Origin of the sequence: Streptomyces sp. RLB3-17, assembly GCF_007113425.2 — a bacterium.
Classification (GTDB): domain Bacteria; phylum Actinomycetota; class Actinomycetes; order Streptomycetales; family Streptomycetaceae; genus Streptomyces; species Streptomyces mirabilis_D.
The window spans coordinates 3,987,375-4,102,717 of record NZ_CP041610.2 but is presented as its reverse complement, the minus strand read 5'-3'; the positions used below and the strand labels follow the sequence as shown (position 1 = coordinate 4,102,717).

Annotated in this window: 94 protein-coding genes, 3 tRNA genes and 1 pseudogene (2 of these 98 cut by a window edge); 49 read left to right on the top strand and 49 right to left on the bottom strand. The window is 71.2% G+C overall.

Going from position 1 to position 115,343, the window contains the following annotated elements:
- Together FNV62_RS18930 and FNV62_RS18925 are read left to right on the top strand one after the other, a co-directional pair.
- A protein-coding gene (locus tag FNV62_RS18930) for an SCO2521 family protein (protein ID WP_054235474.1) crosses the window boundary here: on the top strand, nucleotides 1-657 show its 3' portion. It extends 312 nt beyond the left edge of the window; 657 of the gene's 969 nt are visible here — the last part of the coding sequence; the start codon falls outside the window, past its left edge; the stop codon is at nucleotides 655-657.
- 117 nt (nucleotides 658-774) lie between these two features.
- Nucleotides 775-1,713 (top strand): DUF6879 family protein, encoded by a 939-nt coding sequence (locus FNV62_RS18925; protein ID WP_060896489.1) that lies wholly within the window; start codon nucleotides 775-777, stop codon nucleotides 1,711-1,713.
- 49 nt (nucleotides 1,714-1,762) lie between these two features.
- Here the strand turns inward: FNV62_RS18925 and FNV62_RS18920 are convergent, their stop codons facing one another.
- A complete protein-coding gene (locus tag FNV62_RS18920; protein ID WP_144315438.1) occupies nucleotides 1,763-4,009 on the bottom strand; it encodes a protein kinase domain-containing protein in 2,247 nt (748 codons plus the stop codon).
- Nucleotides 4,010-4,344: 335 nt separating this feature from the next.
- Here FNV62_RS18920 and FNV62_RS54605 point away from each other — a divergent pair, with 335 nt between their 5' ends.
- Nucleotides 4,345-4,506: a hypothetical protein gene (locus FNV62_RS54605; protein ID WP_095854768.1), complete on the top strand. Its 162-nt coding sequence runs from the start codon at nucleotides 4,345-4,347 to the stop codon at nucleotides 4,504-4,506.
- A gap of 18 nt (nucleotides 4,507-4,524) precedes the next feature.
- On the opposite strand, the gene FNV62_RS18915 is transcribed toward FNV62_RS54605, so the two are convergent.
- On the bottom strand, nucleotides 4,525-4,797 hold the full coding sequence (locus tag FNV62_RS18915) for a hypothetical protein (RefSeq protein ID WP_143654987.1): 273 nt from the start codon (nucleotides 4,795-4,797) through the stop codon (nucleotides 4,525-4,527).
- 303 nt (nucleotides 4,798-5,100) lie between these two features.
- Here FNV62_RS18915 and recO point away from each other — a divergent pair, with 303 nt between their 5' ends.
- Nucleotides 5,101-5,847 (top strand): DNA repair protein RecO, encoded by a 747-nt coding sequence (recO, locus tag FNV62_RS18910; RefSeq protein WP_054235479.1) that lies wholly within the window; start codon nucleotides 5,101-5,103, stop codon nucleotides 5,845-5,847.
- A gap of 22 nt (nucleotides 5,848-5,869) precedes the next feature.
- Entirely contained in the window at nucleotides 5,870-6,715 is an 846-nt protein-coding gene (locus FNV62_RS18905; protein ID WP_054235480.1) for an isoprenyl transferase, read from the top strand.
- Nucleotides 6,716-6,820: 105 nt separating this feature from the next.
- On the opposite strand, the gene FNV62_RS18900 is transcribed toward FNV62_RS18905, so the two are convergent.
- From FNV62_RS18900 to FNV62_RS18885, 4 genes are read right to left on the bottom strand one after another with little or no spacing between them, the layout of a single operon-like run.
- Nucleotides 6,821-7,237: a Fur family transcriptional regulator gene (locus FNV62_RS18900; RefSeq protein WP_054235481.1), complete on the bottom strand. Its 417-nt coding sequence runs from the start codon at nucleotides 7,235-7,237 to the stop codon at nucleotides 6,821-6,823.
- Between the two features lie 58 nt (nucleotides 7,238-7,295).
- Nucleotides 7,296-8,198 (bottom strand): metal ABC transporter permease, encoded by a 903-nt coding sequence (locus tag FNV62_RS18895; RefSeq protein ID WP_054235482.1) that lies wholly within the window; start codon nucleotides 8,196-8,198, stop codon nucleotides 7,296-7,298.
- Between the two features lie 16 nt (nucleotides 8,199-8,214).
- Nucleotides 8,215-8,982, bottom strand: a complete 768-nt coding sequence (locus FNV62_RS18890) for a metal ABC transporter ATP-binding protein (RefSeq protein ID WP_054235483.1) — start codon at nucleotides 8,980-8,982, stop codon at nucleotides 8,215-8,217.
- Nucleotides 8,983-9,010: 28 nt separating this feature from the next.
- Nucleotides 9,011-9,991, bottom strand: coding sequence for a metal ABC transporter substrate-binding protein (locus FNV62_RS18885; protein ID WP_143613332.1), 981 nt, complete (start codon nucleotides 9,989-9,991; stop codon nucleotides 9,011-9,013).
- A gap of 191 nt (nucleotides 9,992-10,182) precedes the next feature.
- Here FNV62_RS18885 and FNV62_RS18880 point away from each other — a divergent pair, with 191 nt between their 5' ends.
- A complete protein-coding gene (locus FNV62_RS18880; protein ID WP_143601587.1) occupies nucleotides 10,183-11,565 on the top strand; it encodes a glycine--tRNA ligase in 1,383 nt (460 codons plus the stop codon).
- A 106-nt stretch (nucleotides 11,566-11,671) separates the two neighbouring features.
- Here FNV62_RS18880 and FNV62_RS18875 read toward each other — a convergent pair whose 3' ends face one another.
- A complete protein-coding gene (locus FNV62_RS18875; RefSeq protein ID WP_143608027.1) occupies nucleotides 11,672-12,514 on the bottom strand; it encodes an oxidoreductase in 843 nt (280 codons plus the stop codon).
- A gap of 125 nt (nucleotides 12,515-12,639) precedes the next feature.
- Between FNV62_RS18875 and FNV62_RS18870 the strand changes: the two genes are divergently transcribed.
- Nucleotides 12,640-13,218: a TetR/AcrR family transcriptional regulator gene (locus FNV62_RS18870; RefSeq protein ID WP_225900293.1), complete on the top strand. Its 579-nt coding sequence runs from the start codon at nucleotides 12,640-12,642 to the stop codon at nucleotides 13,216-13,218.
- 131 nt (nucleotides 13,219-13,349) lie between these two features.
- On the opposite strand, the gene FNV62_RS18865 is transcribed toward FNV62_RS18870, so the two are convergent.
- Nucleotides 13,350-14,402, bottom strand: coding sequence for a chitinase (locus FNV62_RS18865; RefSeq protein WP_097284646.1), 1,053 nt, complete (start codon nucleotides 14,400-14,402; stop codon nucleotides 13,350-13,352).
- A 242-nt stretch (nucleotides 14,403-14,644) separates the two neighbouring features.
- Here FNV62_RS18865 and FNV62_RS18860 point away from each other — a divergent pair, with 242 nt between their 5' ends.
- Nucleotides 14,645-15,649 (top strand): aldo/keto reductase, encoded by a 1,005-nt coding sequence (locus FNV62_RS18860; RefSeq protein WP_143613331.1) that lies wholly within the window; start codon nucleotides 14,645-14,647, stop codon nucleotides 15,647-15,649.
- 26 nt (nucleotides 15,650-15,675) lie between these two features.
- Entirely contained in the window at nucleotides 15,676-16,281 is a 606-nt protein-coding gene (locus FNV62_RS18855; RefSeq protein WP_054235490.1) for a TetR/AcrR family transcriptional regulator, read from the top strand.
- 64 nt (nucleotides 16,282-16,345) lie between these two features.
- Here the strand turns inward: FNV62_RS18855 and FNV62_RS18850 are convergent, their stop codons facing one another.
- A complete protein-coding gene (locus FNV62_RS18850) occupies nucleotides 16,346-16,552 on the bottom strand; it encodes a hypothetical protein (RefSeq protein WP_054235491.1) in 207 nt (68 codons plus the stop codon).
- Nucleotides 16,553-16,751: 199 nt separating this feature from the next.
- Here FNV62_RS18850 and FNV62_RS18845 point away from each other — a divergent pair, with 199 nt between their 5' ends.
- Both FNV62_RS18845 and FNV62_RS18840 read left to right on the top strand, forming a co-directional pair.
- Entirely contained in the window at nucleotides 16,752-17,504 is a 753-nt protein-coding gene (locus FNV62_RS18845) for a transporter substrate-binding domain-containing protein (RefSeq protein ID WP_144315437.1), read from the top strand.
- A gap of 84 nt (nucleotides 17,505-17,588) precedes the next feature.
- The gene (locus FNV62_RS18840; RefSeq protein ID WP_144315436.1) at nucleotides 17,589-19,610 is read left to right on the top strand and encodes a PE-PGRS family protein; all 2,022 of its coding nucleotides are present in this window, start codon (nucleotides 17,589-17,591) and stop codon (nucleotides 19,608-19,610) included.
- Here FNV62_RS18840 and FNV62_RS18835 read toward each other — a convergent pair.
- A complete protein-coding gene (locus tag FNV62_RS18835) occupies nucleotides 19,603-21,033 on the bottom strand; it encodes an MFS transporter (protein WP_054235494.1) in 1,431 nt (476 codons plus the stop codon). The two genes, FNV62_RS18840 and FNV62_RS18835, sit on opposite strands and share 8 nt — an antisense overlap.
- Nucleotides 21,034-21,134: 101 nt before the next feature.
- Between FNV62_RS18835 and FNV62_RS18830 the strand changes: the two genes are divergently transcribed.
- Nucleotides 21,135-22,130, top strand: coding sequence for a helix-turn-helix transcriptional regulator (locus tag FNV62_RS18830; RefSeq protein WP_143601581.1), 996 nt, complete (start codon nucleotides 21,135-21,137; stop codon nucleotides 22,128-22,130).
- Here FNV62_RS18830 and FNV62_RS18825 read toward each other — a convergent pair.
- Complete coding sequence (locus FNV62_RS18825) at nucleotides 22,127-23,572, bottom strand: MFS transporter (protein ID WP_097284642.1); 1,446 nt, start codon at nucleotides 23,570-23,572, stop codon at nucleotides 22,127-22,129. The two genes, FNV62_RS18830 and FNV62_RS18825, sit on opposite strands and share 4 nt — an antisense overlap.
- Nucleotides 23,573-23,706: 134 nt before the next feature.
- On the opposite strand from FNV62_RS18825, the gene dusB reads away from it, so the two are divergent.
- A complete protein-coding gene (gene dusB / locus FNV62_RS18820) occupies nucleotides 23,707-24,861 on the top strand; it encodes a tRNA dihydrouridine synthase DusB (protein WP_143601580.1) in 1,155 nt (384 codons plus the stop codon).
- 36 nt (nucleotides 24,862-24,897) lie between these two features.
- On the opposite strand, the gene FNV62_RS18815 is transcribed toward dusB, so the two are convergent.
- A complete protein-coding gene (locus FNV62_RS18815; protein WP_054235497.1) occupies nucleotides 24,898-26,835 on the bottom strand; it encodes a glycogen debranching N-terminal domain-containing protein in 1,938 nt (645 codons plus the stop codon).
- Entirely contained in the window at nucleotides 26,832-28,709 is a 1,878-nt protein-coding gene (locus FNV62_RS55705) for an MGH1-like glycoside hydrolase domain-containing protein (RefSeq protein ID WP_413083859.1), read from the bottom strand. Before FNV62_RS55705 ends, FNV62_RS18815 begins: the two co-directional genes overlap by 4 nt.
- A gap of 128 nt (nucleotides 28,710-28,837) precedes the next feature.
- On the opposite strand from FNV62_RS55705, the gene FNV62_RS18800 reads away from it, so the two are divergent.
- From FNV62_RS18800 to FNV62_RS18765, 8 genes are all read left to right on the top strand, one after another.
- Entirely contained in the window at nucleotides 28,838-30,112 is a 1,275-nt protein-coding gene (locus FNV62_RS18800) for an ROK family transcriptional regulator (protein ID WP_181361010.1), read from the top strand.
- Between the two features lie 465 nt (nucleotides 30,113-30,577).
- A complete protein-coding gene (gene ppdK / locus FNV62_RS18795; RefSeq protein ID WP_060900384.1) occupies nucleotides 30,578-33,328 on the top strand; it encodes a pyruvate, phosphate dikinase in 2,751 nt (916 codons plus the stop codon).
- Nucleotides 33,329-33,870: 542 nt separating this feature from the next.
- The gene (locus FNV62_RS18790; RefSeq protein WP_225900292.1) at nucleotides 33,871-34,479 is read left to right on the top strand and encodes a CAP domain-containing protein; all 609 of its coding nucleotides are present in this window, start codon (nucleotides 33,871-33,873) and stop codon (nucleotides 34,477-34,479) included.
- 121 nt (nucleotides 34,480-34,600) lie between these two features.
- Nucleotides 34,601-34,891, top strand: a complete 291-nt coding sequence (locus FNV62_RS18785) for a hypothetical protein (protein WP_164657632.1) — start codon at nucleotides 34,601-34,603, stop codon at nucleotides 34,889-34,891.
- 159 nt (nucleotides 34,892-35,050) lie between these two features.
- A complete protein-coding gene (locus tag FNV62_RS54600; RefSeq protein ID WP_067733639.1) occupies nucleotides 35,051-35,461 on the top strand; it encodes a hypothetical protein in 411 nt (136 codons plus the stop codon).
- Between the two features lie 103 nt (nucleotides 35,462-35,564).
- Nucleotides 35,565-36,215, top strand: coding sequence for an ABC transporter ATP-binding protein (locus tag FNV62_RS18775; RefSeq protein WP_382214162.1), 651 nt, complete (start codon nucleotides 35,565-35,567; stop codon nucleotides 36,213-36,215).
- A complete protein-coding gene (locus tag FNV62_RS18770) occupies nucleotides 36,212-38,497 on the top strand; it encodes an FtsX-like permease family protein (RefSeq protein ID WP_144315434.1) in 2,286 nt (761 codons plus the stop codon). The genes FNV62_RS18775 and FNV62_RS18770 overlap by 4 nt, the downstream gene beginning before the upstream one ends.
- Before the next feature lie 42 nt (nucleotides 38,498-38,539).
- Nucleotides 38,540-39,475 carry an oxidoreductase gene (locus FNV62_RS18765; protein WP_097284636.1) on the top strand — a complete coding sequence of 312 codons (936 nt, stop codon included), beginning with the start codon at nucleotides 38,540-38,542 and terminating at the stop codon, nucleotides 39,473-39,475.
- Between the two features lie 19 nt (nucleotides 39,476-39,494).
- On the opposite strand, the gene FNV62_RS18760 is transcribed toward FNV62_RS18765, so the two are convergent.
- The 6 genes from FNV62_RS18760 to FNV62_RS18735 all read right to left on the bottom strand — a co-directional run bounded on the left by FNV62_RS18760 (nucleotide 39,495) and on the right by FNV62_RS18735 (nucleotide 46,291).
- Complete coding sequence (locus tag FNV62_RS18760) at nucleotides 39,495-40,259, bottom strand: SDR family NAD(P)-dependent oxidoreductase (protein ID WP_143608019.1); 765 nt, start codon at nucleotides 40,257-40,259, stop codon at nucleotides 39,495-39,497.
- A gap of 66 nt (nucleotides 40,260-40,325) precedes the next feature.
- Nucleotides 40,326-40,910, bottom strand: a complete 585-nt coding sequence (locus FNV62_RS18755; protein ID WP_143608018.1) for a TetR/AcrR family transcriptional regulator — start codon at nucleotides 40,908-40,910, stop codon at nucleotides 40,326-40,328.
- Nucleotides 40,911-40,998: 88 nt separating this feature from the next.
- Nucleotides 40,999-41,349, bottom strand: coding sequence for a nitrite reductase small subunit NirD (gene nirD / locus FNV62_RS18750; protein WP_143608017.1), 351 nt, complete (start codon nucleotides 41,347-41,349; stop codon nucleotides 40,999-41,001).
- Nucleotides 41,346-43,979, bottom strand: coding sequence for a nitrite reductase large subunit NirB (gene nirB / locus FNV62_RS18745; protein WP_225900291.1), 2,634 nt, complete (start codon nucleotides 43,977-43,979; stop codon nucleotides 41,346-41,348). The genes nirD and nirB overlap by 4 nt, the downstream gene beginning before the upstream one ends.
- A gap of 328 nt (nucleotides 43,980-44,307) precedes the next feature.
- Complete coding sequence (locus FNV62_RS18740) at nucleotides 44,308-44,916, bottom strand: replication-relaxation family protein (protein ID WP_225900290.1); 609 nt, start codon at nucleotides 44,914-44,916, stop codon at nucleotides 44,308-44,310.
- 520 nt (nucleotides 44,917-45,436) lie between these two features.
- Nucleotides 45,437-46,291, bottom strand: coding sequence for a trypsin-like serine peptidase (locus FNV62_RS18735; protein WP_144315433.1), 855 nt, complete (start codon nucleotides 46,289-46,291; stop codon nucleotides 45,437-45,439).
- 381 nt (nucleotides 46,292-46,672) lie between these two features.
- Between FNV62_RS18735 and FNV62_RS18730 the strand changes: the two are divergent.
- Both FNV62_RS18730 and FNV62_RS18725 read left to right on the top strand, forming a co-directional pair.
- Nucleotides 46,673-46,894: pseudogene (locus FNV62_RS18730) on the top strand (response regulator transcription factor); the annotation flags it as partial.
- A 10-nt stretch (nucleotides 46,895-46,904) separates the two neighbouring features.
- Nucleotides 46,905-47,687 carry a sulfite exporter TauE/SafE family protein gene (locus tag FNV62_RS18725; RefSeq protein WP_054232488.1) on the top strand — a complete coding sequence of 261 codons (783 nt, stop codon included), beginning with the start codon at nucleotides 46,905-46,907 and terminating at the stop codon, nucleotides 47,685-47,687.
- Nucleotides 47,688-47,703: 16 nt separating this feature from the next.
- Here the strand turns inward: FNV62_RS18725 and FNV62_RS18720 are convergent, their stop codons facing one another.
- From FNV62_RS18720 to FNV62_RS18710, 3 genes are all read right to left on the bottom strand, one after another.
- On the bottom strand, nucleotides 47,704-48,321 hold the full coding sequence (locus FNV62_RS18720) for a class F sortase (RefSeq protein ID WP_060900372.1): 618 nt from the start codon (nucleotides 48,319-48,321) through the stop codon (nucleotides 47,704-47,706).
- A gap of 182 nt (nucleotides 48,322-48,503) precedes the next feature.
- A complete protein-coding gene (locus FNV62_RS18715) occupies nucleotides 48,504-49,025 on the bottom strand; it encodes a hypothetical protein (protein WP_143654982.1) in 522 nt (173 codons plus the stop codon).
- A 702-nt stretch (nucleotides 49,026-49,727) separates the two neighbouring features.
- Nucleotides 49,728-51,398, bottom strand: coding sequence for a M4 family metallopeptidase (locus FNV62_RS18710; protein WP_097284630.1), 1,671 nt, complete (start codon nucleotides 51,396-51,398; stop codon nucleotides 49,728-49,730).
- 151 nt (nucleotides 51,399-51,549) lie between these two features.
- On the opposite strand from FNV62_RS18710, the gene cutA reads away from it, so the two are divergent.
- The 3 genes from cutA to FNV62_RS18695 all read left to right on the top strand — a co-directional run bounded on the left by cutA (nucleotide 51,550) and on the right by FNV62_RS18695 (nucleotide 52,681).
- Nucleotides 51,550-51,942, top strand: coding sequence for a divalent-cation tolerance protein CutA (gene cutA, locus FNV62_RS18705; RefSeq protein ID WP_225900289.1), 393 nt, complete (start codon nucleotides 51,550-51,552; stop codon nucleotides 51,940-51,942).
- On the top strand, nucleotides 51,939-52,352 hold the full coding sequence (locus FNV62_RS18700; RefSeq protein ID WP_060899085.1) for a gamma-glutamylcyclotransferase family protein: 414 nt from the start codon (nucleotides 51,939-51,941) through the stop codon (nucleotides 52,350-52,352). Before cutA ends, FNV62_RS18700 begins: the two co-directional genes overlap by 4 nt.
- A 107-nt stretch (nucleotides 52,353-52,459) precedes the next feature.
- Nucleotides 52,460-52,681: a hypothetical protein gene (locus tag FNV62_RS18695; RefSeq protein WP_143601570.1), complete on the top strand. Its 222-nt coding sequence runs from the start codon at nucleotides 52,460-52,462 to the stop codon at nucleotides 52,679-52,681.
- On the opposite strand, the gene FNV62_RS18690 is transcribed toward FNV62_RS18695, so the two are convergent.
- The 3 genes from FNV62_RS18690 to FNV62_RS18680 form a co-directional block, all read right to left on the bottom strand.
- Nucleotides 52,671-54,824: an alpha-galactosidase gene (locus FNV62_RS18690; RefSeq protein WP_143601569.1), complete on the bottom strand. Its 2,154-nt coding sequence runs from the start codon at nucleotides 54,822-54,824 to the stop codon at nucleotides 52,671-52,673. The genes FNV62_RS18695 and FNV62_RS18690 overlap by 11 nt on opposite strands.
- An 85-nt stretch (nucleotides 54,825-54,909) precedes the next feature.
- Nucleotides 54,910-56,436: a membrane-associated oxidoreductase gene (locus FNV62_RS18685; RefSeq protein ID WP_143605388.1), complete on the bottom strand. Its 1,527-nt coding sequence runs from the start codon at nucleotides 56,434-56,436 to the stop codon at nucleotides 54,910-54,912.
- Nucleotides 56,437-56,444: 8 nt separating this feature from the next.
- A complete protein-coding gene (locus FNV62_RS18680; RefSeq protein WP_099941222.1) occupies nucleotides 56,445-57,152 on the bottom strand; it encodes a vancomycin high temperature exclusion protein in 708 nt (235 codons plus the stop codon).
- A 355-nt stretch (nucleotides 57,153-57,507) separates the two neighbouring features.
- Here FNV62_RS18680 and FNV62_RS18675 point away from each other — a divergent pair, with 355 nt between their 5' ends.
- The 5 genes from FNV62_RS18675 to FNV62_RS18655 all read left to right on the top strand — a co-directional run bounded on the left by FNV62_RS18675 (nucleotide 57,508) and on the right by FNV62_RS18655 (nucleotide 64,535).
- Complete coding sequence (locus FNV62_RS18675) at nucleotides 57,508-58,329, top strand: sirohydrochlorin chelatase (RefSeq protein ID WP_225900288.1); 822 nt, start codon at nucleotides 57,508-57,510, stop codon at nucleotides 58,327-58,329.
- 62 nt (nucleotides 58,330-58,391) lie between these two features.
- Complete coding sequence (locus FNV62_RS18670; RefSeq protein ID WP_143601568.1) at nucleotides 58,392-59,705, top strand: deoxyguanosinetriphosphate triphosphohydrolase; 1,314 nt, start codon at nucleotides 58,392-58,394, stop codon at nucleotides 59,703-59,705.
- A 91-nt stretch (nucleotides 59,706-59,796) separates the two neighbouring features.
- Nucleotides 59,797-61,062, top strand: a complete 1,266-nt coding sequence (locus FNV62_RS18665) for an NAD(P)/FAD-dependent oxidoreductase (protein WP_054233544.1) — start codon at nucleotides 59,797-59,799, stop codon at nucleotides 61,060-61,062.
- A gap of 56 nt (nucleotides 61,063-61,118) precedes the next feature.
- Nucleotides 61,119-63,023, top strand: a complete 1,905-nt coding sequence (gene dnaG / locus FNV62_RS18660; protein WP_054233545.1) for a DNA primase — start codon at nucleotides 61,119-61,121, stop codon at nucleotides 63,021-63,023.
- A 201-nt stretch (nucleotides 63,024-63,224) separates the two neighbouring features.
- Nucleotides 63,225-64,535: an RNA polymerase sigma factor gene (locus tag FNV62_RS18655; RefSeq protein WP_143601567.1), complete on the top strand. Its 1,311-nt coding sequence runs from the start codon at nucleotides 63,225-63,227 to the stop codon at nucleotides 64,533-64,535.
- Nucleotides 64,536-64,858: 323 nt separating this feature from the next.
- Here the strand turns inward: FNV62_RS18655 and FNV62_RS18650 are convergent, their stop codons facing one another.
- From FNV62_RS18650 to FNV62_RS18635, 4 genes are all read right to left on the bottom strand, one after another.
- On the bottom strand, nucleotides 64,859-66,787 hold the full coding sequence (locus FNV62_RS18650; RefSeq protein WP_143613309.1) for an ABC transporter ATP-binding protein: 1,929 nt from the start codon (nucleotides 66,785-66,787) through the stop codon (nucleotides 64,859-64,861).
- Nucleotides 66,787-68,520, bottom strand: coding sequence for an ABC transporter ATP-binding protein (locus FNV62_RS18645; RefSeq protein ID WP_054233616.1), 1,734 nt, complete (start codon nucleotides 68,518-68,520; stop codon nucleotides 66,787-66,789). Before FNV62_RS18645 ends, FNV62_RS18650 begins: the two co-directional genes overlap by 1 nt.
- A gap of 202 nt (nucleotides 68,521-68,722) precedes the next feature.
- Complete coding sequence (locus FNV62_RS18640) at nucleotides 68,723-70,177, bottom strand: FGGY family carbohydrate kinase (RefSeq protein ID WP_097284617.1); 1,455 nt, start codon at nucleotides 70,175-70,177, stop codon at nucleotides 68,723-68,725.
- Nucleotides 70,178-70,389: 212 nt separating this feature from the next.
- Nucleotides 70,390-70,695, bottom strand: coding sequence for a hypothetical protein (locus tag FNV62_RS18635; protein ID WP_054233549.1), 306 nt, complete (start codon nucleotides 70,693-70,695; stop codon nucleotides 70,390-70,392).
- A 145-nt stretch (nucleotides 70,696-70,840) separates the two neighbouring features.
- Here FNV62_RS18635 and FNV62_RS18630 point away from each other — a divergent pair.
- The 3 genes from FNV62_RS18630 to FNV62_RS18620 all read left to right on the top strand — a co-directional run bounded on the left by FNV62_RS18630 (nucleotide 70,841) and on the right by FNV62_RS18620 (nucleotide 71,230).
- Nucleotides 70,841-70,913 (top strand) — tRNA-Asn (locus FNV62_RS18630).
- 5 nt (nucleotides 70,914-70,918) lie between these two features.
- Nucleotides 70,919-70,991 (top strand) — tRNA-Asn (locus FNV62_RS18625).
- A gap of 165 nt (nucleotides 70,992-71,156) precedes the next feature.
- Nucleotides 71,157-71,230 (top strand) — tRNA-Ile (locus tag FNV62_RS18620).
- A gap of 340 nt (nucleotides 71,231-71,570) precedes the next feature.
- Here the strand turns inward: FNV62_RS18620 and FNV62_RS18615 are convergent.
- The 3 genes from FNV62_RS18615 to FNV62_RS18605 form a co-directional block, all read right to left on the bottom strand.
- On the bottom strand, nucleotides 71,571-73,016 hold the full coding sequence (locus FNV62_RS18615; RefSeq protein WP_143601565.1) for an alpha/beta hydrolase family esterase: 1,446 nt from the start codon (nucleotides 73,014-73,016) through the stop codon (nucleotides 71,571-71,573).
- Nucleotides 73,017-73,188: 172 nt separating this feature from the next.
- Entirely contained in the window at nucleotides 73,189-74,550 is a 1,362-nt protein-coding gene (locus FNV62_RS18610; protein WP_143601564.1) for a tannase/feruloyl esterase family alpha/beta hydrolase, read from the bottom strand.
- Nucleotides 74,551-74,591: 41 nt separating this feature from the next.
- On the bottom strand, nucleotides 74,592-76,199 hold the full coding sequence (locus FNV62_RS18605) for a long-chain fatty acid--CoA ligase (RefSeq protein WP_097284613.1): 1,608 nt from the start codon (nucleotides 76,197-76,199) through the stop codon (nucleotides 74,592-74,594).
- Between the two features lie 241 nt (nucleotides 76,200-76,440).
- On the opposite strand from FNV62_RS18605, the gene FNV62_RS18600 reads away from it, so the two are divergent.
- The 6 genes from FNV62_RS18600 (at nucleotide 76,441) to FNV62_RS18575 (ending at nucleotide 83,166) form a co-directional block, all read left to right on the top strand.
- Entirely contained in the window at nucleotides 76,441-77,199 is a 759-nt protein-coding gene (locus FNV62_RS18600; RefSeq protein WP_143601562.1) for an ABC transporter ATP-binding protein, read from the top strand.
- On the top strand, nucleotides 77,192-77,884 hold the full coding sequence (locus tag FNV62_RS18595; RefSeq protein ID WP_054233554.1) for an ABC transporter ATP-binding protein: 693 nt from the start codon (nucleotides 77,192-77,194) through the stop codon (nucleotides 77,882-77,884). Before FNV62_RS18600 ends, FNV62_RS18595 begins: the two co-directional genes overlap by 8 nt.
- Before the next feature lie 48 nt (nucleotides 77,885-77,932).
- Nucleotides 77,933-79,180, top strand: a complete 1,248-nt coding sequence (locus tag FNV62_RS18590) for an ABC transporter substrate-binding protein (RefSeq protein WP_143654981.1) — start codon at nucleotides 77,933-77,935, stop codon at nucleotides 79,178-79,180.
- Between the two features lie 60 nt (nucleotides 79,181-79,240).
- On the top strand, nucleotides 79,241-80,107 hold the full coding sequence (locus FNV62_RS18585; protein ID WP_054233556.1) for a branched-chain amino acid ABC transporter permease: 867 nt from the start codon (nucleotides 79,241-79,243) through the stop codon (nucleotides 80,105-80,107).
- The gene (locus FNV62_RS18580) at nucleotides 80,104-81,135 is read left to right on the top strand and encodes a branched-chain amino acid ABC transporter permease (protein ID WP_097284608.1); all 1,032 of its coding nucleotides are present in this window, start codon (nucleotides 80,104-80,106) and stop codon (nucleotides 81,133-81,135) included. Before FNV62_RS18585 ends, FNV62_RS18580 begins: the two co-directional genes overlap by 4 nt.
- A 72-nt stretch (nucleotides 81,136-81,207) precedes the next feature.
- On the top strand, nucleotides 81,208-83,166 hold the full coding sequence (locus FNV62_RS18575) for a helix-turn-helix domain-containing protein (protein ID WP_144315432.1): 1,959 nt from the start codon (nucleotides 81,208-81,210) through the stop codon (nucleotides 83,164-83,166).
- A gap of 258 nt (nucleotides 83,167-83,424) precedes the next feature.
- On the opposite strand, the gene FNV62_RS18570 is transcribed toward FNV62_RS18575, so the two are convergent.
- Nucleotides 83,425-84,504, bottom strand: coding sequence for a glycoside hydrolase family 5 protein (locus FNV62_RS18570; protein WP_143601560.1), 1,080 nt, complete (start codon nucleotides 84,502-84,504; stop codon nucleotides 83,425-83,427).
- Nucleotides 84,505-85,112: 608 nt separating this feature from the next.
- On the bottom strand, nucleotides 85,113-85,256 hold the full coding sequence (locus tag FNV62_RS18565) for a hypothetical protein (RefSeq protein WP_164404777.1): 144 nt from the start codon (nucleotides 85,254-85,256) through the stop codon (nucleotides 85,113-85,115).
- Nucleotides 85,257-85,560: 304 nt separating this feature from the next.
- On the opposite strand from FNV62_RS18565, the gene FNV62_RS18560 reads away from it, so the two are divergent.
- Nucleotides 85,561-86,478 (top strand): class I SAM-dependent methyltransferase, encoded by a 918-nt coding sequence (locus FNV62_RS18560; protein ID WP_097284605.1) that lies wholly within the window; start codon nucleotides 85,561-85,563, stop codon nucleotides 86,476-86,478.
- A 90-nt stretch (nucleotides 86,479-86,568) separates the two neighbouring features.
- Nucleotides 86,569-87,315: an SDR family oxidoreductase gene (locus FNV62_RS18555; protein ID WP_054233560.1), complete on the top strand. Its 747-nt coding sequence runs from the start codon at nucleotides 86,569-86,571 to the stop codon at nucleotides 87,313-87,315.
- A 15-nt stretch (nucleotides 87,316-87,330) separates the two neighbouring features.
- On the opposite strand, the gene FNV62_RS18550 is transcribed toward FNV62_RS18555, so the two are convergent.
- From FNV62_RS18550 to FNV62_RS18540, 3 genes are all read right to left on the bottom strand, one after another.
- On the bottom strand, nucleotides 87,331-88,080 hold the full coding sequence (locus tag FNV62_RS18550) for an SDR family NAD(P)-dependent oxidoreductase (RefSeq protein WP_143601559.1): 750 nt from the start codon (nucleotides 88,078-88,080) through the stop codon (nucleotides 87,331-87,333).
- A gap of 99 nt (nucleotides 88,081-88,179) precedes the next feature.
- Nucleotides 88,180-89,706, bottom strand: a complete 1,527-nt coding sequence (locus FNV62_RS18545; protein ID WP_143601558.1) for a GAF domain-containing protein — start codon at nucleotides 89,704-89,706, stop codon at nucleotides 88,180-88,182.
- A 28-nt stretch (nucleotides 89,707-89,734) separates the two neighbouring features.
- On the bottom strand, nucleotides 89,735-90,772 hold the full coding sequence (locus FNV62_RS18540) for a rod shape-determining protein (protein WP_097284602.1): 1,038 nt from the start codon (nucleotides 90,770-90,772) through the stop codon (nucleotides 89,735-89,737).
- A gap of 297 nt (nucleotides 90,773-91,069) precedes the next feature.
- Here FNV62_RS18540 and FNV62_RS18535 point away from each other — a divergent pair, with 297 nt between their 5' ends.
- Nucleotides 91,070-94,690, top strand: coding sequence for a S8 family serine peptidase (locus FNV62_RS18535; protein ID WP_144315431.1), 3,621 nt, complete (start codon nucleotides 91,070-91,072; stop codon nucleotides 94,688-94,690).
- Between the two features lie 123 nt (nucleotides 94,691-94,813).
- Here FNV62_RS18535 and FNV62_RS18530 read toward each other — a convergent pair whose 3' ends face one another.
- The 3 genes from FNV62_RS18530 to FNV62_RS18520 form a co-directional block, all read right to left on the bottom strand.
- Nucleotides 94,814-96,214, bottom strand: coding sequence for a carboxyl transferase domain-containing protein (locus tag FNV62_RS18530; RefSeq protein WP_144315430.1), 1,401 nt, complete (start codon nucleotides 96,212-96,214; stop codon nucleotides 94,814-94,816).
- A complete protein-coding gene (locus FNV62_RS18525) occupies nucleotides 96,207-97,742 on the bottom strand; it encodes an acyl-CoA synthetase (protein WP_143601555.1) in 1,536 nt (511 codons plus the stop codon). Before FNV62_RS18525 ends, FNV62_RS18530 begins: the two co-directional genes overlap by 8 nt.
- Before the next feature lie 98 nt (nucleotides 97,743-97,840).
- The gene (locus FNV62_RS18520) at nucleotides 97,841-98,482 is read right to left on the bottom strand and encodes an O-methyltransferase (protein WP_143601554.1); all 642 of its coding nucleotides are present in this window, start codon (nucleotides 98,480-98,482) and stop codon (nucleotides 97,841-97,843) included.
- Between the two features lie 77 nt (nucleotides 98,483-98,559).
- Between FNV62_RS18520 and FNV62_RS18515 the strand changes: the two genes are divergently transcribed.
- From FNV62_RS18515 to FNV62_RS18495, 5 genes are all read left to right on the top strand, one after another.
- A complete protein-coding gene (locus FNV62_RS18515; protein WP_144315429.1) occupies nucleotides 98,560-99,000 on the top strand; it encodes a DUF6086 family protein in 441 nt (146 codons plus the stop codon).
- Nucleotides 99,001-99,150: 150 nt separating this feature from the next.
- Complete coding sequence (locus FNV62_RS18510; RefSeq protein ID WP_097284594.1) at nucleotides 99,151-99,765, top strand: transcriptional regulator; 615 nt, start codon at nucleotides 99,151-99,153, stop codon at nucleotides 99,763-99,765.
- A 14-nt stretch (nucleotides 99,766-99,779) separates the two neighbouring features.
- Complete coding sequence (locus tag FNV62_RS18505; protein ID WP_144316493.1) at nucleotides 99,780-100,388, top strand: toxin-antitoxin system, toxin component family protein; 609 nt, start codon at nucleotides 99,780-99,782, stop codon at nucleotides 100,386-100,388.
- Nucleotides 100,389-100,394: 6 nt separating this feature from the next.
- Nucleotides 100,395-101,615, top strand: coding sequence for an MAB_1171c family putative transporter (locus FNV62_RS18500; protein WP_144315428.1), 1,221 nt, complete (start codon nucleotides 100,395-100,397; stop codon nucleotides 101,613-101,615).
- 125 nt (nucleotides 101,616-101,740) lie between these two features.
- The gene (locus FNV62_RS18495) at nucleotides 101,741-103,084 is read left to right on the top strand and encodes an NAD(P)/FAD-dependent oxidoreductase (protein ID WP_143605387.1); all 1,344 of its coding nucleotides are present in this window, start codon (nucleotides 101,741-101,743) and stop codon (nucleotides 103,082-103,084) included.
- 1 nt (nucleotide 103,085) lies between these two features.
- Here the strand turns inward: FNV62_RS18495 and FNV62_RS18490 are convergent, their stop codons facing one another.
- Nucleotides 103,086-104,162: a MerR family transcriptional regulator gene (locus FNV62_RS18490; protein ID WP_143605386.1), complete on the bottom strand. Its 1,077-nt coding sequence runs from the start codon at nucleotides 104,160-104,162 to the stop codon at nucleotides 103,086-103,088.
- 152 nt (nucleotides 104,163-104,314) lie between these two features.
- Here FNV62_RS18490 and FNV62_RS18485 point away from each other — a divergent pair, with 152 nt between their 5' ends.
- A complete protein-coding gene (locus tag FNV62_RS18485; protein ID WP_144315427.1) occupies nucleotides 104,315-105,232 on the top strand; it encodes an ATP-grasp domain-containing protein in 918 nt (305 codons plus the stop codon).
- On the opposite strand, the gene FNV62_RS18480 is transcribed toward FNV62_RS18485, so the two are convergent.
- The 8 genes in view from FNV62_RS18480 to FNV62_RS18445 are tightly spaced (at most 15 nt apart) and all read right to left on the bottom strand, a layout consistent with a single transcriptional unit that may run on beyond the window.
- Nucleotides 105,213-105,818, bottom strand: a complete 606-nt coding sequence (locus FNV62_RS18480; protein ID WP_144315426.1) for a hypothetical protein — start codon at nucleotides 105,816-105,818, stop codon at nucleotides 105,213-105,215. The genes FNV62_RS18485 and FNV62_RS18480 overlap by 20 nt on opposite strands.
- A complete protein-coding gene (locus FNV62_RS18475; protein ID WP_144315425.1) occupies nucleotides 105,787-106,686 on the bottom strand; it encodes an FkbM family methyltransferase in 900 nt (299 codons plus the stop codon). The genes FNV62_RS18480 and FNV62_RS18475 overlap by 32 nt, the downstream gene beginning before the upstream one ends.
- Complete coding sequence (locus tag FNV62_RS18470) at nucleotides 106,683-106,934, bottom strand: Trm112 family protein (protein WP_097284586.1); 252 nt, start codon at nucleotides 106,932-106,934, stop codon at nucleotides 106,683-106,685. The genes FNV62_RS18475 and FNV62_RS18470 overlap by 4 nt, the downstream gene beginning before the upstream one ends.
- On the bottom strand, nucleotides 106,931-107,836 hold the full coding sequence (locus FNV62_RS18465; protein WP_054233622.1) for a hypothetical protein: 906 nt from the start codon (nucleotides 107,834-107,836) through the stop codon (nucleotides 106,931-106,933). Before FNV62_RS18465 ends, FNV62_RS18470 begins: the two co-directional genes overlap by 4 nt.
- A gap of 15 nt (nucleotides 107,837-107,851) precedes the next feature.
- On the bottom strand, nucleotides 107,852-108,616 hold the full coding sequence (locus tag FNV62_RS18460; protein ID WP_144315424.1) for a class I SAM-dependent methyltransferase: 765 nt from the start codon (nucleotides 108,614-108,616) through the stop codon (nucleotides 107,852-107,854).
- Nucleotides 108,613-110,019 carry a condensation protein gene (locus FNV62_RS18455; protein WP_144315423.1) on the bottom strand — a complete coding sequence of 469 codons (1,407 nt, stop codon included), beginning with the start codon at nucleotides 110,017-110,019 and terminating at the stop codon, nucleotides 108,613-108,615. Before FNV62_RS18455 ends, FNV62_RS18460 begins: the two co-directional genes overlap by 4 nt.
- On the bottom strand, nucleotides 110,016-114,572 hold the full coding sequence (locus FNV62_RS18450) for an alpha-(1->3)-arabinofuranosyltransferase (RefSeq protein WP_144316492.1): 4,557 nt from the start codon (nucleotides 114,570-114,572) through the stop codon (nucleotides 110,016-110,018). Before FNV62_RS18450 ends, FNV62_RS18455 begins: the two co-directional genes overlap by 4 nt.
- Nucleotides 114,569-115,343, bottom strand: partial view of a class I SAM-dependent methyltransferase gene (locus FNV62_RS18445; protein WP_097284582.1) — the 3' portion only. Its footprint extends 5 nt past the window's final position; 775 of the gene's 780 nt are visible here — the last part of the coding sequence; its start codon lies off the right edge, out of view; it ends in the stop codon at nucleotides 114,569-114,571. The genes FNV62_RS18450 and FNV62_RS18445 overlap by 4 nt, the downstream gene beginning before the upstream one ends.

The window sequence follows — 115,343 nt, the reverse complement described above, 5'->3', positions numbered from 1 at the left end:
GCGGGACCGGACCGACGGCAGCCGTGGGGCCACTACCTGGTGCGTCCCGGGGTGCTGGAGCCGTTCGGCAAGCTGCCCGAACAGGCCTTGGCCCAGGGAATTCTGCGAGATCCCCAGAAGGGCGAGCTGCATCTCGGACTGATCGCCGAGGGCCTGCTCGCGCAACTGCGCAGGCATCCCCTCCTCGATCGGAAGGCCCCCTTCAAGTCCCGCGCCACCCGACTGCGCTGGGTGGCGCTGCGGGCCTCGGACGGCGAAGGCGCCTCGATCGAACGCTTCACCCTCGCCGAGGACGAACTGCGCACCGTGGAACTGCGCGTCCCGGCGGCGGAGGAGGCGTCCGCCGTCGCGGGCCTGTGCGAGGACCTCGCCCTCCATGACTGGCTTCTGACGACGGTCGTACGGATGCTGGACACCAGCCGGCTCGGAGCGAGCGGCGGGGCCGCCACCGTCCTGGCACTGCGCCCGGCCGTCGACCATCTGCTGCACCTGTGGATGCCGAGGGCCCACGTGGACCCGGCACTGGGCCCGCTCTGGGAGGTACTCGAGCGAGAACCCGGATTCAGCCGGCAGTGGCAGACCCTGGTTCAACGCATCCGGGACCAACTGGCCCTCCAGGCAATACCGTTGCTGCGTGAGGCACTGGCGTCACGCTGATCGGAACATCCCAGGATCGATCCCGCGGGGGGAGAGGCAGGAATGGACGGATCGTCAGGGGCACCGGCACCGGCACCGGCACCGGCACCGATACCGGCTCCGGGGACGGCGGAGGGCTTGCGCATACCGCCGGTTCTGCTGAAGACACTGGTCACCGTCGTCGTGGCCACCATCGCGTACGTGACGACGAACCTGATCAACCAGGACCAGAACAAACTGTGGCAACTCGCGGTTTCCATCGTCATCGGCGGCGCGACGCTCATCGTCCAGTACATGGTCGACTTCGAACGACGGCTGGCCTCGGTGGAGACCGGTCAACAGGCGTACGCACGGGAAGTCGCCGACCGTCTGACCGGCCACCACCGTGAGATGCGGACCCTGGTCGACCGGAGGTTCACGGACATCAGCGAGGCGACCGAACTCTTCGACACCCTCGACCACTCCATGCTGCGCCTGGACGGGGTGACGCGACTGGCCCGCAGCGCCACGCGGGTGAGTTCCCTGGGGCCCGGCCTCGTGAGCGCCTTCGCCCGCGAGGAGATCGATCGCCTCGCGTCGGTCATGGAGAACCTCACCACGATGAGTGCCGACTGTCCCGGCGAGAACCACGACTGGCTGATGGCCCTCACCAAGTGCACCACCGGGACCATGGACGCCACCAGCAGCTTCGTGGAGCGCAACTACTGGGACAGCGAGCCCGCCCTCCGCTATCTCCAGGCACAGGCGGAGGCCATCGCACAACGGGGTGTGAAGGTGCGGCGTCTGTTCATCGTGCAGAAGCCGGAGGGCGTCGACCCGGCCCTGCTCCGACTCTGCGAAGACCAGCGGAACATGGGCATCGACACGCGCGTCGTAGCCCTGTCCGAGCTCCCGCCGAACGTCCGGCGCGGCACGACGAACGACTTCGTCATCTTCGACGAGACACTCTGCTACGAAGTCGAGCCGGACCTGTTGCACGAGAACGCCAAGACCACGCTCAACGCCCGCGAGGACCATCTCAGGCAGCGGGTGAAGCGGTTCCGGGAGCTCTGGGACGTGGGCCTCAGCGATACGTGACACGACACGACACGACACGACGTGACGTGACGTCGCGTCGTGCGTCGCGTCAGTGGGTGGCCGCGGCCGGCTTCGGAGTGGCCCTGGGGCGGTCCGGACGTACGGAGAAGGCCGTGTCGCCCGCCACGGCCACGATCGCGTCCTTCACCAGCAGCAGGCTCGGGACCGTGGTCTCCGGCGAGTTCCCCGGGTTGTCCAGCTTGTCCGTGTGCCACCGCGTGGCGCCGGTCGCGCGGTCGAGCGCGAGCAGCCGGCCGTAGCGGTTGGCGAAGAAGAGGTCGTCGTACGTCGTCGACAGCGCCGGCTTCGACAGATTCTCGATCTGCGTCTCACGCTGCCAGAGCCGGGCGCCGTCGGTCACCCTGACCGCGGTGACGGTCCCGTCGGGCCGGACGAAGTACACGACGCCGTCGAGAAGGGTGGCCGAGCCGCGCGGGGGGCCCGCCAGCGGGATCCGGACGAGGGCACCGCTGGTCGGATTCACCCTCAGCAGGCTTGAGTACGGTGTGTCCGCGGCGTCGACGGACTCGTCCTCCGCCGCGTTCCGTGGCACCGCGAACAGCGGCTGCCCGCCCGTGGTGCCGAGCGGCACCACCCCGTGGGGCAGCGCGGCGAGGTCGTGCGCCGTGCCGTCGGCCGGGTCGAGGCGCACCAGGCCGGCCGAGCCCGTGTCGGAGTTCTGCTGCGTGCACAGGCCGTAGGGGACGCCGTCCAGGGCCAGCGGGGAGCAGGAGTTGGTCACCGACGACTTCGCCGGTGTCCGCCACAGGTCCTTGCCCGTCCGGGCGTCGAAGGCGACGAACTCCGTCCCGTCCTCCCCGTCGTCCGACTTCGCCAGGACGCCGCCGTCGAACAGGACGGCGGGCCAGACCTCGTTGATCGGGCGGTACCAGAGCCGTTTTCCGGTGTCGGCGGAGAGGGCGACCAGCCGCCAGGTCTCACGCACGTTCAGGCCCGGCTTCTCGTAGGTGTACACGACGCCGTCCCGGACGCCGAGCGGCCGGGTGGTCTGCGGGGTGTGGCCGGCCCGCCACTCGACGCGGCCGGACGCGGCGTCGAGCTTGGCGACCGTGAAGCCGGACCCCGCGCAGTACAGGGAGGATCCGCCGGCCACGCAGCCGGATTCCGAGCCGCTGATGGAGATGTCCGCGTACGCCTTGTCCGGGGCCTGGGTGAGGTTCGCGCGCCAGGGCTTCCAGCCGGCGGGGAGCGCCGCGGCGGGAGAAGCGGCGGCGTGGGACGCGGTTGTCCGCCCGCCGGGCGTGCCCTCGGTGCTCTTGGGGCGCGCCACCAGGTAGTACACCGACGCGGACACCGCCGTGACGGCCAGGGCGGCGCCGAGTGCGACGAGGAGGCGTACCCGGCGACCGCGCCGGCCGGAGCCGGTCGAGGTCGTCGTGTCACCGTGCCTCCGGACGGCCCCGCGGCCTCCCACGACGGTCGAGGGGCCCGACGCGGCCGGAGCGGCCGGGGCGGTCGCCACGTCCGGCAGGTCCCTGAACAGCCGGTGCAGCTCGGTGAGGTCGGGCCGGGCGGTCGCGTCCTTGTCCAGGCAGCGCTCGGCGATGCCCCTGAGGGGCTCCGGTACGCCGTCCAGGACCGGCTGCTCGTGCACCACCTGATAGCCCGTCATGTACGGGCTGCCGCCGTCGAAGGGACGGTTGCCGGTGGCCGCGTACACCAGCAGCGAGCCCAGCGAGAACACGTCCGAGGCGGCGGTGACGTCCCGGGGCGAGGCGAACTGCTCCGGGGACATGAAGGGCGGGGTGCCGATCAGGCGCCCCGTCACGGTGAGGGCCTGGTTGTCGGCGGCGCGCGAGATACCGAAGTCGATGACGCGCGGACCGTCCTCGGCCAGCAGGACGTTGCTCGGCTTCAGATCCCTGTGCACCACACCGGCCTGGTGGATGTCCCGCAGCGCCTCGACGAGCCCCAACGCCAGTGTGCGCAGCGCCTGCCCGCCCAACGGGCCTTCCTTCGCCACGATTTCGGACAGCGTCCGGCCCGGCACGTACAGCGTCGCCATCCACGGCACTTCGGCGTCCGGATCGGCGTCCACCACGGGAGCGGTGAACGCTCCGCTCACCCGGCGGGCCGCCGAGATCTCCTGCCGGAAGCGGACGCGGAACTCCTCGTCCTGTGCGTACTGCGCGTGTACGACCTTGACCGCGACCTGCCGTCCCGAGGCGGAGCGTCCCAGGTAGACGACGCCCATACCGCCGCTGCCGAGCCGGTCGACGAGCGTGTAGCCGCCTATCGACCCGATGGACTCCGATTCCCCGGTGCTCAGCGGCATGGCCGGTCACCTTTCCCAAATCCCCTGTGTCGCACGCCTGTTCTGCGGCATCACACTAGTGCCTGCGTCACTCGAACACCGGCAAGGCCGGCTGACCTGGGGTTGGGGAGCGTGGGACAGACTCCTGCCGAGTGTAGATGCGGAGCGTCACTTCAAGGATGCGAAGAGTGAAACTCGGAAAGTCGGGGGAGCAGCGTGAAGGCACAGCACGCGGCGCTCTGCGTCGAAGAGGCGGAGGTAACGGTGGAGGAATTGCGGGCGGCACAGCGGTGAGGCCGCCGACGAAGCCGCCGATCGGCTCGTACGTCGTCGACACGCACACAGGGAGGGTGGGCATGGTGATGGGACACGAGGGACCGTACGTACAGCTGAGACCGCTGGGTGGGGGCAAGGAGTGGGACTGCGCGCCGGACGCCGTCCGGCGGGCCACCGCGGCGGAGCGGCTCAGCGCGGCCACGGCGTGTGCGAACGCACGCAGCCGCGGTGAGGTCCCGTGAGCGGTGGTTCGGCCGACGTCAGCGCAACGGAGCGACCTCGGCACGCCTGCCGGCGGGGCCGAGCCGGTCCAGGAGGTGCTGGATGTCTCCGGGGTCCGACGTGACGATCACGGCACCGAGGTCCGCCGACGGCACCGCGACGGTGCCGTCGACCGGGTTCGAGGTGGCGGCCTGTCCCAAGAGCGCCCCCACCCTCCTGGTGAGTGCGTGATCGAGTACGGGGATCTCACAGCCGTTGAGGATCCGGGCCGACTGGGCCTGGCGGGCGCCATCCCGCCAGGCCTGCGCCACGACCGGTGCGGGTGCCGGGGGCAGGCCGCCCGCGGTGAGGTAGGAGCGGTGGGCTCGCCAGAAAGCGGCGTGGTTCCGTTCCGCGGCGATCAGTGCCCCGGCGTCTTAGATCACGGGCCTGAGCACCTTCACGCGGCACCCCGCGACTGCTCGGGGGACCCGGCCTCGATCTTCGCCGCGTGTTCGGCGGCACGCGAAAGCCGGGCGGAGACACTCAGCGGCCGCCAGGCGAGTCGGCCATGTTCACCGGCAAGAAGTACGGCACCCGCCGGCGCATGCCCTTGCGTACGCGAGAATGGCCCCATGAGTCTGTTCCGCGACGACGGCATCGTGCTGCGCACCCAGAAGCTGGGTGAGGCGGACCGGATCATCACGCTGCTCACCCGCGGTCACGGCCGCGTACGGGCCGTGGCCCGTGGCGTGCGGCGGACCAAGTCGAAGTTCGGCGCGCGGCTCGAACCCTTCTCGCACGTGGACGTGCAGTTCTTCGCGCGGGGGAGCGAGCTGATCGGGCGCGGCCTGCCGCTGTGCACGCAGAGCGAGACCATCGCTCCGTACGGCGGCGGGATCGTGACGGACTACGCGCGCTACACCGCCGGTACGGCCATGCTCGAAACCGCCGAGCGGTTCACCGATCACGAGGGGGAGCCCGCCGTGCAGCAGTATCTGCTGCTCGTCGGCGGCCTGCGCACCCTCGCCCGGGGTGAGCACGAGCCGCACCTCGTCCTCGACGCCTTCCTGCTCCGCTCCCTCGCCGTGAACGGCTACGCGCCCAGCTTCAGCGCCTGCGCGAAGTGCGGGATGCCAGGACCGAATCGGTTCTTCTCGGTCGCGGCGGGAGGTTCCGTCTGCGTGGACTGCCGGGTGCCCGGCAGCGTCGTACCCTCGGCGGGGGCCCTCGAACTGCTCGGCGCGCTGCTGACGGGAGACTGGGAGACCGCGGACGCGTGCGAGCCGCGGTATGTCCGGGAGGGCAGCGGGCTGGTGTCGGCCTATCTGCACTGGCATCTGGAGCGCGGGCTGCGCTCACTCCGGTACGTGGAAAAGTAAGACTGAGGGAGACGAGAAGCACATGGTCGTACGCGGGATCCTGGGACGCCAGCGCCGCGAGTACAAGACGCCGGAACCGCACCCGTCCGGCGCCGTCGCGCCCAAGCTCCCCGGTGAGCTGATCCCGAACCACGTGGCGATCGTGATGGACGGGAACGGGCGCTGGGCGAAGGAGCGCGGCCTGCCGCGCACCGAGGGGCACAAGGTCGGCGCCGAGCGTGTCCTCGACGTGCTGCAGGGCGCGATCGAGATGGGGGTCGGCGCCATCTCGCTGTACGCCTTCTCCACCGAGAACTGGAAGCGCTCGCCCGACGAGGTGCGCTTCCTGATGAACTTCAACCGCGACTTCATCCGCAAGACCCGCGACCAGCTCGACGAACTCGGCATCCGGGTCCGCTGGGTGGGCCGGATGCCCAAGTTGTGGAAGTCGGTGGCCAAGGAGCTCCAGATCGCCCAGGAGCAGACCAAGGACAACAACCGGCTGACGCTGTACTTCTGCATGAACTACGGCGGTCGCGCCGAAATCACCGACGCCGCGCAGGCTTTGGCCGAGGACATCAAGGCCGGCCGGCTCGACCCGTCGAAGGTCACCGAGAAGACCTTCGCGAAGTACCTCTACTACCCGGACATGCCCGACGTGGACCTGTTCCTGCGGCCGAGCGGCGAGCAGCGCACCTCCAACTACCTGCTCTGGCAGAGCGCGTACGCCGAGATGGTCTTCCAGAACGTGCTGTGGCCGGACTTCGACCGGCGCGACCTGTGGCGGGCGTGCGTCGAGTTCGCCCAGCGCGACCGCCGCTTCGGCGGGGCTGTCCCGAACGAGCAACTGCTCGCGATGGAGCAGGGCATGCGGGGCCGAGCGGAATAGGGCCCGATGCGTGAGGGGGCGCTCCGTCAGGGGGCGCCCCCTTCAGGGGCGCGGGGAACCGCGCGCCCAGCCCCCACGAGCCCGCAGATCAAAACGAACCCCCGGCTACCCCTTGGCGGCAGCGCACTCCGCACACGTACCGAAGATCTCCACGGTGTGCGCGACGTTCACATAGCCGTGCTCGACGGCAATCGCCTCCGCCCACTTCTCGACGGCCGGGCCCTCGACCTCGACCGCCTTGCCGCAGACGCGGCAGACGAGGTGGTGGTGGTGCTCGCCGGTGGAGCAGCGGCGGTAGACGGACTCGCCGTCGGAGGTACGCAGTACGTCGACCTCGCCGGCGTCGGCGAGGGACTGCAGCGTGCGGTACACGGTGGTGAGTCCGACGGAGTCACCCTTGTGCTTGAGCATGTCGTGGAGCTCCTGCGCACTGCGGAACTCGTCCACCTCGTCGAGCGCCGCCGCCACGGCGGCACGCTGCCGGGTGGAACGGCCCCGAACGGGCGATCCAGCGGTTGTCACCGTTGCCTCCTCACGTCTGCCCTTGCCCGGCCATTGTGCCAGCCCGGACTGTGCGTGGTCAGACGCCGACCTTGCGTTCCGGGCCGCGGGTGGCCGGAATCGCGCACTCCGCGGGGTCTGTGGCCCCCTGCGCGGCTGCCAGGGCCCGGGCACGGCGCCGGGCCAGCGGGGTCGCCAGCACGGTGAGCACGATGAACGCGCCGATGGTCAGCAACACGATCGTCGCACCGGGCGGCACGTCCTGGTAGTACGACGTCACGGTGCCGCCGATCGTCACGCTCACCCCGATGGCCACCGCGATCGCGAAGGTGGCGGCGAAGCTGCGGCTGAGCTGCTGGGCCGCGGCCACCGGGACCACCATCAGCGCGCTGACCAGGAGCAGGCCGACCACCCGCATCGCGACCGTCACGGTGACGGCGGCGGTGACGGCGGTGAGCAGGTTCAGGGCGCGCACCGGCAGACCCGTCACCCGCGCGAACTCCTCGTCCTGGCTGACCGCGAACAGCTGTCGGCGCAGGCCGAGAGTGACCAGGACGACGAAGGCCGCGAGCACGCAGATCGCCGTCACGTCGGACTGGGAGACCGTGGAGAGCGAGCCGAAGAGGTACGAGGTCAGGTTGGCGTTGGACCCGCCCGGCGCGAGGTTGATGAACATCACGCCGCCCGCCATACCGCCGTAGAAGAGCATGGCGAGCGCGATGTCGCCGCGCGTCTTGCCGTACCAGCGGATCAGCTCCATGATCACGGCGCCGAGGACCGAGACGGCCGTCGCCATCCACACCGGGTTGGTGGAGAGCAGGAAGCCGAGGCCGACACCGGTCATCGCGACATGGCCGATGCCGTCGCCCATCAGGGCCTGGCGGCGCTGGACGAGGTAGATGCCGACGGCGGGCGCGGTGATGCCCACCAGGACGGCGGCGAGCAGCGCCCGCTGCATGAAGTCGTAGTTCAGGATGTCCATCAGCTCTGCGGTCCCATCAGCTCAGCAGTCCCGTCCGGATCGGTTCGGCGTCGTGAGCCGCGTGCGGGTGTACGTGGTCGTGGCCGGGCAGCGCGTGCTGGCCGACCGCCCGCGGGGGCGGGCCGTCGTGCAGGACGCAGCCGTCGCGCAGGACGACCGCGCGGTCGATCAGTGGCTCCAGGGGGCCCAGCTCGTGCAGGACGAGCAGGACGGTGGTGCCCGCCGCGACCTGCTCGCGCAGGGTCCGGGCCAGCACCTCCTGGCTCGCGAGGTCGACGCCCGCCATCGGCTCGTCCATGATCAGCAGCTCGGGTTCGGAGGCGAGGGCGCGGGCGATCAGGACGCGCTGGTGCTGGCCGCCCGACAGGGCGTTCACCGAGTCCTTGGCGCGGTCCGCCATGCCGACGAGCTCCAGGGCGTGCCGTACGGCCTCGTGGTCGGCCTTGCGCAGCACGCCGAAGCGGGCGCGGGAGAGCCGGCCGGAGGCGACGATCTCGGTCACCGTGGCGGGCACGCCGCCCGCGGCGGTCGTGCGCTGCGGCACGTACCCCACCCGCTTCCAGTCGCGGAAGCGGCGCCGCGGGGTGCCGAAGATCTCTATCTCGCCGCCGCTGACCGGGACCTGGCCGATGACGCTGCGGATGGCCGTCGACTTGCCGGAGCCGTTGGCGCCGAGCAGCGCGACGACCTCACCGCGGTGCACGGTGAGGTCGATGCCGCGCAGGACGGGGCGCGAACCCAGCTCGGCGGTCACGCCGCGCAGGGATATGACGGGCTCGCTCACGCTGTCCTCCTGGAACTGGGACTGGGTGTCACTTGGCGCCCAACGCCGTTCGCAGCGCCTTCAGGTTCGACTCCATGACCTGGAAGTAGTCGCTGCCCCTGGACTTGCCGGTGATGCCCTCGATCGGGTCGAGGACGTCCGTCTTCAGGTTCGCGTCGCCTGCGATGGTCTTGGCGGTCTTGTCGCTGACGAGCGTCTCGTAGAACACCGTCGAGACGCCGTCGGCCTTCGCCATCTTCTCAAGGTCCTTCACGCGGTTCGCGCTGGGCTCCGACTCCGGGTCCAGACCGTTGATGGCCTCCTCGGTGAGGCCGTAGCGCTCGGCGAGGTAGCCGAAGGCGGCGTGCGTGGTGATGAAGACCTTGGTCCTGGTGTTCACCAGCCCGGTCTTGTACCGGGTGTCGAGATCGGCGAACTTCTTCCGCAGCGCCGCCATGTTCTTGTCGTAGTCCGCGGCGTGCTTCGGGTCGGCCTTCTTGAGGGCCTTGGCGACCCCTTCGGCGACCTGGCCGTACTTCACCGGGTCGAGCCAGATGTGCGGGTCGGCGGAGCCGCTCTCCTCGCCCTTGGAGGTGTCGTGCGAGGCCGCGTGCCCGCCGACCTCGTTGCCGTGCTTCTCCAGGGTCGTCAGCGACGCGGCGTCGATCTTGGTCTTGACCTCGGACTGCGCCACGGCGTCGTCGACGGCCGGCTGCAGGTTCTTGAGGTAGACGACGGCGTCCGCCGACTGGAGCTGCGCGGTCTGCCGGGCGCTGATCTCCAGGTCGTGCGGCTCCTGACCGGGCTGGGTCAGGCTCGTGACGTGCACGTGCGTCCCGCCGATCTGCTCGGCGAGGTACTGCATGGGGTAGAACGACGCCACGATGTCGAGCTTCCCGTCGCTCCTGCCGCCGGCCGCCGTGGAAACCGAGCAGCCGGTGAGGGCGCCGAGGCCGACGGCGGTGGCTGCCAGGGCCGCGGACCCGGCAGTGCTTATTCGAGAAGCGGCGAGGCGCCGTCGTACGTTCATGACAGTCATTTTCAACAAACCTGGAAACGATTGTCAACAAGCCTTCGGTAAGCCCTGGGTAAACGAGGCGGCGAATGAGCCGGTAAGGGGCACGATGAGGCGAGGTGTCCCCGAACCGATTTGATACGAGGGTGGGCGGCGCCGGTAACCTGAATCATTCGCTGCCGTCCGTTCGTAATGAAGAGAGCACCGTGGCCGCCGACAAGATCGACACCATCGTCAGCCTGAGCAAGCGCCGTGGCTTCGTTTTCCCCTGTAGTGAGATCTACGGTGGCCAGAAGGCCGCCTGGGACTACGGCCCGCTCGGCGTCGAACTCAAGGAGAACATCAAGCGCCAGTGGTGGCGCTACATGGTCACCTCCCGCGAGGACGTCGTCGGTATCGACTCGTCGGTGATCCTGGCGACCGAGGTCTGGGTCGCGTCGGGGCACGTCGCCACGTTCACCGACCCGCTCACCGAGTGCACCTCCTGCCACAAGCGCTACCGCGCCGACCACCTGGAGGAGGCCTACGAGGCGAAGCACGGCCGCCTCCCGGAGAACGGCCTCGCCGACCTCAACTGCCCCAACTGCGGCAACAAGGGCACGTTCACCGAGCCCAAGCAGTTCTCGGGCCTGCTCACCACCCACCTCGGCCCCACGCAGGACAGCGGCTCCGTCGCCTACCTGCGCCCCGAGACGGCCCAGGGCATCTTCACCAACTTCGCCCAGGTCCAGCAGACCTCGCGCCGCAAGCCGCCCTTCGGCATCGCGCAGATGGGCAAGTCCTTCCGCAACGAGATCACGCCCGGCAACTTCATCTTCCGCACCCGCGAGTTCGAGCAGATGGAGATGGAGTTCTTCGTCAAGCCGGGCGAGGACGAGAAGTGGCAGGAGTACTGGATGCAGGAGCGCTGGAACTGGTACACCGGCCTCGGTCTGCGCGAAGAGAACATGCGCTGGTTCGAGCACCCCCAGGAGAAGCTCTCCCACTACTCCAAGCGCACCGCCGACATCGAGTACCGCTTCAGCTTCGGCGGCAACGAGTGGGGTGAGCTGGAGGGCGTCGCCAACCGCACCGACTACGACCTCGGCGCGCACTCCAAGGCCTCCGGCCAGGACCTCTCCTACTTCGACCAGGAGGCCGGCGAGCGCTGGACTCCGTACGTCATCGAGCCCGCCGCCGGTGTCGGCCGCGCGATGCTGGCGTTCCTGCTGGACGCCTACGTCGAGGACGAGGCCCCCAACGCCAAGGGCAAGATGGAGAAGCGCACGGTGCTGCGCCTCGACCCGCGCCTCGCGCCGGTCAAGGTCGCCGTCCTCCCGCTCTCCCGCAACCCCGAGCTGTCCCCGAAGGCCAAGGGTCTCGCCACCGCCCTGCGCCAGCACTGGAACATCGACTTCGACGACGCGGGCGCCATCGGCCGCCGCTACCGTCGCCAGGACGAGATCGGCACCCCGTTCTGCGTCACGGTCGACTTCGACACCCTCGACGACAACGCCGTCACGGTGCGCGAGCGCGACTCGATGAAGCAGGAGCGCGTCTCCCTCGACCAGATCGAGGGCTACCTGGCCGCGCGCCTGATCGGCTGCTGACCTGGCTTGTCCGTGAGAAGCCCCCGGTTCCCGCGCTGCGGGAGCCGGGGGCTTCTCCGTGAGACAGGTCCCAGCTGTGGGACAGGTTCACGTGGTCGTACGGGTCCTAGCGGCGAGCGCCGGTCGGTGTGCCCATGGCGCGGGCGACGAGCGCGTCGTAGGCGCGGTCGGGCAGGGCGCGGCGCAGGAAGATGAGGGGCCTGGCCCCGAAACCGACGGCGTACCGGGTCCTGGGGCGGCGAGCCGTGACGGCCTTGGCGACGGTGTCGGCGATCACCGAGGGCGGGGAGCTGCGGCGGGCGGTGCTCTCGGAACCCAGGGACTCGGCCATCGCGTCGGCCTGCCTCGCGTACGCGGTGTCGCCGGAGGTCTTGCGCAGGTTGTCCGCGGCGATGCCGCCCCACTCCGTCCTGATGGCTCCGGGCTCGACGACGACCACGTCGACGCCGAACGGCTTGAGCTCCATGCGCAGGCAGTCGCTGAGCCCTTCGAGGGCGAACTTGGTCCCGTGGTACCAACCGCCCAGCGGGGTGTGGATCTTGCCGCCCATGGACGAGATGTTGACGATCGTGCCGCTCCGCTGGGCCCGCATGTGCGGCAGCACGAGCTGGATCAGACGGGCGGCACCGAAGATGTTGACCTCGAACTGGGCACGCGCCTCGTCCAGCGGTACGTCCTCGATGGCCCCGTAGGACCCGTACCCCGCGTTGTTCAGCAGGACGTCGATACGGCCCGATTCGGCGATGATCCCGTCGACACCCGCCTGCATCGAGGCGGTGTCGGTGACGTCCATGGGCAGGACGTGGACGCCCGCCTCGGCGAGCCGGGACATCCGTTCCACCCGGCGGGCAGCGCCGTACACGGTGTATCCGAGCTCCTGGAGCTTGAGTGCGGTGACTTCACCGATACCGGAGGAGGCACCGGTGACCAGGGCGACCTTGCTGGACATGGGGCAAACCTTTGAGTCGGCCCCTCGCGGGGCGGGAACGCCAGGTAAAGATGAACCATGGCTCACCTTCATCATGAATCATGGTTCACTTTCCCGCAAGCGAACCGCATAGGCTTGACTCCTCGATGAGACTGGAGGGCACGATGACCCAGGCCCGGCCGCTGCGCGCCGACGCGGTCCGCAACCGCAAGAAGATCCTCGACGCGGCGCACCTGCTGATCACCCGGCACGGACCCGAGGTGCCCATGGACGCGATCGCCGAGGCTGCCGGGGTGGCGGTGGGCACGCTCTACCGGCACTACCCCACCAAGACCGATCTCGTCGGCGCGGTCCTGTCCCGGCATGTCGAGCGGATGACCCTCGCCGTGGAGGAGGCGGCGGACCGCGTGCGGGCGGGGGAGCACGCCATGACCGAGCTCACCGCGCTCGTCTCCCGCGTCATCGAGGCCGCGGCCCAGGACCACGCGGTGAAGGCCGCCGCGCAGGGAGTCGGCGCCTCGTACGCGCCCGAGAACGACACGCGTGCGGCCGCCGCGCTGACCGAGCTCATCACCGCCGGCCAGGCGGACGGTGACCTCCACTCGGACGTCACCGTCGCCGACTTCTACCTCCTGCTGGCCACCGCTCCCCTCGACCAGCCACGCGAGGTCCGCGATCGCTGGCTCACCCTGATCCTTCCGGGCTTCACCGCGGCGGCGCGCTGAGAACTGTGGGGGCGCGCTGAGAACGGCGACGGCGCGTTGGAGACGACCTGCTCGGTGACCTGCCCAGTGACCTGCCCAGTGACCTGCTCAGTGGGCTGCTCAGTGGGCCGCTCCCCGAGCCGTCCTGGCTCTCAACGGCCCTGCAGCGCCTTGACGTTGTCGCCGAAGGTCCAGTTCTTCGAGCCGTCCCAGTTGATCGACCAGGTCATCAGGCCCTTGAGACCGGCGCCGTAGTGCCGCCACGCCTGGGAGACCAGGCTCGGTGACATGTAGCCGCCACCGGCGCCCGACTGGGCGGGCAGACCCGGGACCTGCTTGTCATAGGGCACCTTGATCGTGGTGCCCTGTACGACCAGACCCTTGTTCAGGCAGTCGGTCTGCGCGGTGAAGCCCTGGACGGTGCCCGCGGAGTAGGAGTCGCCGGAGCATCCGTACATGCTGCCGTTGTAGTACTGCATGTTCAGCCACCACAGGCGCCCGTTGTCCGCGTACTTCTTGACGATCGGCAGATACGCGCCCCAGATCGAGCCGTACGTGATGCTGCCACCCGTGACGTACGCGGTCTCCGGCGCCATGGTCAGCCCGAAGTTGGCCGGCATCTGCGACAGCACGCCGTCGATGATCCGGATCAGGTTGGCCTGGGACGTGGAGAGCTGACCGATGCTGCCACTGCCGACCAGGCCCGTCTCGATGTCGATGTCGATACCGTCGAAGTTGTACTTCTTCAGGATCGGCACGATCGTCGCGACGAACCTGTCGGCGACGGCGGAGGAACTGAGGTCGATGCCCGCCGCCGCCCCGCCGATCGACAGCAGGATCGTCTGCCCGGACGCCTTGGCCGCGCACATCTCCGCCGGCGTCGCGACCTTCACACCGGTGTCCATCCCGTCCTCCCACAGCGCCGTGCCGTCGGAGCGGATGACCGGGAACGCCGCGTTGATCACGTTGTAGCCGTGCGCGGCGATACGGGAGTCGGTGATCGGCGTCCACCCGAACGGCGGGTGCACTCCGTTGGAAGAGCCGTCCCAGTTCTCCCAGTAGCCCTGGAGAACCTTCCCGGACGGGCGGGACTTCACGGCGCAGGTGTCGGCGGCGGATGCGGTGGGGGCGGTGGCGACCGACAGCGGGGCGAGGACGGCTGCGGTGAGTGCGAGGGCGAACAGGCGCAACTTCCGACGGATCATGCGAGGCCTCCCGGTGGGGGGTGCGGTGAGGTGTCGTAGGCATGACAGTGCCTGCGGTCCAGACCTGTCGTCAATAGGTCTGGACCAAAGTGGGGTGGGGGTGGTGGGCGGCGGGTGGCAGGCGTCGGATGACGGCTGACAGATATCAGCTGACAGATAACAGATGACAGATATTGAAATCTGTCATCTGTCATGCCATCGTGAAAGGGCACCAATCCTTCAAGGGACACCAGGGAGTCCTCATGCAAACCCGCCCCCTCGGAACCACCGGCCCCCAGGTCTCCGCCCTCGGCCTCGGCTGCATGGGCATGTCCGCGCTGTACGGCGAGGCGGACCGGGCCGAGTCCATCGCGACCATCCACGCCGCCCTCGAGGCAGGCGTGACGCTCCTCGACACCGGCGACTTCTACGCCATGGGCCACAACGAGATGCTGATCGGCGAGGCCCTGCGCGCGGTTCCGGCGGCCCTGCGCGAGCAGGCGCTGACCAGCGTCAAGTTCGGCGCCCTGCGCGACCCGGACGGCGGCTGGTCCGGATACGACGGCCGCCCCGCCGCGGTGCGGAACTTCGCCGCGTACTCGCTGCAGCGCCTGGGCGTCGATCACATCGACGTGTACCGGATCGCGCGGCTCGACCCGAACGTCCCGATCGAGGAGACGGTCGGCGCGATCGCCGAGCTCGTGGAGAAGGGGCACGTCAGGCACATCGGCCTGAGCGAGGTCGGCGCCGAAACCATCCGCCGGGCCGCCGCCACCGCCCCCATCTCCGACCTCCAGATCGAGTACTCGCTGATCTCGCGCGGCATCGAGGACGAGGTCCTGCCGACCACCCGTGAGCTGGGCATCGGGATCACCGCGTACGGCGTGCTGTCCCGCGGGCTGATCTCCGGCCACTTCACGGCCGACCGGCAGCTGGCGCCGACCGACTTCCGTTCCATGAGCCCCCGCTTCCAGGGCGAGAACCTCCAGCACAACCTCTCCCTCGTCGAGGCGTTGCGGAAGATCGCGGAGCAGAAGGGCGTCAGCGTGGCGCAGATCGCGATCGCGTGGGTGTTGTCGAGGGGCGAGGACATCGTGCCGCTGGTCGGTGCGCGGACCCGGGAGCGGCTGACGGAGGCGCTCGGCGCGCTGGACGTCACGCTCGACGCCGCCGACCTCGCGGCGATCGAGCAGGCCGTGCCGGCGGACGCCGCCGCGGGCGACCGTTACCCGGCGGCGCAGATGTCACATCTCGGCACCGACCGCTGACAGTGCCGACAGGTACGGTTTTCGACATGGCACCGACCACCGAAGCACTGACCGCCGAGCGCATCCTCGAGGCGACGGAGGAGGCGCTGCGCCGCCACGGCCCCGCGAAGGCCACCGTGGTGGACGTGGCCCGCGCGCTCGGCGTCAGCCACGGCAGCGTCTACCGTCACTTCCGTACGAAGGCGGCGCTGCGGGAGGCGGTCACGAAGCGCTGGCTGGACCGTACGTCGCAGATACTCGCGGAGATCGCCAGGCCGTCGTCCGCACCGCCCCCGGAGGCGCTCGAGCGCTGGCTGTCGACGCTGTTCACCGCCAAGCGGCACAAGGCGGGCGACGATCCCGAGCTGTTCGCCACGTACTCGGTGCTGCTCGACGAGGCGAGCGCGGTGGTCGAGGAGCACGTCGCCGAGCTGGTCGACCAGCTCTCGGACATCATTCATCGCGGTGTGATGGAGGGCGACTTCATGACCGTGGACGGCGACTCCGTCGCGACGGCCCGCGCCGTCTTCCACGCCACGAACCGTTTCCACGACCCCGCATACGCCCACGAGTGGGAAAAGCCGGGCATCGAGGCCGAGTTCTCGACGGTCGTCACCCTCGTCCTGCGCGGACTGCGCCGCCGCATCGACTGAATCCACGGCCGCCGACGGACCGGTGGCCCCGGCGAACCGGCGAACCGGTGGACCCGGCGGAGGGCTATCCCTCCGTCGGGTCCACCGTCGCCTGATGCGCCTCGGCGAGGTGCTCCTCCGCCTTCAGCCACGGCAGGAACTGCGCGCCCTTGCGCCAGCCGCAGGTGTCGCATCTGATCGTGCGCTGTACACCGGCGCGTTGGACATGGACGACGTGCTCGCGGCCGTGCTGGTCCCAGCGGCTGACCTTGCTCGTGTTGATCTGCAGCATGACACCTCCAGGTGTTACCGCTCCGCTTGCCCGGCAAGGCGTTGGCGGCAAGCGTTTCGCAGCAAGGAGTGTGCAGCATCGGGAAGATCAACGGGGGTTCTTCGGCCGCGAGTTCACCGCGTGGTCGTACGCGATCACGATCCGTTTCCGCGCGTCCACCCTCCGCACTGCCGCACCGCCCCCGATCTAGACTCCGCTCATGACGACCGGAACTCCCGCCATCGCCAAGGACCTCGCGCCCCACGGCACCCTGCGGGCCTCGATCAACCTGGGTAATCCCGTGCTGGCCCAGGGCACACCGACGGCCCCGGCGGGCATCACCGTCGACCTCGCGCGGGAGATCGCAGCCCGCCTCGACGTCCCCGTGGAACTCCTCTGCTTCGACGCGGCCCGCAAGTCGTACGAGGCGATGGCCGAGGGCCGTGCCGACCTCTGCTTCCTGGCCGTCGAGCCCGCGCGGGAGGCCGAGGTCGCGTTCACGGCGCCGTACGTCGTGATCGAGGGCGTGTACGCCGTCCCCCGCGACTCGGACCTGACGACCGTCGCCGAGGTCGACCGTCCCGGCGTACGGATCGGTGTGAAGCGCGGGTCCGCCTACGACCTCTTCCTCTCCCGCACGCTTCGGCACGCGAGCGTGGTGCGCGGGGAGGACGGGGTCGAGGCGTTCCGGGCCGAGGGGCTGGAGGTCGCGGCCGGGATCCGGCAGCCGATGACCGAGTTCGTCGCGGCACACCCCGAACTCCGCCTCATCGAGGACCGGTTCATGCAGATCCGCCAAGCGGTCGGCACGACGAGGACCCGCCGCCCCGAGACCGTCCGCTTCCTCCACGACCTCGTCGAGGAACTGAAGGCGAACGGTTTCGTCGCGAACGCCCTACGCCGCGCCCACCAGCCGGAGACCCTGGCCGCCCCACTGACCCGCCCCGGGAGCCGACCTGGGATCGGCGCGTGATCGCCGAACTGCAGTGCGTGGTGCGATCCCGGTAGAACATCCCTTCTGTACGGTCGTCACTTCCGTCGCTGAGGAGTCGTATTCATGACGCGTGGGACAGCCGAGCTCGGGGAGCTGTTGCGGCGGGCGGGGCTGGAAGTCGTCGGGGAGCGGCGGGTTCAGGAGGTGCCGTCGCCCCGGTTCGCGTGGCGTGCGGCTGTTCCGGGTGACGCGGAGCGGGTGGTGCGCGTGGCCGGTGACGGGGCGGACCCGATCGGCGAGTTCAACGCGCAGTGGCACCGGCTGGCGGTGGCGTGCGGGATCCTCGACGAGGACGGTGTCTTCCTCATCGACATCGCCGACCACTGCACGGGCGGCGCGCCCTGGGACTGGACGCCGGTCCGGCTCACCGACCGGTGGGACCTCGCCGGAGTGCTGGGCGAACGGCCCGGCGAGCCGAAGTTCGTCGCGCTCTCCACGGACGGTGACAGCCTGCTGGGTACGACATCCGAGGACGACGGGATCCGGCTCGTCGTCGTGGACCGGATGCGGGAGCGGCGGGAGGCGGCCGCGCGGGCGACGGCACGGGAGACTCCTGAGGAGCGGGCCGTCGCCTGGGAGTCGGCGTTCGAGGGGCTGGACCCTTCGGAGCGGCTCCTCACGTCGTGGGCCAACGGGCTGGCGCTCAACCCGGCCACCCCCGATGACCTGCGCGCCGGTCTACAGGGCCGCTCCACCTACCTCAAGTACAGCGCGATGCCGACGGCGGTCGTGGAGGCCGCCATGGCGCACCCGGACTGGCAGATACGGGCGCAGTTGGCCGAGGCCCAGCCGAACATCACGGCCGATCAATGGATCCGTCTGATCCTCGCCGAGCGGAACGAGCGGCACCGGTGGATCCTCACCATGCTCGCGGCGGACCGGCGCGTCGAGCTCACCGGACCCGCCTGCGAGCGGCTCGCCGTGGATCCGTCCGCCCGGGTCCGTGCGGAGACCGCCCGGCTGTCCGGGCTGTCCGCGCACCTGCTGACCGCGCTGGCCGCCGACCCCGAGTGGACGGTACGGGTCGCGGCCTGCCGACGGGCCTGGCCCCACCTGTCGAAGGAGACCCGCCACAAACTGCTCGGGGACCCCAGCGGCAAGGTCCGTGCGGAGGCCCTGCTCCGGCACCACCAGGACCATCCGATGCCCCGGTCCGTCTTCCTCGCCGCCGACTTCGCCTCCGACACCGCCTACGGGGGGTTCCAGGACCGTGCCGTGACGACCTGCCGTCTGGAGCGCGAACTCGCGGAACACCTGGCCCACCACGGCGAACCCGTCGTGCGCCGTTCCCTCGCGGGCAGCCCGGGCCTCGACCCGGACCTGGTGGCCCTCCTCGGCCGGGACCAGGACGAGTCCGTCCGTTTCGCGGTCTCCACGCGACCCGACCTCACCGAGGAACAACGAGCCGGCATCGACATCGACTTCGATCCGCGTCTGCACCACTATCCGCTCGACTGGGTCACGGACCTGCACGACGACCCCGCCGCCCTGCGCCGCCTGGCCGCATCCGCCCACCCCCTCGTACGCCGCAGCGTCGCCCGCGCCAAGCGTCTTCCGCCGGACGTCGTGGAACTCCTCGCCCGGGACGAGGACCGCGTCGTGCAGCTCTTCCTCGCCGAGTCCTGCGACGACGCGCCCGCCGACATGCTGCTGCGGGTGTGGCAGTGGTGGACCGGGAGCCTCAGCGCCCCCGACCGCCCGCACGGCCACCCGAACTTCCCCCGCCACGACCTCCTCCGCCACGCCGACGACCCGAACCCGCGGATGCGTCAACTGGCCCTGGACGACCCGGAGTCGACATCCGAACTGGTGGAGCGGTTCAGCCGGGACCCGGACGACGAGGTGAGATACCGGGCCGCGAAGGACCCGCGGCTGACGGTGGCGTCGGCGGTACGGCTGCTGGACGACCCGCACGGCCACATACGTCAGGCGGCCTTCTGGCACGCGCGGTTTCCCGCTCGGGTCGTCGTCCGGCTGCTGCGCGACCCCGACACCGCGGAGCCCGCGGCCCGGCACCCGTCCCTGCCCGTCCCCGTCATGCAGCGGATGCTCCAACTGCTCCAACTGCCCCCACAACTCAGCTGATCGTGCGCGGCAGTCGCAGGCTCAGGGCCGTCGTCAGGGCCACGCCCGCCAGTTGGACCAGGAGGGTGGTGACGAGGGCGTCCCGCATGCCGTCGCTCGCGGCGAGGGACAGGAAGAGGGTGCCCAGGGTGGCGACGCCGACGGCGAGGGCCGACTGCTGGGTGGTGGCCATGACGCCACTGCCGACGCCGGCCCGCGCGGACGGCACCTCGGAGAGGATGATCCGGATCAGGACGGGGAGCTGGAGCGCCTGGCCCGCGCCGGCGACGGCCGCGCCCGGCAGCAGTTGCCACACGCCCAGGTCGGGCCAGGACCGCCAGGCGGCCAGCGCGATGAGGCCCACGCCCACCGCCTGGATCAGCCCGCCCGCGGTGACGATCCGGGTGCCGTAGCGGGCGATCAGCCGGGGGCCGCAGAGGGAGACGACGAAGAAGACCGCGGCCATCGGTGCCAGTGCCAGGCCCGCCGGGACCGGGCCGAGGCCCGCACCCCGCTGCAGCGCCACCGCGATCACGAACATGAAGCCGCTGAAACCGATCGAGAACGGCACGATCATGATCAGGCCCCGGCGGAGCGAGGTCAGCGCGAACAGGCTCGGCGGCACCAGGGGCGTACGGCCCTGGCGGTCCTCCCGGCGCTCGACGAAGTAGAACGCCGCCGCCGCGAGGGGGAACAGCGCCAGCGACAGCCAGGTCCACAGGGGCCAGCCCGCCGCCCTGCCCTCGGTGAGCGGGGCGAGGAGCGCGAGAAGGGACACGGCGAGCAGCACCGTGCCGGGGGTGTCGATCGGCTCCGGGTGCTGCGAGCGCGTCTCGGGGACGGCGCGCGTGGCCAGGATCAGGCCGAGGATCACGACGGGCACGTTCACGAGGAACACCGCGCGCCAGCCGGTGCCCGCGATGTCCGCCGCGACGAGGAGGCCGCCGAGTATCTGCCCGGCCACCATGGACAGACCGGCCGTGGCCCCGTACAGGCCCATGGCCTTGGCGCGGCGCGGGCCGGCGGTCGCCGCCTGGATGGTGGCGAGCACCTGCGGCAGCATCGCCGCGGACGCCGCGCCCTGCGCGACGCGCGCCGCCACCAGCGTCCAGGCGCTGGGCGCGAGCCCGCACGCCAGGGAGGTCAGGCCGAAGGCCGCCATGCCGCCGAGGAAGAACTGGCGTCGACCGAAGAGATCGCCGAGGCGGCCGCCCAGGACGAGCAGGACGGCGTACGCGACTCCGTACCCGGCGACGACGAGTTCGAGGACGGCTTCGCTCGCGTTCAGGTCCCGGCCGATGGTCGGGAGGGCTACGTTGACGATGAAGAAGTCGATGAGGGGCAGTGCCGCCCCGAGCAGCACGGTGAAGAGGCCGAGGCCGCTGAGCACGGGTGCTGCGGAGGGCGAGCGGACTGGAGTCCTGAGGGTTCCGGTTTCGGTCACGTCCTCCAGACTTCTCCTGACCTCAGACTGGTACCAGAGTGTCCTTATCCTGGTAGAAGCACTACCTGGCAACAGGTTCCGGCGAACGGCAGGCTGGAGGCATGACGACGATGACGCAGGAGAGCACCGCTCCCCGGCCGGTGGAGGCCATCGACCCTGCTCAGCGGGCGGTGTCCGTGACTTCTCCCCGGCCGGTGGACCCCGAGCCGCACGGCTCCGCCGCCCCCCGCGGCAGCGAGATCCGGCGACACGAGCTCGCCACCTTCCTGCGCAACCGCCGTGAGCGCATCACGCCGGAGCAGGTCGGACTGCCCCGCGGCCGTCGCCGGCGCACGCCGGGCCTGCGCCGCGAGGAGGTCGCGCAGCTCTCCGCCGTCGGCGTCACCTGGTACACCTGGTTGGAACAGGCCCGCGACATCCAGGTCTCCGAACAGGTTCTCGACGCCCTGGCCCGCACCCTGTTGCTCGACTCCAGCGAGCGCGCCCACCTCTTCCGGCTGGCCGGAGCCGTCGACCCCACGCCCGCCGCGCGGTGCCCGACCATTACCCCGGCCCTGCTCGAGGTGCTGACCCAGCTGGAGCCGGTCCCGGCCTGCATCCAGAACAGCCGCTACGACATCCTGGCGTACAACCGCACGTACGCCCGGCTGATGATGCGCGACCTCGACGCCGTACCGCCCGAGGACCGCAACTGCATGGTCCTCGTCTACACCCACCCGGAGTGGCGCGAGTCGATCGTGCTCCTCGACGAGACCATGCGCGTGATGGCCGCCAAGCTGCGCGGCTCGATGGCCGGCCACCTCGGCGAGCCCGCCTGGAAGTTGCTCGTCAAACGACTGCGGACGGAGTCGGCGGAGTTCCGTGAGATCTGGGAGCGGTACGAGGTGTACGGCGGCTCGCGCAGCAAGACCAAGCAGTTCCTGAACCCGTACGTCGGGCTGCTCACCGTCGACCACACCGATCTGTGGCTCGCCCCCGACATGGGCGCCCGCATGGTGACGTACGCCCCCGTGGACGAGCAGAACCGCGAACGCCTGAGGAAGCTGCACGAGATCGCGCTGACGGCGCGAGACGGAAGCCGCCTAGGGCACGCCTAGGCCCGGACGGTCACCGAGTCCCGGACCTCCGCCGACTCCAGCTGCCGTGCCGTCCGCTCGGCCGTCCCGCGTGCCCAGCGTCCGCTGGTCAGCGCGCCCAGGACGAGCACGGCGAGACCGCAGCCGGCGAGGATCCACCAGCCGGGGCGGGCGGCCGTCACGAACGTCTCCCGGTACGACGAGGCCTGGATGCCGGAGGCCAGGACCGCGCCGACCACGGCGACACCGAGGGTGCCGCCGATCTGGCGGCTGGTGGAGGCGACGGCGGCAGCGACCCCGGCCTGGGCGCGGGGCATGCCGGAGACGGCGGTGTTGGTGATGGGGGCGTTCACGAAGCCGAAGCCGAGGCCGAAGAGGACGTACCCGATGACGAGCGTGACGTTCGACGTCTCGCCTTCGAACGCGGCGAAGAGGATCCCGCTCGCGGTCATCGCGACCCCCGCGATCAGCAGGGGCAGTCGCGGCCCCCGGTTGCCGACCAGCCGCCCCGACAGCGGCGCGCACACGAAGCACATGACCGCCATGGGCAGCATCCACAGGCCCGCGTGCAGCGCGTCCAGACCGCGCACGTTCTGCAGATAGAGCGTCGAGAGGAACAGGAACCCGCTGAGCGCGGCGAACGCGCTGATGGCGACGACCGTGGCCCCGCTGAACGGCGCCGAACGGAAGAAGCGCAGGTCGATGAGGGGTTCGGCGCGCCGGGGCTCGTACCACAGCAGGCCGAGCAGCGCGGCGACGGCGATCGCGCCGAAGGCGAGGGTCTTGGGAGCGCCGGAGCTGGGCGCCTCGATGATCGCGTACGTCAGGGAGCCGAGCAGCGCGATGACGAGGAGCTGCCCGACCGGGTCGGGGCGGCGGGCCTTGGGGGCGCGGGACTCGGGGACGTAACGCCAGGTGAGCAGGAGCGCGGCGAGGCCGACCGGGAGGTTGATCCAGAAGATCGACCGCCAGCCGACCGAGTCCACGAGCAGGCCGCCCACGATCGGCCCCGCGGCCATCGATATGCCGACCACGCCACCCCAGACGCCGATCGCGCGGGCGCGCTCGCGCGGGTCCGTGAAGGTGTTGGTGATGATCGACATCGCGACCGGGTTCAGCATCGAGCCGCCGACCGCCTGCACCATGCGGAAGGCGACGAGCGAGTCCAGGTTCGGAGCGACGGAGCACAGGACCGAACCGAGGGTGAAGATCACCAGGCCCGCCTTGAAGACCCGGCGGCGGCCGATGCGGTCGGCGGTCGAGCCCGCGAGCATCAACAGCGACGCCAGGACCAGCGTGTACGCGTCGATGGTCCACTGGAGGCCCGCCACGCTCGCGTGCAGTTCCTTCTGCATCGAGGGCAGGGCGACGTTCAGGACCGTGTTGTCGAGGCTCACGATCAGCAGGCTCATGCAGCAGATCGCGAGGACGAGAAGACGGTGGCGAGGACTGAGCTCGGGCATTCCTCCAGCCTACGCCCGTGTCGATAGTGCGTCTAACTAATGACCCTCTCCTGACCGTCCTCTGTTGCGCACCGCACTCATTCATGACGGTCGCCACAGTCATCGCACCCGTCCGCGTACGCGACAATGGGGGAATGTCCACGACCGCCCTCGCCCCCGCCACCCCGCTGTCGATCGGCCCCCACACCGTCCAGCCGCCCGTCGTCCTCGCCCCCATGGCCGGGATCACGAACGCGCCGTTCCGCACGCTGTGCCGCGAGTTCAGCGGCGGCAAGGGCCTGTTCGTCAGCGAGATGATCACCACGCGGGCGCTCGTCGAGCGCAACGAGAAGACCATGCAGCTGATCCACTTCGACGCGACCGAGAAGCCGCGCTCGATCCAGCTGTACGGCGTGGACCCGGCGACCGTCGGCAAGGCCGTCCGCATGATCGCGGAGGAGGGCCTCGCCGACCACATCGACCTGAACTTCGGCTGCCCGGTCCCGAAGGTCACCCGCAAGGGCGGCGGCTCCGCCCTCCCGTACAAGCGCAACCTCCTGCGGGCGATCCTGCGCGAGGCCGTCAGCGGGGCGGGCGACCTCCCGGTGACGATGAAGATGCGCAAGGGCATCGACGACGACCACATGACGTTCCTCGACGCCGGACGGATCGCCGTCGAGGAGGGCGTCACCGCCATCGCCCTGCACGGCCGCACCGCCGCCCAGCACTACGGCGGCACGGCCGACTGGGACGCCATCGCACGCCTCAAGGAGCACGTGCCGGAGATCCCCGTCCTCGGCAACGGCGACATCTGGTCGGCGGAGGACGCGCTGCGGATGGTGCGCGAGACCGGCTGCGACGGGGTCGTGGTCGGGCGAGGCTGCCTCGGCAGGCCGTGGCTGTTCGGCGACCTGGTGGCCGCCTTCGAGGGGCGCCAGGACGCCTACGCCCGCCCGACCCTGCGCGAGGTCGCGGCCGTCATGGTCCGCCACGCCACCCTGCTCGGCGAGTGGATCGGCGACGAGGCGCGCGGTGTCATCGACTTCCGCAAGCACGTGGCCTGGTACCTGAAGGGCTTCGCGGTCGGCTCCGAAATGCGCAAGCGGCTCGCGATCACGTCGTCCCTCGCCGAACTCTCGGACGGCCTCGCCGAGTTGGACCTCGACCAGCCCTGGCCGACGGGCGCGGACGGCCCGCGCGGCCGCACGTCCGGCAACAACCGGGTGGTCCTGCCGGACGGCTGGCTCAAGGACCCGTACGACTGCGCGGGCATCAGCGAGGACGCGGAGCTGGACACGTCCGGGGGCTGACTCTCCTGCCGGGGGGCCGGGCGGCCGGGGGCTCCCTCAAGCGCCCCCGACCGCCGTGAGCAACGCCAACGGCGCCGCCGCCGAACGGGACTCCCGTACGCACGCATGCGGATAGGGCACCGGCTCCCCGTGTGTCTCGCGGCCGTACCCCGCGAGGACCTCCGGCAGACGGTGGCCGGCGACCGTGGCGGCGTCGACGAGCGCGTGGGCGACCGTCCGGGCCTCGTCGTGCAGGCCGTAGCGGGCCAGTCCCAGCGTGATCAGGGCGTTGTCGTGCGGCCAGACCGAACCGCGGTGGTACGACAACGGGTGGTACGCCGGCTGGCCTGCGGCCAGGGTGCGCACACCCCAGCCGGAGAAGAAGTCCGGCTCCAGCAGGCGGTGGCCGACCAGTTCGCCGTACTCCTTGTCGAGCAGCCCCGACCACAGCAGGTGCCCGGCGTCCGAGGCGAGGGCGTCGACCTGACGGCCGTCGCCGTCCAACGCCAGCGCGGGGAAGGCGTGTTCACTCATCCAGAAGTCCCGCTGGAAACGGTCACGGAGGTCCGCCGCCGCCTGTTCGAGCAGAGCGGCGTAGACCTCGTCGCCCCAGACCGTACGGGACAGGTGGGCGGTGCGGCGCAGCGCGTCGTACGCGTATCCCTGCGCGCCCGCGGCCATCACCGGCCCACTGGGGCGGCTCCCGTCGGCGGAGCAGATCGCGCCGGGGGAGTCCTTCCAGTTCTGGTTGGCGAGGCCGCCGCCGTCCGCGCGGTAGACGAGATAGCCGACGGAGGTCAGACCGCCGTGGTCCAGCATCCAGCCGATCGCCGCCCGGGCGTTGGCCTCCAGCCGCCGGGCCAGGGCCGGGTCACCCGTCTGCTCGGTGTACGCGCCGAGCAGCACCAGGAACAGTGGCGTCGCGTCCACCGATCCGTAGTACCGCCCGTACGGCACCTGCCCGAAGTGCGCCAGCTCACCGTGGCGCACCTCGTGCACGATCTTGCCGGGCTGGGCCACCGCACCCGCTCCCACCTCGACCGCCTGCGTCGCGGCGAGCGCGGGCAGCGTGGCGGCGGCGAGCTCGGGACGGTAGGGGAGCGCGAACAGGGAGGTCAGCAGGGCGTCGCGGCCCAGGAGCGTGAGGAACCACGGCACTCCGGCCGCGGGCACCCGCAGCTCCTCGCCGTCCGGGCCCGTCGCCGGGACCTGGAGCACCGCGAGATCGGACAGCCCGCGCGCACAGGCCGCGGCCAGCTCCGGCCAGCCGGTCGGGAAGGGCACGCCGTCCGCGAACTCGCCTTCGAGCGCGAGGAGTCGTTCATTCGCCGCGGAGGGTGAGGCGGGCACCTCCGGGTCCTTCAGCGCCCCGTGCGGGCGGGCCGCCACGCGCAGCGCCAGCTCCGCCGAGGTGTGTGGTTCGAGGTCCAGGGTCCATACGAGGCGACGGGCGCCGGTGCCGGTCTCCTCGACCCCGTCCGGCGGCGGCTCGGAGGTGACCGTCGTACAGGACCGCCACTCCCCGCGCTGGTAGCTGAACTCCACCCCGTCATCGAGGACCTGACGCCCTCGTACGGCGCCGATCTTGGCGTACGTACGGTAGTCGGAGCGCAGCTCGAACTGGTCCGTGAAGTCGGCGTCCACGGTGAGCGCGATGCGCACGGTCGTGGGCGACGGGCGGTTGCTGGTGACGCGCAGCGCCTCCACGAACGCGCCGTCGGTGACGGCCTGTTCACGGAAGAGCGTGTACGCGGGCGGTTCGTTGCGCCCGCCGCGCGGGACGAGCACACAGCGTGCCGTGTCGCCGTCCGCGACCGGCGTCAGCGCCTCGGGCACCGCGCCGTCGACGGTCAGCTGCCAGCGGCTGAGGTGCCGGGCGTCCCGTACGAATAACCCGTCCGGGGAGCTGCCGCTGCGCACCCCGCTGATGTCCCCGCCGTCGCCCACGGCGGCGAACGTCCCACCGTGCACGAGCAGATGATGCCGGTCCGTCATCCCCGGTCCCCTCCCTTGGCGCCCGTCTCGAATGAACTGTGTGGCGTGTGTGATGCGTGCGATGTGTGTGGCGGCGTGCCTTGTGCCTTGTCGAACGCGCGGTGCCCCGGATGGGACACGACGTGCGTCGACTGATCCGCCCGATCCGCCCGATCCGGCCGATCCGCTTGGTCGGCTCGCGCGGGCTCGTGCAGCAGGTCCAGGGTCAGCGCGGCCGTCCAGCTGAAGCCGAGCGCGCCGCAGGCCTCGCCGGTGTACGGATCCACGTACTCCGCGAACCCGGACGTGTCCGCCGTCTCCAGCAGCGCCGCCCGCAACTCCTCCGCGCGCCCGTGCTCCCCGTGCAGCCGCAGCCCGCGCTCCAGCAGCCAGTTCGTGTTGAACCACGCCGGGCCGCGCCAGTAGCGGTGCGGGTCGAAGGCGTGCCCGGTCAGGTCGTAGCTCGGCGCCAGCCGGGCGACCCCGCCGAGCCCGAAGTGCGGGCCGCCGGCCGTGCGGACCAGGGTGGCGGCGATGTCGCGGGGGAGTGCGGGGAGGATGAGCGGGAGCAGCCCGGCCACGCTGCGCTCGGGGATGAGCGCCCCGGCGCGAGAGCGCTGCTCCGAAGCGTGAGCACCGCTCTGGCGGGAGCGCCGCTCCGAAGCGTGAGCACTGCTCTCGGCAGAGTGCTGTTCCGGTGCGAGAGCACCGCTCCGAGAGCCCCGCTCCGACCCGTGAGCACCGCTCTCGGAAGAGCGCCGCTCCGAGGCGAGAGCACCGCTCTCAGCAGAGCCCCGCTCCGAACCGAGAGCACCGCTCTCGCCCTCGTCGCGCGCATCCCCGCCGTACGACTCCCCACCGCGCTCATCCCCGCCATACACATCCCGGCAGAAGAACATCCCCTCCGCCGGGTCCCACAGGCGTTCCACCAGCGCCGCCGTCAACCGTTCCGCGCGGGCGTGCCGCGCCGTCCCCGCCGCGCCCAGCTCCTGCGCGATCGCGGCGAGCGCGTGCTCGGAGGCGATCAGCAGCGCGTTGAACGCCGGGTCCTCGACGGCGAACTCGCCGGCGCCGTCGGCGTACCCGCCGTCCCGGTAGTCCGTCGCGAGTCGCACGTACCGGCCGTAGTCGAGGTCCGTCGGCCGGTCCTCCGCGGACCCGTGGTCGAGGTCGGCGCGGCGGAAGGAGCGCGGCGCGGCCGGGGTGACACGGCTGAGCGGGGCGTCCCAGCACGGGCTGTTGTCCATGCCCTGCTCCCACGGGTGGATCACGGAGGCGAGCCCGCCGCCGCCCAGGTCCCGCCGGTGCAGCAGATAGCGGTGCCAGGCGGCCAGCCGGGGATACATCCGGGAGAGGAAGGAACGCGACCGGGACAGGCCCGGGTCGGCCTGGTGCACCAGCCAGGCGGCGAGCGCGTGCACCGGTGGCTGCACGATGCCCGACGTCTGTACGGTGCGCGGGGCGCCCGCAGCGCGCCCCGCGGTCGAGGAGCGCCAGAAGTCGGGGCTCGGGAAGTAGGCGTCGAGCGGGACGGAGGGGTTGAACACGATGTGCGGGATCCGGCCGTCACCCCACTGGGCGCCGAGCAGCGTCTCCAGTTCCGTCTGTGCCCTCAAGGGGGACAGGTGGCGCAGGCCGATCGCGATGAAAGCGGAGTCCCAGGACCACTGGTGCGGATACAGGCCGTGCGAGGGAACCGTGGACGTTCCCGTCCAGTTGCCTTCGAGTACCCGGGCGGCCCTGAGGTGCAGCGACCCGGCGGGCCGGTCGGGATCGTATACGTACGCGCCGGAGTGGGTGATCTCGTGCGAACCGGGCGGAGCGGGGGAACCCGAGGTGCGCGCGGGGGTGGTGGTCCCCGTGCGGTGGATGGTGAGTTGGGTTGTGCTGTCCACTCAGGTCTCCCCGAAGACGTCCGGCCGATCGGTTCGGCACTAGCTACCGTAGGGTTACGTCTATTTAACACGCAAAACTCAATATGTAATGCAGAGTTGGTGAACGCAAGGGGTTGGGCATGACAGGCATGGCGGGGACGGCGGGAAGGGCGGCGATGGCCATGAGGGCCGGGCATCAGGCAAGCGCCGGGGAACTGCTCGAACTGGTGCGCAGCGGGCGTGCCACGACGCGCGGCGCGCTGCAGCAGGCCACCGGTCTGTCGCGGGCCACGGTCGGCCAGCGCCTCGACCGGCTCTTCCGCGCGGGCTGGCTGCGCGAGGGCGCGGGCGGCCCGGTGGACTCCCCCCAGGGCGGCCGGCCCTCGATCACCCTCGAGTTCGACGACGAACACGCCGTCGTCCTGGCCGCCGACCTCGACACCCGCCACGGCCGGGCCGCCGTCGTCTCGCTGAGCGGCGAGATCCAGGCCGAGCACCACGGAAGCCTGCGCATCGAGGACGGCCCGGACGCCGTACTGGGCGAACTCGGCCGCTGGTTCGCCGAGCTGCTGGAGAAGGCAGGGCAGCGCGCGGACGCGGTGTGCGGGATCGGGATCGCGGTGCCGGGCCCGGTGGACACCGACACCGGCAAGGTGGTGCAGCCGCCGATCATGCCCGGCTGGGACGGCTACGACATACGCGGGCGTCTGGGACGTGCCTTCGCCGAGCACGCCGGCATCGAGAGCGCCGGTGGCGCCACGGGCGCCGGGGTCACCAGGAGCGGCGCACGCATCCCCGTACTCGTCGACAACGACGCCAATCTCATGGCGTACGGGGAGCAGCGCACCGGTTATCCGGACTGTTCGGCGTTCGCCCTGGTCAAGGTCTCCACCGGTATCGGCGCGGGGATGGTCGTCGGCGGTTCCATCTATCGGGGCGTCGACGGGGGTGCCGGGGACATCGGGCACATCCGGGTGGGCGCGGACGCGCTGTGCCGGTGCGGTTCGTACGGCTGTCTGGCCGCTGTCGCGAGTGGTGGCGCGGTGGCGCGCAGACTCGCCGAGTCCGGCGTCCCTGCCACCTCCGGATCGGATGTGCGCGACCTGCTGACGGCCGGGCACCCGGAGGCGATGGCGCTCGCGCGGGAGGCGGGGCGTCAGGTCGGGGACGTACTCGCGACCGTGGTGACCCTGCTGAATCCCGGGGTGCTGATGATCGCCGGGGATCTGGCCGGAACCCCGTTCCTCACGGGTGTGCGCGAGTTGCTGTACCAGCGGGCACTGCCGCGTTCGACCGCTCATCTGGACGTGGTGACCTCGCGGCTCGGGGAGCGGGCGGGGCTGGTGGGGGCCGGTGCGCTGGTCGTGGAGTACCTGTACGCGCCGGAGCGGGTGGAGGAACGGCTGGCGGCGCTGGGTGTGTGAGGCCCGTGCGACGCACATGGGCGGCGGGACGTTCGGCGGGGCATGTGACGTCCGTGTGTCGCGTCCGCGACGCGTCCACATCGTGGTCCGCATGATGAAATTCAGGCCGTCTTTACTGCGTGATTCTCGCCACCCTTGATAGGGGTACCGCTCAGATGAGCGGATCTTGGGCGACTGCACTTCCCTAAGGGGTGGCACTCAGTGCCACCCCTTGATCGTTCATCGATTAAACTCAGACGTGTCAGTGACCGCTCATCTGAGCGTATACTTCGTCCTGGGAGCGTGAATTCGTTCAAGAAGTGAAAACATCCGACGGTGACCGCTTGCCAAGGCTTGACTTTCAATCGGGTGGCGGACGGGTGGTTACAGGCGCATGACGTGCAAGTAGACGTACCCAGGCGCCTTCGATCTGGGTATGTTCCTCGCCGTCAGGGCAGCCACCGCGACGTCGAGGAGTCGAGACTCGTGTCGGAAAACAAAGATCCCCATGTAGCCGAGAGCGGCGACAGCGGCGTTGAGGGTACGAAGTTCGTTTACGACTTCACCGAAGGCAACAGGGACCTCAAGGACCTCCTCGGCGGCAAGGGTGCGAACCTCGCCGAGATGACCAACCTGGGCCTTCCCGTCCCTCCGGGCTTCACCATCACCACCGAGGCGTGCAAGACCTACCTCGGCAGCGGCGAGGAGCCGGCGGCACTGCGTGACGAGGTGAGCGCGCACCTCGAGGCCCTCGAGGCGACGATGGGCAAGAAGCTCGGCCAGGCCGACAACCCCCTCCTCGTATCCGTCCGTTCCGGGGCGAAGTTCTCCATGCCGGGCATGATGGACACCGTGCTGAACATCGGCCTCTCCGACAAGTCGGTCCAGGGCCTCGCCAAGCAGGCCGGCGACGACCGCTTCGCGTGGGACTCGTACCGCCGTCTCATCCAGATGTTCGGCAAGACGGTCCTCGGCGTCGACGGCGAGCTCTTCGAAGACGCGCTGGACGCGGCGAAGACGGCCAAGAAGGTCACGGTCGACACGGAGCTGGAGGCCGCGGACCTCAAGAAGCTGGTCACCAAGTTCAAGAGGATCGTCAAGACCGAGGCCGGCCGGGACTTCCCGCAGGACCCGCGCGAGCAGATGGACCTCGCGATCCACGCGGTCTTCGACTCCTGGAACACCGACCGCGCCAAGCTCTACCGCCGTCAGGAGCGCATCCCGCACGACCTGGGCACCGCGGTCAACGTCTGTTCGATGGTCTTCGGCAACCTCGGCCCCGACTCGGGCACGGGTGTGGCGTTCACGCGCGACCCCGCGTCCGGCCACCAGGGCGTGTACGGCGACTACCTCCAGAACGCCCAGGGCGAGGACGTGGTCGCGGGCATCCGCAACACGGTCCCGCTCGCCGAGCTGGAGTCGATCGACAAGAAGTCGTACGACCAGCTGATGCAGATCATGGAGACCCTGGAGAACCACTACAAGGATCTCTGCGACATCGAGTTCACCATCGAGCGCGGCCAGCTGTGGATGCTCCAGACCCGCGTCGGCAAGCGCACGGCGGGTGCGGCCTTCCGTATCGCCACGCAGCTGGTGGACCAGGGCCTGATCGACGAGGCGGAGGCCCTCCAGCGGGTGACGGGCGCCCAGCTCGCGCAGCTGATGTTCCCGCGCTTCGACGACCAGGCGAAGGTCGACCAGATCGGCCGGGGCATCGCGGCGTCGCCGGGCGCGGCGGTCGGCAAGGCGGTCTTCGACTCGTACACCGCGATCAAGTGGTCGCGTTCGGGCGAGAAGGTCATCCTGATCCGCCGGGAGACCAACCCCGACGACCTGGACGGCATGATCGCGGCCGAGGGCATCCTGACCTCGCGTGGCGGCAAGACCTCGCACGCCGCCGTCGTGGCGCGCGGCATGGGCAAGACGTGCGTGTGCGGCGCCGAGGAGCTCGAGGTCGACACCAAGCGGCGCCGTATGACGGCCCCGGGCGGAGTGGTCATCGAGGAGGGTGACGTCGTCTCGATCGACGGCTCGACGGGCAAGGTCTACCTGGGCGAGGTCCCGGTCGTGCCCTCCCCGGTCGTCGAGTACTTCGAGGGCCGGATGCACGCGGGCGCCGACGACGCGGACGAGCTCGTCGCGGCCGTCCACCGGATCATGGCGTACGCGGACCGGGTCCGCCGCCTGCGTGTGCGCGCCAACGCGGACAACGCGGAGGACGCCCTCCGTGCCCGCCGCTTCGGCGCGCAGGGCATCGGCCTGTGCCGCACCGAGCACATGTTCCTCGGTGACCGGCGTGAACTGGTCGAGCGCCTGATCCTGGCCGACACGGAGGAGGAGCGCGAGGACTCCCTCAAGGAGCTCCTGCCCCTCCAGAAGCGGGACTTCGTCGAACTCTTCGAGGCGATGGACGGCCTCCCGGTGACGATCCGTCTCCTGGACCCGCCGCTGCACGAGTTCCTGCCGGACGTGACCGAACTGTCCGTACGGGTGGCACTGGCCGAGTCGCGCGGCGACGCCAACGAGAACGACCTGCGCCTGCTCCAGGCCGTGCACCGCCTGCACGAGCAGAACCCGATGCTGGGCCTGCGCGGCGTACGTCTCGGGCTGGTCATCCCCGGCCTGTTCACCATGCAGGTACGGGCGATCGCGGAGGCGGCGGCCGAGCGCAAGAACGCCAAGGGTGACCCGCGGGCCGAGATCATGATCCCCCTCGTCGGTACGGTCCAGGAGCTGGAGATCGTCCGCGAGGAGGCCGACCAGGTCATCGCGGAGGTACAGGCGGCCGCCGGCACGAACCTCAGGCTCGCCATCGGCACGATGATCGAACTCCCGCGGGCCGCCCTGACCGCCGGTCAGATCGCCGAGGCCGCCGAGTTCTTCTCCTTCGGTACAAACGACCTCACGCAGACCGTCTGGGGCTTCTCCCGGGACGACGTGGAGGCGAGCTTCTTCACCGCGTACCTGGAGAAGGGGATCTTCGGTGTCTCCCCCTTCGAGACCATCGACAAGGACGGTGTGGGTTCCCTGGTGAAGTCGGCTGTGCAGGCCGGCCGCGCCACCCGCCCCGACCTGAAGCTCGGCGTCTGCGGCGAACACGGCGGCGACCCCGAGTCCGTCCACTTCTTCCACGAGGTGGGACTGGACTACGTGTCCTGCTCCCCCTTCCGGATCCCGGTGGCACGCCTGGAGGCGGGCCGCGCGGCGTCGACGGCGAAGGGCAGCGACCACCGCTAGCCTGCCGGAACTCCGGAGCCGCCGACGGTCGACCCCGACCCTCACCGACGGCCGACGGCTCCGGCGTACGAAAGAAACGGGGCGGCACCTTGTGCGGAGGTGCCGCCCCGTCGTGCATGGTCTGGGGGGACGGCCAAGCTACGTCGCTGACCCGGCAAGTTGGCGTTTGCCGGCGTTGGCTGCCGTTGACCCCGCGCGAAGCTGCTGTGCCCTCGTTGTGCCCTCCGGGTGGGGTTGGGTTCCGTCACGGGCCGTCACCACACAGGCCCCGCTCTGATTCGGCACATTCCAGGGCGGGCCCTTCGTTTGGCTTGTTCTCCGGACGCCCGCCCCGGCCCTCCAGCCGGTGGCAGAGCCCTCGCCCGGCGGTTGTTTGCGGGAGCGAGCGCGCTGAGCTGGAGCGGCTGCGGGCCGAGGCCGGGGAGAAGGACAAGCGCATCCGCGAGCGGCACGCCCGGCCCGCGGCCCCGGATGGCGACGGGTCAGGGCCGATGGCAGCCTGGATGACGACACCGTTCGTGTTCGCAGGAGGTGGAGTATCCGTGCAAAGCCACATGTCGCGCACCGGAAGACTGCTGAGCACTGCCGCGGCTGCCGCCCTGTCGGCCACTCTCTTCCCTGTCGTGGCGGCTCCGCCCGCGGCGGCCGTGACCTGCGACGCGGCCGCCGCGAACCGGGCCCCGACTGCCGGGACGATCACCCAGGCGAGGGCTGCCGTGATGTGCCTGATCAACGCGCAGCGCACACAGCGCGGGCTGCCTTCCCTCACCATTAGCCAGGCCCTGACGAACGCGTCCCAGCAGCATGGTGTCGCGGCCGTCCAGCTGAAGTGGTGGGGACCGGGCAAGGACCCGCACCGCAACCCCCGAACCGGCTCGACACCGCAGAGCCGCATCCAGGCGGCCGGATACTGTCCCAACCCCCGCTCGTGGGAGTTCAACGAGATCACGTACACCGGGTGGGGCGGATCGGGAACTCCGCAGGCCGCCGTCAACTGGTGGATGAACAGCCCCGCCCACCGCGCCGTCATCCTCAAGCCGTCGCTGCGCGAGATAGGCCCGTGGGCCCAGCCCGGCTCGGCGGACCGGGCCGGGGCCTCGTCGCCCAACGCCGGCACCTACGTCGTGACGGTCGGACGCTGCCAGCGGTGAATCCCCCATCGAGGCGGCATTCGCCACGGAGGCGCCGCCCCGTCGTGCGACGGGGCCGCCGTACGAAGGCGTCGAGCCCTCCGTACGGGACCGCACTCAACTAGCCCTCGCCGCCACCGGCGTGGGCCGGCCGCCGCACCGGGGCGAGACCGAGGTCCGCACCGCCCTGGGTGCGTCGGGGCACGCCAGAACACCAGCCGAAGGCCCGCCGACGCCGCTCCTCACCCAGACCGGGGCCCTCGTCCACGGCATGAAGTTCGGCCCAGACCGGCCTGGCCCTCCGACCGCCTTCGTCGGCCGGTCGGTCAGCAGGCCCAGGATCCGCCTCGACCTCACCGGCATGACCGCGGAGGACTGGGCCCACGCCGAGGCGTCGTCGACTCCGATGCCGGGCCCCACCGCCGATCCTTGACGCCACCGACGAGCTCAGCGCCCGCTCGTGCATCTCGTGCTTCCGGATCACCTGATGGGATGGCGATTCGTAGGCCAAAGGATTCAGCGCGTTACTGATCCATTACCTTCTGTAACTCCCGGGGGCCGATGGGGTCCCCGGGAGACAGAGGAGCGGCGGATGAAGACGGCGATGGTTGGCGTGGTGGCGGCCGGGGTGTTTCTCGTTGGGGCTGGGACGCCGATGGCGGGGTCTTGGCACAAGCTGCCCCGGTTGACGCCGACTGGTGTGCAATTCGCCCAGGGGCAGTACAGGTTCAACGAGGCAGCCCAGAATCATGGTTCCTTCGAATGGAGCGGGCAGCTCAAGGATGCCTTGCCCGGTGACAACAACAACGTCTACATGCTCGTTCGCGTCGAAGGGCACGACTGGGTTCGCTACGACGGGAAGCAGCGGCAGACGGTGTTCTTGCACCACTCCAACTGGGATGGAGCTCAGCGGTACACGGACGACGCGGATCTGCGTGCCTGTCGCGATCGAGGCACCCTCCGGCCGGACAACTGCTCCCCGACGCGCCACTTCAGGCCGTAGGCGGCCCGTCCGACGCCCAGGACCCGGGCGCAGGCCCGGGTTCTTCCATTCCGCTCTCCTGGAGGCTCGCATTACTACGTCAGAAGTCCTGTCGGCCAGAGGAATCGACCTCTTTTATGGGCAGTCGCACGCCGTCAGGGGCGCGTCCATTGCAATCAGTCAGGGCGAGGTCGTGGCCATCATGGGACAGAGCGGTTCGGGCAAGTCGTCCCTCCTGTATTGCCTGGCCGGAGTATTGCCCGTCGCAGGCGGCGAAGTCCGCTTCGAAGGGCTCATGCTGGGCGCACTCGATGACGACGAACTCAGTGCCCTGCGCCGTGACCGCTTCGGATTCGTCTTCCAGCACGGAGAGTTGCTGCCCGAACTGACAGTGGAGGAGAACGCCGCCTTGCCGCTGCGGCTGGCCGGGCAGCGCAAGGCCAAGGCGCTCGCCGCCGCAGGAGAGGTACTGGGACGGCTGGGGCTTGCCGAACTGCGGGAGCGGCGCCCCTCACAGGTTTCGGGCGGTCAGAACCAGCGGGTCGCCGTAGCACGCGCGCTCGTGCATCGGCCGGCTGTGGTCTTTGCCGACGAGCCGACCGGATCGCTCGACAGCGCCAACGCCGCCACCGTGCTGGAGGAATTCCTCGCCCTGGCAAGAGCGCAAGGCACCGCGGTCGTCCTCGTTACCCACGACCACATGGTCGCGGCCCGCGCGGACAGCCGGTACACGATGTCCGACGGTGTGCTCGCCCGAGAACAGGACGTGGCGTGAAGGAACTCCTTTTGGGGCTTCGGCTGTTGCTCGGCAGCGGGCGTGGCAACCGTGCGCGATTCGTGCTCATGGCAGTAGGTGGCTCGCTCGGTGTGTGCTGTCTGGCCATCGTGCTCGCCATTCCCGGCATCCTCGCGGCGCAGGACGGGCGCATCGCGGCCCGGCAGCCGGTCGTGCCGCGGGATCAGTCCGGCCAGAGGATCAACAGCGGCTTTCCGCTGAGTCTCAGTCGCACTGACCCGTATGGCTCGGCCCCTCTCACCCGGGTCTTCGTCGCACGAGGCGCGAGGCCAATCGAACCGCCGCCCGGCCTGATGTCGCTCCCACGGGACGGCCAGGTGTTCGTTTCTCCGCGTCTGCATCGCCTACTGCGAGACCAACCGGCGTTGGCTCAGCGCTTTCCGGGCGATGAAGCAGGGCTGATCGGAGCCCAAGGCTTGGCTCGCCCGGATGAACTCGTCGCGTACGTGGGCATGAGCCGCGCCGAACTGTCCGACGGGTATCCCGTGAAGCAATGGGGCAAGGACTACGCGCCGGATCCCACAGTGGAGCCCTCCACGCTCAACATCGTCCGCTTCACGATGGCCGGGGTCGTGCTGCTCCCCCTCGCAGTCTTCCTTTCTGTGTGCGCGCGGCTCTCCGCCGCTGAACGGACACGCCGACTGGCTGCCCTCCGGCTGTTGGGGCTGAGCAGGAAGGGCACTCAACGGGTGAACGCCGCAGAGACAGTCGCGGCGGCCGGCGTGGGTGCTGTTCTGGGTCTTGCCGAGTACGAGATCGTGAATCAACTTGTCTCGCGAATCGGCCTGCCGGGGTTCAAGTGGTACCCGGGCGACGGAGCCTTGTCTGCTACCACCCTTCTGGTGTGCCTCGTGGGCTGCCCAGCGCTCGCTTGGTTTGTAGGCCGTGCCAGCGCACGCAAGGCAGCGGCAAACCCGCTGGCTGTCCGGCGCAGCGCGGTGGAGAAGCCGCCGTCAAGGTGGGGATTCCTTCCGCTGACCGCAGGCATGGGCATTCTGACGGTCTACTGCATCGCCGGAGCCACCGGGCATGCTCCCACGAGCACAGCCCTGTCCTCGGTACTCGTGCCAGCAGCGGTCGTTCTGGTCGGTGTAGGGCTTGCGCTGTCGCTGCCCTCGTTGTCCAGGTTCCTGGCTCGACGGACGGCTCGCTCCACGCAGTCGCTTTCCTTTGGCCTTGCGATGCGGCGGAACGAAGCCGAGCCGGGCGGCGCACTTCGGGTGGCGACGGGTCTCGTTCTGCTGGTCTTCGTGGCTTCTCTCGCACAAGGGGTGCTCATTGAGTTGGACCAGGTCACCAAGAGCAACTCTCCGGTCCAGCTCTACGACATCATGCTTGAGGAGATCAACGCGACTCAGCAACACACTCTCGAAGAGATGACAGGTCTGCGGGCGTACATCGTTTCCTTGCAGCCGAAGGTCGATAGCAGTGAGCCGACGAAACCGGGCGTCGACGCGGTGGTGGCCACATGCGACCAGTTGCGCAAGGCAGTGTCATCGGTTGAGGGGTGTGTGGACGGGCAGCCTCTGTGGCTGTGGGATTCCGCGCAGGTCCAGGCCGACATCCAGGCAGGCGATACTGTCCATTTCGCCGTTCGAGGGGGGCGGCGCACTCGCGATCTGAAGCTCACAGTGCCGTATCAGAAGGTCCGGTTCCACAACCCTGTGGACGCCCAGGTGGTCGATAGCGGGGCGATCCTCCTGCCGCCCTCCATGGTGCCCCGGCACACCCGCCCGGAGGACGCCACTCTCAGCCTGATCAGCGGCTCCGGCCCAGAAACCGTGCGCCGTGTTCTCGACGCCATCGGTGGCGCGGCCCCCACCGCGCAGGTCGAGCCTCAGGGCCTCGCGGTCGAGGCACTCCAACAGATCACCGTCGTAAAAACCCTCCTGGCCGTAGGCATGATCCTAGGTCTGATCATCGGTGTGGCCGCCTACCTCGTCGCTGCCACCGACCGGGCCGTCGAGCGGCGGCCGCAGGTTACTGCGTTGGCTCTGCTGGGGGCGCGGGCGCGGACGTTGCGGGCTGTGCAGGTGGTGCAGGTGGTGTTGCCGTTGGCTGTGGGGTTGGTGTTGGCGGTGGTGGTGGGGAAGATGGCCGAGTCGAGTTATCTCGTTACTGGGGGTGGGGCTGTTTTCTGGGACGGGGGCGGGGTTCCGTTGCTGCTCGCGTGTGCTCTCGGGGTGCTGGTCGTCGCCGCCGTGGGGGCGTTGCCGCTTGTGGGGCGGAGGATTGATCCCGAGTTGATCCGGCGAGACTGAGCGTACGGTGAGTGACGAGCAGTGGTGGAGAGGGGTCCGGGCATGGCCGGGTGGAATGTGAGTGACATCCCTGATCAGCGTGGCCGTACGGCCGTCGTCACCGGGGCCAACAGCGGGATCGGGTTCGTCACGGCACGTGAGCTGGCGCGGCGCGGGGCGCGGGTCGTGCTCGCCTGTCGGAGCGAGGCGCGGGGGAGTGAGGCGGGGGACCGGATCACCTCCGAAGTGCCCGGCGCGGACGTGGAGTTCGTACGGCTGGACCTCGGCGACCTCGACTCCGTGGCGGAGTTCGCGGCGATGTTCGACCTCGTGTACGGCGAGCGGCTCGACGTGCTGGTCAACAACGCCGGGGTCATGGCCCTGCCGTTCGCGCGTACCTCCGACGGGTTCGAGACTCAGTTCGGGGTCAATCACCTGGGGCACTTCGCGCTCACCGGGCTGCTGCTCCCCGCGCTGCTCGCCACCCCGGGCGCCCGCGTCGTGACCGTGTCGAGCATGTTCCACGTGCTCGCCAATGTCGACATCCGTGACCTCGACAGCAAGCGCGGCGGGTATCGGCGCTGGGTGGCCTACGGGCGGTCCAAGAGCGCCAATCTGCTGTTCACCCACGAGCTGGCGCGGCGGCTGGCCGGTGTCGGGTCCGACGTCGTCGCTGCCGCCGCGCACCCCGGGTACGCGTCCACCAACCTCCAGACCGCCGGGCCGAAGCTCGCGGGGCGCAAGGGCGCCGAGCGGGTCATGGAGATCGGGAACCGGCTCCTCGCGCAGAGCCCGGACGCCGGGGCCCTGCCCACGCTGTACGCCGCCACCGCGCCCGGTGTACGGCCCGACTCCTTCACCGGACCCTCGTTCGCGATGTGGCGCGGCGCGCCCGCGAGCTCCTGGCGGGCCGGGTGGACGCGCAACGACGCCGTCGGCGAGCGCCTCTGGAGCGCCTCCGAGCAGCTCACCGGCGTGACCTATGACGCTCTGAAGTGACCTGACTTCCCGGTCCGCGTCAGAGGACGCCTCCGCTGTCCACCACCAGGTCCGTGCCCACGACCGACGCCGCGTCGTCCGACGCCAGGTAGAGGACGGCCGCCGCCACCTCCTCGGTCTTCGACACGCGGCCCAGCGGCAGTTCGTGACGTGCCCGTTCCACCCGCTCGGCCTCCGACTCGCCCGGCCGCAGTGACATCGTGGTGGCGGAGGCACCGGGGCTGACGACGTTGATCCTGACCCCGTCGGCGATGTGGTCGAGGGCCGCGGCGCGGGACAGCGCGGTGACGGCGGCCTTGGCGGCGGCGTAGGCGGCGACGCCCGGGCGGCGGGTGTGCAGGCCGATGGTGGAGGCGAGGTTGACGATCGCGCCGCCGGACGGCTGTGTCCGCATCTGCCGGATCTCCGCCTGAAGGGCGAGGAACACGCCGGTGACGTTGATGTCCAGTTCGGCGTGCCAGTCGGCCTCCGGGAGGTCGGCCAGCGGTGTTCCGCCGTGGAAGACGGCCGCGTTGTTCACCGCCACGTCCAGGGAGCCGAAACGGTCGACGGCCGCCTCGACGAGGGCGTGCACCTCGTCCGAGCGTGACACGTCCGTGGTCACTGCCAGTGCCTTTCCGCCCCGGGCCTCGATCAGCGCGACCGTCTCGTCGAGCGATGCGGCGGTGCGGCCGGCGACGACCACGTGCGCGCCCTCCGCGGCGAACGCCAGGGCGGTGGTCCGGCCTATGCCGGAACCGGCGCCCGTGACGAGGGCCGTCCTTCCCGAGAAGCGTGTGGGCATTCCGGATCCCCTTATTTGACCGATCGGTTCAGTATGAAGGCGTGCGCGGGCCTTGGGACGTGGTCTTCAGTCGAGCAGCGTCAGCGCCTGTTCCGCCGCGTCCTGGACCCGGGCCGGGTCCGCGGACGCCTTGCCCACCACCCGCAGGCCCTGCATCAGGACCAGCAGCATGCGGGCGAGGGTGAGCGGGTTGCGGTCGGCGGGCAGTTCGCCCTGGGCCTGCGCGCGGATCAGGGCCGAGTGCAACAGGGTCTCGAGGTGGTCCCAGTTGTGCTCGACGCGGCGGGCCGCGGCCGTGTCGTGGGGTGCCAGTTCGGCGGCCGTGTTGGTGACGAAGCAGCCGCTCAGGCGCCTTCCCTCGGTCGTCGCCTCGGTCGCGAAGCGGCGTACCAGCGCTCGTACGGCGGGCAGTGCGGGACCCGGCTGGGAGAGCTCCCGCAGGAGCTGCGGATTGCGTGCCTGCTGGTAGCGGTCCAGCGCCTTCAGATACAGCTCGTGCTTGTTGCCGAAGGTCGCGTAGATGCTGGCGCGGCCGACGCCGAGGTGCTCGACGAGGTCCGTCATGGATGTCGCCTCGTAGCCGCGCCGCCAGAACAGCTCCAGGGCCGACCGCAGCGCGGCGTCCGGGTCGAATTCCTTGGTCCTGGCCATGGGGGCGACCGTAGGGCAATCGAGAATGATCGGTCAAGTAAGCCCGGGGTGACCGGCGGGCGCGAGGAGGTCCCGGTCACCCCGGCCGTCAGGAGATCCGGACCTCGTACGTCGTCACCCGTACCGTCTCGTCGTCCAGGCACCGGCCCGACTCCAGGTCGAACCGCTGCTTCAGCAGGGGCGAGGCCACGAACGGGCGGCCCTGGTGGGAGCCGATCAGGCCGCGGGAGAGGACCGCCGCGCCGCTGAACGGATCGCGGTTGTCGATGGCGTACATCCGGCCCGCGCGGTCGAGGAAGACGGCCGCCTGGCCGCCGTCCGGGAGCAGGGCGGCGACTCCGCGGCCCGGCGTCAGCGCGGACGGCTCGCAGAGGGCCAACCAGGAGTCCGCGAGGCGGAGTTGGACCGTGAGGGCGGTCGTTTCGGGTGCCAGGGTCATCGCTGGGCGCTTCCTTCCAGGGCTTGCGAGGGGCGGCGGCCGATGCTCAGCAGCGGCAGGTCCGGCTTGATCTGGTCGCGCTCGGGGACGAACCCGACGACCGGGTCGGGGGTGTCCGGGGCGTTCACGAAGGACACGAACCGGGCCAGTTTCTCGGGGTCGTTGATGGTCTCGGCCCACTCGTCGCGGTAGGCGGCGACATGCGCGGCCATCAGCGACTCCAGTTCCTCGCAGATGCCGAGCGAGTCCTCCACGACCACCTCGCGTACGTGGTCCAGGCCGCCGGGAATCCGCTCCAGCCAGGTCGACGTGCGCTCCAGGCGGTCCGCGGTGCGGATGTAGAACATCAGGAACCGGTCGATCAGGCGGACGAGTTCGGCGTCGGAGAGGTCCTGGGCGAGCAGGTCCGCGTGGCGCGGGGTGGCGCCGCCGTTGCCGCCGACGTACAGGTTCCAGCCGTTGGCGGTGGCGATCACGCCGAAGTCCTTGGACTGGGCCTCGGCGCACTCGCGGGCGCATCCGGAGACCGCCGACTTGAGCTTGTGCGGGGAGCGCAGCCCCCGGTAGCGCAGCTCCAGGTCGATCGCCATGCGGACGGAGTCCTGGACGCCGTAGCGGCACCAGGTCCGGCCGACGCAGGATTTGACCGTGCGCAGGGACTTTCCGTAGGCGTGGCCCGACTCGAAGCCCGCGTCCACCAGCCTCGCCCAGATGAGGGGGAGTTGCTCGACCCGCGCGCCGAACAGGTCGATGCGCTGGCCGCCCGTGATCTTCGTGTAGAGGCCGAAGTCCCGGGCCACCTCGCCGATCACGATCAGCTTCTCCGGGGTGATCTCACCGCCGGGGATGCGCGGCACGATCGAATACGAGCCGTTCTTCTGGAGGTTGGCGAGGAAGTGGTCGTTGGTGTCCTGGAGGGCCGCCTGCTCGCCGTCCAGGACATAGCCGCTGGCGCCGATGGTCGGGGCGAGGGAGGCGATGATCGAGGCGACGGCCGGCTTGCAGACCTCGCAGCCCTCGCCACCCCGGGCGCCCTCACGGCCGTAGCGGTCCAGCAGGACCTGGAAGGAGGGGATGCGCAGCGCGAGGACGATCTCGTACAGCTCCTCGCGGGTCTGGGCGAAGCAGCCGCACAGGCCGTGGTCGACCTCTACGCCGCTCGCCGCGAGCTCCTCGTTGACGAGCTGGCCGAGGACCTTGACGCAACTGCCGCACCCCGTACCGGCCTTGGTGCACTTCTTGACCTCGGGCACGGTGGTGCAGGAGTGCTCGGTGACCGCGCCGCGGATGGTGCCCTTGGTGACGTTGTGACAGGAGCAGATGACCGCGGAGTCGGGGAGCGCGGAGGGGCCGAGCGCGACCGGGGCGCCCGCGCCCGCCGGGAGTACCAGCTGCTCGGGGGCGATCGGCGGCACGGAGCCGGTGAAGGCCCGCAGGGTGCCGTACGCCTCCGCGTCGCCGACCAGGATGCCGCCGAGCAGTTCGCCGCCGCGGCCGATGACCAGCTTCTTGTACGTGCCCGAGCGTGAGTCGGAGTAGACGACGTCGAGGCAGCCGGAGGTGGCGCCGTGCGCGTCACCGAAGGACGCTACGTCGACGCCGAGCAGCTTCAGCTTCGTGGACAGGTCGGCGCCCGTGAAGCTGGCCTCGTCCGCGGCGATCGTCGCGGCGGCCGTCTCGGCCATCTCGTAGCCGGGCGCGACCAGGCCGTACACCCGGCCGTCCGAGGCGAGGGCGCACTCGCCGATCGCGAACACGTGCGGGTCCGAGGTGCGGCACTGGTCGTCGACCGTGATGCCGCCGCGCTCGCCGACCGTCAGCCCGGTGGCGCGGGCGAGCTGGTCGCGCGGGCGGACGCCGGCCGAGAACACCACGAGATCCGTGGGGAGTTCGGAGCCGTCGGAGAGCTTCATCCCGGTCACGGCGCCGTCGTCGCCGGTGACGATCTCCTGGGTGCCCGTGCCCGTGTGCACGGTCAGGCCCATGTCCTGGATGGTGCGCAGCAGCGCCGCGCCGCCGCCCTCGTCGACCTGCACGGGCATCAGGCGCGGTGCGAACTCCACGATGTGCGTGGTCAGTCCGAGCCCCTTCAGGGCGCCCGCGGCTTCGAGCCCGAGCAGGCCGCCGCCGACCACCGCGCCGGTCGTCGCCCGCGCCTTCGCGTACTCCTCGATGGCGAGCAGGTCCTCGATGGTGCGGTACACGAAGCAGCCCTCGGCGTCCTTGCCGGGCACCGGCGGGACGAAGGGGTACGAGCCGGTGGCGAGGACCAGGGTGTCGTACGTGATGACCAGACCCGAGCGCGCCGTGACCTGCCTGGCCTCCCGGTCGATCGTCTCGGCCGGGTCGCCGAGGTGCAGTTCGATGCCGTGCGTGGTGATGAACTCGGCGTCGGTGAGGGAGAGTTCCTCCGGAGTGCGGCCCGAGAAGTACGAGGTGAGCTGGACGCGGTCGTACGCCGGACGCGGCTCCTCGCACAGCACGACCACCCGGTGCGTGGCGGTCAGGCCGCGTTCGGCGAGCGCTTCGAGGAAGCGCTGGCCGACCATGCCATGGCCGACGAGCACGATGGTGTGCGCGTTGCCGTCGGTGGCGTTCGCCGCCGTCGTCATCGTCGTGTCCGTGGACATTCAGGAGCCTCCGTCGTTGGTGAGCAGGTGGAGCAGCGGGGCGCTGTCCGCGGGGGAGCGGTGCGGTTCCCTCCCGGGCCGAGGGCGAGGGCCGGCCGGGTCAGGGAGCGGGCGCATTCGAGGTCATGCACCGCAGCCTGCGACGCCGGTGTTACCCGGTCGCATCACGGCTGTTTCCCGGGAGGAACGCTGCCCTCAGCGGGAGCGGCACCCGGTTGTGAGGGTTCGGTGGGGTCAACCGAACCCCCGGTCCTCGTGCGGGCACGATCGATCGCGGCGCCCCGGCACGGAAACCTTGAGGCATCGGGATCCACCCGCTGAAGAACGGTCATGCCGTGGCTCGGCCGGGCCCTGGCGGCCGTCTAGCTCCGCCTCGCCGCGGCGCTCCTCTCCTAGGTTGACGCCATGCATCCCCTCCGCGATCTAGGAATGCCCGCAGCATCGCCCCGTTGTCATCGTCGGCAGGGCCGCGCTCGTAGTACAGGAGTGCGTCGGGGATGACGGCCTCGCCATTCCCGATCGGGTGGTAGACCTCGGTCAGCCAGTCCAGGGGCCGGCACAGCTCGCCGCGGCGGCGGGCGTCCTCGAGGAAGGCGAGCGCGGTCTCGGTCACGGTCAGCGCGTGACCGACCTTCAGCCGCACGGCGGTCGGATCGGACACGGTCCTGGAGGGCCGGTGCCCGCGCATCTCGGGCCATTCGGAGGCGAGTTGCATGCCGTAGGGGGTGGGGAACCACACCCGGGTCCGTCCGGCCTGCGGCAGGGTGATGCGGTCGATCAGCCCCTCGGCGCGCAGTCGGGCCAGCCTGCGTCTCGTCTGCTCGATGCGCACCTCGGGGGCGATCACCCGGTGCATCTGCTCGGTGGTGGCCGTCCGGTACTGCGTCAGCACGCCCAGCGCCAGCCGGTCTCCGCTGCCCACGTCCACGCCGATCATCACGGATCTGCTCGCTTCCCGTCCGGTGCGGCACCGGCCTGTCCGGCGCCTTGCGTACCGGACAGGCCAGCAGTTGGCCCCCACGAGAACCCCGACCACGAAGGCCCGACCACGGTCACGAAGCGACAACGCCTCCGTGGACCAGGCCGGAATTCCCTCCGGCAAACCGGCCGACAACTGCCGCGCCCTCTGTCGCACCTTCCTGTGAACCCGCAGGTCACCATGTCGGTCAGGCCGTGGTCGGGAGGCCGGCATCCCCTCTACGCCCCCGGACACGCCCCACAGCAGGAAGAACAAGGAAGTGGGTGGGTGGGACAGGTCCCGGGCGGCGGGCGAGGGGATCGGGTGTTCGGCGCGGACCCGCTCACCCCGGACCCTACTGCCCGTGGCCTGCAGCGACTGAAACCGGAGGCGCTGAGGCGGCCCTGCGGACCGGAATCCCTCTGGGACGCCAGTCCTCTCACAACAAGGAGCGCTGCGGTCTGGTCGGGCATGTTCGGCCTGGCGCGGGAGGCCGGGGTCAGTTTCGGTCCTCGTCCTGGGCGTGTTGGTAGAGCTTGGCGATGTCGTTGTCGAAGTACGCGGCATAGGAGACGTCGTTCTCGTCGCCGCCGCCTTCATGGCCGCCCAGGACGCCGATGACGGTGCTGGTGTGGCTCTTGGGGTCGTAGTCGGTGAGCCAGGGGCTGCCGCTCGTGCCGCCCTCGAAGTCGGTGCACTGGATGCGCAGTTGGGTGTCGCTGAATTTCGTGGTGCGGTTCCGGCAGGAGATCGGGGTGTCACGGCTGGTGGGGTAGCCGGTGATCTTGACCTCGTTGTTGAAGCCGCGGTCTGTGCCGAGGCTGTTGCCGCCCAGGACGTCCTGGATGTTCTTGCCGTCCTTCGGGCCGACCGTGAGGAAGGCGACGTCGAGGTCCTCGTCCTGCGATGTGGCCCAGCGGTCGTCGACGACGACCTTGTTGACCTTCCACAGGCCGGTGGGCTCGTTGCCGTTGCGGTAGTCGGGGGCGAAGACCAGGTCGTCCACCGGCTTCCCGGCGTCGGCGTCGAAGGCGCAGTGGGCCGCGGTGATCAGCATGTTCCGGCCGGGGCTCTGCACCACGCTCGCCGTGCAGAAGTGGGCGCCGTGGTCGTCCTTCTCGAAGACCGTGCCGATCCGGGCGTTCTCATCGGTCCTGCGCGGGGTGTACGCGGTGCCGTCCTGGGCAGGGGCGGTCGCCGAAGGGTCCCGGTCCTGAGAGGCCTGGCCCGGCTCGCCGGACTTGCCGTAGCTGCTGCGCCCGCTGCTTCTGCTCGGATAGGTCTCTTCCGCGGCGGAACCCACCACCGCGGCTGCCCCCACGATGACCAGCGTCAGTGCTATGCCAGCCTTCATGGAGCGAAACGGTAGCCCAGTCCGGGCATGCTGGTCAGCCCGGGATGGGGCAGGCGGGCTGACAGGTCCCCGACCCTACTCAGGTCGGCCACCGAGCGGGCGCACCCGGCAGCGGTACTGATTCGGCAGAGGCGCTGGCCCGTCGCCTCCGAGCAGGCCTTGCACCTTCTTCCCGGCCGGGTGCCGGAGTGGCGGGCGAAGGTCGGGGTGGGACCGGGTCTGCCGCAGCTGCGGGTTTCGCTGTGCGAGGCACTGGGGCTGCCGTCGGGGGCGCTGACGCACCGTGCCGGGCCGGCCGGCCAGGCTCTGATGTGGGCGCTGGCTGAGCCGGGTGTGCTGTTTCTCGATGATGCGCAGCGTCTGACGCCGAGCCGGCGTGCCACCGCCCTCGACAGGCTCACACCGCGCGAGCGCGAGGTGCTCGCCCTGATGGCCGAGGGCCGGACGAACCAGTCGATCGCCGGCGCCTTCACCGTCTCGGAACGCGCCGTCGAGAAACACATCGCCAACATCTTCGCCAAGCTCGACCTGCCGCCGTCGGGCACCGGGCACCGACGGGTGCTGGCGGTCCTGCGCTACCTGGGCTCGGTGACCGTCACATAGGGTCGCGATCATGCCCGACATATCGCTGACCATCGTCGTTGTGCTCTGCCTCGCCTCCCTCGCGGCGGGCTGGATCGACGCCGTGGTGGGCGGCGGCGGGCTGCTGCTGCTCCCCGCGATGCTGCTCGGACTGCCGGGCGGTACACCGGCGGCGTACGCGCTCGGGACGAACAAGGCGGTCGCGATCGTCGGGACGACCGGCGCGGCGGTGACGTACGCGCGCAAGGCGCCGGTGGACGTGCGGCTGGCCGTGCGGATCGGACTCGCGGCGCTGGCGGGCTCCACGGCCGGTGCCTTCGTGGCCGCCGGGCTGAGTACCGACGTGCTGAAGCCCGTGGTGATGGTGGTGCTGCTCGGGGTCGGGACCTTCGTCATGCTGCGGCCGGCCTTCGGTACGGCGCCCTCGGCCGAGCCCGTCTCCGCGCGGCGCGTGCTGGCCGCGATCGGGCTCGCTGGGCTCGGGATCGGCTTCTACGACGGGCTCATCGGACCCGGCACGGGTACGTTCCTCGTCCTTGCGCTGACCGCGCTGCTCCACTTCGACCTGGTGACCGCCTCCGCCACCGCGAAGATCGTCAACTGCTGCACCAACGCGGGCGCCCTCGCGACCTTCGCCTGGAAGGGCACGGTGTACTGGCAACTGGCCGCGCTGATGGCCGTGTTCAACCTGGTGGGCGGCACGGTGGGGGCGCACACCGCGCTCAAGAAGGGCAGCGGGTTCGTCCGAGTGGTGCTGCTGACGGTGGTGTTCGCGCTGGTGGCGAATCTGGCGTACCAGCAGTGGATCGCGTAGGCGCCGAAGACGGTGGTCAGCGGCTGCCGGTGAGGTGGGCGAAGACGACCACGTTCCCCTGGTACCCGGTGGCCTTCGAGTAGTCGCCGCCGCAGGTGATGACGCGCAGTTCGGGGCGGGAAGCGGCGCCGTACACCTTCTCGTCCGGGAAGTCGCGGGCCGCGTACACCTCGACGGCGTCGACGGTGAACAGGGCGGTGCCGCCGTCGCGGCGCGCCACCTCGATGGCGCTGCCCTTCTTGAGGGCGCCGAGGTTGTAGAAGACGGCGGGACCGTTGGCGTTGTCGACGTGGCCCGCGACGATCGCGGTGCCTCGCTCGCCGGGGGTGGTGCCGGCCTGGTACCAGCCCGCGAGGTTCTTCTCCCCGGCGGGCGGCACGTCGAGGCTGCCCTGGGGGGTGAGGCCGAGGCCCATCAGCGGGGCGTTCACGCCGATGGAGGGGATGCGGATGCGCTCGGGCGGGGAGTGGCGGAGCGCGGGGGCGCCCTGCCGGAGGGCGTCGCCGGTGCCGGCCTGGGCGGCGGAGGGCTGGGGTGGCGGGTGGACCTGGGTGCCGTTGTGGAGCAGCCAGGTCCCTGAGCAGAGGGCGACCACGGTGACGGAGGCTATGGCGGTGTTGCTGACCCGGCGCATGTGAGCCTCCTCTCGGGGTCAGGGGTTGTGCGGTTGTGGTCGTGACGGTCGTGGTCGGGGGCGGGGCAGGGGCGTGGTCGGGGTCGTGGTGGGTCCCCTTCCCCCTCCGGGCCGCGAGGGGCGTCGGGCCACGGAGGGGGAGGGGACGGCGGTACCGGCGGACGGACAGCGGAGGGTGTCCGTCAGATCCCGTCGCCTCTCGCCCGGCGATGCAGGAGCCAGGTACCGCCCGCGGCGGCGACGGCCAGGGCCGCCACTCCCGCCGCGGTCTGCACGGGGTCGGAGCCGAGTGCGCCGCCGACCCCCGTGTTCACGTGCCCACGCGGCAGATGGATCTGTTCGCGTGTGGCGGTCAGGTTCACGATCAGGTCGCCGGTGACCTGTCGGCCGTGGGAGCACTTCGCGACGATCTCGTACGTCCCCGGCTGGGCGCTCGGCGGCACCTTGAACTGGCCGATCGCGTCCTGTTCGTGGGCGCTGGCGGCGAGTATGAAGACGCCCGCGCCGACCGCGCTGGCGTCACCCGTGGCGGTGCCGTCCGCGCCGCACGCCGCCGTGTTGACGGTGACGTCGGCCCCCGGGACGACGGTGGAGGGGAACACCTCCAGACTCTCCGTGGACCCGCCGTACGCGGGCGCGGTGGCGAGGCTCACCGCGGCGACGGCGAGCGCGGTACCGGTCAGCAGACGGGCTGTGCGTCGCATGGCTGTGCTCCTCCGAGGGGGCGCGGCCGGCGGCACCCCCAAGTGCCGCTGTGTCGGTCGTGCCCCTGCCCTTTCGAGGTAAGTGGCAGTCGGCCGGATTCGCTTCCTGACAGCGCGTCACAAATGCGGGGAAAGGGTGCCGGACGGGGGTGTCCGCGGGGCCGGAACGATGGTGTTCCAGCAGGTCACCGGCGTACGGCTGGTGTGTCGCGGCAAAGAGCCCGAAGAGCGCGGGGAGGGGGTGCGAACGGGTGACGGGGGCGGGTGGGAGGCGCCTTGACCTCAAGAATGGTTGAGGTGACGGCCTGTGCTGTCACGAAGGCAGCCGCGAGGGCCGTTTCGGTCCCGTCGTCGCCGACCGCCCGCTGCGGGCACCGCACCCGACGTCCCGGACCGCACCGCCACGCCGACCCGGATGGCCCAGACGCCGCGAGCCGACCGCCCCGGCGCGAGCGCGTGTCGCACGTCCCGGCCGCCCCGGCGCAGGCCCGTGCCGCACGAGCCGACCGTCCCGGCCGCCCCAGCGTAAGCGCCTGCCGCACGCTCCGGCCGTCCCGGCCGCCCCAGCGTAAGCGCCTGCCGCACGCTCCGGCCGTCCCGGCCGCCCCGGCGCAAGCGCCTGCCGCACGAGCCGGCCGCCCCGGCGAGCGCGTGTCGCGCGTGCCGGGGCGGCCGGTCGTGGCCCTGTCGGGCGTCTGACGTTCAGCTCACGGACACCGCGGACCAGGCCGCCGCCACCGCGTTGTACTCCGTGCTTCCGGCCCCGTACAGGTCCTTCGCCGCGTTCAGCGTCGCCGTCCGCGCGCCCGCGTAGTTCGTCGAGGACGTCATGTAGACCGTGAGCGCGCGGTACCAGATCGCGCCGAGCTTGTCCCGGCCGATGCCGGTGACCGTAGAGTTGTTGCAGGTGGGGGAGTTGTAGCTGACCCCGTTGATGGTCTTCGCGCCGCTGCCCTCGGCGAGCAGGTACGCGAAGTGGTTCGCGACGCCGGACGAGTAGTGGACGTCGAGATTGCCGACCGAGGAGCTCCAGCAGTTCGCCGAGTTGCCGTCCTTGGACGGCTGGTCCATGAACCGCAGGGCCGCCTTGCCGAAACCGGAGCGGACGATCTTCTCGCCGATCAGATAGTCCCCGGGGTCGGTGGAGTTGTTCGCGTAGAACTCCACCAGCGTGCCGAAGATGTCGGAGGTCGCCTCGTTCAGGCCGCCGGACTCGCCCGAGTACGTCAGCGCCGCCGTCTTCGACGTGACACCGTGGGTCATCTCGTGACCGGCCACGTCGAGCGCGACCAGCGGCCCGAGTGTCGTCCCGTCACCGTCCCCGTACGTCATGCAGAAGCAACTGTCGTCCCAGAAGGCGTTGTTGTAGTTGCTGCCGTAGTGCACGCGGTTGTACGAGCCCTTGCCGTCGCCCGCGATGCCGGTGCGGCCGTGGACGTTCTTGTAGTAGTCCCAGGTCTCGTTCGTGCCGTACTGGGCGTCGACCGCGGCCGAGGAACGGTCCGAAGCCGCCCCGGTTCCCCAGTGGTTGTCGGCGTCCGTGAAGAGGGTCGCAGGAGCGCGACTGACGCAGACCCCGAAGATGCACAGGTCCGTCTTGTTCGCCGCGTCGCCCGTGTACGTGTTCCCGCGCGTCGGGTCCTTGAGCTGGTACGTCGATCCGGAGAGCGTGGTCTCCAGCGGGACCGTGCCGCTGTAGAGGGACTTGCCGTCACCCGTGGCCGTCTCGATGCTGTCCCAGGCGTCGATCTGCCGGCCGCTGCGGGCGTCGGTCAGCACCGTGCGGGCGACCGGGTTGCCCAGCGAGTCCTGGCCCACCACATTGGTGCGCCAGGCCAGCCGGGGCGCGCCGTGCAGGGCGTCCACGACGAGCTGGGGCTTGGCCGTCACCTTCTTCAGCGTCTCGCCGAGGTGCGCGGCGCGCAGCGCGGCGGTGGCCAGGTCGGCGGCCTCGGGGGCGGCGAGCGCGGGCCTGGTGGTGGGGACGGAGAGGTCGCGGGAGGTGGCCCGGTTCGCGCCGCGATAGGAGCCGCCGGGGGCGAGGTGGACCACGAAGTCGCCGCCCAGGACCGGCAGTCCCCGGTACGTGCGGTCGTAGCGCACATGCTGGCCGCCGTCCGCGTCGACGACCACGTCACGGACGCTGGTGCCCTCGGCGGAGGTCAGGCCCAGCCGGGCGGCCTCCTTCACCAGGGCCGCGGCGGCGTTGTCGATCGCGGTGGCGCGGCTGGGCCGGTCGACGGCCCCCGCGGTGGGGGTCAGGGCGGCCGCCAGCAGGGCGGTGGCTGCCGCGGCCACACCGGCCGCGGCGAGGCGGGAGCCTCGGGTGTGAGGTCGGGTACCTCGGGTCTGCCGTATCCGGATCCGACTCATCGGTCTCCTCGGGGAGGGGCGCTCAGACGCGTGGGGGCGCTGATGTCGAGTCAGAGTTAAAGGTCCATGACATGTCATGTCCATAGCGCGTGCGTGATGTGCGCGAGGTGCGGCGAGAATCGTTTCTGCACCCTCACGAAAGGAGACGATCATGGAGATGGCCGCCGGGGCGGGCACCGGAACGGCCGCTGGGACGAGAGCCTGGCTGACCGTGCTGACCACGACCGACGACCCGGAGAAGGCGCAGGCGCTCGCGCGCGGCGCGGTCGAGGCGCGGGCCGCGGCCTGCGCGCAGATCGCCGGGCCGGTGACGTCCGTCTACCGGTGGAAGGGAGCGGTGGAGACCGCGAGCGAGTGGCAGGTGCTGTTCAAGACGACGGGTGCGCGGTACGACGCGCTGGAGGCGTATCTCCTCGCGGCGCACGACTACGACACCCCCGAGATCATCGCGACGCCCGTCGTCCGGGGGAGCGCGGACTATCTGCGCTGGGTCGAGGAGGAGACCGTGGAGGGGGAGAGCGTGGAGGGGGAGACCGCCGAGTGACCGTTCCCTTCTTCGTCTACGGCACGCTGCGCCCCGGCGGGCACAACCACGACCTCTTCCTCCGCGGCCGTACGGAGTCGGAGGAGCCCGGCCGGATGCGGGGAGCCGTGCTGTACGAAGGGCCCGGATATCCGTACGCCGTCGAGGAGCCCGGAGGTGTCGTGCGCGGGGAGTTGGTCACCGCGCTCCCGGAGGCGTACGGGCAGTTGCTCGGCGCGCTGGACCGGCTGGAGGAGTACGTGCCGGGCGACCCCCGCAACCTGTACGAGCGGGTGGCACGGGAGGTGACCCGCGCGGACGGCACGGCCGTACGGGCCTGGGTGTACGTGGCCGCCCCCGCCGTCGCCGCGCGGCTGCGGGCCGGCGGCACGCTCGTCGAGGGTGGGGACTGGCACGTCCGTCGTCGTTGAGGGCACGGGCGCACCTGTCGTCGAGGAGCCCACTCGTGCGGGTGGCGGGTCCGCGTGACTGCGCGCGTCCCCACGGTCGCGCCCCGGGCCGCCCCTAGGGTCCCGCCATGACCGACAGCGACATCACCCGGCGCCGTCTCCTCGCACTGGGCGGCGCGGGTGCGGGGGCCGCTCTGGGGCTCGGGATCAACTCGTGCTCGTCGAGTCCCTCGAACACCTCGAAACCCCCGAACCCCGCGTCCCCGGTGAGCCCCGACTCCTCGTCCGCCCCGCACGCGTCCACGGAGACAGGAGGAGCGCCCTCGCCCAGGGTGACCGCTACACGGTGAGCCGGGTCAGCAGCACCGACGGTGCCTCCGGCAACGTCACCCGCAGCGCCGACCCGTCCCACACCACCGGCCCCGCCGACCCGTGCAGTACGTCGACCCGCGCCTCCCGCCCCGCCAAGTGAGCCACGGGCAGGGCGACTTCGGGATCATCGCCCGCCCTGCGCCACACCAGCGCATACGTGGTGTCGAGGAACGGCACCCACATCCCCAGCGCCACCCACGCGTCGCGCCACCCGGGCAGCCCCAGCGGCCAGAACGGCACCGACCGGCTCAGATCGCCCCGAATGGCCTTGTACGTCACCAACGCCTCCTGAACGAGGCCGAGTTGGCGCGACGTCATGCGGTCCAGATGCCCGGAGAGATGAACCCGCCCCAGCAGCGCCGAGCCGAGGGTGAAGGCGATCTCCTGGTCCGTGAACCCCGGTTGCGGGTACGCCCACACGGCCCCCTGCTCGGGCGGCACCGCGGTCGGCGCGGCGGCCGCGATGGGCGGGTAGCGCAGGGGGTCCTGCTGGTCGGAGGTGGACTGGAGCTGGGCCACGGCCAGCGACGCGCCGTCCATGCGCAGCCCGCCCGAACCGCAGTTCTCGACGACCAGACCCGGGTGGCGGTCCAGGACGGCCGACAGCCAGGACAGCCAGGCCCGCGTGTGGTCGAGGAGCCCGGGCGCGGAGGTGGTGATGTTGTAGTCGAGCTTGAGATAGCCCACGCCCCACTCGCCGACGAGCCGGTCGACCGTCCGGTCGAGGTGCGCGCGGGCGGCCGGATGCGTCAGGTCCAGCTGGTGGCGGCCCTGTTCGGTGACGCGCACACCGCCTTCGTGGCGCAGGAAGGCCTCGTCCGGCAGCTCGGTGGCGAGCGGACTGCGGACGCCGACCACCTCCGGCTCCAGCCACAGCCCCGGCACCATCCCGCGCTCCCGGATCCGGCCGAGCACGGCGTGGAGGCCGCCCGGGCCGGGGAAGCGCCGCGCCGACGGCAGCCAGGCGCCGACACCGTCCCACCAGCCCCCGCCGCCGTCCCCGCCCGCGCCCGTGTCTCCGTCCCCGGCCTCGTCCCCGCCCGTGTCCCCATCCGCATCCCCGTCCCCGTCCCCGTCCCCGCCCTCGTCGTACCACCCGGCGTCGACGCAGAAGTACTCCGCGCCCGCCTCGGCCGCCGCGTCGATCAGCGGCAGCAGCTTCTCGGTGGTCGGGTCGCCCATGAGGGTGTTCATGTAGTCGTTGAAGACGACGGGGAGCAGGTCGTGGTCGGGGTGCGGGCGGCGGATCCGGCGGCGGTAGTCGGTCAGCGCGGTGAGCGCCCCTTCGAAGCCGTCGCCGAGCGCGAGGGCCGCGTACTCGGAGACGAACTCGGCGCCCGGGGACAGGACCTGACGCCATTGGTGGTCGTCCGCGGTCGGACCGCTCAGGGAGAGGTACGTGTGGTGGTCCGCCTCGCCCGCCTCCCACAGCCAGCTCGCGGCGGACTCGATCTGCCAGAGCCAGCAGCGCCCGTCGGTGCGATCGGTGAGCGCGCCCATCGCCAGATGCCCGTCGGTGGGCCAGCTCCCGCGCCCGGCGAGCCGCGCCCCGGCCCGCCCGTCGTGCCCGTGGAACGCCCGGCCGACGTCGGGCACGGACTCCCGCAACTCCTCGGCGTGCCAACGGCATTCGGCGAGCCAGTCGTTGCGCGCCCGGTGCACGTCGAGCACGTCGGGTGAGGGCAGCGCGCCCAGCAGCAGACTGCTCACCGAGCGCAGGGTGACGGGTGCGTCGCCGTCGTTGCGGATCCGGACGCGGGCGCGCAGCACCGGTACCGCGTCCGGTGAGGAGTACTCGACGAAGACGGTCAGACCGCCCCGCCTGTCCTGGAGTTGGACGGTGAGGTGGTGCCAGCCGTCGCCGTACGCCGCGTGGTGGGCGCGGTGGGTCAGGCGCTGCCCGAGCGCCGTACCGGTGAAGCGCGGCCCGGACCAGCCGGTGCCCTGTCCGAGGAGGGTCACGTCGACGAGCGGCAGCGCGGCCCCGGCGGCCTCGGCGGCGTTCTTGGGCTCCGGTTCACCGGGCACGGTCAGCCGGACCAGGCGGGGTGTGCGGCCGTCCAGATCGAAGTCGGCGGTGAGTGCGGAATGGCCCCAGCGATAGCTGAACTCCTGCGTCACGCGGCCATGCTAGTGCCAGGGGCACCTGCCAACAGGCCTGTTCCCGGGAGCCGTTCACCGTTTCGAGTTGTGGCGCGCCTACTGGCTACTGCCGGTTCAGGGAGCGGGTGACGCCCGCCGCGATCGTCGTGGCCAGGATCCAGCCGACGGCGATCAGCAGATACGAGAGCCACTGGTACCAGCCGCGCGGCGCGAAGGCCGTCTCCTGACCGAAGTCGACGAGCGGCAGCAGAAGGTCGAGGGTGTAGAAGACCGGGTTGAAGCCGGGCGCCTCGGCGGGCTTCAGAGCGGGCGGATGGTGCAGCGTGAAGGCGGTGGCGCCGGTGCACAGCAGCAACAGCAGCCAGCCCGCCGCGCGCATCGGCCGGTAGCCGTAGCCGACGGCCACGTCCTGGAGCCGGCCCCAGAACCTGGCGTAGCGGGGGAGGGTGCGGCGGTGCCGGCGGAGTTTGGCCAGCTGGACGGTGCGCGCGGCGGCGTCGTCGCCCGCCGTGCGGTACGCGGCGGCCAACTGCTCGTAGGCGTAGGGAAGATAGCCGCCCTCCTCGCGTTCCAGCAGCGGCAGCCGCTGCTCGGCGGGCAGATGCGGGGCGAGGGTGCGGTAGCCGAGTCCGTCGATCCGGACGCGGTCGGGCCACACCCCCGGAGGCACGTGCAGAAGGTCCAGCTGGGAGCGGCGCAGGTTCACGGTGCCCACGATCGGCGCGGCCTCGCGCAGCCACAGCTCGCCGATGACACAGCTGCTGGCGCGCAGGGCCGGACCCCCGGGGTTGGACAGCCGGGCGTAGGCCAGATTCAGCTGGTGGGGAATCCTCGACCCGCTCAGGTTGACCCGGCCCCGCGCGCGCAGCCGCACGGCCCGCAGGTCGGTGCCGACCGACAGGGTCTCGGCGTGCAGGGCGGTCTCGCCCGCCGGTACGTGCAGATCGGCCTCGTCGAGGTTGACCTGACCGCCGACCGTGGCCCCGTTCAGCCGTACCTGGCCGTGCGCGACGAGTCCGACGGCCCACAGGTCGGTGCCGATGGCCGCGTGATTGAGCTGGAGAACCGGTTCCGCGGCCGCGTCCCCCGCGTCGGCGTCCGGTGCCGCCGGGGAGCCCAGCCGCGCCCCGTTGACGAACACGGCGCCGGAGATCTTCGCGCCCTGGAGCCGTATCGGCCCGGTGACCCGGCAGCAGCTGAGCCGCAGCACCCCGTCGACCCGCAGGTTGCCCCCCTTGAGCCCGGGGAGCACCGAGTCGCTCAGCACCAGCGCGCGCAGCTGCGCCCCGTACAGCTTCAGAGGCTGCTCGAAGTGGCAGAACCGCAGCTGCACGGCCTGCTCGACCGTCCCGTACACGAGATCCAGCTGTCCGGTGATGCGCGCGCCGGTGAGCTTCAGGCCGGCTATCTCGCCGTCCTGGGCCGGTCCGTCGATCAGCAGCGCCCGCAGCACCTCGGCGCGCACGGTCCGCTCGGGGCCCCAGGAGGCGCCGGCCGCGGGGTCGTCGGCGGGGCTCTCGCCGGAGTCGGCGGCGGAGGCGGCGGGTTCCTCGCGGAAGTCGACGCCCTCGCCGAGCGGAAAGGCCTCCCAGACCCGGCGTTCCGCGGGCGTCAGACCGGCGGGATCGATGACCGTCCTCACTTCCGCGCCGCCGCGAGGGCCCGCGCCACCCCCGGCTCCTTCGGCCCCAGGAACTGCGGATCGGGCTTGAACACCGCGTCCAGCAGGGCCTTCCCCGCCGCGAACACCTCGCGGGTGCCCCCGTAGTACCAGGTGACGTCGTGGGTGGCGTCGACCCCGATGCCGTACGACCGCACGCCCGCCGCCCGGCACAGCGCCACGGCCCGCCGGATGTGGAAGTTCTGGCTGATCAGCACGGCCTCGTGGACGCCGAAGATCTTCCGGGCCCGCACGCAGGAGTCCCAGGTGTCGAACCCGGCGTAGTCGCTGACGATCCGCCGGTCCGGCACCCCACGCTTCGTCAGATAGGTCCGCATCGCGTCCGGTTCGTCGTAGTCCTTGCGGCTGTTGTCCCCGGTGACGAGCACCGCCTCGATCCGCCCGGCCCGGTACAGCTTCGCCGCCGCGTCCAGCCGGTGCGCGAGGTACGGGGACGGCTCGCCGTTCCACAGCCCGGCCCCGAACACCACCGCGACCTCGGTGCGCGGCGCGTCGGCCGTCGTCCGCAGTCCGTCGGCCGTGCTCACGTACAGCCAGGTCACCGGAAGCAGCGCCAGCACGCACAGCAGCATGACCGTCTGCACGGCCCGCCGCTGCCCGGCGCGGGTGCGCGGCAGGCGGGGCAGCCGCGGTCTGAGGATCCTCGGGTGCGGCAGGCGCGGCATGGTCGTTCGTCCCCCCGGTGGCGTCCGATCGCGTCGGTATTCGACAGATGGGGACGCAGCGTAAGCCCGTTCGGTTCGCCCGGGTACCGTGACCGGGCTCACTCGGCGCCGCGGAAGCGCAGGTGGGAGGTGCTCACACCGCCACCGCACCGGGCCGTGAACCCTCGGAAAACACCTGACACGCCCGTGCAACCGCGCGGCAACCTCGTACCGTCACCATCGGTCCATGACGGCGTCGAACCCCTCTCACGACGAGTCCAGGACCCTCCCCCGCTCTCGGTTCCGCCCGAGTACGGGGACCCCCATCGGCGGGCAGCCGCCCGGTGGCGCCCACCTCGACAGTACGGCGCAACTCATGAACGCGATCACCAGCCAGCTCGGCAGTCAGCTCAGCCTCGTGTCGCTGAACGGGGCCCGCCGCCCCGCGCCGCCGCCGCTCGTCCTCGTCGCGCACGGCAGCCGCGACCCGCGCGCGCTGAGCACCGTACGCACCCTGATCGAGCGCGTCCGCGAGCTTCGCCCGCACCTGTCCGTGCACCTCGGCCACATCGAGCTCAACGAACCGCTGCTGGCCGACACGCTCGCCTCCCTCGACGCCGAGGGCGCCGCCGACGGTGCCGTTCTCGTGCCGCTGCTGCTCAGCCGCGGCTACCACGTCAAGCGGGACATCCCCGAGGCCGCGGCCGCCGTACCGGGACTGCGGGCCCGTGTCGCCGCCCCGCTCGGCCCGCACCCCCTGCTCGTCGAGACGCTGTACGAGCGGCTCGTCGAGGCCGGCTGGCGGACCGGGACGAGCGACGCGGCCCGGCGCGCCGGCGGGGTCGTGCTCGCCGCCGCGGGCTCGCGCGACCCGGAGTCGGTCATCGACACCCGCCGCACCGCCCAGCTGCTGGCCGAACGCCTCGGCGTGCCCGTCGTCCCCGCGTACGCCTCCGCCGCGCCCACCGTCGCCGCCGCCGTGCGGGCCCTGGCCGCGCGTGGCCGCCACCGCATCGCCGTCGCCTCCTACTTCACCGCGCCCGGCCGCTTCGCCACCGAGTGCGCCGCGGCCGCCCCCTGGATCGCCGCGGCCCCGCTGGGCGCCCACGCCGCGATGGCCCGCCTGATCCTGCACCGCTACGACCAGGCCGTGGCGACCCCCGAACCGGCCCCGGAACGCGAGCTGGCCTCGGCCTGATCCACGCCTCCCGGCGGTAGGCCGCGCCCCGTTTGTCACTGCCTGCGTTTACTGTCGGGTACATGGACGGCACCGCACCCCTCTCCGACGAGTACGACCCGACGTCAGTCGAGCGCTGGGCCGTAGAACCCGACAAACGTCCCGGCCGCACCGCCTTCCAGCGCGACCGCGCACGCGTGCTGCACTCCTCCGCGCTGCGCCGCCTCGCGGGCAAGACCCAGGTCGTCACCCCCGGCACACGCGGCCAGGCCTGGGACGCCAGCGCCCGCACCCGACTCACCCACTCCCTGGAGTGCGCCCAGGTCGGCCGCGAGCTCGGCGCCGCCCTCGGCTGCGACCCCGACCTCGTCGAGGCGGCCTGCCTCTCCCACGACCTCGGCCACCCGCCCTTCGGACACAACGGCGAACAGGCGCTGAACGAGTTCGCGGAGGACTGCGGCGGCTTCGAGGGCAACGCGCAGTCGCTGCGCCTGCTGACCAGGATCGAGCCCAAGCGCTTCGTCCACTCGGAGGAGACGGGCGAACTCGTGAGCGTGGGACTGAACCTCACCCGCGCCGCCCTCGACGCCGCCACCAAGTACCCCTGGCCGCGCGGCGCCCACCCCACCGACCCCGCCTCCCCGAAGTTCGGGGCCTACGAGGACGACCGGCCGGTCTTCGACTGGGTCCGCAAGGGCGCCCCCGGCACCCGTACGTGCTTCGAGGCCCAGGTCATGGACTGGTCCGACGACGTGGCCTACTCGGTGCACGACGTCGAGGACGGTCTGCACGCCGGCCACATCGACCCCAACTGCCTGCACGCCGAGCCGGAACGCGAGGAGATCTTCAAGGTCGCCATCGGCCGGTACGTGCCCGCCGACACCGACCCGGCCGAGCTCTCCGAGGCCCTCGACCGGCTCCTGGAACAGGAGTGGTGGCCGCACGGATACGACGGATCGGCCGTCGCGCAGGCCCGGTTGAAGGACGCCACCAGTCAGCTCATCGGCCGCTTCTGCCTGGCCGCCGAGGGCGCCACCCGCGCGCGGTACGGCGCCGGCCGGCTCACCCGGTACGCGGCGGAGCTGGTCGTCCCGCGCGCCGCCCGCCACGAGTGCGCCGTCCTCAAGGCCGTCGCCGACCGGTACGTCATGCAGCGCGCCGAGCAGGAGCGGCTGCGCGCCGATCAGCGGATCGTCGTCGCCGAGCTGGCCGAGGCGCTCACCGCCCGCGCCCCGGACGGTCTTGACCCGCAGTTCCGGGCGCTGTTCGACGAGGCCGGGGACGATCGTGCGCGCAAGCGGGTGATCGTCGACCAGATTGCCTCGCTCACCGACGCCTCGGCACGTTCACTGCATCTCAGGCTCACCACCCGCCCCACAGGCGGCGGCGAAGTGTGACCCTGCGTGGCCTGATCGGGCCACACCCTCTTCCCGCATCACGCTGCGTGCGGGACGCTCGCCTGGCGACAACGTTACGAGGAGGCATCAAGTGGTCGACGCGGATCAGACATTCGTCATCGTCGGAGGAGGCCTGGCCGGCGCCAAGGCGGCCGAGACGCTCCGAGCGGAGGGTTTCACCGGCCGCGTGATACTGATCTGCGACGAACGTGACCACCCCTATGAGCGCCCGCCGCTCTCCAAGGGCTATCTGCTCGGCAAGGAGGAGCGGGACAGCGTCTTCGTGCACGAACCCGCCTGGTACGCGCAGAACGACGTGGAGCTGCACCTCGGCCAGACCGTCGACGCCATCGACCGCACGGCGAAGACCGTCCGCTTCGGCGACGACGGCACCCTCGTCCACTACGACAAGCTGCTCCTCGCGACCGGCGCCGAGCCGCGCCGCCTCGACATCCCCGGGACGGATCTCGCGGGCGTCCACCACCTGCGCCGCCTCGCCCACGCCGAACGCCTCAAGGGCGTCCTGGCCGCGCTCGGCCGTGACAACGGCCACATCGTGATCGCGGGCGCGGGCTGGATCGGCCTGGAGGTCGCGGCGGCGGCCCGCGAGTACGGCGCCGAGGTCACCGTCGTCGAGCATGGGCCGACCCCGCTGCACGCGGTCTTCGGCCCCGAGCTGGGCCAGCTCTTCGCCGAGCTGCACCGCGAGCACGGCGTCCGCTTCCGCTTCGGCGTCCGGCTCACCGAGATCGTCGGCCAGGACGGCATGGTGCTCGCCGCGCGCACCGACGACGGTGAGGAGCACCCGGCCCACGACGTGCTCGCGGCCATCGGGGCGGCGCCGCGCATCGGCCTCGCCGAGGCCGCGGGCCTGGAGATCGCCGACCGCGCGTACGGCGGCGGTATCGCGGTCGACGACCGCCTGCGCACCTCCGACCCCGACATCTACGCTGCCGGTGACGTCGCCTCCTTCCCGCACGCCCTCTTCGACACCCGGCTGCGCGTCGAACACTGGGCCAACGCCCTCAACGGCGGACCGGCGGCGGCCCGCGCGATGCTGGGCCGCGAGACGACGTACGACCGCGTGCCCTATTTCTTCTCCGACCAGTACGACGTCGGGCTCGAGTACTCGGGCTGGGCGCCCTCGGGGACGTACGACGAAGTGGTGATCCGGGGCGACGCGGGCAAGCGCCAGTTCATCGCCTTCTGGATGAAGGACGGGCGGGTGCTGGCCGGGATGAACGTGAATGTGTGGGACGTCACGGAACCCATCCAGCGGCTGATCCGGTCCCGGGCCCAGGTGGACACCGAGGCACTGGCGAACCCGCACGTACCGCTGGAGAGCCTGGCCCCCTGACACCGGGGCGTTCGCCTCGCCCCAGGAGTGTCAGTCCGGCCCCGTAGAATCACCTCGTGGCTGGAAGGATCAACGACGAGGACGTGAAGGCGGTTCGGGACGCGGTCCCGATCGACGCCGTCGTGTCCGAGTACCTCCAGCTGCGCAACGCGGGCGGCGGAAACCTCAAGGGCCTGTGCCCCTTCCACGACGAGAAGTCCCCGTCCTTCCAGGTCAGCCCGAGCAAGGGTCTCTTCCACTGCTTCGGCTGCCAGGAGGGCGGCGACACCATCACGTTCGTGATGAAGGTCGACCACCTCACCTTCTCCGAGGCCGTCGAGCGCCTCGCCGGGCAGGCCGGCATCACCCTGCGCTACGAGGAGGGCGGGTACAACCCCTCCCACCAGCGCGGTGAGCGGATCCGCCTGGTCGAGGCGCACAAGATCGCCGCGCAGTACTACGTGGAGCAGCTCGACATCAGCCCCGAGGCCGACGCGGGCCGCAAGTTCCTCGCCGAGCGCGGTTTCGACCAGGCCGCCGCCGCGCACTTCGGCGTCGGCTACAGCCCCCAGGGCTGGGACCACCTCACCCGCCACCTGCGCGGCAAGGGCTTCACCGACAAGGAGCTGCTCCTCTCCGGCCTCTCCCAGGAGGGCCGCCGGGGCCCCATCGACCGCTTCCGCGGGCGCCTGATGTGGCCGATCCGCGACATCGGCGGCGAGGTCGTCGGCTTCGGCGCGCGCAAGCTGTACGAGGCGGACAACGGCCCGAAGTACCTGAACACGCCCGACACCGCGATCTACCGGAAGTCCCAGGTCCTCTACGGCATCGACCTCGCCAAGAAGGACATCGCCAAGGCCAGCCGCGCGGTCGTCGTCGAGGGCTACACCGACGTCATGGCCTGCCACCTGGCCGGCATCACCACCGCGATCGCGACCTGCGGCACCGCGTTCGGCAGCGACCACATCAAGATCCTCAGACGCCTCCTGATGGACAACGGCTCGGCCCGGGTGATCTTCACCTTCGACGGCGACTCGGCGGGCCAGAAGGCCGCCCTGCGCGCGTTCGAGGACGACCAGAAGTTCGCCGCCGAGACGTACATCGCCATCGCGCCGGACGGCATGGACCCCTGCGACCTGCGCCTCGCCAAGGGCGACGAGGCGGTCGCCGACCTCGTCGAACCCCGCACGCCCCTCTTCGAGTTCGCCCTGCGCCAGATCATCCTGCGCTACGACCTGGAGACCCCGGCCGGGCGCGCGGCGGCCCTGGACGAGGCCGCGCCCATCGTCGCCCGCATCAAGAACAGCGGCGCCCAGCACGAGGTCGCCGTACAGCTCGCCGGCATGCTCGGCATCCTCGACACCCAGTTCGTGGTCAAGCGGGTGGCCCAGCTGGCCCGTTGGGCCCGCGACCGCGGCGGCAAGGGCCCGGCCCCCGCGGGCGGCCAGCGCCCCCAGCAGGGGTACGCCGCCGTCCGGACACCCGCGGGCGGTCCGGCGCTCAACCTCCGCAACCCCGTCTACGCCACCGAGCGCGAGCTGCTCAAGCTCGCCCTCCAGCGGCCCGAGCTGGTCTCCCCGGCCTTCGACGCCTACGGGATCGACGAGTTCACCGCCGCGCCCTACGCCGCCGTCCGCCTGGCGATCATGGAGTCGGGCGGCGCCGAGTTCGGCACGCAGGACCCCCAGGAGTATCTGGTCCGGGTCCGCGAGGCCGCCCCGGACGACGTGGTCCGTTCCATGGTCACCGAGCTGGCCGTCGAGGCGATCATGCGCAAGACCGTCGACGAGACCTACGCGGGCGACCAGCTCGTCATGGTCCGCCGCCGCGCCGTCGAGCGCCGCGTCGTGGACGTCCAGGGCGCCCTGTCCCGCGCGAGCGCCCACGGCGACCCGGCCCAGCTGGCGGCCGTGCAGAACGAGTTGTGGGTGCTCCAGCAGTACGGACAGGCGCTCCGCGAGCGGGGCGCGGAGGCGCTCTGAGGCCGCCCTGCCCGGTCCGGGGCCGGGGCCTGCCCGGATGGGCCCGGCGCACATGCCAATCCCGTACTCCGTTCAATCGGTTTCGCGCGCGCTGAGCTGCGCACTCGGAGGGCGCGGTAACCACCGGGTCACGGACCGGACGCAAAAAGTCACCGCACGCCCCTCGTGGCGGCGATGTGTCGTACTCCACACTGGGTTCCGGTGCCTGAGTCCTCGGAGCGCGGCCGACCCGCACGCGACGGGTTTCCGATTCCCGCGGTTCCGCCAAACGACTACGGGATGGACAGCGGCGAGGCCGTCGACCCCATCCCCGACGTACCGCTGCCGCACGCCTCAGCAGCGACATTCCTGGAGGTCGCCCCCGTGCAGACCCAGACCCTCACACAGACCGACAACCTCACGGACGCGGATACGGACGCCGAGCCCGACGTCGTCACGGCGGTGCCCCCGCAGCGCGGCGCCGCGCACCACCCCGAGACGGAGCCGGACGGACCGGCGGCGGACGCCGTCGAGGCCGAGGCCGAGCCCGTGGAGGTCGAAACCGAGGCCGAGGTCCCGGAGCCCGTCGAACTGCCCCGGGGACGCGGTACGGACACCGGAGGCCCCTCCTCGGACCTGTTCCGCCAGTACCTGCGCGAGATCGGCCGCATTCCGCTGCTCACCGCGGCGGAGGAGGTCGAACTCGCCCGTCGCGTCGAGGCCGGACTCTTCGCCGAGGAGAAGCTCCGCCTCGCCTCCGACCTGGACAGTCAGCTCGCCCTCGACCTCGACAAGCTCGTCGTCATGGGCCGCATGGCCAAGCGCCGCCTCATCGAGGCGAACCTGCGCCTCGTCGTCTCGGTCGCGAAACGTTATGTGGGCCGCGGGCTCACCATGCTCGACCTGGTCCAGGAGGGGAACCTCGGTCTGATCAGGGCGGTGGAGAAGTTCGACTACGCCCGTGGGTACAAGTTCTCGACGTACGCGACCTGGTGGATCCGGCAGGCCATGTCGCGGGCGCTGGCCGATCAGGCCCGGACGATCCGGGTCCCCGTCCACGTGGTCGAGTTGATCAACCGGGTGGTGCGGGTCCAGCGGCGGATGCTGCAGGAGCGCGGCTACGAACCGACGCCGGACGAGGTCGCCGCGCACCTCGACCTTCCCGGTGAGCGGGTGAGTGAGGTGCTGCGTCTTGCCCAGGAGCCGGTGTCGTTGCACGCGCCGGTGGGGGAGGAGGACGACGTGGCGCTCGGCGACCTGATCGAGGACGGTGACGCGACGTCGCCGGTGGAGTCCGCCGCGTTCCTGCTCCTGCGGGAACACCTGGAAGCGGTGCTCTCCACGCTCGGCGAGCGTGAACGCAAGGTCGTCCAGCTCCGGTACGGGCTCGCCGACGGCCGCCCCCGCACGCTCGAGGAAATAGGCCGTATCTTCGGCGTCACCCGCGAACGCATCCGCCAGATCGAGTCCAAAACCCTCAACAAACTGAGGGACCACGCCTTCGCGGACCAACTCCGCGGCTACCTGGACTGACCCGACGTCTCTCGCCCCCGCCGCCCCTACTCGTCCCATCCCTGGGGGCTACGCCCCCAGACCCTGTCGGCCTGAACGGCCTCGTCCTCAAACGCCGGACGGGCTGAAAGATGCGCGCCAGCGCTTCTGAGGGGCGCGGGGAACTGCGCGACCAGCCCCCACCGGCCCGCAGTCGAAAGACCACCCTCCGGGGTCTGGGGCGGAGCCCCAGGTAGGGATGATGGGGGTCCCCCCTGCTCGAGCGAAGCCGAGAGCTTGGGGGAGGGTAGGGGCGGCGGGGGCGAGGAAGCACCTCCCCGCACCCGCCTGCCCACCCGCACCCGCTAGTCGACCTCGGCCACCGCCTGGGCGAACTGGGCCTTGTAGAGGCGCGCGTACGCCCCGTTCGCCGCCAACAGCTCCGCATGCGCGCCCTGCTCGACGATCGACCCGTTCTCCATCACGAGGATGGTGTCCGCGTCCCGGATCGTGGAGAGCCGGTGGGCGATCACGAACGACGTCCGCCCGTGCGCGAGCTTCGCCATCGCCTTCTGGATCAGCACCTCCGTACGGGTGTCGACGGAACTGGTCGCCTCGTCGAGGACGAGGATCACCGGGTCGGACAGGAACGCCCGCGCGATGGTGATCAGCTGCTTCTCGCCCGCGCTGACCCCCGTCCCCTCGTCGTCGATGACGGTGTCGTAGCCCTCGGGGAGCGTGCGGATGAAACGGTCCGCGTGCGCGGCCCGCGCCGCCTCCTCGATCTCCCCGCGGGTGACCTCACGCGAGGCCCCGTACGCGATGTTCTCCGCGATCGTGCCGCCGAACAGCCAGGTGTCCTGGAGCACCATCCCGATCCCGGCCCGGAGTTCGTCCCGGGACATGGACGCGATGTCGACCCCGTCGAGGGTGATCCGGCCGCCGGTGACGTCGTAGAACCGCATCAGGAGGTTGACCAGCGTGGTCTTGCCGGCGCCGGTCGGGCCGACGATCGCCACCGTGTGGCCCGGCTCCACCTTCAGCGACAGGTCCTCGATGAGCGGCTTCTCGGGGTCGTAGCGGAAGGACACGTTCTCCAGCGCCACCCGCCCGCGCAGCTCGTCGGGGCGCGCCGCCGGCATCGGGTCGGCCTCCTGCTCCTCAGCGTCGAGGAGTTCGAAGATGCGCTCCGCGGACGCGACACCGGACTGCACGAGGTTCGCCATCGAGGCGACCTGTGTCAGCGGCATCGAGAACTGGCGGGAGTACTGGATGAAGGCCTGGACGTCGCCGATCGACAGCGAGCCGGACGCGACACGCAGACCGCCGACCACCGCCACCAGCACATAGTTCAGGTTCGACACGAACATCATCAGCGGCTGCATGACCCCGCTGTTGAACTGCGCCTTGAACCCGGCCTCGTACAACTTCTCGTTCTGCTCGGCGAACTGAGCCGCCGACTCCTCCTGCCGCCCGAACACCTTCACCAGCGTGTGCCCGGTGTACATCTCCTCGATGTGGGCGTTGAGCTTGCCGGTGGTGCGCCACTGCTGCACGAAGTGCGGCTGCGAGCGCTTGCCGATGCGCGTGGCGACGACGAAGGAGAGCGGGACCGTGACGAGCGCGACCAGCGCGAGCAGCCACGACACCCAGAACATCATCGCGAGCACGCCGATGATGGTCAGCAGGGAGTTCACCAGCTGGCCCATCGACTGCTGCAGGGTCTGCTGGATGTTGTCGATGTCGTTCGTGGCGCGGCTGAGCACCTCACCGCGCTGGCGCTTGTCGAAGTACGACAGCGGCAGCCGCGAGAGCTTCGCCTGCAGGTCCTCGCGCATGTGGTAGACGGTCTTGTTGACGGCCCGGTTCACCAGGCGCGTCGCCACCGCCATCAGCAGGCCGGCCAGCAAAAACGTACAGAGCGCGAGCAGCAGTACGTTGCCGACGGCACCGAAGTCGATGCCCTTGCCGGGGGTGAAGTCCGTCCCGGCGAGCATGTCGGCCATGCCGCCCTCACCGCGCCTGCGCATGGAGGCGAGGACCTCGGCCTTGGTGGCACCGGCCGGCATCTGCCGCCCGATGATGCCCGCGAAGACCAGGTCGGTGGCCTTGCCGAGGATCTTCGGTCCGACCACCGAGAGCGCCACGCTCAGGACGACGGCGACCAGCATTCCGTACATGGTGACGCGTTCGGGTTTGAACTGGGCCAGGAGCCTCTTCCCGGACACCTTGAAATCCATCGAGCGCTGATCGGGGCCGCCCCCGGCCATCATGCGTCCCATGGGCCCGGCCATCAGGCGGCCTCCGCTTCCGTCAGCTGGGAGAGAACGATCTCCCGATAGGTCTCGTTGTCGGCCATGAGCTCGTGGTGACGGCCCGTGCCCACCACCCGGCCCTCGTCGAGGACCACGATCCGGTCGGCGTCCCGAATGGTCGACACCCGCTGGGCGACGATCACCACGGTCGCCTCGGCGGTCTCCTGGGAGAGCGCCGCGCGCAGTGCCGCGTCGGTCGCGTAGTCGAGCGCGGAGAAGGAGTCGTCGAAGAGGTAGATCTCGGGGCGCTGGACGAGGGTGCGGGCGATGGCGAGGCGCTGGCGCTGACCACCGGAGACGTTGGTGCCGCCCTGCGCGATCGGCGAGTCCAGGCCGTTCTCCAGCCGCTCCACGAAGCCCTTGGCCTGCGCCACCTCCAGCGCGTGCCACAGCTCCTCGTCGGTCGCGTCCGGATTGCCGTAGCGGAGGTTGGTGGCGACCGTCCCCGCGAAGAGGTAGGGCTTCTGGGGGACGAGCCCGACCGTTCTGGCGAGCAGCTTCGGCTCGACGGTCGACACGTCCACGCCGTCGACGAGGACTTCTCCGTCGGTGGCGTCGAAGAGCCGGGGCACGAGCCCGAGCAGCGTCGACTTGCCGCTGCCCGTCGACCCGATCACGGCGGTCGTCTCACCCGGCCGCGCCACCAGTTCGATGGACTTCAGGACGGGCTCCTCGGCACCCGGGTAGCGGAACCCGGCGCCGCGGATCTCCAGGTGGCCGTGGCGCCGCAGCTCCACGACGGGCGCGCTCGGCGGCACGACGCTCGACGAGGTGTCCAGGACCTCTTCGATGCGCTCGGCACAGACCTCCGCGCGCGGCACCATCATGAACATGAAGGTGGCCATCATCACGGACATCACGATCTGCATGAGGTAGGCGAGGAACGCGGTCAGGTCGCCGATCTGCATGCCGCCGCTGGCGATGCGGTGGGCGCCGAACCAGACCACGGCGATCGACGAGAGGTTCACGACGGTCATGACCATCGGGAACATCAGGGCGAGCATCCGGCCGGTGCCGAGGGACACCTCGGTCAGCTGGGCGTTGGCGGACTCGAAGCGGTCCTTCTCGTAGTCGTCGCGGACGAAGGCGCGGATGACGCGGTTGCCGGTGATCTGCTCGCGCAGCACCCGGTTCACGGTGTCCAGGCGCACCTGCATGGTCCTGAACAGCGGGCGCAGCCGGCGCACGATCAGGGTCACTCCGATGCCGAGCACCGGCACCACGGCGACCAGGACCGCGGAGAGCGGCACGTCCAGGCCGAGGGCCAGCACGATGCCGCCGACACACATGATCGGCGCCGACACCAGCAGGGTGAACGTCATCAGCGTGAGCATCTGCACCTGCTGGACGTCATTGGTGGTGCGGGTGATCAGGGAGGGGGCTCCGAAGTGGCCCACCTCGCGTGCGGAGAAGGACTGCACCCGGTCGAAGACGGCGGCCCGGATGTCCCGGCCGACGGAGGACGCCGTACGGGCGCCGTAGTAGACGGCGCCGATGTTGCAGACGACCTGGATCAGCGAGATCCCGATCATCAGGGCACCGAAGGACAGGATGTAACCCGTGTCTCCCTTGACGACACCGTTGTCAATGATGTGTGCGTTCAGGGTCGGCAGGTACAGGGTTGCGCAGGTCTGCAGGAACTGCAGCAGCACGAGGAGAGCGATGGGTTTCTTGTACGGACTGAGGTAGGTCCGAAGCAGTCGTATGAGCACGCGGCTTCTCTCGGAGTCGTCGACGGCAGTGCGGTCGGTGGTGCACCACCCCCTATCGTCGAACACTCCACCCGTGTTACCTCAACCGATTAATCCAAGAGCGGACCAAGAGCGGATCGGAACCGGACCTCGAGACGTACGTCATAGGGTCCCTGTCGGCCGCCACGCCCACCGGGACACCCGTCCGCACCCCTCTCGCCCCCTATGACCGGAACGCCCCCGGATGCGTCTGTTCCCGTACGGACACGTACTGCTGCCGTACGGCCTGACCCACGGCCAGTTCCTCGCCGGGCTCCAGTATCTGGGCGATCGCACCCTGCCAGACGGGTGGCAGCTGGGGGTCGAGCGTGCCCTGTGAGACGCCGAGGGCCCAGGCCGCCTGACGGGCCGCGCCCAGCGCCGCGTAGTCCGCCGGCTGGGGCACGACGACCTGCGCGCCGAACAGCGCGGGCGCCGCGGCCTGCACGGCCGGCAGCTCGGCGGCCGCCCCGAGCAGGAACACCCGCCGTACGTCCACGCCGCGTCCGCGCAGCACGTCGAGCGCGTCCGCGAGCCCGCACAGCATGCCCTCGAAGGCGGCCCGCGCCAGGTGTTCGGGCCGCATCGACTCGCGCCGCAGCCCCGCGAGCGTTCCGGCGGTGTGCGGGAGGTTCGGGGTCCGCTCGCCCTCCAGGTACGGCAGCAGGACCAGCCCGTGGGAGCCCGGCGTGGACTTCATCGCCAGCTCGGACAGGCTCTCCAGGTCGGGCAGGCCGAGCAGTTCGACCGCGCCGCGCAGGGTGCGTACGGCGTTGAGGGTGGTCACCACCGGCAGGTGCATGCCGGTCGCGTCCGCCAGCGAGGTGATCATGCCGGAGGCGTCGACCAGCGCCTCGGGGTGTACGGCCATCACGGACCCGGAGGCGCCGAGGGACACGACCGCGTCCCCGAGCCCGATACCGAGCCCGAAGGCCGCGGCCATGGTCTCTCCGGTGCCCGCGGAGATCAGCAGCCCCTCGGGTGTCGTCCCCGCCGCCTCGGACGGGCCCAGCACGTCGGGCAGCGTGGCCTGGTGGCCGAGCGCGAGCTCGACGAGATCCGGCCGGTAGCCGCCGGTCGCAGCCGACCAGTAGCCGGTTCCGGAGGCCCCGCCCCGGTCGGTGGTCCGCCGCATCGGCCGCCCGAGCAACTGCCACACCAGCCAGTCGTGCGCCTGCAGCAGCACGGCGGTGCGCAGCGCGGCGTCGGGCTCGGTCTTGTTCAGCCAGCGCAGCTTGGTCACCGGCTGGGCGGCCTGCGGTACGTGGCCCACGGCCTGCGCCCATGCCTCGCGCCCGCCGAGCGCGTCGACGAGATCGGCGGCGGCGACCTGTGCGCGCTTGTCACCGCCGACCATGGCCGGCCGCACCGTGTTGCCCTGTGTGTCCAGCGGAACGAGCGCGTTCTGCTGCGCGGAGACGCCGATGGCCTGCACGCCTTCGAGGAGCCCACCGCCGGCCGCCTCGCCCAGGGACAGCAGCCAGGCCTGTGGATCGACATCGGAAGGACGGCCGCCGCCCTCGGTGGTTTCCACCGGATGCGGGGCATATCCCTGCCTGAGCACGGCTCCCGTGTCCGTGTCGCAGACGACGATACGAGTGAAATCGGGCGAACTGTCCAACCCGGCGACTATCCCCATGGCGGAAATTCTGCCGTACGGCGGGGGATGAGTGCGCCGGGCCGGGTGGTACCGGCCCGGCGACGGGACGCCCGCCGGGCCGGGGCGCAGGTCGGACGGGGTGGCGCGGTCACCGGCCCCGCCAGGGATCCCCTCGCCCCGCCTGCCGGGAGTCGTTCGGCTTTCGGCAGGTGGGGGCTGATCGGGTGGTTTCCCGCGCCGCTCGTGGGGCCCTACGTGTTGCTGGTGCCCCAGTCGTCCTCGCGGGTGCCGTTGGTGTTGCGTTCGCGCAGCGAGCGGACGCGGGCGGTGACCGAGTCGGGGACGTGGTCGCCCACCTTCTCGCCGACCGTGTGGAACGCCTTGCCCGCGATCTCGCGCCCCTGCTGGGCGGCGGTCTCGGCGGTGTTGCGCACCGCGGGGTTCTGCGCGACCTGGCGCGCGGACTTCTTCAGCTGCTCGTAGCGCTCGCGCCCGGCGCGCGTGCCGAGCACGTAACCCAGAGCCAGTCCGGCGACGAATGTGAGCCGGTACCGCATGGCGGCCACCCTTCCCTTGCGTCGGCATCGGTGCGGGGGGAACCGATTGGCGGAGCACCCCCCTGCTTGCGCTAATGTATGTGTCGCAGCGAGCGCACGCCCCCTGGCGAATACCCGGGTAGGTGCGTTCGACGCAACGAGGCAATCCTCCGTAGCTCAATTGGCAGAGCAGCCGGCTGTTAACCGGCAGGTTACTGGTTCGAGTCCAGTCGGGGGAGCTCGGTCTCCTGTAGCTCAATTGGCAGAGCAGCCGGCTGTTAACCGGCAGGTTACTGGTTCGAGTCCAGTCGGGAGAGCAACGGAAGAGGACCCCTCAGGGGTCCTTTTTCATGTCCGGCGGAACCGCGCAGGCCACGCCGAAGTCCTCATGGTCATGCGTTGCCGACCATCCGAAGCAGGAGATCGTATGAGCGGCTATGCTGCGGCAGACGGCGCGCACAAATGTGCGCGACGCGCCGTAAGGGGCGGTAGCTCAGCCGGTTAGAGCAGCGGACTCATAATCCGTCGGCCGTGGGTTCGAGTCCCACCCGCCCCACTGCGCGCTACGCGTGAAGAAACGATGCCGCCCGCGCACTCGTGGTTTGCCAGCAACAAGGTTGCGGCCCCTGGAGCTGATCCGGGGGCCGCAGTCGTGCGTTTCGCGCTCTTTGCACTCGTCCGGGGGAACGACCGGGGAATCGCCGTTCCCTGGTGCGACGTCAGTTCGAGCCGGGGCCGGAGTTTCCGGCGGCGGGTGCCTCTGGCGGTGGTGAGCAGTCGCTGGGACGCGGCCGCGCCGCCAAGCCGACCACAGCGACCCCGCCGGCCCGTACCTCGCCGCCGTCACCGACCGCGAACGCGACGTTCTCGCCCTGCGTGAGCAGTGGCAGGCCCGGTCAGGCGGGGCAGCCGGAGTCGGCGATCACGTAGTAGCCGGTGGCGGTCTCCTCGAGGGTGTGGGTGGTGAAGGTGTTGTACAGGCCCATCTTCTGGTTGGAGCCGTTCGCGTAGGTGTAGCCGCCGCTCTGGTGGGCGCGGCCCGCGGCGACCTGGTCGTAGTTGTTCGCGGTGAAGCACTGTGGCGGAAAACCGGTGGTGGTCGCCGTCACGGCCGCGTCGGCGGCGCCGGCCTTGCCCGATGAGTCGACGGCGGCGACGGTGTAGCTGTATCCGGTGCCGGAGGCCAGTCCGGTGTCCGTGTACGAAGTGGAGGTCGTCGAGCCCGTCCTCGTACCGCCGCGGTAGATGGTGTACGAGGCGGCGCCGCTGACGGCGTTCCAGGAAAGTGAGGCGCTGGTGTCCGTGGTGCCGGTTACCGTCAGCCCGGTGGGCGCGGGCAGGGCACCGGTGCCGCCGCCGGAGGTGCCGTCCAGGCCCCAGAACTTCGCCGTGTAGTAGCTGGAGCAGATGTAGTTGAGGTAGTACGTGCCGGTCGTGCCGCACTGGTCGGTCCCGGAGCCGGGGTTCACGGCGAGGCCATGTGCCATGCCGGAGACGGTGAAGGTCTCGACGGCAGGATCGCCGTTGGCATCGTTGTAGACGTCCTGGGTGGTGCCGCCGGTGAGCGTGGCGGTCGATGACGGGGTCTGGCCGATACCCCGGACGTTCGTCCACTGGTCGCGGGACTCGGTGGCGTTGGCGGGGTTGACGGTCGAGTCGCCGGAACCCTGCCAGACGGCCACCCGCGGCCAGGGTCCGCTCCAGCCGCCCGATGCGCCGCGTACCAGGTCGCCCCACTGCTGCGGGGTCTTGCTGACCGGGTTGTACTCGCAGGTGAGGCCGCTGCTGAGATCGGTGGCGCAGCCCGCCGGGATGCCGGAGTCGATGGAGCCGCCCGCGAAGACATCGGGGTAGTCGGCGAGCATCACGGAGGTCATGGCGCCGCCGGCGGACAGCCCCGTCACATACACGCGGCTGGGGTCGCTGCCGTACTGCGTCTTGGCGTAGTAGACCATCTGTTTGATGGACAGGGCTTCGCCCTGGCCCCGGGTGTAGTCCCCGGACTGGTACCAGTTGAAGCACGAGTTGGCGTTGTTGGCGCTGGAGGTCTGCGGGAAGACCAGCGCGAAGCCGTACAGGTCGGCGTACTTGGGCCAGCCGGAGTGGCTGTAGTAGTCGCTCGCGCTCTGGGTGCAGCCGTGCAGGGCCACGACCACCGGGGCGCCGGAGGGCAGGTTGTCGGGGACGTACGTGTACATCGACAGGCTGCCGGGGTTGGAGCCGAAGCCGGTCACCTGGGTGAGCGAGGCGGCCGACGCGCTCTGCGGCACGGTGAACAGGGCGAGCGGCAGGGCCAGCAGCGCGGCCCAGCAGGTTCTACGGACGCGGTCACGAACCGACATGCAGTCCTCCCGTGGTCCAGGGGGGTGAGTGGGCGCACCGCCGCGCCGGTGTCCCTCCGGAGCGGGCGGTCCGCTGCACCGTAGAACCGCAGCGGACGCCCGACAGCGGAAGCGGACCACACTTCTCGATCGCCTCGGGTGTCGGCAGACTCCACTGCCTACGAGGTCAACCTCAGCGCAGCGCACACGAGTTGACCAGGTCTCCCGAGGTGGGCCTGGGCACCGTGCCGCTCGCCGGCGGGGCGGCCCGGTGCTCGACCCAGTCGGTCAGAGCGTGGAACGCCGAGCGATAGCAGGGCAGGATCGGCCGGAGCCGGTCCGGATAGGTGTCGTACAGGCCGTCGACGTGGGTGCCGCCCGCGATCGTGTAGTAGCGGTGCGAACCGCCGCGGTGGCTGTCGGAGACCATGCGCGCGTACACGTCCGAGTCGGTGGCGATCGGCAGCAGTGCGTCGAGCGAGCCGTGCAGTGTGATCATGGGCTTGCCGATCCTGCCGGTGAGCGAGATCCGCTCGACCGCCCGGTGCACGGAGCCCGGCCGCGCCGCATAGTCGTACGAAGCATCCGACGCGCAGGGCGCGAGAATCTCCGGAAGCGTCGAACCGGCGGACTCACCCGGACACCTGGGGTCGTAGGAGGGGTCGACCTCCGCGCGGTACACCTTCTGCGTCAGGCCCCAGTAGGCAGCCTCGTGGTACGGCCACAGGAACTCGGTGCCGGGAGCGAATCCGGCGGCGAGCATGTCGGCGTGGGTGGCCCGGCCCGCCTGGTACGCGACCGCGGTCGGCAGATAGGTGAACGGGTTCGGCCCGTCCTCGGTCCACAGCGCGCCCTCCCAGTCCACTCCGCCGTCGTACAGCTCGGGGTGGTTCTCGAGCTGCCAACGGGTCAGGTAGCCGCCGTTGGAGATGCCGGTCATGTAGGTGCGGCGTGGGGCGTGCCCGTACGCCTGCCGGACGACGGTCTTCGTGGCGAGGGTCAGCTCGGTGGTGCGCCGGTTCCATTCGGCGATCGCGTCGCCGGGCCGCTTGCCGTCGGTGTAGAAGTCGGGACCGCTGTTGCCCTTGTCGATGGAGGCGAAGGCGTAGCCCTGGGCGATGACCCAGTCGGAGATCAGGGGGTCCAGGGAGTACTGCTTGCGCGTCCCGGGCGCACCGGTCACCACGAGGCCGCCGTTCCAGCGCTCGGGCAGCCGGATGACGAACTGGGAGTCGTGGTTCCAGCCGTGGGTCTTGTTGAGGTGCGAGGAGTCGGGGAAGTAGCCGTCGATCTGGATGCCGGGGACGCCGGTGGGGTTCCTGGTCCCCTTGGCGGTGAGTGAGGCCCAGTCCGCGGAGTCGGTGTAGGCGGTACCGGCGGTCGCGGCCGTGGTCATGTCGGGCAGACAGGCCATGGTCTGGAATGCCGCGCCGGGTACGGTGATCCGGCTCTGGCCGGCGCAGTGGGGTGCCGATCGAGCCGTGGCGCTCGCCGACACTCCCGCCGTCGACAGGAGTACGGCGGACAACAAGGTGACCGTGCGTCTCAGATGCATGGTTCGCCCTCCGGGCGGTGAAGGTGAAAGGGAGCGGTGAGTCAGGAGTCGAAGCGGGCACGCAACGCCTTCTTGTCGAACTTGCCGACTCCGGTGCGCGGGATGGCCTCCACGACCTCGATACGGTCCGGGAGCTGCCAACGCGCGAAGCCGCCGGCCTCCAGGTGCGCCCGTACGCGTTCGAGGGTCACGGTGGAGCCCGGCCGTGGGGCGACGCAGATCAGCGGACGCTCCTGCCACTTGTCGTCGGGCACGGCGATGACCGCGGCCTCGGCGACCTCCGGCAGCGCCATGACGGCCGACTCCATGTCCACCGAGGAGATCCATTCGCCGCCGGACTTGATGAGATCCTTCGCACGGTCGGCGATGACGACATAGCCGTCCGGGGAGCCGATGGCGATGTCCCCGGTACGGAACCAGCCGTCCTCCGTGAACTGGGCGGCGCCCTCACCGCCGAGGTAGGAATCGGCGATCCATGGCCCGCGTACGAGCAGATCGCCCATCGACGTCCCGTCCCACGCAAGGGACTTGCCCGCCTCGTCGCGAATGTCCATCTGCACCCCGGGCAGTGGAAGACCGGCCCGGGTGCGCACCGCGTCGGTGATCCGGTCCTCCTCCCAGTCGCGCATCCGCTCCTTCGGCCACGCCACACTGGCCAGCGGCGAGGTCTCGGTCATGCCCCACACCTGCACCAGAGGGATGCCGAAGTCGCGCCGGTAGCGTTCGATCAGGGCGCGGGGCGGGCGGGCGCCGCCGCACAGCAGATGCCGTAGCGACGGCAACCCGCCGCGGGCGGTGATCTCGTCGGCGACCGCCATCCAGATGGTGGGCACGCCCGCGGCGACCGTGACCCGCTCGGCGGCCATCAGCTCGACCAGGGCCACGGGATCGAGCGAGCCACTGAGGAACACCTGCTTGGCGCCGTACGGAGTGGCGGTGTAGGGGACGCCCCAGGCGTTGGCGTGGAACATGGGCACGACCGGCAGTACGCAGTCACCTGGGCCGATGGCCATGGCGGACTGCGAGGACGCGGCGATGGCGTGCAGCACGGTCGAACGGTGCGTGTAGAGCACGCCCTTGGGGCGGCCGGTGGTGCCGGAGGTGTAACACAGGCCGAGCGGCGACCGTTCGTCGATGTCGCGGGGGGCGTACGCATCCGGCAGACCGGCGATCAGCTGTTCGTACGCCACCACCCCCGGCAGCGCGGTGTCGGGCACCTCGTCGCCGAGCACGATGACATGCCGCACGCCGGCGAGGCCGCCCCGCGCGTGCACCTTCTCCAGAAGTGGCAGCAGATCGGGATCGGCCAGGATGGCGCGGTCGTCCGCGTGGCCGATGATGTACGCCAGGTCCTCGGGGGAGAGCCTCAGGTTCAGGGTGTGCAGGACGCGCCCGGTGCAGGGCACGGCCCAGTAGGCCTCCAGGTGCCGGTATCCGTTCCAGGCGAGGGTGGCCACCCGGTCGTCCGGCGCCAGGCCGAGAGCGTCAAGGGCGTGCATCAACTGCTGGGCACGGCGCGCGAACGCGGCGTACGTGTAACGGTGCACACGGCCGTCGGGAAGTCGCGTGACCACCTCGGTGTCGGGAAAGTAGCGCGGGGCGTGTCCGAACAGCAGCCACGTGTTGAGCGGGGTCTCCATCATCGCCATGGCGCACATCGTCACCGCGGTGCCGGACCCGGGCGACGGAGGAAGACTCCGGAACGTCCCCCGCCTCAGTGGAGCAAGTACCCACACCGGCGACGGGCGGAGCGGCGCGGGGAGGGAGAAGACCCACACCCGTGCGGGGGCGTCTTGTGGAGATTCTCTCCGTAGCCGCTGCTCATGGCCGAACTTAACGTCTGCCCCACATCGGCATCCGCCGGTGCATCCCCTGCGCATCCGAGGCGTCATGAGACAACCGCGCGCCATCCTGGTCACGCAAGGCCTGTCCAAGGAGTTCCAGGGATTCCGCGCCGTCAGCGCGGTGGACCTGAGGGTCACCGAGGGCACGGTCCACGCGCTCGTAGGCCCCAACGGGGCAGGAAAGACAACGCTGTTCAACCTGCTGACCGGATTTCTCAGGCCGTCCGGCGGGCGTATCACCTTCGCCGGACACGACATCACCGGCCAGCCCCCGGAGCGCATCGCCGGCCTCGGCGTCGCCCGCTCCTTCCAGGTCACCAGCCTCTTTGCGCAGATGACGGCCCGGGAGCACGTCGAGCTCGCCCTCCAGTCGGGCACCGGTCTCGGCCGCCGGTTCTGGCGTACGGACAAACTGATGCGCCGCTTCTCCGGCCGGGCCCTCGAACTCCTCGGTGACGTCGGACTCGAGCATCTCGCCGACCGGCCCGCCGGAAACCTTCCGTACGGGCAGAAGCGCGCGCTGGAACTGGCCCTCGCCCTCGCCCTGGACCCGGCGTTGCTGCTGCTCGACGAGCCGACAGCAGGCATGGGTCTGGAGGACGTCGACCGCACCGTGGCGCTCATCGACAGGATCCGCGAGGGACGCACCGTGGTGATGGTCGAGCACAACATGAGCGTCGTCGGCTCGCTCGCCGACACCGTCACGGTCCTGCAGCGCGGCGAAGTGCTCGTGGAGGGCCCCTACGACCGGGTCAGGACCGATCCACGGGTCGTCGAGGCGTACCTGGGGGCCGACGTTGCTTGAGATCAAGGGCGTCAGCGCCCGGTACGGCGAGGCCACGGCCCTGGACGAGGTGTCCCTGCGGGTCGGCGAGGGCGAGGTCGTCACCCTCGTCGGCCGCAACGGCGCGGGAAAGTCCACCCTGCTGCGCTGCGCCATGGGGCTGCACCGTGAGATGACCGGCCGGGTCGCGCTGGCGGGCAAGGACATCACCGCGGCACCGCCGCATCGCAGGGCCCGGCTCGGCCTCGGATACGTTCCCGACGACCGAGGCATCTACGCGGGCCTGTCCGTCGAGGAGAACCTGACCCTGCCGCCGGCCTCGCCGGGCTCCGCGTGGCCGCTGCCCCGCATCTACGACGCCTTCCCGGTGCTCGCCGCGCGCCGCCGCTTCCCCGGCGGCAAGCTCTCCGGCGGTGAACAGCAGATGCTCGCCCTCGCCCGGGTCCTGCGCGCCGGCGCGCGCGTGCTGCTGTGCGACGAGCCGACCGAGGGCCTTGCCCCGGTCATCGTGCAGCAGATCGGCGAGATTCTGCGCGGGGCCAAGGAGCACGGAGTGTCGGTGCTGCTGGTGGAGCAGAACCTGCGCTTCGCCGCGACCATCGCCGACCGCCACTACCTCCTCGCGCAGGGCCGGATCGTGGAGGCGCTCGACAACGCCGACGTACGGCAGCGCGAGGGCGAACTCCTCGCCTATCTCGGACTGTGACACTCCGTCACCTCCGCTCATTCGGGACGTACGCATCAGGAGGAAGCAATGAAACACAGGCTGTCGACGGTCGTGGCCACGGCCGCGGTGGGGGCACTGCTCGCGGGCTGCGGGGGCGGCGGACCGAGCTCGGGCGGCGGGAAGGTCAGCGACGACAAGATCGTGCTCGGTGTGCTCACCGACCTGTCCGGCGTCTACGCGGACATCGCGGGACCGAACTCGGTGCAGGCCGTGCAGATGGCCGTCGACGACTTCAAGAAGAAGTACGGCGACAAGGCGATCACCCAGAACATCGAGGTCATCAAGGCCGACCACCAGAACAAGCCGGAGATCGCCAACACCCAGGCTCGGGAGATGTACGACCGCAAGAAGGCCGACGCGCTCTTCGACGTGCCGACCTCGTCGGCGGCCCTCGCGGTGCAGACCGTCGCCGGCCAGGCCAAGAAGCTGTACTTCAACACCGGCGCCGCCACCACGGAACTCGCGGGCAAGACCTGCAATCCGTACACCTATGAATGGGCCTACGACACCTACATGCTGGCGCACGGCACCGGCTCCGCGGTCACCCGAGCGGGAGGCAAGAACTGGTACACGATCTACCCGGACTACGCCTTCGGGCAGGACATGCAGAAGAAGTTCGAGACGGCCATCGAGGGCGCGGGCGGCAAGGTCGTCGCCAAGGACCCCACGCCGTTCCCCAGCGACAACTACTCCACCTTCCTGCTCAAGGCACCGGGCCTGAAGCCGAAGCCGCAGGTGCTCGGGGCCCTGCAGGCGGGGGGTGACCTGGCCAACGTCGTCAAGCAGTACCAGCAGTTCAAACTGAAGGACAAGGGCATCGAGCTGGCCATCGGCCTGCTCTTCGACACCGACATCAAGGCCATCGGCGCGGACAAGCTTGCCGGAACGATGTTCACCACGGCCTGGTTCTGGAACGTCGACGCCAAGGCCCAGGCCTGGGCCGACCGGTTCAAGGAGCGCACAGGACAGCGGCCCACCTTCGACCAGGCGGCCGACTACTCGGCGGCGACGCACTATCTGGAGGCCGCGCAGAAGGCGGGCAGCGACCGGGCGGCCGACGTCTCGAAGGAGCTGGACGGCACCAAGTTCAGCGACTTCTTCGCCCACAACGCCACCATCCGCGCCGAGGACCACCGGGTCGTCCACGACGCGTACCTGGCCAAGGTCAAGGACCCGGCCAAGGCGAGCGAGGCCGGTGACTACACCGAGCCGGTCAAGACCATCCCCGCCGCCGAGGCATTCGACCAGCCTTCGCCCGACTGCCATCTCAGCTGACCACCGGGGTCCGGCGGCCCGCACGACGGGCAGGCCGCCGGCCGACGACGGGACCCACTCATGACCTCGTTTCTCCAACAGGCCTTCAACGGGCTGGTCAGCGGCAGCTTCTACGCCCTGCTCGCCCTCGGCCTCGCCGTCATCTTCGGCATGCTGCGCGTGGTGAACTTCGCCCACGGCGCGCTCTACATGCTCGGCGCGTTCGGCGCGGTCGCCCTCGGCGACAGCGCGGGGCTCGGCTTCTGGTGGGCCCTGCTGCTCGTGCCCCTCGCACTCGCCGTCGCCGGCACCCTCCTCGAACGGTTGCTGATCCGCCGCCTGACGGCCCTCGACCCGCTCTACAACTTCCTGCTCACCTTCGGCATCGCGCTGGTCTGCCAGGACCTGCTTCGCATGAAGTACGGTGCGCAGTCGCAGCCCTACGAGCGCGGTCCCTTCCCCGGCTCCATGGATCTGGGCCTGTTCGACTTCCCGCGCTACCAGGTGTTCGTACTCGCCGTCTCGGTCGCTCTCTGCCTGGCCGTGTGGCTGCTGCTCACCCGCACCCGGATCGGGACCATCGTGCGCGCGGCCACCGAACGCCCGGAACTCACCAGGGCGTTCGGCATCGACACGGGGCGCTGGGTCACGCCGGTCTTCGGCTTCGGCGTCGGGCTCGCGGCCCTGGCCGGCGTGCTCGCCGCACCCATGCGGGCGGTCAACTCCGGTATGGGCAGCGACCTGATCATCACAGTGTTCGCGGTCGTCGTCATCGGCGGCCTCGGCTCCGTCTTCGGCTCCGTGCTCGCCGGGTTCACCATCGGCATGATCCAGGCCCTCGGCAACCTCTACGTCCCCGTCCTGTCCCAGACCTCGGTCTACCTGCTGATGGCCGTCGTGCTGCTCGTCCGGCCCGCCGGACTGTTCGGCAAGGAGGAACACGCGTGATCCTCGGCCTCCTCGAGAAGCTGCACAGCCGCCCCGCCCGGATCCGGTGGGGCCTGCTCACCGCCGGGCTGCTCGTGGCCTTCGGTCTGCCCTGGGGCCTGTATCCGCCGGTCGCCACGGACATCCTCTGCTGGGGCCTGTTCGCCGTCGCCTTCGATCTGCTGCTCGGTCACGCCGGGCTGCTGTCCTTCGGACACGCGGCGTTCTGGGGCAGCTCGGCGTACGTCACCGGGCTGATCGCCATCCACAGCGGACTGCCGTTCTACGTCGCCGTGCTGGGCGGGGCGGCGGCCGCCGCGCTGCTCGCCCTGCCCATCGGGTTCTTCGCGGTCCGGCGCAGCGGCATCTACTTCGCCATGGTCACCCTGGCCTTCGCGCAGATGGTGTACTTCATCGCCAACCAGTGGGGCGATGTCACGGGCGGCGAGAACGGTCTGCAGGGAATTCCCCGCGACCTGCCGGGCATCGACCTGTCGGACTCGTTCGTCTTCTACTACGCGGCCCTGCCGGTGGTGCTGCTCGGCCTCGCCGCGGCCTGGCGGATCGTGCACTCCCCGTTCGGCCGGGTGATCGCCGCCGTGCGCGACAACTCCGCCCGTGCCCGCGCCCTGGGATATGCCGCCGACCGCTACAAGCTCGTCGTCTTCACCGTGTCCGCGTTCCTGTCCGGCCTCGCGGGCGGACTCTACGCGGTCAACCACGGTTTCGCCTCTCTGCAGGAGGTGTACTGGACGACGTCGGGCAAGGTCGTCGTCATGACGGTCCTCGGCGGCATCGGCACCCTCTGGGGCAGCCTGCTGGGTGCCGGCGCCATCGTCCGCCTGGAGGACTGGCTGTCCACGTCCGGTTTCGAGGAGACCGGCCTGGTCACCGGCGGCGTCTTCATCGTCGTCGTCCTGCTCTTCCGCCGAGGAGTGTGGGGCACACTCACGCACACCCTGCGCTCCCGTACGCAGTCCACGGCCCCCGACCCGGAACCACACCTGGAGCACGACCACGACGACGCGTCGCAACCGGTCTCGTCGTAGATCTGTGCAGACGGAGCCGGGGCGGTGAACATCGCAGGCGGGAACGCGTACCGGAACACTCAGGAGGCATCCGTGGACTCGACGACCACACACAGTCGGGCCGATGTGGAGCCCGCGGCGCGGCTGCTGCGCCTGCTGCGCGAAGACGCCGCGCAGAGTGAGTACGACGCCCTCCTCGACCGATGCCCTTCCGAGGACCGCCCCCGGCTCGCCGCGCTCGTCGACGACGCCCTGCAGGTACGGGCGCGCCTGGAGGAGCGTCGCCGTCGGGAGGCCGAGCTCGCCGCGCTCTACGAGACAGCGGGGGACCTGTCCTCACTGCGTGATCTGGAGGCCGTGCTCCAGGCCATCGTCCGCCGGGCTCGCAGCCTGCTCGGCACCGACGTGGCCTACCTGATGCTCAACGACGCTCAACGCGGCGACACTTATATGCGGGTGACCGACGGGATACGTACCGACGCGTTCAAGCAGGCACGGCTTGCCATGGGCGCAGGCCTCGGCGGTCTTGTGGCCAAGACGGCGGTTCCGTACAACACCTCCGACTACTTCGCCGACCTGCGCTTCGAGCACTGCATCGACGACGTCGTGGGCGGCGAGGGGCTGATCTCCATCGAGGGAGTGCCTCTCAAACTCGGCGAGAACGTCATTGGCGTCCTGTTCGCGGCCAACCGCCGGGTCCGCCCCTTCTCCGAGCACGAGGTGGCCCTGCTCGTCTCGCTCGCCAACCACGCCGCCATCGCCATCGAGAACGCGACCCTCTTCCAGGACGTACGCAGAGCAGTCGACGAACTCACCGAAGCCAATGGCGTCATCCGCGCCCACAGCGAATCCATCGAACGCGCCGCCGCCCTGCACGAGCGCCTCACCACCATCGTCCTCGACGGCGGCGGCATGGCCGACGTCGCGCAGACCCTCGCCGACGTCCTCGGCGGGAGCATCCTCGTCCTTGACCCCCGCGGCCGCACCATGGCCGCCGCCGGTGACGACCCTCTCGTCGAACAGGCCCGCACCGAAGGAGCGCTCCCGGATCCGTGCCCCGCCGCCCATGCGGTCCGCGACGCCCGGGTGCTGAGCACGGACGCCCGCCGCACCCGCCGTATCCCGGCCGGCGCCGACGGATCCGCCGCCTGTGCCACTCCCATCGTGGCCGGCAGCGAACTCCTGGGCGTTCTGCTGCTCGTCCGCGACCACCTGGACGCCTCGGGAGTACGTTCCCTCGAGCGTGCCGCGCTCGTCACCGCGCTGATGCTGCTCAGCGAGCGCACCGTCGCCGAGGCCGAGCACCGGCTGCGCGGCGAGATCCTCGAGGACCTGCTCGGCTCCCCGCACCGGGATCCGGAGGGCCTGCGGCGCAGGGCCACCCTGGTGGGCCTCGACCTCCACCGCCCGCACACATTGTTCGCCGCCCGCTGCCGTGACAGCGCCCATCGGCGACGCATCGCCGATGCCGCGGCCTCGTACGCCGCCCATGCCCGGGGTCTCGCGGGTGAATACCGGGGCGACACCGTCGTCCTCCTGCCGCAGGATCCGGACCCGGACGAGGCCGCCCGCACCCTGGCCGACCACTTGTCGCGGGTCGTGGACAACCTGGTCACCGTCGGCGCCGCGACGGCCGTGCCCGGCATCGACGCCATCGTCGAGGCACACCACGACGCGGTCCGCTGCCTGGACGTCCTGCTCGCGCTCGACCGCGACGGAGAAGGGGCGTCCCCCGGCGAACTGGGCGTCTACGGGCTGCTGTTCCATCAGGCGGGCCGCGAGGAGCTGCACCGCTTCGTGCGCCGCACCATCGGCCCCGTCCTCGACTACGACACCCAGCGCGGCGGCGAGCTCACCCGCACCCTGCTCGCCTTCTTCGCCTGCGACACCGGCCTGGGCCGCACGGCCGCCGAGCTCTACATCCACGTCAACACGCTCTACCAGCGCATCGACCGCATCACCTCGCTGCTCGGCCCGCAGTGGCGCCACGGCGACCAGGTGCTGCAGGTGCATCTCGCCCTCAAGGTCCACCTGGTCCTGTCCGCCGCGTGATCACCGGCCGACGCGACCACCTGACGCGCGAGGCCGCCCGGCTCAACGCCCGCGTGTGCAGCTGACGGGCCGTCCTCGGCTCTGCCCGCGGCGAGGTTGCGGCCCCTGGAGCTGATCCAGGGGCCGCGGTTGTACGTTTCGCGCGCTTCGCGCTCGTCCGGGGTGATCGCCGGGGAACGGCGGTTCCTTGGCGAAGTCAGTTCGAACGAGGAGCGGATCCAGCGGCCCCGCGCGCGCGGGCCGGGCCGGGGGGCCGGGTCAGGGCTGGACGGGCTTTCCGCGGCCCCAGGCCCAGGCGAGGCGGTCGGCGCCGGACTGGTTGGTGGTGGCGAGCCACGGGCGGGCGGGGTCGCCGGTCAGGGTCTGCAGGGAGTACGTGTCGTCGGTGCGCAGGCCGGGCCAGTAGACGGAGCCCATCTTCAACTGGCGGAAGGTGTCGGTGACGGCCTGGACGTAGTTGACGTAGTTGTTGGAGGCGTCCGGCTTGTTGTAGTCGAGGCCGGTGGTCATCGGGGCGCCGAACTCGTCGGCGACGGTACGGCCCGCGCAGTCACCGATGCGCTCCTTGAGGTCGGACACCCACTGGTCGTAGGTGGCGTAGTCCTTCCAGAAGCCGTAGTGGTGCAGGGAGAGGTAGGTGCCCTTCAGACGCGGGTCGGCGCAGACGGAGGTGACGTGGTCGTTGTAGCCGGCGCCGCTGACGAACACCCGGTCGCGCGGGACGGAGGGGTAGGTGGCCAGCCACTTCGCCGCGATGTCGGCCCACTCGGTGTCGGTGTAGCCGTGGGGCTCGTTCATCGGCTCGAAGTAGACCTGCTTGTCGTTCTTGTAGGTCTTGACCACCGTGTTCCACATGGGCCAGAAGGTGGCGGGGTCGTCGATGAAGCCGTCCTTGCGGGCGCCCGTGCCCTCCCAGTAGGAGACGATGACCTTGAAGCCCTTGTCCGACGCGGCGTCGATGACCCCGCGGTAGGACTTCCAGTACGAGCCGTTGACCGTGTACGGGTTGATGGGCAGCCGGACGGTGTTGGCGCCGAGGTTCGCGCGGAACGCCGAGATGATCCGGCTCGCCTTGGCGTAGGTCCGGGCGTAGCCGTCGGAGGTCGACAGGCCGGACAGGACGACCGGGTCGTCGGCGAAGTTGTCACGCGGGTCGGCCCAGTTCACGCCCTTGAACTGGGTCGTGTCCTTGCTCGGCGCGGCGTGGGCGGGGCCGCCGGCGACGGCCGTGCCGCTGGTCGCGGCGACGGCGGTGCCGCTGGTGCCGGCGATCAGGAGCGCCACGAAGGCGGCGCGCAGACGGGGCGAGAGGCGGGTTCTGGCGGGGGTAGTGCGCATCGACTTGCCCTTTCAGGTGACTGCGGCTCAGCGCCCGGCGGAGCCTGCGCGGGGGCCGGGCGGCCGTCGGAAGGTTCTCCGGGCCGGACGGGACGCGGGGTGCGTCGGCTCGCCGTCATGGGCCCGGTGACGACCGGTGCTGTATCGGTGGTGCGGTGGTGCTTGGCCGGGAGTGCTTGACCGGTGGTGCTTCACCGGTGTGGGAGGGGAGGGTGTGGGGGCGTGCGGGGCGGTCCTGTCGCCCGCGCGGGTGGGCCTCGGCGCACTCAAGGCAGGCGCGAGGCACGGTTCTTGTGCCGTCTCGACCTCGACGGCCTCCAGGCGCCGTGAATCCTCGCCCGCGGCGTTGAGCCCATCCGTCCGCTCCTCCCTGATCCACCGACCGGAACGCTGTGTTTACGTAAACATCGGCCGGCGCGGCGAGGCCCGAACTCATGGCCGGAGCCGGGTCGGTGGTGATGTTTACGTAAACATGGCGGCGCCGGAATCGTGGCACCCGGGACAGTGATCGTCAAGGTTTCCCGCACGTGACGTCGTTGGGCTCCTGTGGTGGATTCCCGGCACCGGGGCGAGGGGGATGAGAGGTGGCGACGTGACGGAACCGGACGTCAGTCCTGGTCGTCGGGTGTGTGGAGGTGGGCGAGGACCTTCTCCAGGGGGAGGCCGAAGCGGTCCTTGTCGGCGGCCCAGTGGCGCAGAACCGTGGCGTTCGCGGCGGGCTGCGTCGATACGGAGGGCCCGATCGGGGCCAACGGACGCCGACGCGGGGTGTCGCGGCCCGACCCCGCTCCGTGACCCCCGCTCCCTCCTGACCCGTCATTCAGCTGCCGGCACGCCACATGTCGAGGCACGTAACCCTCCCGTGGCCCAAGCATCATTCACACGTTCCCTTTTGGGGGGCCGGTGTTCGCTGTGATTTATCTGTGGGCCGTTTACGCTTTACCGTCCTTTGGGCGTTGGATCCCCACTGCGCAGCCGGTCGTCATCAGGGTGTGCGCACCTTCTGTCCCCCCGCGTACGCAGCACTTCTCCTATACCTGCGAGGGTCAAAGAGCCATGCGAGCGTTACTCACCACCAAGACCGCCAGGCGCGCCCTGCGTCCGATCGCCGACCTCATCGATCAGCGCATCGAACGCCAGATCCGCCGCGCGCTCGGGAACGGATCCGAAGGCGGAATCCAGCGCGAGCTGGCGACACTGCGCAATCGTCAGCGTCCCCTCGAACTGCTGATCGACGGGACGGGGCGGGGCGTGTCGCGCATGCCGGCCCAGATCCATCTCGATCGCGCCATCGAGGAGTTGGCGCAGGTGAGCGGAGACAAGGGCGGGGCGGAGCGGAACATCTCCCAGGCGTTCCGGCTGCTCATCGCTCTGGAGGCGCTCGGGGTCGGCCGGATCGCCGGCGGCACCATGAACATCTGCGGCAAGCTCTCCGCCGTCCCGCTGCTCGACCCGCCGAACGACGAGATCCTCGAGATCGGCACCCTGTACGGGATGTTCGGCGCGGCCCTGATCCGGATGATGGAGCGCGCGGGACGCGACCCGCGTCTGACGATCGTCGACCCGCTCGCGGGCCTTCAGTTGCAGCCCGGCACCACCGAGGGGGCCGACCCGACGGGCACTCCCGTGCGCGGCGCCGCGGTGCGCGCCAATCTGGCGCTGGTCGGCGCGGCCGGTGCCGCGGCCCGTGTCCAGCAGGGCTTCTCCGAGGACCCCGAGGTGCGCGCCCTGGTCTCCGACCGTTCCTACGGGGTGATCATCGTCGACGGTGACCACTCCGCCTCCGGTGTCGCCGCGGACCTGGAGTGGGCCGAGCAGATCATCGCGCCCGGCGGGATCGTCGTACTCGACGACTTCGGGCACCCCAAGTGGCCCGGTATCAAGGAGGCCTTCGACAAGCACATGGCGACCGACACCCGGCTGACGTTCCTCGGGCAGGTGGCGAACTCGGGGTATCTGCGCGCGAGTGCGTAGAGAGGCGTTGCAGGGGGTCTGCCCATCGGCCCCGACTCGTGATAGAAGCGGCGGAAGGGGATTGTCGGATACTGAGAATGAGGTTCTGGCATGAAGGCTGTCGTGGTCGGGGCGTCGAGTGGACTGGGCCGGTGCATCGGGGTCGACCTGGGGCGCCGCGGCGACCGGGTCGCCCTGCTGGCACGCCGACGCGACCGGCTGGTCGACGCGGCGAAGGAGGCGGGCCCGGACGCGCTCGCCGTCGCCTGTGACGTGACCGACGAGTCGTCCTGCCGGGCGGCGGTCGAGGAGGCCGCCGCCGGGCTGGGCGGCATCGACGCCCTCGTCTACGCCACCGGCATCGGCCCCCTCGCCCCGGTCGAGAAACTCGACGCCGACGCCTGGCGCCGCGCCATGGACACCAATGTGATCGGCGCGGCGCTGGTCACGAGCGCCGCGCTCCCGCATCTGACGAAGTCGGGCGGAGTCGCCGCGTACCTGTCCTCCATCGGCGGCTCGCTCACGCCGTCCTGGCCGGGGTTCGCGGCCTACCACGTGAGCAAGGCGGCCCTGGAGAAGCTCGTCGAGGCCTTCCGCGTCGAGCACCCGAGCGTGGGTTTCACCCGGTTCGTGGTCGGGGACTGCGCGGGCGGGGAAGGGGACTCCAGGACCGGGTTCAACGACGGCTGGGACCGGGAGTACGCGGCCCAGGTCTACCCGGTCTGGCGGCAGCGCGGCTATCTGACGGGTTCCCTGCTCGACGTGGAGGAGTTCCTCCGTGTCCTCGACGTCGTACTGCGCTGCGGCGGCACCGTCCCGGAGGTGACCGTGACGCCGCGCCCGCCGTTCCAGGCCTGATCCGCCGGACAGGTCCTAACGGCCCAGCACCGCGCCTCCGTTGATGTGCAGCAACTGCCCCGTCAGGTACGCCGCCTCCGGTGACGCCACGTACCGGACGGCGGCGGCGATCTCGGAGGGGTGACCCGGCTTGCCGGTCAGGGTCTGGCCGATCCGGGAGGCGATGAACTCCGGTGTCGCGCGGGCGCCGAAGAACTCCGTGTCGCCGACGAAACCGGGGGCGACCGCGTTCACGGTGATGCCCTCGGGGCCGACGCGCTGCGCGAGGGCGTAGGTGTACGTGTTGATCCAGGCCTTGGAGCCGCCGTACGAGCCCGGTCCGCGCAGCGAGGCGATGGAGGAGAGCTGCACGATACGGCCGCCGGGGCGGCGCATGTGGGGAAGCAGGGCCTCGGTGAGCAGGACCGCGGTCAGCACATTGGCGTCGAAGTTGTCGCGGTAGCTGTCCGCGATGGAGGCGAGCGTGCCGTCGGGCTCACGGGCCACGTTACCGCCCGCGTTGGCCACCAGCACGTCCACCGTGGTCTCGTCCGCCGTGATGAAATCCCTTGCCCGACCCACCTGTTCGGGGTCGGCGAGGTCCGCCGCGCACCAACTCGCCGTCGACTCTCCGTACTGGCCGTTCAAGGTGTCGGCCGCCTTGCGCAACACGTCCTCGCGGCGGCCGAGGAGCACCACCCGGTCCCCGTCCGCGGCGAACGCCTCCGCCGTCGCCAGGCCGATCCCGGTACCGCCGCCGGACACCACCACACGTCGCTGAGTCATGGCCATCCCGTCCTTGGATGTGAATGTCGGTCATGTGGGCGTACGGGCTGCGACGCTACGGAGGCCCTGAGGGGACGTCAAGTGAGTTGCGGACGCGGCTCACAGGGGCGACTGCCAGGTGACCGTCGTACCCGCGCCGCCCTCCGAGCCGCCGCCCTCCGCATGGCCGTTCCCCGCTTCGCCGTCGTCGAAGACCGTCAGGCGGACCCCGGGACGTCCGTCGGGGAGGGGCGCCGTCACGTCGACCGTGATCTCGACGCGGGAGACACCGGCGCGGCGGGAGGCGGCGGTCAGGGCGCGGCGCAGCGCGGTGAGCAGCCGGCCGGCGACGGGCTCCGCGAGACGGTTCTCCACCGCGCCGGTGAACCGGGTGGACGGCTGGAAACCCAGCACCGCGCCCGCGCCCGCCGCCTCGCGCAGAACCTTGCCGCGGAAGGTGGTGGGGGCGTCGGCCGGCGGCTGCTGGAGCGCGAAGATCGCCGTGCGGACCTCCTGGACGGTGGACTGGAGTTCGTCGACGGCGCGGCCGAGCATCGCGTGCACATCCTTGTCCGTATCGCCCGTTCCGGCGCTCCTGCGCTGCGTGGACTCCAGCATCATGCCGGTCGCGAACAGCCGTTGGACGACGAGGTCGTGCAGGTCGCGGGCGATCCGGTCGCGGTCCTCGTAGACCGCGAGCCGCTCCCTGCTGTGCTGGGCCTCGGCGTGGACCAGCGCCAGCGCGGCCTGTGAGGCGAACTGGGTGGCGAGCAGCCGCTCCACCGCGGTGTACGGACGGCCGCCGCGCCGGCGGGGGAGGGCGAGCGTGCCGAGGAGACGGCCACCCGCCTGGAGCGGCAGCATCATGCTCGGCCCGAACCGGTGCCGTACGCGCGTGGTCATCCGGGGGTCGGTCGCCGTGTCGTCGATGAACACCGGTTCACCGCCGAGGAGTTGTTCGAGGACGGGACTGCCCGGCTCGATCACGACGCCGACGATGTCACCGGGGTCGTCGAGCGTGGAGGCGGTCACGATCTCCATGCCGCCGTCCTCGGTGGGCTGGAGGATGACACCGGCCGAGGCCTCGGCCAGGCGCCGGGCCCGTTCGGCGACCGTCATCAGCGCGTCGGCGGCGCTCTCGCCGCTGAGCAGCGCGGTGGTGACGGCCGCCGCGCCCTCGATCCAGCGCTCGCGCTGCCGCGCCGTCTCGTACAGCCGGGCGTTGCCGATCGCGATGCCGGCCTGGGTCGCCAGGACCCGTACGAGTTGTTCGTCCTCGTCCGTGAACGGGCCGTCGCGCTTCCCGGCGAGGCGCAGGTCGCCGAAGACCTCGTCGTCGACGTGGATCGGCACGACCAGTTCCGGCAGTTCCGGCAGTTCCGGCGGCTTCGGCGACTCCGTCGATTCCGGCGGCTCGGGCGGCGCCGGCGGTTCGGGCGGCGCCGGCGGTTCGGGCCGTTCCGCCGTACGGATCCCCGTGAGACCGTCCCGTCCCGGATCGGTCATGTCCAGCGCCGCGTACCGGGCCTCCGTGAGCTCGGCGGCGGCGTCCACGATGTGCTGGAGCGTGGCCCGCAGTTCGAGGTCGGTGCCCACGCTGAGGACGGCTTCCAGGAGCGACGGCAGGCGGGGGACCGGATCGTGCATACCGGGGCCTTGTTCCGGGGCCCGGCCGTCAGAGCGCCAGCGGGTCCAGCGTCAGCGGCGCGATCTTGCCCTCCAGCATGTAGCCCAGGCCCTGCACCGCGCACACGTCGGGACGCTCGGCGATGTGCACCGGCATGCCCGTCGCCTGCCGCAGCATCTGGTCGAGGCCCGGCAACAGCGCGCTGCCGCCGACCATCATGATGCCGCGGTCGGCGAGGTCGGCCACCAGGTCGGGCGGGCAGGCCCGCAGCACCTTCCCGATCCCGTCCAGTACGGCGGTCAGCGGGGTCTGGATGGCGTCGCGTACGGCGGCGGTGTCGACCTGTACGGACCGGGCGAGGCCGGTCGCCACGTCCCGCCCGTGGATCTCCGTGGACGCCGGGCCGTGCGGGGTGAGCCCGTTGCCGGAGAGGGCGAGCTGCAGGGGCCGTACCGACTGCGAGGGAAGCATCAGCTCGTGCTGGTGGCGCAGGTGCTGCACGATCGCGCGGTCGACGGCCTCGCCGCCCACCGGAACGCGCTCTGCGGTCACGATGGACCCCAGGCACAGCACGGCGACCTGGGTGGCGGCCGCCCCGCACACCATGATCATGGTGGCTTCCGGCTGTTCGACGGGCAGCCCGCACCCGACGGCGGCGGCGATCAGCGTGTCGACCAGCTCGACCCGCCGCGCCCCCAGCCCGACCAGCGTCTCGATCGCGGCGCGCTGCGCCAGCGGGTCCGCGTCGTGCGGGGTGCAGGCCGCGGCGCGCAGCCGGGGCTTGCGGCGCAGGGCGCGGCGGACCTTGTCGCCGAGCAGCTGGCGCAGCATGCGCTGGGCCATCTCGATGTCGACGACCGTGCCGCCGGACACCGGCCGCATGACCCGGATGTAGTCGGGGGTACGGCCCGTCATTTTCTCCGCGAATTCGCCGACCGCGATCAGCGCGCCGTTCCTGGTGTTGATCGCGGCGACACTAGGCTGATCGACGACCAGCCCCGCGCCCTTCACGTACACCCGGGTCCGGGCCGCGCCCAGGTCGACGGCGAAGTGACAGCGGCGCAACCGCTCGAGGCTGGCGGTCATGGCAGGTCCTCCCGAGAGCAGACCGTGGGGGCTCCGCCAGGTGGCGGTCCTTCCTCACATCGTGGACGGGCGCCGGACCAGGTGCCTTTTGTGGGGGGCCGGGCGGGGTGCCGCTGGATGGGTGGTCTTGTCCGGATGCTGGTTGGGCGGTCTTGTCCGGATGGATGATCCCGGCGCCCTGGCGGAAACCCGCCAGGGCAGTTTCTCGCCAGGTTCCGTCAACTCCCGCGCACCACCGGCCCCCCGAAACTCTTCGCAGCACCGGAGCCACCACGTGCCGACGAGGAGAGGTCATCCATGACCAGAGGACCAGTCAGACGGGGGGCGGCTCTGCTGTCCGCCGGGCTCGTGCTCGCCGTACTGCCCACGGGGCCGGCGGGCGCGGCCGAGGCAGCCGCCCCGGCCCCGACGCGAACCGCCTCCACCACCCACACCGTCACTCTCGTCACCGGCGACAAGGTGACCGTCACCGACCTCGGCGCCGGCAAGAAGACGGTCACGGTCGAGCGGCCCCGAGGGGCCACGGGGGCGGTCCGTACCCAGGTGACGAACGGCGCCGTGACCGTCGTACCGGACGAGGCACTGCCCTATCTGCGGGCGGGCACCCTCGACCGGCGGCTGTTCGACGTGAGCGAGCTGATACGTCAGGGGCTCACCGACCGGAAGACGGCCGAGCTGCCGCTGATCGTGACGTACGGGAAGGGAGCGCGGGCGGCCACCCTGCGCGGGGCCGAGCAGAAGCGGGCGCTGCCCAGCATCCGGGGCGCCGCCGTCGCCGCCGACAAGGGGCGCACGTTCTGGCAGTCCCTCACCCGGCAGGGCGGGACGGTCGACAAGGTCTGGCTCGACGGGCGCGTGCACGCCGACCTGGCCGAGAGCAACGCCCAGATCGGGACGCCGCAGGCCTGGGAGGCCGGCCTCACCGGTAGGGGTGTCACGGTCGCGGTGCTCGACACGGGGGTGGACGCCGACCATCCCGACCTGGCCGGACGGGTCTCCGTCAGCAAGAGCTTCATCGACGGGCAGGAGGTCGCCGACCGCAACGGGCACGGTACGCACACGACGTCCACGGTCGGCGGCAGCGGTGCCGCCTCCGACGGCAAGGAGCGGGGTGTCGCGCCCGACGCGACGCTCGCCGTCGGCAAGGTACTCAGCGACGAGGGCTCGGGCAGCGACTCGGAGATCATCGCGGGCATGGAGTGGGCCGCGCGGGACGTGCACGCCAAGGTGATCTCCATGAGCCTCGGCTCGACCGAGGCGAGTGACGGCACGGATCCCATGGCGCAGGCGGTGAACACGCTGTCCAAGGAGACCGGCGCCCTCTTCGTCGTCGCCGCGGGCAACACCGGCGCCCCCTCCTCCATCGGCTCGCCCGGCGCCGCCGACGCCGCGCTGACCGTCGGCGCGGTGGACTCCGCCGACCAGGCCGCCTACTTCACCAGCGCGGGACCGCGCTACGGCGACAACGCCCTCAAGCCCGACCTGTCCGCACCCGGCGTCGACATCCTGGCGGCCCGCTCCCAGCTCGTCGCCGGCAGTGGTTACTACACCTCCATGAGCGGTACGTCGATGGCGACGCCGCATGTCGCCGGTGTGGCCGCCCTGCTCGCCGAGAAGCACCCCGACTGGACCGGCGCCCAGCTCAAGGACGCCCTGATGTCGACGTCGAAGCAACTCGACGCGTCCGCCTATGTGCTGGGCTCGGGCCGGGTGAGCGTGCCGGACGCGATCGACGCGAAGGTCACCGCCACCGGAAGCGCCGATCTCGGCTTCTACAGCTGGCCGTACGAGGCGAACCGGCCCGTCACGAAGACCGTGACCTACACCAACTCCTCGGACTCCTCCGTCGAGTTGAGCCTCGCCGTGCGGGGCGCCGCTGACGGGGTGGCCACCCTCGCCGACTCCACGCTCACCGTGCCCGCGCACGGCAGCGCGTCGACGACTGTGACGGGCGACGGCTCGAAGGCGCCCGTGGGCGACACCTCCGGGCAGATCGTCGCGTCCGTCGGCGGCACGCCCGTCGCGCACACCGTGTTCGGGCTGGTGAAGGAGGAGGAGCGGTACACGCTCACCGTCCACGTCAAGGACCGCGCGGGCGAGCCGACCGCCGCCTACCTCGCGGTGCAGCAACTCGCTGCGGGCGTGGACCCGTTCCCGGCCTCGGTCGACGACTCCGGCACCCTGAAACTCCGGCTCGGGCCGGGGGCGTACAGCCTCACCTCCTTCCTCGACGTGCACGGCAGTCACGGCGCCGACTCGCTCGGGCTCGGCTTCCTCGCCGCGCCCGAGATCACCCTCGACCGGGACCGCGAGGTCACCCTCGACGGACGGCAGCTCCGGGAGATCCGGGCCGAGGTGAAGCGGCGGACCGAGACCCGGCAGCTGCTCATGGAGTACGACCGCAACGCGGGCGGCTCCGACCAGTTCGGCGCCGTCCAGGTGCCCGTGAAGTACGACAGCGTCTTCGCCGCGCCGACCGCGAAGGTCACCCAGGGCACCTTCGAGTACCGGACCGTGTGGCGGCTGGGGAAGCCGTCGCTGGAGGTGAAGGGCGTCGGCGAGGCCGTCGCCCAGCCGGGCGGGACCCTGATCGAGGGCCGGAGCAAGCTGCCGCTGGTGGACGTCGGGACCGGACCGTTCACCGGGGTGAGCGGCAAGGCCGTGCTCGCGACACTCGCCGACGGAGTCGAGCCCGCCACCCTCGCCCAGGCGGCCCAGGACGCGGGCGCCAAGGCGCTGTTCGTCACCGACGGCGCGGCCGGGCGGCTCAACGCCTGGTTCGGCACGGACGACGGCGCGGACCGGCCGCTGCAGATCGCCACGGTGAACGCGGCGGACGCGGCACGGCTGCGGGCCGCTGGGCAGGTCGACATGACCGGGACGCGCAACACGCCGTACGTCTACGACCTCTCGGAAGGGCACGAGGGGGCCATTCCGCGCGGCGACCTGACGTACGAACCGGGCGTGCGTGAACTCGCCGTGCTGGACACCAGGTTCCACGCGGTCAAGCCCGTCTCCGGCAGTGAGTTCCGCTACTCGGTCACCGACGCCTTCCCCATCGGGATCGGCTTCCAGGAGCGGATCGACTACCCCGCCGAGCGGACCGACTACGTCTCCACGGGCATCGGACAGACGTGGATGGAGTCCGTGAACCTCGGGGCGGGCGCGCTGGAGGAGCGCAGTGGGCTCGTCCACTACCGCGGGGGCTCGCACGCGACGCTGAACTGGTTCAAGCCGGTCTGGCACGCGTGGCTCGGCACCGGGCTCGGCTGGGGACAGGAGCGCGCGGGCAACCAGATCCAGTTCAACACGCCCGGCTGGGGCGACTCCGGGCCCGACCACACGGGCTTCGGCGACGTGTGGAGCGACGACACCGGGATGACCCAGTTCACGTCCGTGTACCAGGACGGCACCCTGGTCGACCGGCGCAAGAGCTCCGGCGCGTACGTGTGGGACGCGCCCGCCGACGAACACACCTACAAGGTCGTCACGGACACCACCCTCGACCCGGACCGCTGGACGCTGTCCACCAAGGGCCACTCCGAGTGGACCCTCCGCTCGGCGGCCACGCCCGCGGACCGCTGGACGTTCCTGCCGCTCATCAACCTCGGCTACGACCTCGACACCGACCTCGCGGGCGCGGTACGCGGCGGCCGGGTGCCGGTGGGGATCCACGCCGAGTACGTGAAGGGCGCGCCCGGCACCGGAACCATCGGGGGCGGGAAGCTGGAGGTGTCCTACGACGACGGGAAGTCGTGGCGGACGGTCCCGCTGTCGGGCGGTGGCGGCGCGGCGTCCTGGAAGGGGACGTTGAGCGTGCCGCGCGGCGCGGAGTTCGTCTCCCTGCGGGCCTCCGCACGGGACGACCGGGGCGGCTCGGTGAGCCAGGAGGTCATCCGCGTGGTGGGAGTGCGATAGCCCGCCCCGTTCCCTCCGGCGGAGGTGCGGTGGCCCGTCCCCGTCCCCTCCGAACGGGCGGCGCCGGTTCCCCTTGGGAGGGGGAGCCGGCGCCGCCGCAGCGTCACTGCCCGGGTGGCGCGCTCAGCGTCCCGCGTGCTCCACGATGCCCCGGATCACACCCAGCTCCACCAAGTCCTGCGGCCGGATGCGGAGTTGGTCCGCCGTGTCGCGCACCTCGCTCGCCGGCCGCTTGAGGATCGCGGCCGCGAGCTCCGGCGCGATGACGGAGAAGTAACTGTCCGGCGTGGCCCAGGTGTTGCCGGGCGCGGCCAGCGCGAGCGCGCCGCCCGAGCCGCCCTCGCCGATCACCAGGGTGGTGACGGGCGTACGGGCGGTGGCCACCGCGGCGAACAGGTCCGCGATCGCCGAGCCCGCGCCCTGCCGCTCGGCCTGCGCGTCGTTGGCGGCGCCCGGGGTGTCCACCAGCGTCAGTACGGGGAAGCCGAGGCGGCCGGCGAGCCGGATCAGCCGGGCGGCGGTGCGGTATCCGGCGGGGCGGGTCGCGGTCCCGCACTGGGCGGCGTACGCCACGGTCCGCCCCGCGGGTCCCGAACCGAACCCGCACAGCATGCCGTCGTCGCTGCCGCCGCAACGGTCTCCGCCGATCGCGGCGCGGCGCGAGAAGTAGGCGTCCAGGTAGGCGGCGGCCCGGGGGCGTCCGGGGGAGCGGGCGTGCCGGACGGCGTCCCAGCCGGTGGCGGGGAGGCCGGGGGCGCCGAGGGCGGCCGGGGGAGGGACGGGCTCGACCTCGCCTCCGGACGCGGCCTCGGATTCAACCTCGACCTCGACCTCGCCCTCGGCTTCGGCCGCGGGAGCGGTCAGCAGGGTCAGCCACAGCGCCAGCGTCTCCCGCAGCTCCTCCTCCCGTACGACGGCGTCCACCGCGCCCGCCGCCATCTGGGCCTCGGCCGTGTACGCGGCCGGGTCCGCGTCGGACGGGCGGACCCGGGAGCCGGCGAAACCGACCTGGGCGCCGGGCAACGCCAGGGTCACGTCGGCGCCCGCGCCCAGCGTCGCCCAGCCGCCGCCCGTCGTCGGATCCCGCAGCACGGCGATCTGCGGCAGCCCCGCCTCCCGGGCGAGCGCCGACTGCCGTGCCACGCGCTGGAGCTGGGTGAGCGCGAGCATGCCCTCCTGCATCCGGCTGCCGCCCGTCGCGACGAGCGAGACGACGGGCAGGCGGTGCGCACGGGCGTGGGTGTAGGCCGCCTCGACGCGGTCTCCGGTGCGTTCGCCGAGCGAGCCGCCGAGGAAGCCGAACTCGAAGGCGATCAGTACGGCGCGGGTGGAGCCGATGACCGCGGTGCCGCAGACGACGGACTCGTCCTCGCCGGTACGGGTGAGGGCGCGGCGGCGCGAGTCGTCGTACCCCTGCCAGGACAAGGGGCCGTCCGGTTTGAACTCCCTCATGGGGACGGGCAGTTCACGGAAGTCATCGCCGGCCAGGGCGATGGCCTCGCGGGCGGAGAAACGCTCAGTCATGCTCAGGGGCCTTTGCGACGGCGTCGGGGAGGGCTCGCTTGAGAATCTTGCCCATGTCGTTGCGCGGGAGCGACGTGAGGAAGCGCACGGTCCGCGGGCGTTTGTGCGGGGCGAGGCGGCGGGCCACGTGGTCGGCCAACGCCTCGGCGGCCGGCGGGTCCTCGGGGTCGGCGGGGACGATCCAGGCCACGATCCGCTCACCCAGGTCCTCGTCGGGCTCACCGGTGACGGCGGCCTCGCGCACCGACGGATGCTCGAGCAGCGCGTTCTCGATCTCCCCGGCGCCGATCTTGTAGCCGCCGCTCTTGATCAGGTCGGTGGCCTTGCGGCCGACGATGCGTACCGAGCCGTCGGGGTCGACGACCGCCATGTCGCCGGTGCGGAACCAGCCGTCGTCGGTGAACGCGGCGGCGGTGGCGTCGGGCCGGTTCAGATACTCGGTGAAGAGGTTCGGCCCCCGGACCTGGATCTCGCCGACGGTCTCGCCGTCGGGCGTACCGGTGGGAGTGCCGTCGGCGTCGTACGAGGCGATCGTCGTCCCGTCCTCCTCGACGAGCCGTACGTCGACGCCGGGCAGCGGCACTCCGACGGTGCCGGGCCGGGGTTCCCCGTCCACCCGCACGCTGGTGTTCATGAGGGTCTCCGTCATGCCGTACCGCTCCACGACCCGGCGTCCGGTCGCGGCCGTGATCCGCTCGTGGTCGTGCACCGGCAGCGCGGCGGAACCGGACACGAGCAGCCGCGCCCCGCCGAGCGCCTTGGCCAGTTCGGTGTCCTCGACCAGCGCCTCGGCGAGCCGGTGGTACATCGTCGGCACCCCGAACAGCATCGTCGCGCCCGCGCCCAGCTCGCGCGCCACGCCCTGTGCGCTGAACCTGCCCAGATGCCGCACCGCCGCGCCGCGCCGCAGCGGGCCGAGGATGCCCAGGATCAGCCCGTGCACATGGAAGAGCGGCAGCCCGTGCACGAGCACGTCGTCGCCGGTCCACTGCCAGGCGTCGGCCAGCGCGTCCAGGGTCGAGGCGATGGCGCGCCGCGGGATGACGGCACCCTTGGGCGGACCGGTGGTGCCGGAGGTGTAGACGATGAGGGCGGGGGCGGCGGGGTCGTCCGGTTCGGTGTCGGGGCGCGCGGGGGTGCCGGGGCTTGGGCGGGTGTCCTGACCGGCGACTCCCACCTGGACGTCGACGCGCTCCAGGTCGCTTACGGGTGAGGGAAGTTCGACGCCGGGCTCGACCAGTACCAGCGACGGCGCGCTGTCGCCCAGAATGTGCCCCAGTTCGCCCTCCCCCGACTTGGGGTTGAGCGGCACGGCGGGCACTCCGGCGAGCAGCGCGGCGACGACCCCGACGGCGGTCTCCAGGGACGGCGTCGCCCACACGGCGACCCTCTCCCGGCCGTCGAGCCGCGCGGCCAGCTCGCCCGCCGAGGCGGCGAGCTCCGCGTACGTCAGTGACCGGTCGCCGAAACGCAGGGCGGGCCGCCGTGCGGTCGAACCGCTGACCAGGGCGGGAAAGAGGGAGGACACGCGGGGTACTCCTTGCCGTAGGGACCTGCTGGCGGACGTGCTGCCGATGACAGTCACCACCGTTCCTACACCAGCGCGGGGCGAACCCGCCGCCGCGCTCACTCCGATGACCAGCTCGGCCCCGTCGGGGCGAGCCGTCGCCGCGTGCCCACCAGCGTGGCGAGGTCCTCGGCGAGGCGGAGCTCGACCGTGTGCAGGGCCACATGCTTCAGCCAGTGCAGTCGGGCCCGGTCGGGGGCGCCTTCGTGCAGGGGCGGCCATCCGGTGGCCGGGGTGAAGTCATCGACCACCACCGTGCCGCCCGGAGCCAGCAGCCGGGCGGGGTCGGCCGGGTCGTCGCCCGGCATCTTGCCGGTACCACCGCCGTCCAGGACCAGCAGGTCGTACGGGCCGTGCTCCTCGATCCGCCGCCAGTCGCCGTGGATCACCTCGACCTCGGGCCGGTCGGCGAAGACCTCGGCCGCGACCCGGGCCCGCCCGGCGTCACGCTCCACGCTGACCAGCCGTACGCCCTCCCGCGCCCCGGACGCCAGCCACGCGAGCCCCACCCCGCACCCCGTACCCGTCTCACCGATCCGCCCCCGCGCACCGCCCGCCAAGACGTGCAGCAGACGGCCCTGCTCCGGACGGCACGCCTGCGCGAAGCCGTGCCGACGCGCGGAGGCGAGGGCCCGCCGGACGAGAGGGGGGAGGGTGGCGGGGTCTGCGGCGGCGTGGGCGTCCGTTCCTGAGAGCGACATGGTGGAGATCATTGTCGCCGCGGCGGGTCGGCCGGGGCTGGTTACGCTGGTCCGTCGCGATGGAACGAGGGGGCGGCATGAGCCAGGACTACGACATGGGTGACGAGACCCTGTGGAATCCCTCCAATGGGGCTTCCCGGTTGTTTCTTCGTCAAGTGGCCCTCTTCGAGGCGGAGCTGGAACTCCCGTCGGGCATCGGACCGATGGTGAACGACGAGAGCCGGATCGACCCGGACGCCTTCGCGGTCTTCGTCGACGCGCTGCTGGCGTGGCATCGAAGAACGAGTCACGCCGTCCTGCTGGCCCTCTCCGAAGGCTTCGCCGCCACGCTGCTGGTTCTCGCGGAGCGCGGCGGGGTCGCGGTGGACTGGGCACGGCTCGGTGCCGCTCCGGACGGTCCGTCGGAGAATGTGCAGATCTCGGCTCTCACCGGGATGTCCGCCCCGCCGGAAGGCGGCACCTGGGAGTCACGGCTCCGGGACAGATCGCGGGAATTGGGTCACTTCATGCCCCGTTAGCCGGGGCGATTCCGGCTGTCCCGCTCCGCGGGAGCGATCGTTCTTGAACTGGGAACCATCGTTCGGAAAGCATGGCGCGGGCCCCGTCGAGGACCGTAGTCTCGGCCCACAGCGTGAGAATTTGACGGGTCAACTGCCGGGAGTGCATGGGTGAGTGCGTCGCCGACTCCTCTTCGCGAGACACTCGCGCGTCTCGACGCGCACCTCGCCGAGAAGGGCCTCGATCGCGGGGAGGTCCTCGACGTGGCGGAGTTGTCGAGAAGAACGGCCCTCGCCGAGGGGGAGGTCCGGGCGCTCCTCGAGGGCGCGGGGGTGCTCGACGACAGGGTCGACGACCGCATCCGCGGACGCGTCCGCGCGCTGTACGAGGCGTATCTCGACGAGAGCGGGAAGCGGCCCGCCGATGTGTGCCGGGACGTCGCCGCGCGGCTCGGCATCAGTGACAGGTGGGCCCGCAGTCTGCTCAACGGCGACAAGATGCCGAACGTACCCGACCTCACCCGCCTCGCGGAGTTCTTCCGGATCGAGGAGGGCACGAAGTTCTTCACCGATCCGGCCCCCGTCGTCCTGAACGGCGCGCTTCAGCGCGTCGTCGGTGAGCTGGAGGGCGGCGCCGAGGACGGGCCGCTGCTCAGGTTCACGCTCAAGCACGGAGTCGTCACACTCGCCCTGCGGGGCCGGCGGCTGACGCCCCGCAAGCAGGAGGCGCTCGCGCTCATGCTGGAGGGTCTGCTGGGCAGCGAGAGCGAGGAGGCGGAACGGTGAAGACCTTCCTCAAGATGCGGCCCGTCCGTCGCGCGTGGAAGCGCGCCGCCGCTCTCCTCTCCCGCCGGGCCGACTCCGAGATGCGCGGCCTCGCCGTCGAGCTCACCCGCGCGCTGAAGAAACGACTCGACGCGCCCGTGGACGTACGGGAGTTGGCCGAGGCCCTCTGCCAGGAAATGAGCCGGCGCCGCGACGACCGCCCCATCCAGCTCCGCTTCGAGCGCTTCCCGGACGAGATCGAAGTCACGGGGCTGTGGATGGAGTTCCACGACTTCGACCTCGTCATCGTCGAGGAACGCGCCGAGACGGTGCAGCAACTCGTCATCCTCGGACATGAAATGTGGCACATGATGGCGGGGCACTCCCACTCCCACCACCACTACGCGGGTGCGGCGGCCGCCGCCGGCGCGCTGTCCGACGACCCCGGCTGGCAGGAGATCGCGCTCACCGTCGCCGCCCGCAACGGCTCGCACGAGGCCGACGAGGCCGAGGCGGAGGACTTCGGCCTGCACCTCGCCAGCGTCTTCCGAACCTGGGTGACCGGCCCGCGTACGAAGGGCCCCGTCGACCCGGTCGGACAGGCCATCCAGGCCTCCCTCGGCTACCGCGGACCCCAGGACTGACCGGCGATGAATCCTTCCCGCTTCTTCGCCGGGCTCTACATCTCCTTCTGGATCCCGACGGCGGTCCTCACCGCCGCGCTGGCGATCAAACTGCCCAGCATCGTCAAGCTGTGGAAGGACCCGCTGCTGCGTGCCGTCGGTGGCCTGCTCGTGCTCGCCTGCGGCGTCTTCGTCTTTGCGGCACCGGCGACCATCGCCTGGACCAACCGCGTCACCGGCGTACCGAACATCGCGGCCCCCCTGGTCTACAGCCTCATCACCGCGTTCTGCGGCGCCTGCCTAGTCCTGATCACCGCATGGCGCGACGGCATCTCCGACCGCTCCGAGACCACCCGTAGTGCCACCCGCTGGGTGATCGCCGTGTATTCCGGCGTGATCGTCGCGTTGTGGGTGCTGTTCGCACTCGCCGACGCCCACGTCGAGCGGATACGGGACCTCGACACGTACTACGCCAACACCCCTTTCATGCGCGAAGAGATCGTGCTCTATCTGCTCGCGCACACCGTGGCCTGCCTGATCACGTCCAAGCTGATCTGGAACTGGATCCGCACCGATGGACTCGACGTCTGGCTGCGCGGCGGTCTGATGTTCCTCGGCGCCGGCTACGCGATGAACCTGCTCTACGACGGCGCCAAACTCTGCGCCGTCCTCGCCCGCTGGACCGGCCACGACCTCGACTGGCTCAGCACCGGGCTGGCCCCACCGGTCGCCTGCCTCGCCGCCATCCTCATCGCGGTCGGCTTCATCCTTCCGCATGCCGGCCAGTACCTGCACCGCCGTGCCCACACCCGGCTCGGCCACTGGCACCTGCGCCCCCTGTACCGCCTGATGGGGACCGTCACGGGCGGCGGACGCGTCCCCTTCCGACTCCGTGCCACCCCCGAACTGCGCCTGACACGCCGCGAGACGTTCATCCGGGACGCGCTGCTGAACCTGGCCAGGTTCATCGACGAGGACCTCCGGCGGAAGGCGTACGACGCCGCCCTCGGCCTCGGTTTCGAGGCCGGCCGGGCGGGGGCGCTCGCCCACGCCGTCACCGTCCAGGACGCGATCGAGACGAGGAAGCGAACCCGCCAGGACGACGCCACCGCGCCTCTCAACAACCCGGACACGGAGAATCTGCTGGAGGAGATCGAGGCCGTGTCCCGAGCCCTGCGCCACCCCGACGACATCAGGGCGGTACGCGAGGCCGCGGCCGCCGCGGCAGAGAGCGTGTCAGCCCCATGAGTGACAACAGACATGTGAGTGACAAGTCCATGAGCGACAGGACCGTGAGCGACAGAGTCGAACTCGCGAGTGTCCCCAGCCGGCCCCTGAAGTCCGCCGTCGTCCTCGGCGGCAGCCTCGCCGGCATGCTCGCGGCCCGCGCCCTGGTCGAGTTCGCGGACGTCGTCACGATTGTCGAGCGCGACGTACTGCCCGACGGCCCCGAGCGGCGCAAGAACCTTCCCCAGGCCCAGCACGTGCACCTGCTGTGGTCCGGCGGTGTCCAGGCGATCGAGGAACTGGTACCGGGCACCGTCGACCTGCTCGGGAAGGCTGGGGCGCACCGGCTCTCGCTGACGACCGACATGGTCGCCCTGTCGTCGCAGGGCTGGTTCCGCCGCTGGAACGAGTCCCACTACATGATCCTCAGCAGCCGCGACCTGCTGGACGCGACCGTTCGCGCACGGGTCCTCGACGACGACCGGATCAAGCTCGTCGAGCGCGCCGAGGCGCTCGGCCTCGCCGGTACCGCCACGGCCGTCACCGGCGTCCGTGTACGCGGTCACGACGCCGCCGAGCGCACCCTCCCGGCCGACTTGGTCGTCGACACCACCGGCCGCGCCTCCCGCTCCCCGCAGTGGCTGCGGGAGCTCGGCCTCCCGAGCCCCGAGGAGCGTCAGGTCGACTCCGGTCTCGCGTACGCCAGTCGGCTCTACCGCGCGCCCGAGAAGGCCCGGGACGGCTTCCCGGTCATCAACGTCCAGGCCGCCCCGCGGGACGGGAGGCCCGGCAGGGCGGGCGTCCTGCTGCCCGTCGAGGACGGCCGCTGGCTGGTCACCCTGTCGGGCACCCGTGGGGGCGAACCCAGCCCCGACGAGACCGACTTCCTGCGCTTCGCCCTCGAAGAGCTGCGCCACCCCGTCATCGGTGATTTCATCGCACATGCCGAGCCGCTGACCGGGGTGGTCTTCACCCGCTCCACTGCAAACCGCCGGTACTACTACGAGCGCGCCCGGCACTGGCCCGACGGCTTCGCCGTTCTCGGCGACGCGCTCGCGGCGTACAACCCGACCTACGGGCACGGCATGTCGGTCGCGGCCCAGAGCGCGGTGGCGCTGCGCGACGCCATCCGGGCTCGAGGCTGGGGCACGCCCGGACTGGCCCGCGCCGCCCAGAAGGCGGCGGCCCGCCCGGTCAACGCCGCGTGGGACCTCGCCACCGGCCAGGACGTCTTCTACCCCGGCGCGACGGCGTCCGGCCCCACCCTCCGTGACCGGATCCTGGCCGCGTACGTCGACCGCCTCCTCTACACGGCCACCGGAAACGGTCGCATAGCCCGCCGTTTCACCGACGTCTCCTCCCTCCAGCGCGGCGCCCACGTCCTCCTCGGTCCCAGCGTCCTGCTGGCCGCCGTGCGCGGCCCTCTGAAGCCCCAGCTCACCGAGCCCCCGCTCAGCCACGAGGAGTGGAAGGTGGCCGACCCCACCTGAGTCAGCCGAGCCGTTGACCCCCGTCGGCCTCCACCACGTCCGCCACCACACAGCTCACGTTGTCGGGGCCGCCGGCGTCGAGCGCGGCTTCGACGAGGGACCGTACCGCCGTGTCGGGGGCCGGGGCCGAGCCCAGTAGCCGCCGGAGCTCCTCGTCCGCGACGACGGTGGAGAGCCCGTCCGAGCAGAGCAGGTAACGATCCCCGGGCAGGGCGTCGCACAACCGCAGATCGGGTACGACGGAGTCGGCGCCGCCGGTGAGTGCCTTCAGGAGCAGGGCACGTTGGGGATGAGCGACGGCCTCCTCCGGCGTGAGCCGGCCCTCGTCGACCATCGACTGGACCATGGTGTGGTCGTGCGTGATCCGGAACAGCTCGCCGTCGCGCAGCAGATAGGCGCGGGAGTCGCCGATGTGGACCAGCCCGAGCTGGGATCCGGTCCACACCATGGCGGTGAGGGTGGTGCCGTCGTCCTTGCCCGGTGTGGCGTCCTGGACGGCTCGCGCGGCCCCCCGCACCGCGTCCTCCAGAAGGTTGAGGACGCTCCCGCCCGGAAGGGGTTCGCCGTCCAGGGACTTCAGGGCCTCCACGGCCGCCGTACTGGCGGGCGCGCCGTTCGTGCCGAAGCCGTCGGCCACGGCGAGGACGCGGGCGCCCGCGTGGGCCGTGTCCTGGTTGGCGGGGCGGACCAGACCGGTGTCGGAGAGTGCGGAGTAGCGGAGTTCGAGCATGGCGGTGTCCTTCCTCGACGTGTACGAGAGGTGATCCACGAGGAACGTCACGAGTTCGCGTCGACCGGCGGTCTCGGCCTCGACCCGCGCCCAGTAGGCGCGGATCTCCTGGGCGGCGGACGCGTCGTCCAGTGCGCACACCCGCCGGATCCGGGCCAGCGGCATCCCGATCCGGCGCAGCCACGCCACCAGCCGTGCCTGCTCCAGTTGCGCGACGGCGTAGTACCGGTACCCGGTCTCCGGGTCGACCCGGGCGGGCCGCAGCAGCTCCAGCTCGTCGTAGAGCCGCAACGCCTTCGGCGACAGCCGGCACGCGTTTGCGAACGCCCCGATCGTCAGCATCTCCATGCGCCCACCCGTGGTCGTGTCGTGCCCCGTCATCCGTACCTCGTTCCTCGTTCCGCCACTGATGCTGCGGCTTCACCGAAGGTGAAGGTCAAATGGGTTGCCGAAGTTCGACCGGCGGTTGTTAGCCTCCCCGGGGATCAGCCGTTACGAGGATGGAGTCCGTCGTGGCCCGCACCGCCGCCGCCCGCGCACGTATCGCGCTCGCCACCTACCGGCCCGAGGAGGGCGCGGAGAGCCTGGACCGGGATCTGCCCGTGCTGAGGGCGGCTCTGGAGGGCGCCGGGGCGGAGGCCGTCGTCGGGTACTGGGACGATCCGGACGTCGACTGGGCGGCCTTCGACCTCGTGGTGATCCGGTCCACCTGGGACTACAGCTGGCGGGTGGCGGAGTTCGTGGCGTGGGCCGAGCGGTGCGGGAAGCTGACGCGGCTCGCGAACCCGGCGGCGGTGGTGCGGTGGAACACCGACAAGCGGTACATCGGCGATCTCGCGGAGGCGGGGGTGCCCACCGTGCCGACCCGGTACCTCGCGCCGGGCGCGCCCGTGGAGTTCCCCGACGACCGCGAGTACGTCGTGAAGCCCACCTCCGGCGCGGGTGCGCGGCTCGCCGCCCGGTACCGGCCCGAGGAGCGGGAGACGGCCCTGCGACAGTTGGAGCGGATGCACGACCGGGGACTGACCGCCATGGTCCAGCCCTATCTGACCAGCATCGACACCGCGGGTGAACGCGCCCTCCAGTACTACGGCGGTCGCCTCCTGCACGCCAGCCGCAAGGGCGCCGTCCTCGCACCCGGCACGGCCTACGACGCGGACAAGGTCGCGCACCCCCGCCTGGAGCCCTGGCAGCCGACCCCGGCCGAACTCGCCGTAGCGGAGCGCGCGTTGGCGGCCGTGCCACGCAGGACGGACGGTTCGGAACTGCTCTACGCCCGTGTCGACCTCGTCGACGGCGACGACGGGAACCCGTGTGTCATGGAGCTGGAGCTCGTCGAGCCGAACCTGTTCCTGTGGCTGCACCCGGAGTCGGTGCCCGTGGTCGCGGAGGCCGTCGTCAAGGCCGCTCTCCGCTGACGGCGACCCGCTGCAGCAACCCCCACGTGAACTCCGCCGCGCACTCCCGCGGCACTCCGGACGCGTCCGGGGCCGTGAACGCCAGGCCCCAGCGGGTCGGGGCCGTGCCCTCCAGGGGGCGGGCGGGGACGAAGGCGCGGGCGACCTCGTCGACCGTGCAGGACCAGGGGATGAGGTCGTCGAGGGTCTCCAGCCGGGGATCCGGGGCGCCGGGGGCGCGGACCAGCCACTCGTTCCAGGCGACGCCGTTCGGGGCGACGAGGACCTCGAACCGGAGGTCGGGCCAGAGGGGGACCGGCCAGAGCAGGGCCTCGCAGGACAGATCGCCGATCTGCCGAGGGGTGACGGACTCGGGGGCGCCGAGGATCGAGCGGTAGCGAGACGTCGCCGCCCGGGAGCGCGGGGCGTGCAGCATCGCCTGCCAGCGGCGGTTCGCCTCCCGCATGTCGGCGATGGAGACGCCCAGCTCGTGGCGGGCGTCCTCGACGAGGTCGGGGTTGTGGTCGGCCATGCGGCGCAGCAGGACCAGTTGGAAGTCGAGCGGGGTGAAGGGGCTAGCGGGTCGCTTGGCGGGCATGGGGTCCATGGTCGCGCATCGGGAGGGGGCCCGGTCGGCGGCCGTCCGGGAGGAACAGGACCGAGTTGACGTAACGGGGGCCGCGCGGGGGCAGGACGCGGCGCAGCAGGCCCTGGGCGGCCACGTGGGAGGTGCGTGCCTGGTGGGCCTCCAGGGGGAAGGACGTCAGGGGCAGCCAGGTGGTCGAGGGCAGGACCCAGCCCGTGTAGCCGCGCTCGGCGAGATGGTCGACCACCGGGGCGATCGGCTGGATTCGGGACTCCAGTTCGATGAAGAGGGCCGGGCGGTCGCGGGTCAGGAGGGTCTTCGCGCCCCGCAGGACCGCGAGTTCGTTGCCGTCCACGTCGATCTTGACGAAGTCGACGTCGTGGAGGCCCAGGCTGTCGAGGGTCACGCAGGGCACCTCCAGCGCGCGGGCGTGTATGTCCCGGCGGACCAGGGACGACACGCCGCGGTCGCCCGCGTCGTCCGGCGGGAACCAGAGCCGCGCCGTGCCCGGACGGTCGGAGGCGGCGGCGCGGACCACGCGGACGTTGGAGGGGGCGGTCGCGGAGAGGAGTCCGGCCAGGTGGGGGACCGGTTCGACGGTCACCACGCGGTGGGCCAGACCTGAAAGACGGTGGGTCCAGGGGCCGTACCAGCCGCCCACGTCCACCGCCGTGCCGCAGTCCGGCGGGCAGAGGTCCGCGAGGCGGCCCAGTTCGGGTTCGAAGCGCGGGTAGACGAGCCGGGCGGTCGCCGCGACGAGGCGGGTGGGGAGGTGGGGAGCGAGCCGGGCGGCCCAGGTCCTCGTCGTCCTCGGCGTTCTCGTAGTCCTTGTCGTCCTCGTGGTCCTCGTGGTCCTCGGAGTCCTCGGAGTCCTCGTGGTCCTCGTCACGGGACCATCCGCTTGAGGAGTTCCTCGTGCTCGTCCTCCGTGACCTGCTCCCCGGAGGACGGCAGCAGCTGCGGGATGCCGTCCACGATCGGGTAGCGGCGGCGCAGGCGCGGGTTGTACAGCGCCTCCCCGGCGCTCGGCTCCGCCCCGGAGTTCGGCGCCTCGTCGTCGCCCAGGGTCAGCAGGTGCAGCGGGCCCTTGTCCAGCGGGCAGGCCAGGATCTTCAACAGCGGGTCGTCGGGATTCATGGTGGCGTCAGCTCCTTGGCCACGATGGGGGGTTGGGGTGCCGCGTCGTGCTTGGGCATGACCAGCAGCACGGACACCGCGAGGGCGGTGCCCGCCAGGCGCAGCGTCAGCCGCACCGGGTCGTGCGGCAGCGCCTCGCCGAACGCGAGCGTGCCGAGCACCGCCGTGAACAGGCTGGTCACCGTCGTGCAGACCGGCACGATCAGCGAGGCCCGGCAGCGCTGCAGCGCCGCCTGGGACATGACCAGGCCGAACGCGCCGGTGAAGAGCAGGAGATAGGGGTACGGGGAGCGGAGCACGTCGATCACCGCCCCCGCCAGGTCACTGGTCGTCAGATAGCTCGACACGCCCTTGATGGCCAGCGAGCTCACCCCGTACAGCAGGCCCACCGCCACGCCGTACTCGACGCCCGTCGTCGGCATCCGGTGCCGGTGCCGCGCGCGGCGCTCGGCGGCCCCGTACAGCCACAGGCCCGCCGCCAGCGAGGGCAGACAGACGGTCAGGATCAGCGGCGCGGGCGCGCTGCGGCTGACCCGGTCCGAGCCCTCGCGCAGGGAGAGGACCACCATCAGCAGGGCCAGCAGGATCGCGCCGAGCGCGTAGCGCTCGCGGCCCGACGTCTCCTCGCCGAGCAGCCGGGCGGAGAGCAGCACCAGCAGCACGAGCCCGGAGACGAAGATGCCCTGGGCGGCGGCGATCGGCAGGGTGCGGTAGACGGCGAGCTGGGCGCCGAAACCGGAGGCCAGCGCCAGTGAACCACCGATCCACAGCGGGCTGCCGAGCACCAGCCGCAGCAGCCGGGCGGGGCGGCGGATGTCGACCTCGGGCAGTGCGGCGAGCGCGCGCTTCTCCAGGACGAATCCGGTGCTGTACAGGACGTTCGCCAGCAGGGCCGCGGCCACTCCCCACCACATGGGCTACGTCCTTCGGGCGTGCAGGAGCAGGATGGAGGAGAGGGCGGGCGCCGCGCAGGCCAGTCGGTCCAGGGGGCGCAGCGGACGCGGTACGCCGTGGAAGGGCGCCCCGCTCAGCCGTACGACCTCGAAGCCCGCCGCGGTCACGAACTCCCGTAGCGCGCGGGCCGTGTAGAGCCGCAGATGGCCCACGACCTCCCGCCCCGGGCGGCCGTGGATCGCGCGCAGGCTCACCTCCGAGAAGACGGGCTGGACACCGGCGAGCAGCAGGGCGCGGTTGTACCAGGCGGCGAGGTTCGGGGTGGAGAGCATCAGGTGGCCGCCGGGGCGCAGGACCCTGCGGATCTCGTCCAGGGCACTGTCCGGGTCCACGAGGTGCTCGATCACCTCGCTGAACAGGACGGCGTCGGCCGCGGCGTCGGCGAACGGCAGCCCGCCGTCGGTGAGTTCGCCGCGAATCGCGTACGGCAGCCGGGCGTGGGCGCGTCTGAGGGCGTCCTGCGACCAGTCGACGCCGACGAGACGGTGTCCGGCGAGCAGGGGTGCCGCGGTCGCGGCGGCGGTGCCGTCGCCGCAGCCGATGTCCAGCACGGTCCGCGCGCCGGCCGTGGCGGGGCCGAGCGCGGCGGCCAGTATCCGGGCCTGGCGGAGGCTGCGGGGGGTGCCGGAGGCGACGGGGACGCTCGGATCCTCGTAGAAGTCGCGAAGTCCCCGGCGGGCGGGGGCCGTTGTCGTCACCGAGGCAGTGGTCGGGGTCGTGGGCGTCATCGGCTGCCGTCCTCCTCCGTCGCGTGCAGATAGTGCTCGAAGAGGTCGCGGAGGTGGGCGCCGTCGCCGTGGCTGAGCAGGGTGCGCGACCAGCGCAGGGCGACGTGGAGGCGGCCCGCGGTGGACGCCGTGGTGACGGTCAGGCCGCGGGGTGTCCGGGCGGGCGCCGAGAACCACACCGCGTGCGCGCGGCCCGCCTCCGCGCCGAAGTCCAGCGCGTACGGGATGCGGCCGATGTTGCTCAGCAGTGTGGTCGACGTCCAGGGGCCGGCCGCGCGGCGCAGTCCCCGGGTGAGGGCGGCACGCCAGGCGACCGGGACCACGGGGGCAGTCAGGAGGGCCGCGCCGTGGCCGAGTTGGGGCCGGGGCAGCGACTTGAGCGCGCGGGTGCGTTCCGCCGTGCGGCGCAGCAGCTCGCCCATCCGCCCGGCGTCCAACTCCTCGACAGTGAAGGGGACTTCGACGAGTCGTGTCCCGTTGCCGATGGGCATGTCCGTGCCGCGGGGGCGGTCGTCGACCGGCATCGTGATGCGCAGGGGGCGCGGGCGGGCGCCGTGTTCCCTGTTCCAGTGCGTGATCATCAGGGCGGTGGCCGCCATGAGCTGGTCGTTCACGGTGTACGGGGAGCCCTTGGGGCGGTGCGGGACGCCGAGTTCGGTGACGAGGAGGCCGTTTCCGGGCGAGGGCTCCGGGGTTCCGCGGGCCACGCGGGCGGGCGGGGTCCAGGTGGACGGGGTGTCGACCTGGACGGCCTTCGCCGCCGCCTCGGGCGGTCGTACGGGGGGTGCGGTGGGGGAGTTGTCCTTGCCGCCGTACAGCTCCGCGGCGGTGGCGAGGACGCGGAGGCAGGCGGGGCCGTCGAGGGCGGTGTGGTTGACGGTGAGGAAGAGGACGGTGCCCTTGGGGCGGGGGCCGGTGTGGGGACGTGGCGGGGCGCTTCGACGGGGCGCCGTGCCCACCGCGTCCGTCGCCTCGCTGCCGACCGGCGGGCCCGCGCCGTCGACCACCTCCAGGCGGATGGGCGGCGAGGCGGTCAGCGGCGGGGCGGTCAGCAGGGCGCGGGTCCGTGCGTGCTGGAGGGCGCCTGGGCCCGGTGGCGGGAAGGAGACGACCTCCACGTCCGGATCGGGGGTGAGTTCCCACTCGTAGCGGCGGCGGTACCAGGGGCCCGCGGCCTCGCGCATGAGGACGCGGGGGTGACGGTGCAGGGCCTCGGTGAACGCCGTGGTGAGGCGGGCGGGATCCAGCCGGCCGGGGAGGTGGACCTCGATGTGGACGGTCTCGGGTTCCTCCTCCTGGACACAGTGCCGGGAGACCTCGTCCACGACGGGGAACGGCACGCGGGCGGGGGGCCGGGACGGTCCGTCGGTACCGTCCCGTGCCGGGTGCTCCAGCGCGGTCATCGGGGTTCGCCCCTTCCTGTGTCGTCGTCCGCCGGGTTCCCCGCCTTGCGGAAGGCGATCCGTGCGGTGGGCGGATCGGCCTCGCCCGCGACCGCCTCGCCCGCACGCGCCTCGCCCGCACGCGTGTCGCCCGCACCCGTGTCACCCGCACCCGTGTCACCCGCGCCCGCCTCGCGCGGGGCGGAACCCGGGCCGCGTGCGGAGATGGTGGGGCTGGAGGCACGGTCGGGCCCGGGGGCCGGTGCGGGGGGCTCGGCTCCGGTCGGCTCGGACGACCCGGGTTCGCCGTCCGGTGCCTCCCCGACCGCTTGGGCTCCCGTCGCCGGTGCCGCCCCGGGGCCGCCGTTCTTGCCGCGGCGGCGTCGGGGGAGTGGTGCCGTCGGGGCCTGGGAGCCGGGGACCGGGACCGGACCGGACGCCCGGGGTGCCGGCCGGGTGCCGGGCTCCTGGACGCTCACCAGGCCCGCGAACAGCCCGATCAACGCCAGCAACTGCGCCGCGGGCCCGAACGCGCCCTCGCTCGCGCCCGGTGGCGACCCGGCGCCCGTGGCGGCGGCGATCCCCGCCCCGGTGAGCGCGAGGAACGCGATCGGTACGAGGAGCGCGTGCCGTTTCCGGGCGAGCAGCGCGAGCGCGGGGACCAGCAGCGCGAACGGTCCCGCGATGACCACGCCCACCAGGGTGAGCGCCACCGTGCCGAGCCAGAGTCCGGCGTCCGGCGCCGTCGGCTGCGGCGCGTCGGGGTTGGCCTCGCGGCGGCGCCACAGCACGAGGCCCGCGAGAGCCGCCACCCCGACCCCGCCGCCGATCAGCCCGGCCTCGTACGTCGTCGAGGGCTCGTACGACAACTTGACCGTGCCGCCCGCGCCGGCCGGGATCCGCCAGCCCTGCTGCCAGCCGTCGAGCCGCAGGGGCGTCAGCTTCTTGCCGCCCAGCGTGGCCTGCCAGCCGTCGTTGTAGTTCTCGTACGTCGTGAGGTACGAGGCGGCGCCGGAGCCGACCTTCACCTCGCGGCGGTCGCCCAGCCAGTCCACGATCCGCAGGGAGCGTCCGGCACCCGCGACGGCCTCGACCGTCCCACGGGTGAGGGTGACGTCCGTGACCGCGAGGGGCCCGGCGTCGCCCGCCTCGACCCGGTGCGAGCCGGAACCGAGGTCCAACGCGGAGTTCGAGGAGCCCTCTTGGCACAGCGTCAGCTGGATCGGCCGCCGTTCGGTGAGATCCCCCACGGTGCCCTTCGCGCTCGTCGCGTACAGCTTTCCGTCGACCGCGAGCGTCGGCCCCTTTCCGCAGGCGAGCGAGAACTCCTGTGTCTCCACGGCCTGCGTGGTGCGGTACTCGGCGAGGGCCGGGAGGTACACCTCCGTCAGCCCGACCGGCAGTTGCAGATCGGCGCCCGCGACCGGGTTGTGGAGGGTCAGCGGCGCGGTCTCGGTGACGGTGATGTCGAGGTGGTTCGTGGTGATCGGGTCGAAGCGGGCCCAGCCGTTCTCGTCGACGCCGGCCACGGTGTCCCCGTCCGGGGAGCGGATCTCGATCTTCGTCGGGCGGGTGGAGAGGCCTCCGGCCGCGGCCAGGACCATGGACGAGACGGGCTTCTTGTCGGGCCAGCTCAGGTGGATCGTCGGCCTGTCCCCGGCGATCCACGCCGTGGTCAGGTTGCCGTCCGTGAGGTTGCGGGCGTCGAGGCCGGGGCCGAGGTCCGTCGTGGAGTCGGCCGTCGCGACGATGCGGTTCGGCTGTTGGGGCGAGACGTCGTACAGCAGCTTGTCGAGTGCGTCGCCGGTGATCGCGACGGCGCTCGCCCGCACCTCGTACGATCCCGCCGTCGAGGTGGAGAAGGTGCGGTGCAGGCCGGCCTCCGTGCCCGTGGGGGCGAGGCCGGTGGGGTCGGTGGTGCGGTGCAGGGAGACGATCTCGGCGGTTGCGTCCGAGCCGGCGGCGTCGGTCGGCAGCTTCAGCAGGCGGGTGACCTGGACGTCGGGGAGGGCGATCTCGGAGAAGCCCGCGCCGGTCAGGCCGGCGCGCTGCGCGGTGGAGCCGACGATCGTCAGCTTCATCCAACTCGTCGATCCGGCGGGCGCCTTGACGGACTGGGTCATGCCGTCGGGTTCGAGATAGCTGGTGGCCGAGCCCTTCTCCGTCTCCACCCGGACCCGGGTCGCCGCGGACCGCATGCCGTCCTGCGGGAGCGGGGTGACCTTGAAGGACTTCGGCATGTCCAGGGACCCCTCGAAGCGGATCCGCAGCCACTGCCCGTTCGCGGAACCGGACGCGCCCTCCGCCCACGCGGTGTCGGGGTTGCCGTCGAAGGCGTTCACGGGGTCGTACTGGGGGAGGTGGAAGAGCCAGTTGCCGGTGGAGGAGGCGGTCACCGAGCGGGCGCCGCGCAGCTCGGCCACCGTCTGGTGCTGGATGCCCTTGGTCGGCAGGATCTGGTGCGGCTTCTTGCCGGCGTCCTGGGCGCTGTCGCTGTCGTTGCGCTGGTCGGGCGTGTACGTGTACGAGGTGTTGGAGTTGACCAGGCCGAAGCGGGTGTCGGCGCGCCGCAGCCCGTCGCCGACCACCTGGACCGCGGCGGTGCCGAGGCCGGGATGGTTGTCGCCGGTCAGGACGGCGGGACGGCCGCGCATCGAGGGGTCGGCGGCCAGTGGCAGCAGCGCCTCGGGGCCGCCGGAGACGACGGCGGTGTCTGCGATGGCGCTCAGCCCGGCCTGCCCGGGGCGCGGTGCGCCGTTGCTCGCCGGTTCGTAGATCTCGACGGCGCGCTCGCGCGGGTAGAGGCCCTCGACCTGGAGCGGGGCGTGGTGGGCGATCCGGCCGCCGGTCACGACCGGCCCGAAGCCGGTGACCCGCTCGTAGCCCGACTGTTCCAGGGTCCGCTTCACGGTCTGGGTCGGGACGTAACCGACCTGGTCCGGGTCGAGGTCGTTGCGGACGACGACGTAGTAGAGCCCGGCGCGGCTCAGGTAGTCCCCGAGGCCGGGGACATCGCTGCCGGTCATGAGCGCCTGCTCGACCGCGTCCATGGCACGCCGGTTGCCGGGGGTGCCGAAGGGGACGTAGTCCCGCTCGGCCCAGCGGGAGTCGGCGAGCACGTCGAGGGGCTCGTCGATGGGGGAGCCCCAGGTGTAGAGGCCGTGCGCGGTGGCGGGGACGACGAGGGCACGGGAGTCGGGGGAGTACTTCTTCAGCCAGTCGGCGGTGGTCTGCCAGTACGTGGGGAGCTGTTGGAAGGAACCCGGGTTGAGGATCGACCCGTTGAGGTACGGCCAGGCGAGGCCGGGCAGGATCAGCACGGCCGCGACGAGGGGCGCGTAGCGGCGGCCGCGTACGGGACGGGCTCCGCGTGGCTCGGCGGCGACCCCGACGAGATGCGCGAGGCCGAACACCAGCGCCAGGGCGAGGCCCGTCTGGAACTTGTAGATGTTGCGGAAGGGGACCAGCCAGCCGTTCAGCCAGTCCTGGACGACGCCGTGGAAGGGCGCGCCGAACGCGCCGCCGTACCCCGCGAGGGTGAGGAGCGCGACCGACAGCACGGTCAGGACCAGCCAGCGGCGCTCGGGCATGTCACGTCTGGCGAGCCCGGCGAGACCCAGCCCCGCCGCGAGCGCCGAGCAGACGATCACGATCACCGAGGCGGCGACGGTCCAGCCGGCCGGCAGCCAGGCCTCGCCGAAGTGGAGGTACGCGACCCAGTTCCCGGCGCCGCGCAGGGACTCCGTGGCCGACATGGTGGCGGTCGTGGTTCCCGAGGTCTCCACGTACGGGAGGAAGTTCTCGCCGTAGAGGCCGAGCATCAGCAGCGGGATCACCCACCAGGCCGTCGCCAGGATCACGCCCGGTACCCACCAGGTGATCAGTCTGCGCTGTCGGGGCCCACGTGGACGGGAGAGCAGATACAGCCCGACGGGGAGCAGCGAGGCGAGGGTCGCCGCCGCGTTCACACCGCCCATGAAGGGGACGACGAGCGCCGAGCGGAGGGCGGCGACGCGGGCGCTGTAGCGCTCGTCGGTGAGGGGGAGCAGGACCCAGGGGAGGAGGGCGCCGGGGAGCGCGGCGGCGGACGTCGAGCCGACGACGATCGTGAAGACCGGCCAGAGCGCGTACGCGACGGCGGCGAGCAGCCGGGAGGAACCGTTCCCGATCCGCAGCCGTTCGGCCAGCCGCAGGGCGCCCCAGAAGGCGACGGACACGACGATCGACAGCCACAGCCGTTCCGCCAGCCACACCGGGAGGTGGATCAGCTTGCACAGGCCGTAGAACGGCAGCATCGGCCAGACGTAACCCACGTACTGGTCCTGGATCCCGCCGAAGCCGCCCCGGTCGTGCCACAACTGGCCCAGGTCGGACAGGAACTGCCACGGGTCCAGCGCGACACCGAGCTTGGTGTCGAACGTCATGCGTCCGGGGTGCACGGCCAGGAACAGCACGAACACCACGGCCCAGAACCCCAGCAGCCAGCGCCTGGACCGTGGCCCGTGCGGGGGGCCGGACGTGGTCGAGACGGGGCGGACGGCCGCCGGGGGAGGAGCCTGGACCGTGGTCGTCATGGTGGACACCGCCGGAGGATGAGGAGGAGGTTCCAGGTGGCGAACTCCCGCAGCCCCGGCGCCCTGGTGACGGCGGAGGCGAGGATGGGCCAGTAGCGGGAACGCGCCGAGACGACCGTGACGTCGTCGCGGGCGCGCACCTGCCGCAGGGTGGGGCCGATGTGCACGGCGAACAGGTTCTCGCCGAGGGTGTGCTTGGCGGGCTTTCCGGTACGGCGGTGGTAGCGGGCCCGCGCCCGCTCCGCGCCGAGGTAGTGCCAGGGCGCCCACTCGTGACCGCCCCAGGGGGAGAGCCAGTTGGTGAACGAGACGTAGATCAGCCCGTCGGGCCGGGTGACACGCACCAGTTCGCTCAGGAACGTCTGCGGATCGGCCACGTGCTCGAGGACGTTGGAGGAGAAGGTGACGTCGGCGACCCCGTCCGCGAGCGGCAGCAGATACCCGTCCGCGACGACCGCCGAGCCGTCGGGCTTCGCCCCCAACTCCCTTACGTCCGGCTCGAAGAGATACGCGTGCGCCCCGCGCCGCCGGAACTCCGCGGTGAAGTACCCGCCGCCGCCCCCGACGTCCACGACGGTACGTCCCTCGACGCCGCCGTACGCCTCGACCTGGTCGGCGGCGTCACGGGCCAGCAGCGAGTAGCAGCCCTCGGGATCGTCCTGCTCCCGCATGAAGGCCCGAAACAGCGCGACCGAACGCCGGAAGGAGGGGTCCTTCCAGACGGGGGGTGCGCTTTTGGTGCGGGCTCGGCGGGGTATTTCGGGGTCGCCG

Coding starts and splice junctions, on each gene's coding strand:
- FNV62_RS18920 (WP_144315438.1), bottom strand. CDS start 4,009: ATGCCGCTGAGCACCGGGGAATCGGAGTCCATCGGGTCGATAGGCGGC.
- FNV62_RS54605 (WP_095854768.1), top strand. CDS start 4,345: ATGGTGATGGGACACGAGGGACCGTACGTACAGCTGAGACCGCTGGGT.
- recO (WP_054235479.1), top strand. CDS start 5,101: ATGAGTCTGTTCCGCGACGACGGCATCGTGCTGCGCACCCAGAAGCTG.
- FNV62_RS18905 (WP_054235480.1), top strand. CDS start 5,870: ATGGTCGTACGCGGGATCCTGGGACGCCAGCGCCGCGAGTACAAGACG.
- FNV62_RS18895 (WP_054235482.1), bottom strand. CDS start 8,198: ATGGACATCCTGAACTACGACTTCATGCAGCGGGCGCTGCTCGCCGCC.
- FNV62_RS18885 (WP_143613332.1), bottom strand. CDS start 9,991: ATGAACGTACGACGGCGCCTCGCCGCTTCTCGAATAAGCACTGCCGGG.
- FNV62_RS18875 (WP_143608027.1), bottom strand. CDS start 12,514: ATGTCCAGCAAGGTCGCCCTGGTCACCGGTGCCTCCTCCGGTATCGGT.
- FNV62_RS18870 (WP_225900293.1), top strand. CDS start 12,640: ATGAGACTGGAGGGCACGATGACCCAGGCCCGGCCGCTGCGCGCCGAC.
- FNV62_RS18865 (WP_097284646.1), bottom strand. CDS start 14,402: ATGATCCGTCGGAAGTTGCGCCTGTTCGCCCTCGCACTCACCGCAGCC.
- FNV62_RS18860 (WP_143613331.1), top strand. CDS start 14,645: ATGCAAACCCGCCCCCTCGGAACCACCGGCCCCCAGGTCTCCGCCCTC.
- FNV62_RS18855 (WP_054235490.1), top strand. CDS start 15,676: ATGGCACCGACCACCGAAGCACTGACCGCCGAGCGCATCCTCGAGGCG.
- FNV62_RS18850 (WP_054235491.1), bottom strand. CDS start 16,552: ATGCTGCAGATCAACACGAGCAAGGTCAGCCGCTGGGACCAGCACGGC.
- FNV62_RS18845 (WP_144315437.1), top strand. CDS start 16,752: ATGACGACCGGAACTCCCGCCATCGCCAAGGACCTCGCGCCCCACGGC.
- FNV62_RS18840 (WP_144315436.1), top strand. CDS start 17,589: ATGACGCGTGGGACAGCCGAGCTCGGGGAGCTGTTGCGGCGGGCGGGG.
- FNV62_RS18830 (WP_143601581.1), top strand. CDS start 21,135: ATGACGACGATGACGCAGGAGAGCACCGCTCCCCGGCCGGTGGAGGCC.
- FNV62_RS18825 (WP_097284642.1), bottom strand. CDS start 23,572: ATGCCCGAGCTCAGTCCTCGCCACCGTCTTCTCGTCCTCGCGATCTGC.
- dusB (WP_143601580.1), top strand. CDS start 23,707: ATGTCCACGACCGCCCTCGCCCCCGCCACCCCGCTGTCGATCGGCCCC.
- FNV62_RS18815 (WP_054235497.1), bottom strand. CDS start 26,835: ATGACGGACCGGCATCATCTGCTCGTGCACGGTGGGACGTTCGCCGCC.
- FNV62_RS18800 (WP_181361010.1), top strand. CDS start 28,838: ATGGCGGGGACGGCGGGAAGGGCGGCGATGGCCATGAGGGCCGGGCAT.
- FNV62_RS54600 (WP_067733639.1), top strand. CDS start 35,051: ATGAAGACGGCGATGGTTGGCGTGGTGGCGGCCGGGGTGTTTCTCGTT.
- FNV62_RS18765 (WP_097284636.1), top strand. CDS start 38,540: ATGGCCGGGTGGAATGTGAGTGACATCCCTGATCAGCGTGGCCGTACG.
- FNV62_RS18760 (WP_143608019.1), bottom strand. CDS start 40,259: ATGCCCACACGCTTCTCGGGAAGGACGGCCCTCGTCACGGGCGCCGGT.
- FNV62_RS18755 (WP_143608018.1), bottom strand. CDS start 40,910: ATGGCCAGGACCAAGGAATTCGACCCGGACGCCGCGCTGCGGTCGGCC.
- nirD (WP_143608017.1), bottom strand. CDS start 41,349: ATGACCCTGGCACCCGAAACGACCGCCCTCACGGTCCAACTCCGCCTC.
- nirB (WP_225900291.1), bottom strand. CDS start 43,979: ATGTCCACGGACACGACGATGACGACGGCGGCGAACGCCACCGACGGC.
- FNV62_RS18740 (WP_225900290.1), bottom strand. CDS start 44,916: ATGATCGGCGTGGACGTGGGCAGCGGAGACCGGCTGGCGCTGGGCGTG.
- FNV62_RS18735 (WP_144315433.1), bottom strand. CDS start 46,291: ATGAAGGCTGGCATAGCACTGACGCTGGTCATCGTGGGGGCAGCCGCG.
- FNV62_RS18725 (WP_054232488.1), top strand. CDS start 46,905: ATGCCCGACATATCGCTGACCATCGTCGTTGTGCTCTGCCTCGCCTCC.
- FNV62_RS18720 (WP_060900372.1), bottom strand. CDS start 48,321: ATGCGCCGGGTCAGCAACACCGCCATAGCCTCCGTCACCGTGGTCGCC.
- FNV62_RS18715 (WP_143654982.1), bottom strand. CDS start 49,025: ATGCGACGCACAGCCCGTCTGCTGACCGGTACCGCGCTCGCCGTCGCC.
- FNV62_RS18710 (WP_097284630.1), bottom strand. CDS start 51,398: ATGAGTCGGATCCGGATACGGCAGACCCGAGGTACCCGACCTCACACC.
- cutA (WP_225900289.1), top strand. CDS start 51,550: ATGGAGATGGCCGCCGGGGCGGGCACCGGAACGGCCGCTGGGACGAGA.
- FNV62_RS18695 (WP_143601570.1), top strand. CDS start 52,460: ATGACCGACAGCGACATCACCCGGCGCCGTCTCCTCGCACTGGGCGGC.
- FNV62_RS18680 (WP_099941222.1), bottom strand. CDS start 57,152: ATGCCGCGCCTGCCGCACCCGAGGATCCTCAGACCGCGGCTGCCCCGC.
- FNV62_RS18675 (WP_225900288.1), top strand. CDS start 57,508: ATGAACGCGATCACCAGCCAGCTCGGCAGTCAGCTCAGCCTCGTGTCG.
- FNV62_RS18670 (WP_143601568.1), top strand. CDS start 58,392: ATGGACGGCACCGCACCCCTCTCCGACGAGTACGACCCGACGTCAGTC.
- FNV62_RS18650 (WP_143613309.1), bottom strand. CDS start 66,787: ATGGCCGGGCCCATGGGACGCATGATGGCCGGGGGCGGCCCCGATCAG.
- FNV62_RS18640 (WP_097284617.1), bottom strand. CDS start 70,177: ATGGGGATAGTCGCCGGGTTGGACAGTTCGCCCGATTTCACTCGTATC.
- FNV62_RS18635 (WP_054233549.1), bottom strand. CDS start 70,695: ATGCGGTACCGGCTCACATTCGTCGCCGGACTGGCTCTGGGTTACGTG.
- FNV62_RS18615 (WP_143601565.1), bottom strand. CDS start 73,016: ATGTCGGTTCGTGACCGCGTCCGTAGAACCTGCTGGGCCGCGCTGCTG.
- FNV62_RS18610 (WP_143601564.1), bottom strand. CDS start 74,550: ATGCATCTGAGACGCACGGTCACCTTGTTGTCCGCCGTACTCCTGTCG.
- FNV62_RS18605 (WP_097284613.1), bottom strand. CDS start 76,199: ATGGCGATGATGGAGACCCCGCTCAACACGTGGCTGCTGTTCGGACAC.
- FNV62_RS18600 (WP_143601562.1), top strand. CDS start 76,441: ATGAGACAACCGCGCGCCATCCTGGTCACGCAAGGCCTGTCCAAGGAG.
- FNV62_RS18590 (WP_143654981.1), top strand. CDS start 77,933: ATGAAACACAGGCTGTCGACGGTCGTGGCCACGGCCGCGGTGGGGGCA.
- FNV62_RS18585 (WP_054233556.1), top strand. CDS start 79,241: ATGACCTCGTTTCTCCAACAGGCCTTCAACGGGCTGGTCAGCGGCAGC.
- FNV62_RS18570 (WP_143601560.1), bottom strand. CDS start 84,504: ATGCGCACTACCCCCGCCAGAACCCGCCTCTCGCCCCGTCTGCGCGCC.
- FNV62_RS18560 (WP_097284605.1), top strand. CDS start 85,561: ATGCGAGCGTTACTCACCACCAAGACCGCCAGGCGCGCCCTGCGTCCG.
- FNV62_RS18555 (WP_054233560.1), top strand. CDS start 86,569: ATGAAGGCTGTCGTGGTCGGGGCGTCGAGTGGACTGGGCCGGTGCATC.
- FNV62_RS18550 (WP_143601559.1), bottom strand. CDS start 88,080: ATGACTCAGCGACGTGTGGTGGTGTCCGGCGGCGGTACCGGGATCGGC.
- FNV62_RS18545 (WP_143601558.1), bottom strand. CDS start 89,706: ATGCACGATCCGGTCCCCCGCCTGCCGTCGCTCCTGGAAGCCGTCCTC.
- FNV62_RS18540 (WP_097284602.1), bottom strand. CDS start 90,772: ATGACCGCCAGCCTCGAGCGGTTGCGCCGCTGTCACTTCGCCGTCGAC.
- FNV62_RS18535 (WP_144315431.1), top strand. CDS start 91,070: ATGACCAGAGGACCAGTCAGACGGGGGGCGGCTCTGCTGTCCGCCGGG.
- FNV62_RS18530 (WP_144315430.1), bottom strand. CDS start 96,214: ATGACTGAGCGTTTCTCCGCCCGCGAGGCCATCGCCCTGGCCGGCGAT.
- FNV62_RS18520 (WP_143601554.1), bottom strand. CDS start 98,482: ATGTCGCTCTCAGGAACGGACGCCCACGCCGCCGCAGACCCCGCCACC.
- FNV62_RS18515 (WP_144315429.1), top strand. CDS start 98,560: ATGAGCCAGGACTACGACATGGGTGACGAGACCCTGTGGAATCCCTCC.
- FNV62_RS18505 (WP_144316493.1), top strand. CDS start 99,780: ATGCGGCCCGTCCGTCGCGCGTGGAAGCGCGCCGCCGCTCTCCTCTCC.
- FNV62_RS18500 (WP_144315428.1), top strand. CDS start 100,395: ATGAATCCTTCCCGCTTCTTCGCCGGGCTCTACATCTCCTTCTGGATC.
- FNV62_RS18495 (WP_143605387.1), top strand. CDS start 101,741: ATGCTCGCGGCCCGCGCCCTGGTCGAGTTCGCGGACGTCGTCACGATT.
- FNV62_RS18490 (WP_143605386.1), bottom strand. CDS start 104,162: ATGGAGATGCTGACGATCGGGGCGTTCGCAAACGCGTGCCGGCTGTCG.
- FNV62_RS18485 (WP_144315427.1), top strand. CDS start 104,315: ATGGAGTCCGTCGTGGCCCGCACCGCCGCCGCCCGCGCACGTATCGCG.
- FNV62_RS18480 (WP_144315426.1), bottom strand. CDS start 105,818: ATGGACCCCATGCCCGCCAAGCGACCCGCTAGCCCCTTCACCCCGCTC.
- FNV62_RS18470 (WP_097284586.1), bottom strand. CDS start 106,934: ATGAATCCCGACGACCCGCTGTTGAAGATCCTGGCCTGCCCGCTGGAC.
- FNV62_RS18460 (WP_144315424.1), bottom strand. CDS start 108,616: ATGACGCCCACGACCCCGACCACTGCCTCGGTGACGACAACGGCCCCC.
- FNV62_RS18455 (WP_144315423.1), bottom strand. CDS start 110,019: ATGACCGCGCTGGAGCACCCGGCACGGGACGGTACCGACGGACCGTCC.
- FNV62_RS18450 (WP_144316492.1), bottom strand. CDS start 114,572: ATGACGACCACGGTCCAGGCTCCTCCCCCGGCGGCCGTCCGCCCCGTC.